This is a genomic window from Paenibacillus sp. NPDC058367 (assembly GCF_042723305.1).
Lineage (GTDB): Bacteria > Bacillota > Bacilli > Paenibacillales > Paenibacillaceae > Paenibacillus_AQ.
Window position 1 is genome coordinate 173,015 of the sequence record NZ_JBHXIZ010000004.1, and the last position, 115,343, is coordinate 288,357.

The window sequence follows — 115,343 nt, forward strand, 5'->3', positions numbered from 1 at the left end:
TTTCGGAGGCTTCGAGAAGAGCGATATTACTGAGCTTCTGGAGATGATGGAGATGAATTTTGCTGGCTGGGCTAGCTTTATGGCACCTCTTGCTATGAACAACCCTGACCCGATGTTAACGAAAGAGCTGGAGCGCAGCTTTATCTCGGCAGATCCTGTTATTGCAAGGGAATTTGCAGAAGTTACGTTCTTTTCAGATCATAGGGAAGATCTACCTAAGGCTACAATCCCTACACTTATTCTACAATGCTCGGATGACAGTATCGTACCTATAGCGGCTGGAGAATATCTACATAAACACTTGAATAATAGCACCTTCCGGTTAATGGAGGCTAAAGGGCATTACCCGCATATAAGCCATCCTGAGGAGACAATCACTTTAATTAATGAATATCTTACGTAAGCTAGATGAGATTATGCTGTGTTGAAAGGATATTTAGATCATGGATGACCGATTAAGATATGCGCCTTGTGGCTATGTTTCTATTACCCATGAAGGAATAATCAAGGATGTAAATCAGACGTTCTTGGACCGTATGGGGTATAAGCAGGTTGATTTGGTGCATAAGCATTTTGAATCTATCATGTCTACGGCAAACAAGCTTATTTTTCATTCATACTTCTATCCCTTTATCAATCTGAATGGACAGGTGGAAGAGTTATTTATCAATTTGAAGGACAGCAAGGGACAATCCGTCCCTTACTTGTTAAATGGCAGACGCCTTGAGTGTGAAGGTGTAGAGGTCATTGATTGTATTCTGGTACAGATGGGCAAACGTATTGATTATGAGCTAGAGTTACGATCTGCGAAGAAGCAAATAGAAGAGGCTTATTGGGAAAAAGATCAGGCGCTGGCAAAGCTCAAACAAATTCACCTGGAAATCGAGCAAAAGCAAGCTGAATTGCTGGAGATGAATGCCGTTTTAGTAGAATTATCTAATACAGATAAGCTGACTGGGCTGAAGAATAGAAGGTTTCTTCAAGAGAAGCTGGAAGAGCAGATTGCAGGGTATGGCCAAGCTCAAACAGCATTTTCGCTGTGTATTATAGATATTGATCATTTTAAAAAAGTGAACGACACCTATGGGCATCAGACAGGTGACTATGTACTGGAGAAAATGGCGAGTATCTTGAAACTGCAATCTCGTAAAGAGGATATGGCGGTTAGATATGGCGGTGAGGAATTCATACTTCTTTTACCTAATACAGATATCTCGGAGTCAAAGACTATAGCTGAGAATTTACGGCAATCTATCGCGTATTCAACTTGGGAAATGGGCCGGATTACGGTGAGTATTGGTATAGCTACATTTATTCCAGCTGATTCAGAAACCACCCTTCTGCAAAAAGCTGATCAAGCGCTCTATGCCTCTAAAGAACAGGGGAGAAACCGCGTCACGCATAGCATAGATTTGAATGAAAAGCTTCTTTAACAGGGGGCTTTTTTGTTATTTATATACGATACATCCTCTTTGCTCTAATTGCTCTAAAATATCTGTTCCCTTCAAGCTGTGATTCCATCTTAGATCCAGTTTCTCTAATCGTTCAAGCTGTAAAAGGGAATTCGGGATTTCTTGCAGGTTATTATCTCTTAAATCAAGTTCAACAAGGCTGCTTAATTGACCTATTTCCTCAGGCAGCTTATTCAGTTTATTTTTTCGAAGGTTAAGTCTTCTTAACTTGCTTAGTTTACCGATGGATGAGGGCAGTTCAGTGATTCGATTATCACTCATATCGAGTATCCGCAGTTCTTCTAAAGCACCCAAATGCTCTGGCAATACGACCAGTTGATTACCGTAAAGATGAACCTCTCTTAACCCTTTTATTTGTGTGATCGAATCAGGTAGACGTTCTAGCTGATTATAATAAAGCCGCAATTCAATTAGACTGCTCAATTCGCCTATACGGGTAGGCAATTGCTTGAGATGATTATCTGTTACGTTCAGATACTTGAGTTTCTGGAGATTACAAAGCTGGTCCGGCAGCTGTTCAAACTGATTATTGCTTAGGTATAGAAAAGAATCTAACCCCTGCAGTCCGCCAATTGTCTCCGGCAACAGCTTAAGTCGATTATGGCCTAAATCCAACATTCTTAGGTGAACTAAGCGACCGATGTTCTCGGATAACTGTTCGATTTCATTACCCGCATAATTAAGTACCTCTAATTCGTCATGAAGGAAGAGCTGGTCAGGGATTTCTTTAAGATGGTTGTTGTACATGCTCAGTTCTAGTAGAGGATTGCTCTCAAACACGATCTCTGGCGTTTCTGTAAGTCCTTTTCCGTCAAAATTATATCTCATGGAGGTTCTCCTTTGTTATTGGTTTTGGCATCGTTACGATAGAATATAACAGGATGATGATTTATTATCAGTATGTTGGCATACAAAACTATGGAATGTTTTAGAAAGGAATAATGAGATGGAAGCTTCTTTTTGGACTGGCATTCGCTTCTTTCAGGGTTTACCCTCGAAGGAGATCGAGGCGGTCTCAAGACTGTTCACTTATAGGGCCTATTCCAAAGGTACTCTGGTGTTTGCAGAATCAGATCCGGGAGATCACGCCTATGTTATCTATTCGGGGATTATAAGGGTGTACGCTACCACAAAAGGGAAAGAGCATACCGTAGATCTTTTTGGAAAAGGCGATTTATTTGGCGATCTGGAAGTGATCCATCCCTCCAATATAAGAGTGCTGTCTGCGGTGGCTATGAATGATACTGTATTATTTGTGATTAAACGTGAGCCTTTTGAGCAGATGCTTGCCGATTACCCGTTGATTAAGGAACAATTGATGCTGCTGCAAATGGACCGTTTATTTTTATCGAATCGGTTATTACATGAAATGAAATTTCATGATGCGAGAGCGCGTGCGATCTTTACGCTGAGAAGACTATACCAAAGATTTGGAGTCGAGGAGCAAGGCAAACAGAGGATTGATCTTCGATTGACCCATCAGCAGTTCGCGGATATGATCGGAACGCTAAGGGAGACGGCTACCCTTGTGCTTAAAGATCTGCAAGAGCAAAAGATTATTGATATTCAACATCAGCAGATCACCGTGTTAGACCCGACGTATTTACTAGAGTATACGGATTTCGATTGAGAAGAGCAGTTCCGGGATCTTTTTCAGAGAATTGATTATTAAAGGGGTTATGAATGTGGCATGTAATCATTGTGTAGTAAGAGAGCTGAATTTTGAAATCAAGGCTCATGGTGAGCTTAATCTAAGGATTTTACCTGAGGTTATTCATCACTTGAGTAGAAGTAATACGATACATAAGGTAGAAGAAAATGTGATTACGATTAAGGAGGCTGGGGTGCGGGATTTTCTAGATTTCTGTAATGACCATATGGAGTCGGAGCAGTTTGAATTCCGTATAGATGACCAAACATGGAGACCTCTATCCGAATTACCCACTGTGCTTGATATGGAGTGGATTGATGAGGTTATAACTAAGGGCTTAGTTACTTGTCACTTCCAACCGATTGTGAACGTACGGGAAGAGATTTTTGCATACGAGCTCCTATCCAGATTTAAAAAAGAAGATGGGTCCCTTATCTATCCTAATGAGATTTTTGCGGCGGCACGGAATCGTGGGCGTTTATATGCTTTAGACCGGTTATGTAGAATGACTGCTGTAAAATATGCTGCACCCTTAAATAAAAAAACGTTTATTAATTTTATCCCAACGTCGATCTACGCGCCAGAGTTCTGCTTAAGATCAACCGTTGAACTGGCCAATCAATTAGGCGTTGATCCCTCTCTTTTTGTCTTTGAAGTTGTTGAGACGGAGAAAGTGGATGATCTCGCTCATTTGAAAGCTATTTTGACATATTACAAGGATCGGGGATTTGAATACGCTTTAGATGATGTTGGCGAGGGCTTCAGCACGATCGAGATGTTATTGGAGCTTAAACCCCATTACATGAAGCTGGATATGAAATATGTTCAGGGTGTGTCCAGCGATCTGAACAAACAGAAAATAGCTAAACAATTTTTAGAAAAAGCTTTAGAAATCCAATCCGTTCCTCTAGCAGAAGGTGTGGAGTTTAGAGAGGACTTTGAATGGCTTAAGCAGAGTGGTTATCAGTTGTTTCAGGGATATTTATTTGGAAAGCCTGATCCTATTCCCAAACAGTGATCCTAATGAGTATAACTCCGTCTAGAGGATGAGATGAATTTCAGGTCAGAGTCTGAGTGCAGCCAACCCCTAGGGTTGTATAATTAAGGTAATTGAGAAGGGGGACGGGATGGATATGAAATGGCATAAGTACATCACGCACTGGGCGGATTCTAGAGGGTTAGGTGGACGAGAAATTGATTATCAATGGCCGTCTCCATCATTTCCGGTGGTAAGTATTCGCAGCAATTTGGGTCGATACTCAGGTCAGGGGTATGGTCACGGAAGCAAGCCACAAGTGAAGACAGCTGTTGGATTAATTGCTATTGGAGATGTAGCTGTAGGCTTGATTTCCATAGGTGCGATAAGCGTAGGGGTTCTATCCGTGGGTGCAATATCACTAGGAATGTGGTTAGCCCTTGGAGCGATAGCCATTAGCTGGCTTGGCTTCGCAGCTGGGGCGATTGCTATTGCAGGAGTGGCTGTAGGCGCGATCGCGATAGCCGAAAAAGCGTTGGGGGCTGTCGCCATAGGTGATACGGCATTTGGGGCGGTAGCCATAGGACGGATTGCTGGGGGAGCAGTAGCTATTGGCCAATGGGCATATGGTCTAATCGCAGTTGGCGAGCATGGCTTCGGGTTAATTCCCATCACGGGCGATGTGTGGAATTGGTTCCGGCGTTTGTTTGGTGCGGGGAGTTAAGTAGACCTCCAGTCCTAAAGTGTCCTCTCTCTTCCGGGATACTCGATAAAGAATATCTATCACGATAGAAAAAGTAATTGCAATTACCTATTCGGATTTCATACCAATTAATCATGCGATCAGATGTAGCGTTATGTTACTCTTTGTAATGTATTCGAAACTTCATAGGCAAACCTATGGAAATGTAGGGACGCAAAGCTATAGGGACTAAGGTTATCATAACTATTGTCAGCCAGCTGCCAAAGAGTGTATTACGCTTTTTGTTAAAGTTTAATAAAAATTAAGTCTTAGTTTTTATGCGACTTTATACGCAATCAAGCTACTCTTTTGGGGTAGTTTTTTTTGTGCCTATTTTTAGGCACGGAAGAGATTCATATTACATCTGGGGGGTAGAAAAGATGAAAAAAATGATTGCGATCGCTACATCAGCAGCCATGTTAGCTAGTTTTTCGAGTGAGGCAGGTTATGCTTTAGCAAGTGATGTAAGCAAGGTAAGTGTAGTGAACACTGTAGTACAAAGCAAGGCTGACCTATTCAGCAATGCGTCAGTTATTCCGTTTGATCTCTACGGCAAGGCTATCCTAAGCGCTTATAATGATGTTTTTAGAATGAATCCTGCGAATATTAAATCCATTACCAATAACGGTGGCAACTACTCAGGTTCACCTATAGCTAAGGCTATGGATGGCGATATGAGTACGCATTGGGAAACGGGCAAACCGAACAGTTCAACGTTCACGAATGAGGTTGTCTTTGTTTTCAATGAGTCCACTGAATTAAATAGAATCGTATACGCTGCAAGACAATCCAGTGCAAAGGGGAAGGGGTTTGCTCAGGAATTTGATATTTATGGCTCAACTACGGATGCAGGCGATTATACGCTAGTATCCTCTGGAGAATATAAAGGCGGAGCAGGTGACGTAGTAGAGATTCAGTTTGCACCCACAGCCTTCAAGAGACTTAAATTTGTCTTCAAAAAAGCTAACCAAGATTGGGCGAGTGCAGCTGAGTTTTCTTTTTACAAAGAAGATACCGTATCCGCTAAAATGAAAAATTTATTTACAGATGATACCTTGAGTCAAGTTAGCACAGCATTTAATACGGTGGAGAAATTAACGGCTTTAGAACAAGAAGTACAGACACATCCACTGTACGTGCAGTTTCAAGCAGATATAGAGAATGCAAAAGTACTTCTGGAGAATCATCAAATAGAGGCAACAGCGGCTAAGGTTTCGAAGCTAAAAGGCTATGGTACAGCATACGAAAATGCCTATAGCGAAGCTTATAGAATGCCCAACTCTAATGTATCAAAAGTAACGGTGAACGGTGGAAGCTATCCAGGTACGAAACCGGAATACATGCTCGATGACCAGCCGAATACACACTGGGAAACGAACAAGAACAATGATGACAGCTTCACGAATGAAGTCGTGTTTGAATTAGCGCAAGCGAAAGTACTAGATAGATTGGCTTTCCTGGCTAGAGATAACCGCAAAGGCTTCCCAGAGGCTTTTGAAATTTATGCATCAGAAACAAGTAAGGGAGAAACCTTCCAGCTCGTATCTAGCGGAACCGCGACTAGTACGAATGATTTTCTGGAGTTTAAATTCGAACCTACGAAGTTTAAAAGATTGAAATTCAAGTTCACAAAAGCCAATATCAACAGACCTTTTGCGGCTGAATTTAGATTTTATACAGAAGATAAAGTAAGCGAAGCTGTAAATGGTATTTTCACAGATGGCACGATGAGTGCGGTTGTTCCTGCTTATAATAGCGCCAACGCAATCAATGAATTAGAAGAAGCGGCAAAAGTACATCCGCTCTATCCAATCCTGAAAGATTCTTTGGATTTAGCTAAGAAGCTAGTGAATGGTGAAGTTCAAACTGAAGGCACCATCATTGAGGCGGAACAACGTGGAGATATGAAAAAGCATGCGCAGGAAAACCTGAGAATTGGTTTCGGTACGAACAACCAGCCTACAGGTCTCGTTGCAATGCCTGGAGATACGATCAACGTTTATGTGGACGCAGCTTCGAGCGATAAACTACCTTCTTTAGTCTTTTCTCAACAAGAGGCGGCTTGGAATGTTTGGGCTAGAGGTGTGCAATTGCGTCCAGGTAAGAATATTATAACCGTTCCTGAATTTGCTACGAATAGTTATTATGCACATGAAGTGACTAAAGGCGGTACAGTGTATATCGTCAATCCATATACAGCAGAGGAACAAGGTAAAGCACCTATGATCCGGTTCGAGGGGCTTACCAAGATCCCTATGATGACCAGGACTACAGATCCTGAACAATTTAAAGCCTTCTTAACCACCTATAAACAAAAATTAGATGAAGATAAGGCAGCGCATCCAAATGTTCAAGATCGCGAGCTCATCGATGTGGTGGAAATGGTCAGCGATCATGTTATTTTCACAGGAACTGCGACAGAAGCTTATAACAAGTTTATTACGCAAGGAAATGACCCGCTGGGTACCGTCACCGGCTATGATACTTGGATGAAGACGATCTTTGACTTCTATGGCTTGGATGGCAGTAGTGTGATTCATGATGCGAAGCTAATTCGTGAGAACATCCGATTGATGCAGCCTTATGGTGCGATGTATGCAGCGGGAGATCATACCGGGATACAAATTGGGACCGTAGGGACGATGTTAGGTGATTTTAACAAAGTCTATCCAGGCTGGGGATTGAATCATGAAATAGGGCATCGCTTGGCGATGGGTGAACGAGAATATGGTGAAGTAACGAATAATATGGTGTCTATGCTGATGTCAGTCTATGCGGACTCGATGGATACTCGTATTCCTTTTGAAAGTGATATTTATAAATATGTAATCGAAGAAAATAAAGTGGTTATGAATCAGCAGGGCTTATTTGCACAGCTCGGTGCCTATTGGCAGTTAGAATTGGCGCATCCGGGTTACTGGACAGAACTGACCAAGCTGTACCGCGAGCGGAAGGTCTCCCTTCCGAACGGCGACAATTCCAAGCAGCAGTATTTGGTGGAGTTCTCCTCTGAAGTGCTGGGGTTAGACTTAAGTAGCTATTTTGCCAGACATGGCTTCACTGTGAATCCTGAAACGAAAGAGAAGTTAGCTAAATACCCAGCACCGAAAAAGCTCTGGTATTTAAACAATTCAGTGGTTCATTATGAGGGAACAGGAATAGCAGATAAGAATGTTGCGATAAAGGTTAATATCACGCCTAACGCTACTGCTAAATCAAACACCTTAAGCTTCAGTATGGATAAGGATCTTAAAAAAGATTTCTTAGGATATGAAGTGTATAGAGACGATAAGTTAGTAGGGTTTACAGGGACTGACCAGTTCGTGGACACGAATGTAGATAGCAGCATCAATTATACGTACAAGATTGTTGGTTATGATAAGAAGCTGAGCCCACTGAAGCCGGTACAGGTTAAAGCCTTCAAGCCAGCGTTATCTGTTGAAGATCAAATCACGTTAAAGCTTAATCAAGCCTTTGATCCGATGAACTATGTAAAAGCGACTAACTACCAAGGGAACGATATTACTGCTAATGTCACCCTGAAAGCAAATACCGTTGATGTAACGCAAAAAGGCGACTACGAAGTGGTATATGAAGTGAAGAATGAAGGAGTTACAGAAACCAAAACTACACTGGTTACGGTAACGAGTGACTATACTTATCTTTCGGATCTTAATGCCAAGTCAGTCGTTGTTGGTTGGGGTGAATTAAAGAAAGACAAAGCCGTTTCTGGTGGAATCATCACCCTTGTTCGACAAGGGTTAGCTGCGACCTATACCAAGGGAATCGGTGTACATGCGAACTCTGAAGTTATTTATGATATTGAGGGTAAAGGTTATGACTTCTTTGAAAGCTACATCGGGATCGATCAAGCGATGAAAGGAAAGCCATCCTCTGCAACCTTTGAAGTATATGTAGATGGAGAGAAGAAATTCGGGAGCGATGTTTTCCGGGCAGGGACAGAGCATGAATTTGTGAAAATACCTGTGACAGGCGCGCGCGAAGTGAAGCTGGTTACCACAGATGCTACAGACGGCAATGCTTCAGATCATACGGTATGGGCGGATGCGAAGTTTACGAATACTTCAAGCAAGCCTACTATCACAGTGCCTGAAGAGACAACGTTTATTAAGCTGAACAGTGAATTTGATGTTTTGACCGATGTTACAGTCGTTGATAAGGAAGATGGTAACTTGATTGGAGCCGTTGAGGTAAGTCCGAATGGTTTCACTTCAAGCAAAACAGGCACTTACAACGTCGAACTGTCAGTTACAGACCGGGATGGGAATACAGCTGTGCAGACCAGAACAATCGTTGTGTATAGCGCTAGTAAATACTTGAGTGATACAGCTTGGCAGTCGGCAAGAACGGATTATAATGTTGTTCGTAAGGATAAGGCAAGTTTTAACAATCCGATTAAACTACTTGTAAATGGCGTAACCAAAGAGTTCGCTAAGGGCTTAGGAACGCATGCTAACTCTGAGATTGTATATAATCTAGCGGGCGCAAACTATGAATATTTTGAAACGTTTGTAGGGGTTGATAGAAATATCCCGGAGCAAAACAACTCTAGTGTGATCTTCAAAATTTTCGCCGATGGGGTAGAAGTGTATAACAGCGGACTGATGAAATTTGGCACGGAAGCCAAACTAGCTCGAATCCCTGTGAAGGGTGTAAGTGAATTGAAATTGGTATTAGACAATGCAGGCAACGGAAATGCATCAGATCACGGTGATTTCGCTGATGCGAAGTTTATAATTCTGAACAGTACCCCGGAGCTTACCATAGCTAAATCAGTATCTACCAAAGTGGGCCAAGCGATAGCAGTAGGTGCAGACTATTCGGCAACAGATTCAGAAGATGGTGACTTGACGGCTCAAGTAAAGGTTACGGGTGAAGATCAAGTTAAATTGGGCAGAGCTGGAAAGTATCCGATTACTTATACAGTAACGGATAGTGATGGAAATACGACCACGAAGACTAGAACCATTGCCGTTGTAGACATGACGGACTTTACGTATCTGACGGATTACGACTGGAATTCTACTCAGAACAGCTATACTGCGCCTTTGAAGGATAAATCTATTAGTGCCAATACGCTGAGATTAACCGATGAGAGCAATCAAGTAGTGTCCTATGAGAGAGGGATTGGAGCACACTCTAACTCGACGATTGTATACGATCTAAGCGATAAGAACGCGGACTACTTCACTTCCTATGTGGGTGTAGATCGACAAATGTATGGTACGGTCGGTTCGGTGAGCTTTGAAGTGTTTGTCGATGGAGAGAAGAAATTCGATAGTGGGGTTATGGGCTCCAGAGATCCGCAGAAGTTTATCGAATTGGATATTAACGGAGCTAAAGAGCTGAAATTAGTCGTTACAGACGGCGGAAATGGCAACGGATCTGACCATGCTACATGGGGGGGAACCAAACTACATTTTGCGAATGGAGATCACCTATTCACTGGAGATCTGGAGCAAGCCATTGCGGCGGCAAAAGCAATTTCTCTAGAAGGCTTCACGGCTGAGAGTATTGCGTCATTTACGGCAAGCCTTTCGAGTGCAGAAGCGGCTTTGACTAATCCTTCTGTCACACAAAGTGAAATAGATGCAGTCTCAGCAGCGTTACAACAAGCAACAGAAGGTCTGACCGAAATAGACCTTACGCAAGTCATTACCATTGTGGACAAATATTTAAGTGCTTCGATCAAGACTACGTTAGGCGTAACTGGAGAACTAACGCTAGGGGAGATGTATAACCTTACAACGTTAACGAGCGAGACCGGAAGAGCTAGATCCTTGGAAGGTCTACAGTATGCTAAGAACCTAGAGACACTTGATATTACTGGGAATGAAATCACTGATTTCTCCCCATTACAAGGGTTAACTAAACTAACGAGCTTATTGGCTGACCCTCAAGTGGTAGAGGTGGGAGGATTAAAGGGACCTGTGGTTGAATTGACCAATCCGGTGAAAGGGCTCGATGGCAGTAAAGTGATCCCTAATTCAGCAGGGGTCAGAAACACTGGAACATCTAAAAAAATCATGTTTGATATGAACGAATGGGCAGCTAATCCTGATGTGTTCACTATAGACCTATCGTACGAGGAGAAGGGAACTTACATGCTGGGGTTAACTTACCAAGTCGCAGGTAATCTCGTGCAATTAATTACTTTTATTGATAACAATTAAATCCCATAGGCAGAAAAAAACAGGCGAATCGTGGTGTATTCAACCATGATTCGCCTGTTTTTATATAGTAGCTGTTTGGGTTGGTGTTAAGCGCTTTTGGCTCCGTTGCTCTTCAAGTAGACGTTTCATCCATTGCTGAATACTTCTGCTCTGCTGTGTTGTCAGGGTGGGGTGTGCAAGGTTATATGCCTCCAAAGGATCTTCTGTTAAATTGTACAGCTCATATTCCTCAGGTACGGGTTCTGTCTTAACCCTTGTGGACCATTCACCGGCTTTTCCCTCCACAGGCTGAAGTGTGACATCCTGAACTCCGGGCTGGCTCCAAAATTGAGGATTATCGAAATAACGCGAGAACTTCCACAGCTCTTTCCGACCATTTCTTTGAAGATACGTTAGAACCGTCTCAATGTGGTTCGGCTGAACGACAGACGAATACGGTTTTCCCAAGGGACTGGTTTGATGCTGGCCGCGTGTAACATCATCGTCGGTCATGAAATAGACGGGCGCATCGACGATTGCAGATGGGCTGTGTCCAAGGATTTGAGGTGCAAGATTGCGGCCTACAAAAGGGCGGGCATCACTGTACCTATTGTGCATACGGCTTTGAAGGTCTGTGATGTTTACATTCGCAAGCCCTAGCATGGTAGGAATCAGATCTACATGACTTGTTAGGGCATGGATATCCTGAGATTTGGGAAATAAGCGTCTATTATGGATGAGAAAAGGGACATGCAGAAATTCTTCGTAGGCAGAGTACCATTTTTGATGAAGATCTCCATGAGCCCCTAATAAATCTCCATGATCGGAGGTAAAGATGACGATGGTATTGTCATAGAAAGAAGAGCGAGTTAGAGTCTCGAAGATCTTTCGCATTTGAAGGTCAGCGTTTTTTTGAAGTTGATAATACAGTTGGCGATAAAAAGGCTGGTCAATAATAGGCTGCAAGGCTTTTGGATAGAGGTCCCGGTAGCTGGCTTGGCAGCGCGGCTTGGTAGCTAATGATTCATTTTGCGTCGGAGAGGGAGCGACTGCAGGCATAGGCTCGACCTCAAACCTAAAATTAGGTAAATGTGCAGTGAGGGCTCCGTATAGAACAATATCATGTGGATTTACAAGGGAAGAGACGAGAAGCCAGGGAGGCGTATTTTTATCCTGGTTTTTTTGGCGATCCAGCGCTTGGATGAGTTCCACAGTTTCTGCACCGTACACCTCGTCGCGTCCACTTAATCCGATCGCGGCTGAGGAAGCAGAGTTTCGCGGATTTTTTCCAATCGGATCAGGTCCCACCCAACCAGAGAACCCAAAGTTATCTAACCGATTCGCTCGTAAATAAACTTCTTCAAGATGTCTGTCAGGGACGCCTGTCACCGAATTATAGCTGGGCAAGCTGTCGTGGGTACCGGGAATGATAATATCCTCATTGGAGATATGCCACTTCCCTTTATAGTGGGTCTGGTAACCGGCTTCCCGGAAGTAGTCACCCATTGTAGGTACAGTGTTCCTATCCAGCCAAAACATATTGGAATCAAAGGATTCTTTGGCAATTCCTACGGTCTGACTGACACCATGGAGCGATGGATAATGACCTGTAAACAGCGTTGCCCGGCTGGGGCAGCAAGCGGTAGTTCCAATGTAGTGTCTGTGGAACTCAAGGCTATGGCATTTTAATAATTGCTGTGTGACTAGATTCTGACGTCGCCATTCTCTGATTTCGGGATGTTCATATATGGGGGCATATCGCTCCTCATCTACGAGAATTAAAAGAAAATTGGGTCTCTCTAAATAGCGTGATGATTCTGCTGCACTGCTCATGGGCATACACATCCTTGGTTAATTAGGTTGTTGCCTTAGATTATGTGGGAAACCGTGGAAACAGTAGCACTCCAATAAAACTCCTTTTACATACTTATATTATAAAATTATCCATTTTGTAATATGACAGAAGTGATGACAACGCTCACTATAACCAGACAAGTCTTTTAATTATAATGAATCAGATGGTCCAACTCTTCCAGCCTATTCAATTAAATACACAAGAGGTGATGTAGATGTTAGGAATCGGATTGGTCATCGCTTTTACAATCGGAGCTTATTTAATAGCTGCTTACATTCGATTGTTTAGCATGCGTAATCTTGTAAAAGAATCTTTTTCTACTATAGAAGTTTATTTGCAAAATCGGTTTGAGGCCTTAACTGAAGTTGCGGAGATGGTTATTGCTTATGCCGCACATGAACACGAAACATTGGCGTTAGTACATAGAATAGGTGCAGGTTTAAGTGATCATCATTCTCCGGTTGAGAAGCTGACTAGATATGTGGAAATGGAAAAGTATCTTCATTCGATCAATGTTCAGGCAGACTATTATCCAGAGCTTAAGGCCAGCGATCCATATATCAAATTGCAACAAAGGATTAATATTTTAGAGGAAAATCTATCTGCTAGTAGACGTATCTATAACGAAAATGTGACAAGCTATAATTCGATGATAAGTACTTTTCCTAATTTTTTATTTGCAGCGGCTATTGGATTTAAGTCGGAATTCCTGCTCAAGATGGAAGGGGCCAAACGGGCAGAAATTAATTGGACGGTAACCTAAGTGGACTTGATATAGAGAATTAAGATTGTCATGAGATTTAGAGGGAGGCGTTTCTATGAAAATCGTTATTGTGGATGATCATCCTTTAGTTAGAAGAGGGCTGGCATCTGTCATTTCAATGCAGCCAGGTGTGCAATTCGCTGGTGAAGCTACGAATGGTCAAGAAGCATTTGATGTGATTGAAGCGACAAAGCCAGATATTGTTCTCATTGATCTTAAGCTTGTTAATGAATCGGGCTTGGATATCATTAAGACAGCACGTGCTCGCGGCATGGTTAGTAAGTTCATTCTGTTGACTTCCTCTGCGAGCAGAGAGGATTTTTTGAGGGCTGAAGAAGTACTAGTAGATGGATATGTCCTAAAAGAGGCACTGCCGGAGGAGTTACTCTTTGCTATCCAATTGGTGCATAAAGGGAGAAAGTACTATGATCCTGGTCTAATGGAAGAAAAGATGCGTATTAGCGGCAGCAGTCCGACGGATGAATTAACACCGAAAGAGAAGGAAGTACTGATTGAACTTGGACAAGGTGCTTGCAACAGAACGATTGCTACACGTCTATATATCAGTGAATTTACGGTGAAGAAGCATGTCAGCCAGATTTTAGCGAAGCTGCAGGTTAATGATCGGACACAGGCAGCATTGTACGCAAACGCGATAGGGCTAACGAAATATGAAATGTGTTATGAGTAAAAATATAACATTAGCATTAAATACGAGGAGGTGTCTCAGTAGCAGTTCATAGCTCTTGGGACACCTCCTGAATTTTTCTTTTTTGTATGCAATGTATTTAGGAAGCGGCTATTTTTTGGCGGATTTGGGTAATCGCTTCTCTTGTTACCACTTCTCCGGCGGCTATGTAATCGTCCGCATCCTTAAAGCTGATTTGATTGAAGCCAAGATCGGGACGCAAGATTACATCCGCTAATTGCAGCTCTTCCTTTATCAGCTTTGCGCTCATGATGTCAATCGTATTCATTAAGGAATCTATTAGATGTCTGGCTGCTCCCTTCGTGAAGGATTCAGGGCAAACGTTAACTGCTATCACAATATCAGCTCCCATGCTTCTTACTAGCGCAGCTGGCACAGGATGAACAATGGCTCCATCGGCTAAGTGCTTTTCTTGATAGTTGACAGGTCGCATGGCTACGGGAACGGCTGTACTTGCGGCAATGGCATGTGCAAGCGAACCCGTCCTCATGATATGAGCCTCACCGGTGGAGACGTCTGAAGCTATCGCGCCAAAGGGTATAGGCAGCTCCTCAATTAGACGCTTACCGACATGCTTTTCGATAAAGCTGATAATGGGCGCGTTATGAACAAGGGACCGCATAGGGAAGGTTGGACGCACCAGTTGTCCCCAACTGATCGTAGAAAGAACCTTCATACATTCTTTTACAGACATTCCGGCTGCATAGGCTCCTCCGACCATAGATCCAACGCTTGTTCCTGCGATCATGTCTATGGGAATGCCCTCCTGCTCCAGAATGTTTAACACCCCAAGGTGAGCCATGCCTCTGGCTGCGCCGCTTCCTAACGCCAGACCAATAACTGGGCGGTCTCCTACTTTTCGGACTCGGCCGAAGCGGAGATGGTGACTGTAGATCATACGTCCTTCGCTACGAATATAGGCTTCTCTCACGATATTTCGTAATTCCTCTACATTATTGTCGAGGTAAGGGAACAGGGACAGCATGCTCAGGGCATCTTGAGAGAGGATTTCTTGCGCATTGCCCGCTCCTTCTTTTTCTAGAAAGTATTGCGCAAGCAGCGGTATATCTTCAGTTCGCTCACGAAGAGGAGGCACAGGCAAGACCGCTAAGTGGGAAACAATCTTCAAGGGACAAGTGCTAGTCAGGATGATTCGAATCTGTGCAGCTGCCTCCAGCAGCTGTAGTAGCTTCTCAGAAGGACAGGATTCTGCTTCCTCGATGACAATGGTTCCTCCTTTTGCCGCAATAACCTTGGTCTCCCAATCAACAAGGCTCATGTCTGCTACATTTAACACCAGTAGCGGGTATTGACCGTTCGTTGCTCGGTAATGAAGTGCTCTTGCTACATTTACCTTCCCTGTACCGGATTCACCTATCACGACAACATGGACCCGCTCCGTCGACAGATGTTCAATCGATCTGAGAAGTGTCCGCATTTCGACGCTTTCTCCGATCAGTTCACCATAACGCTCTTGTTCCTCGGATTCATGAAGCTTCATGATGATCTGACTTTTCGAATGCTCTTCCAGTACACGTTCGTTGGAATTTTGGATTCTCTTGATCATGGATTCGATGATCTGGCTCCGGAACTCGCGATTTTTGTCCATCAACAGCAGCATGCCATTTCTGGATACGGATATTACATGAACGTTATCGATCGCTTCTACATGTGCGCTGATGGGGTCTCCGGTAAGACAGGACATTTCCCCGAAGAACTGGCCTTTCGAGAGTATAGCCAATTCTACCTTTATTTCCGTACTAATAAATACTTGTACCTGACCGGATACCAAAATATAAACCCGCTGGCTGACCTCGCCCTTTTTCATGATAAGCTTGCCGGGTTCATAATGCTCTTCTTGCATTTCTGGAGCTAACTGCTGTAATTCTTCATCGGACAGGTGCTCAAGCATAGGGTAGTCTATGTAGGAAAGATGCAATTTGAATCCTCCTTATGTGGGGATGATTGAGTATTTTTTCCTATATTATCACAATGGAATTTTATAGATGTCATATGACAAAATAGATGACAAAGTTAATTACAACATAGGATTCTATGGCGAGATCAGATGATATAATGAGTATAATTGCTTTGCGAGATTGCTTATTCTGTCTACCTAATTGTAACTAGGGAGTGCTGTTCATGTTTGAGTTGCAAGGATACCAAACTTTAGATCTGATAGAGACTACCTCAGATATCAGGCTGTACAGACTCCTACGTCAAGAAGATGGCCTTAGGGTTATTGCCAAGACAACTACAGGCGAGTACCCGGGATCTACTATGGTTGATGCTTTTCGTCATGAGTATGACATGCTTAAGCGACTTAGCGGTCGTGGAGCAATCGAGGCATATAGCCTGGAAATCACGCCGGATCGGCCAGTCCTTCTCCTAAAAGATATAGAGGGGAGTACGCTGGATCAGATACTGCGTACACCTGATTCACTGGAGCTTCCAGTGCTGCTTCGGATCGCCATAGCTGTTGCTGATTGCCTTATGCAAATTCATCGTGAAAAAATAACACTAAATGAACTGACCCCCGCTCATCTAATCGTCAATCCAATTACTTTTGAAGTGAAATTTATTGATATACGAATGTGCTCCGCTGAAAATGATACCAGTCCATTGTCACCTTTAAGCGGGCGGCCGGATGCCTTGCTTCCTTATATATCGCCAGAGCAAACGGGTCGAACTGGGTTGAACCCGGACTATCGTTCTGACTTTTATTCGCTTGGAGTCATTATGTATGAATGTCTTTCAGGCAGTCGCCCCTTTGAGCTTCATGATGTTGTTGATATTGTATATCGTCATCTTGCAGATACACCTGAGCCTTTACATCGCAGGTTTCCCGCTATCCCTCTATCTATCTCTGACATTGTTGCTAAATGCATGGAGAAGATGCCTGATGCGAGATATGCCAGCGCCTTTGGAATCAAGTCGGATCTTGAGGAATGTCTAACCCACCTACAACAATACGGGTACATCGAGCCCTTCCTATTAGGAAGCTGGGATATTCCAGAACGCTGGATGGTATCGGAACGATTCTACGGAAGACATTTTGAGAAACTAAGCTTACGAGAAGCACTGAAACGAGCATCACAAGGTGCAGTAAAGACGGTCTGGCTTAGTGGCGAGAGTGGTATCGGCAAAACAACCTTTCTAAAAGAAACGCTTAGAAATTCGATTTCTTTGGATGGTTTTTTCGCCAGAGGCAAATTCGAATCTCTACATACCTCACTCCCTTATGGCATCTGGCATCAAGTTATAGAAGAATTGGTCAGTCAACTGCTGATGGAAACGAAGCTGCAGGTGGAGGTTTGGAAGCTGCGTATTTTACAAGCAGTGGACAGTTACGGGCAATTATTGATCGAACTTGTCCCTAAGCTTGAGCTCTTGATTGGCCCCCAACCTTCCGTGCCTCCGTTGCCGCCGCTGGAAGCTCAGCATCGATTTCAATTAATTATGAGCCGATTTATTCAACTCTTTCCCCATGAAGATCATCCTTTGATCTTGATATTGGACAATCTGCAATGGGCGGATGAAACATCGCTGCAATATCTCACTTCGCTTATAGAGGACACGGCCACGAGTCATCTGCTAATCGTTCTTTCCTATCGTGATCGGGAAATCACGAGGCTGCACCCACTCAGTAGGCTGGAAAAGCATTTGATAGACCGCAACGTAGTGATGAGTAGAATATTTCTACAAGCGCTTGAACTCACCGATTTAAAACAACTGCTACTGGATGTTATGCGTTACGAGGCTGCTGACTTGGACGAGTTAGCGCGGGTACTTCTGCATAAGACAGATGGGAATCCACTATTTATTAAGCAATTCCTTCAGGATTTGATTGATGATCAGCGAGTGGAATTTGACGAGGATCTTCGAAGCTGGAAATGGGACCTCCAGCGCATTACTGAATTGAATGTTCCTGATAATGCAGCAGCCTATCTTTCAAGTAAATTACAGCAATTTCCTGATCAGACGGTGTATGCACTTAGTAGAGCTGCATTACTGGGCAGCATATTTGATGTGGGTACGCTTGCCGAAATTACGGAGATTCCGGTAGAGACATTGACCGAAGCGTTGGAAGTCGCTGTAAATGGACGTGTGCTACAACCTGTTAACGGGGAGGAATATACGCATTTTAAATTCCAGCACAACCGCATTCATCGGGCGGCTTATGCTCTTGTTCCCGAAGAGGTGCGCCCAAAGCTACATTGGAGGATTGGCATGCTATTGCTAGGCCGCAGCTCTCTTAGTGAAGGAACGATTCTATTTGAAGCGGTCCATCATTTCAATCAGGCGCTTACATGGATAGATCGCCCCGAACAGAGGCTTCAACTGGTAGAGCTGAACTTACAGGCAGGGATAAAAGCGAAGCAAACCACTGCACATGAGACAGCCTTACAATATATGCTTCAGGCAACAGCGATACTAGAGGAGCAGAGCTGGGAGGAGCATTATGGGCTAACCTTCCGGGTATTTCGTGAGAGGGCCGAGCTTGAATACTTATGTTCACATTTTGATAAGGCTAATGAATTATTTCATCTGTTAATCCATAAAGCTGCGACAAATACGGATAAGGCTTATATCTACGCGATGAAGGTTCAATTGGAAGCAAGTAATGATAATCATGAAGAGGTTATCTCCTTAGGTCGGCATACATTATCGCTATTGAAAGTGAGCCATCAATTTGATCCTAGCTATGTTCAATTGACGCTTCAATGGTTAAGATTGCGGCGCAGACTACAGAAGGTTTCACTCGAATCGCTTAATCTTTTACCGCCGATGACCGACGAGGCTCGTAGAGTCGCAATGACCACTTTAGATCATACGAGCAATGCCTGCTTCTATGTCAACCGAGATGGGTGGCTCGCTTCTTCCTTCACCATGATTGAATTGACGCTCGATTATGGGATGACTCCGGAGGCTTCCATTGGATTCATAGGCTATGCAATGTTTCAATACTATTACTTCCGTAATGATGAAGAAACATTTAAATGGGCCATGCTGGCGTGCAGCTTATCGGAACCCTATCCGAAAGTGCATATGACAACCTTAGCTGCGTTCGCAATGTGCTACGATAGCTGGCGGCATTATGATCCAACTATGCTCCGTATGTTTACCGAGAAAGCAGGTAAAGTGGGACTGGAATCAGGTGACTTATGGAAAGGCAACCAGAGTGTGCTAATCAACTGTGCCTCCCTTTTGCAATTTGGCCATCCGTTAGGCGATATCTATGATCGGTTAATTGCTCATTCCGGTGATTTGCTGCGCCATAACAACAGTCTTCACTGTAAGCAGGCTATCATAGCTGCAGCTACTCTAGTTCGATTGACAGGTTATCGCTCACTAGATGATCCATTTAACATCGCAGAGATTAGCGAACCTGATTTTGCACAGTCGGTTCATGGAGATACCTTTAATTTTATACAAGAAATGGTCTGGATACACCGATATTTGACAGGTTATTTATTTGGGGAGTACCGCGAAGCCAGTGAGGCATTAGCGAAATCAGCTGCCATTATAAAATCACGTGAAGATGGCTTAGACAGTCCTATGCAGACCGTGTATGAATGTTTAGTCTGGGCTCAGTTGTATGAGGAATATAACGCTGAAGAGCAACGTGTATACCGGGTAAAAATGCACAGTCGGCTGAAGAAAATGAAAAAGCTTGCTAAGCGTTGCCCGGAAAATTATGAGCATAAATATTTGTTGATGAAGGCTGAGCTGACTCGCCTATCGCGGGATCCACGACAAGCTGAAGCCTTGTATGAGCAGTCTATTGAGGCTGCTCGTATCAATGGCCATATTCACGATTTAGCGATGGCGGCGGAATGCTACGGCAAATATGGACTTCGTCATGGCAAATTACATCTAGCAAGAATCTATATGACTGAGGCCTACGAGGCTTATCTGCAATGGGGCGCAAAGGCTAAAGCGGCTGACCTTGAGCAGCAGCATAGCCATTTGCTGCATATTAAACGGGAGCCCGGGCTCGATCGAGTCGATTCCCTTTCTGTAGTTATGTCTGCTCAAGCTTTATCGGGCGAGATGGAGATGAGTCGATTATTGGCCACGCTGATGCGGATCATGCTCCACAATGCTGGGGCCGAATATGGGGCAGTTATTTTTGATCATGATGGCAAATGGATGGTTGAAGCTTATGGTACCTCAGAAGCTCAGCATATCGAATCTGTTCCTCTCGGGGAAGAGTCAGATCTTGTTCCGGCAGCGATCATAGCCTATGCAGCAAGAACACAGGAGCAGGTTGTATTACATGATGCGCTCAGTGAGGGGATATTTACGCGTAACGTTTACGTTAGGAAGAATAGACTGAAATCGGTTCTTTGTCTTCCTATCATGAATCAGAATAAATTGGTTTGCTTGCTCTATTTGGAGAATAACCTATCCCCGGGTGTATTTACGCCAAGTAGACTCGATGTGCTCAAGCTGCTTGGTTCACAATGCGCAATTTCAATCGCTAACGCCAAGCTGTATTCGGGAATCCAATATCTTAAAAAAAATCTAGAGGACCAAGTTGTAGAAAGAACTCGTAGTCTGGAGCGTTCGATGCGAGAAACATCTGCGGCTTTGGCCGAAGCTACCGTCTTTGAGGAACGCAATCGTATTGCCCAAGAGATTCATGATATTGTTGGGCATACACTTACATCGACGATTCTGCAGATTGAAGCTGGCAAGCGGCTGCTTCAGAAAAAAGATATAGATAGTGGTTTTCAGCGATTGGTTGAGGCACAGGATCTTGTTCGGCATAGCTTGAATGAAATCCGCGGGTCAGTCCATATGCTGAAGGAGGACAAGTATTCGGACCTCACGGTCATGTTGAAGCAACTGATACGCGATACTGAACGTAATGCGGGCGTTGTTGTCCATGCCATTATTTATGATCTGCCGGAGGCCATGTCAACAGCCTATAAAAAGGCCATCTATCATGCTTTGCAGGAGGGCCTAACGAACGGAATCAGACACGGTAAGAGTACGGAGTTTCATTTTAGTCTGGAGTCTGTCGGAGCAAATTTACAGTTTAGGCTCAAAGATCGTGGGTCAGGAGATAGTCATATAGTGATGGGTTTTGGACTTAGGACGATGAAAGAACGGGTGGAGCAACTGGGAGGTAGCTTATCCATCGATTCAGAAATGAATGAGGGCTGTCTACTGGAAATCGATCTGCCAATGCGAAGGGTTGGGAATAGAAAATGAGTAAGATAAAGATTGTAATTGCCGATGATCAATTGTTGACGCGTGAAGGACTTCGTACCATTCTGGATCTGGAGGATGATATGGAGGTGGTCGGCGCTGCCAAGAACGGGGAAGAGGCCTGCGAGATGGTGGAAGCATTCCAACCCGATCTGGTACTGCTTGATGTTCAAATGCCGATCATGAATGGGATCAGTGCACTAAAACGGATCAAGCAGATACGTCCGGATATATTCATTCTGATTTTAACCACTTTTATAGAGACCGATTATATCGTTGAGGGTATGGCATTTGGAGCAAGCGGCTATATGCTGAAGGATATGGATGCTGATAAAATGATTTCTTCGATCCGTGATACGATATCCGGGCAATTTATTCTGCCAGCTCCGGTAGCAGCCAAATTGGCGACGAGGATGAATAGATTGACGGAGGAGTACGAACATTGGCAAAGATCCAATGTAGATCGTATGAGTCTGACAGAACGGGAAGAGGAGCTGGCGCAGCTCATTATCCGGGGACTTAACAATCGCGAAATTGCCGATACACTACATATTGCGGAGGGGACAGCCCGTAACTATATTAGTAATCTTTATAGCAAATTAGAGGTGGTTGACCGGGCTCAAGCGATTGTTCGCCTTCAAGCTATTATGTAACCATAGTTGATGCTAACGAATTACTGTAGGGGCCAAGTAATCAAACATTGGAAAATTTCTCAGTACTCCAAATGTAACGGTTAGGATCAACATCACAGCCATAATTCCATGGCTAAGTGGTTGGATTCGTTTCTTTTCAGTAATTAAGTACAACATATACAGAGGCGCTAGAATAAATAGCAACGGGTTAAATCTAAACGCCTGAACGAAGTCGAACTTTAACAAGGATAGAATAACTCTTGTGACTCCACATCCCGGACAATAAAATCCAGTCCATTCATGAAATAGACAAGGTATACCTAGATTGGTTAAAGGCATCCATACAGTGAAATACAGTAAGCCAAGGAGACTTAAGGACACACTCCAAAATAGTTTAGGGTGTGTCCTTCTATGAATCGTAAAATTATACCAATTTGTTAACATCAGATTGCACCAAAGCGTATGTGACAATACCAAAACTAAAGATTGTGAGGATCACGTACAGAGCTGAATTATCGGATACGAGATAGCCGCGTTGTCTTTGAGCTTCTGCAACATGTTTACCGATCTGGTAGGCCCAAACCAGGCTCCATATCCCGCAAGTAATCAATGTTAGAAGAAAATGCTTTCCTCCTGTGAATGTGTAGTCTCCACTTAGCTTTCCTACGTCATTTGTTAGAACAATAAACCAAAATATTCCGTATATTCCACATGTAATTAATGACAGTATAATGGAAAATGCGACACTCCTTTGACTAATCATTGTTCACTCTCCTATGTATTTATATGAAAATTTTACATTATTATCATAGACAATTGTGAAAATATATACAAGATAATATTTAGTAGTTTGTTTTTTTAAGAAACGTGGAACAAGCTTACTATCTGGATATAGTGGATTCCTTCATGAATATGAAATATACTTTTAAAGATTAGCCGCAAGACAGCTAGAATTTGAACTACGATTGGAGAAAATGAAACAATGTCTAATTTACCGAACTGCCCGAAATGTAATTCTGAGTACACTTATGAAGATGGAAGTCTACTAGTCTGCCCGGAATGTGCACATGAGTGGACATTAGAATCAGAGTCTGAGAATAGTGAAGATCAAAAGGTTATCAAAGATGCCAATGGCAATGTATTAAACGACGGCGACTCAGTAACTGTAATCAAAGACCTTAAGGTAAAAGGAAGCTCATCTGTTCTGAAGATAGGTACCAAAGTCAAAAACATCCGTTTAGTGGACGGAGATCATGATATTGATTGCAAAATTGATGGGTTTGGAGCTATGAAATTAAAATCCGAATTTGTTAAAAAGATATAAAGAAAAGAATCAGCTTACCTTCGATAGAAGTAGGGCTGATTCTTTCTTTTTTTAGGTAATATTTAAAAGCGTGTCATCTTATGATTTCAACAATTTGGTTTCGTCCTGCATTTTTGGCTTGATATAAAGCTTTGTCCACAGATTCGAATAAATCATTTAGTTGATTGGTCGGGCTTTCTGCATACTGCTCTGCAAAATTATTAATGGACAGTAGTCCCATGCTTACAGTGATGGATACAGAATGAGTAACATCATCCACATGTACTTTATTGGCCTCTATCATGAATTTTATATGTTCTGCCCAGAGGTTTGCTTGTGTGTGATTCGTATTTGGTAAATAGACGATAAACTCTTCCCCGCCATAGCGTGCCAGAATATCCGTCTCCCTTAGCGATTGCTTAATGACCTCTACCGTGCTGCAAATTACAACATCGCCCACTAAATGGCCGTAATTGTCATTCACCGTTTTGAAAAAGTCGATATCCAGTAGAATGATGGCAAAAGGCTGCTTCAATATCATATTTTCTATGATCTCTTGTTCTAAGTACTGTGTTAAGTAATGACGGTTATAACAACCTGTTAAGCTGTCGGTTATAGCCATTTGCTTGAGTTTTTGGTTGGTCTGAGAAAGCTCATTCTGGATTGCAATTAATGCCAGATTACGCTCTTGCAGGATCTCGTTCTGCTGATTAGTCTCAGCAATGAGGCGATGCAGCTCGCTTCTATCCTGAAAGGTGAGAATCCGTCCAACCATGATCTCGCCTACGACAATGGGTTCCGCTGTAATATTGATGTATGCTTGGAGCGAGGTGTAGAATACTTCAACTTCGGTTCTCTCCATGGGCTGTTTAAGATATGTATGTTGAAACAATCGGAAAGCGCTGGCAGTCTGCTCCAGGGGTGTTAGCGCCGATAAGTCGAAGCGATCACCGATCTGTAGGTTGATTTTTGGCAAAAGCGATCGATTGATCTCTACCACAGTCTCGTTATCATCCAGTACAAGAATACCTAGTGTGAGTGTGTCAATGATATCCTGATGAGCGATGGTTACGAGATCAAATATTTTATCACGATGGATGGCAATGACGAAAAAGATGGCAGAGATTAGTATCCCCAGAGAGGTCATCCCCGGAATCACCGGCTGAGATTTAAACAGTACCACATTAAGAAAGACATCCAGTAATACAAATACAGTCAGCACCAGCACACCTTTGAGTACATGAGTAACCTGCTTTTTGATCCGCTGTGTGGCGTTCGATATAAGCGCTGAATAGATGATATACAGAGAAATAATAATGGTGCAGATCAAGAAGAGGATAAACAGCCAAAAAAGCGGACCATAAGATCTTTCAACATATCCACCATGCATAGGCAGTACAAAGCTTTGCTTTGGATTGACGATCACTCCTATTAAGATCAATGCTGCGACAATGTATAGGATCAGCGTTTTCTTTTTTCGGAGGAGATATGATTTTCCAGTGAGAAATATCGTAAAAAGAAGCCATCCAATCGTTAACAGTATCGAGTCAATAAAAGCTAGCTTCACATAAAACAATTGAACATCGGGATCCGCTGTAGTTTTGAGAGCAAATTGACAGAAGGGCCATAACATCATCGTGAAATGGAAAGTCAAGTAAACCTTATGTAAGTTAGTGATTGTTACAGTAACAAATATGTAGATGAATAGAACGAAAAGAACGAAGAATAATGATAAGTCAATCCATGTCATGACATTCAATTCGGTAACACCTTCTTATATAAAAAAATAGGTTCATCTTTATTCATTTAAGCTCGAAACCTTCTCCCACTCGGTTAGCAGCTCTTTTACGCTCTGTGCGGACTGTGGCTTACTGAACAAGTAACCTTGAATTTTATCGCAGCCTTGCTCCTGCAGGTAATCGAGTTGTACAGTTCGCTCCACACCTTCTGCAATAACACACATATTCATGCGTTTACCAATCATAATAATTTGTTCGACAAGAACGGCTTGATGTGTCCCTGTTCGAATGGAATCAATGAAGGACTTGTCTATTTTTAAAGTCGAGATCGGCATATGAGTAAGATAGCTTAAGGAGGAATAACCGGTACCAAAGTCATCCAAGGCAATTTTGATGTTGTGAGCTCTGAGTTCAGTCAGTTTACTGCTCACATATTCGTAAGATTCAACCAGAACACTCTCTGTAATCTCCAGCTCTAAGTATTCAGGATCTAGTCCGGAGGCTTGCAAGGTGTCTAGAACTAACTCATTGAAGTCGCTTTGCAGTAGCTGCAGCATTGAAATATTAACAGACATCGTCAGATGTGATAATCCTTGCTCATGAAGAGTTTTTAAAAAGGCACAGGCTGTTCTGAGCACCCACGCCCCGAGAGGAATGATGAGGTGGGAATCTTCTGCTATTTTGATAAACTTATCCGGAGGGACCATGCCTAGTATAGGGTTGTTCCAGCGCATAAGAGCCTCTAGTCCCGTCACCCTGTTCTGAGTCAGATCAATCTGGGGTTGATAGAATACCTCTAGCTCATTTTTTTCTAAAGCATTATACAACTGCTTCTCAATGTTCATTCGCTCAGTAAAGGTATCATTGAGCGGTTGATCAAAGACAATAATTTGACCCTTGCCAGCGTCTTTGGCTTTATACATAGCGATGTCTGCGCATTTAAGGAGTTCCATAATATTACTTCCATGTTCGGGGTGAGCACTGATTCCGATGCTTAGGCTAACATGTAGCAGACTGTCATCCATCTCAATCGCATCTTTAAAACCGGCAATAATGTGAGAGGCTACACTAGTTATACACTGACTGTTCTCAATAGAATATAAAAGAACGATGAACTCATCCCCGGCGAAACGATACACTTCCCCACTACTCCCAACCAGGGACACCAATCTCTCACTAACCTTAACAATTAGCCGGTCACCAAATTCATGGCCCATCGTATCATTTACATATTTGAAGTAATCAATGTCGATGAACATTAAGGCTGCAATGTTATTCAATTCCAAAATGTGAGGCCCATTCTCATAAAAAGCTAATTTGTTGGGCAAGCCGGTTAATAGATCATGATACGCCAGGTAATGCATCCTTTCTTCATTCATGGCTAGCTTCTCTTGATTCTCAATGAGCTGATCATATTGCTGTCTGAGCTCTTCTTCCGTAGCTGTGATTTCCTCATAGGCGGCCTCTAGATTTTCGTGGGCGCTCACCCTATCCCTATAGGCAAGATCCAGTTTCTTTTCGATCCTTTTAATCCGTTTCAGAGTACCTAGAATTAATGCAAAGATAAGCAAAGCTGTTATGAGGATAAAGAACCAGCCTTTAATTATATTAATAAGTCTTATCCACTCCGGATCTCGCGTAAAAGTGGAAACGGCCTTATCTGTTAAAGGGATCCATAAGCACCCAACAATAAAATATATTACGGCGATTTTTAAGGAGCCCCGAACAGGATTGAAGGTTTGTTTGGATATGGAATTTTTGTGTTTATTTCTTTGAAGCATATGTCCCTCCTATATCAAGCATGAGATGCATGAGAGCTACTTGTTTTAGATCATTTCAACATATTTCATCAAAATCCTCTATTTGTCAGTGATGTTCTGCAAATTTTAAGAATGAGTTTTTGGACAAGCTGAAGCTAGGCATTAATACCTAGCTCTGCTTGAACGTAACTTGTGTTATAATCAAACAAACAACTCGAAGAGAAAATTATAGTTAAGGGGGAATCGTAAGTGGAAATAGGTATCAGTACGTTCGTAGAAACAACGCCGGATGTTCAATCGGGGGAGTTAATAAGTCATGCACAGCGATTGCGCGAGGTAGTAGAGGAGATTGTTCTTGCAGATAAGGTGGGCTTAGATATATTCGGTGTGGGTGAGCATCATCGAAAGGATTATGCCGCATCTTCTCCAGCAGTTTTGCTGGCTGCGGCTGCCTCACAGACGACACGAATTCGGCTGACCAGTGCGGTAACCGTGCTGTCCTCTGCTGATCCAGTACGTGTATTTCAGGATTTTGCAACACTTGATGGAATCTCAAATGGACGGGCAGAAATCATGGCAGGGCGGGGTTCTTTTATCGAATCTTTCCCGCTCTTTGGATACGATTTAAATGACTACGATGAGTTATTCGATGAGAAGCTGGACCTGTTGTTAAAAATAACGGCATCCGAAAAAGTAACCTGGAGTGGAAATCACCGACCAGCCATTAATAATCTGGGGATTTATCCGCGCCCCGTTCAGAATCCTTTGCCCGTATGGATTGGCAGTGGAGGCAATACGGAATCTGTGATTCGTGCTGGCCTGCTCGGGCTACCACTTGTGCTCGCGATTATTGGCGGAAGTCCGTTGCAATTTGCTCCACTGGTGAAGCTCTATAAGAAAGCGGCGGCCCAAGCAGGACATGATGTGTCGAAGCTTCCGGTTGCCTCACATTCGCACGGCTTTATTGCAGAGGATAATCAGCTTGCGGCCGATATGTTCTTCCCCTCTACGCAGGCTAGCATGAATGTGATTGGTCGTGAGCGTGGCTGGGGTCATTATAGTCGTGCGAGCTTTGATGCGGCACGTAGATTTGAAGGTGCCTTGTATGTAGGAGATCCAGACACTGTTGCTGAGAAGATTATTCACCTACGCAAACACGTAGGAATTACACGCTTTATGCTGCATGTACCGCTAGGTACGATGCCTCATAAGGATGTAATGAGAGCCATTGAGCTATTGGGTACTGAAGTAGCGCCAATTGTTCGAGCTGAGATATCGAGATGGGAAGCAGAGGTCGAAGCAAAATAGGATTGACCCTTTCTGGATTAATCAGTATAATCTTACCAATTTATTGAGGTTGTACTGATTGGGGGAGGGAACTGAAGTGGCGGATCGAATCATAGCGGATAGACTTGAGGAATTAGGTATTGTCCTACCTAGTGCTAGTGAACCAGCGGCAAAATATGCTAACTACGTTATTGTTAATGGATTATGTTTTGTATCGGGAAAAGGACCTGCCGGGCATCCCAAAGGCAAGCTGGGACAAGACTTCACCACCGAAGAAGGCTATCATTTTTCACGTCAGACTGGTATAGAGATCCTTGCCGTCCTTGAGTCTGCTTTAGGCTCCTTGGATAAAGTGAAGAGAGTGGTCAAAATTCAAGGATTTGTGAATGCAGATCCCTTATTCGAAGAGCATCATAAAGTGCTCAATGGCTGTTCGGATTTAATGCTGGAGGTATTCGGGGACAAGGGCAGTCATGCTCGTTCGGTATTGGGCGCTGTTTCTGTAAGGGATAATCTTCCGATCATTATCGATTCTATTTTTGAAGTGGATTAAAAAGAGGGCTGTGGCACCGAAGGGTGACCGCAGTCCTCTTTTTTATATGGTTTGACCTGTAGCTAGACAGCAACCCCAATAATTGTAACAGAACTAATTACCCTTTTTTTAGTAATAATAATTGAACATATTAATCAACGAGGTGACGACATCATGAGGATTCATAAGAAAGCCACACTACTTGTACTACTTACATCTATACTCTATACAGCTCCAGCCCATGCGGCGGTGATGCCTCAGAATCAGGTTACAGGCGTTTTTCTGGATGATCGGCAGCTTGTATTAGAGGTTCAGCCCTTGCTCATAAACGGTACAACGCTTATTCCCATGCGCAAGCTGTTTGAAGAACAGGGAGCAAAGATTTCATGGAACAACGATACCAAAACAGTGAAGGCCACTAAGGGAACGCTGGTGCTGACTTATCAAATAGGAGATTTAACCGCGAACAAAAATGGACAAGCCTTAAGCTTAACCGTTCCGGGTCAGGTTGTCGGTGGTAATACGATGATGCCGCTGCGTTTTGTCAGCGAGGCTCTAGGCAGCACCGTGAAGTGGGAGGCTAACACTCGGACCGTCCGCATCTATTCAGCGCTGAATTACGATACAACGATTCGTTATGGGGTTAACCTGCGCAGTTCGCCGAATTCATCGGATCAATCAGGTATCCAGCAAATGTTGTCCGTAGGCGATAAAGTCCATATCGTTAGAGAAGTGGATGCTTTGTGGTTAGAAGTGCGAACGCAAGACAACAAGACGGGGTACATATCTGCTAAACCGAAATATAGCGATTATACTAGTGAGTCGCTCGCTGAGAAGCAGGGAAGTGCGTTGCTTGCTTACGGAGAAAAGTATCTGGGAACCCCTTATGAATTCGGTGCTGCAACGAACCAGACGTCTACCTTTGACTGTTCTTCTTTCGTAGGGCATTTATTTGAGAACGTGTTGTCGGTGGATCTGCCACGCGCCTCTTATAATCAAGCCAAAGAAGGGAAGGAAGTTGGGATCAACGAACTGCGTAAAGGAGACCTACTGTTCTTTAGTGCACGTGGTCTCGACATTGGTCATGTTGCCATGTATGCGGGAAATAATCAGATATTGCATACGTATTCTAAGGAGCAAGGCGTCCATTATGAAGCCCTGAGTGAGAAGTGGAAGAAGCGTTTTGTGACGGCCCGTAGAATGTTTTAGATTGGGTAGCGATTAGGCTATAATGATCACGATGAAGAAGCATCCGAATACATTTGGGGGATGAAGCATAGTGACTAAAACCATCGTAGAAAAGCTGAACTTGCAAAAATACAACCAAGTAGCGATATTGAGTAAACCAGAAGGCTCCGATTATTTAGCGGAATTGACGGATTATGATACTTCGCTAAATGGGGCGTATGATCTTATATTTGCCTTTGTACTAGACATGGCGTCGTTACAGGAACTAGTGAACCGTGTGATTGAGCAACAGCATCTTCATAAGAATGGCTATCTCTTTGTGGCGTATCCTAAAAAGGGAAACAAAGTGTATCCGACCTATATTCATCGTGACGACTTACTAGAGGGTCTGGGCAGTGATGAGAAGGGCTACATCGGGACAAGCAATATTAAATTTGCACGCATGGTAGGTTTGGATGATGTCTTTACAGTTGTGGGGTTGAAAGAGGACGCTAAGGGGAAAGGTCAGCTTTCCAATACCCCTAGTCAATCTGTGGATGACTATATTTCTTTCATTCCAAACGTGGAGCAAGATCTGAAAGATACGTCGGATTTGCTTGCGATCTATGAATCGCTTACCCCGGGATACCGCAAAGACTGGGCTCGATATGTCTATAGTGCCAAACAAGAGGCAACAAGAGCTAAGCGTAAAGAGGAAATGAAGATGATTCTACAGGCTGGTTATAAGAGCCGTGAGCTGTATCGGCAAGCCAGTAGTACTGAACTCTAACTAGACCTTTCTTCATCAAAAAGATTATTTAAAGACATAAAGACGGTAAATAATATTACAACAGTTCTATTTATTCATCATAGATTTCAGCAAAACCACTTCATCCTAGGAGTGGTTTTTAAGTTTGGGGTATAATGGATGTAGATCATATAGCACAAACCTACAGGGGTGAAATATAGATGAAGCGCATTACGATTTTAATTGCGGATGATGAGGCGGAGATTGCGGATCTGGTGGCTTTGCATTTGCAAAAAGAAGGGTATCATATCATTAAAGTATCCGATGGGCGGGCAGCGGTGCAAGCTATTGAGTCCCAAACGATAGATTTGGCGATTCTGGATATTATGATGCCAGGGCTGGATGGCTATGAGGTAACCCGTCACATTCGGGAGCAGCATCATCTGCCGATTATTTTTTTAAGCGCGAAGACTTCTGATCTGGACAAGATCACGGGACTTGTCATGGGCGCAGATGATTATATGACCAAACCGTTCAATCCAATGGAGTTAGTCGCTCGCGTTAATTCTCAACTTCGGCGCTCTATACAATTCAGTCAGCCCGCAGCTGTTCTTAAGTCGGTCCTTGAAGTTGGTGGGTTGACGATTTCACCAGATGAACATACCGTCACTCTTTACGGCGAGGTAATAGACCTAACTCCGAAAGAGTTTGATATTCTGCATTTATTGGCGAGCCATCCTAAGCAGGTGTTTAGCGCGGAGAGTATCTTCCAGCAGGTATGGGGAGAAGCTTATTATGAGAGTGGCAACACGGTCATGGTGCATATCCGTACCTTGCGCAAAAAGCTCGGTGAAGACATCAATAAGAACAAATTTATTAAGACAATCTGGGGTGTAGGATATACCTTTACTGGGTAAGGCCGCTGAGTTCTTATACATTTTAAGAAAAACTTTATAATTGTCCTGCTTTTCTTTAAAGTGTCTTCGTTATTCTATTCCTATCAAGCATAAACGTCTTAAGGAAATGGAGGACATTACGGATGAAAAAGTGGGTTTTTTTGGTGATCGTTGTGTTATTTCTTGGTTACGCAGCCGCTCGTTATTTACCGGATACGGGTAATTTAGCTGATAAGAATGATAAGATCCAGAAGGGATCGATTAGAGATAGCGATAGTTTAAAGGTGGTTACGCAAGATCAGGTATATCAAGGGGATTTATTGCTGGTGAACAAACAATATCCGGTACATGAGGACAGTGTGAAGTCTGATATTGTGACCTTATTTGATCAGAAGGATCTGGTTCAGGGCTATGGATTACTAGATACCTCGATTCGGTTGTCTGAAAGTGTGGCACATGAATTCAATAAGATGATCAAGGCCGCTGAGAAGGATGGCGTGAATCATTTTTTAATTAGCAGTGGGTACAGGGACTTTGAGGAGCAAGAGCAATTGTATGAGGAAAAAGGTTCAGACTATGCTCTTCCAGCGCAATATAGCGAACATAATTTAGGATTATCGCTGGACATCGGATCGTCTCAATCGGAAATGAGCAAAGCACCTGAAGGTAAATGGCTGGAAAAGAATGCGTGGAAATACGGCTTTATTCTACGCTATCCGAAAGACAAAACGGAGATTACGGGGATTAAATATGAACCTTGGCACTTCCGTTATGTCGGCTTGCCGCACAGTGCGATCATTCAGGAGAAGGGGATCGTGCTGGAACAATATTTAGATCTTTTGAAGGAAAATAGTGAAATTTCAACGGTTGTAGACGGCAAAACATATACGGTGAACTATTATCCAGTATCAGGATATACAAGTATTAAGATTCCAAAGGAAGGGCAATATAAAACGTCGGGCGATAATATGGATGGCGTAATTGTCACTACATTTTGATGAGTACGAAGCCTAAGAGCGAGTCTACTATGACATTATTGCTGGCAGCCGTATTTATTGTCTATATGTATTTTTTGATCCGAATTATCGTATTTAAAGGCGCACCTTTTAGCTTGCAATCACTTTGGGAACAGGCAGGGCGTATGCTCGAGCATCCCGACAGAATTTTTAAGCGACAGGGCAACTATGTACCCTTTAAAGAGATCTCGCGGGGGATAGAACATCTGTCACTTTCAGATCCTTTTTCATCACTTAATTTAGTGGGCAATCTTCTGGCGTTTATTCCGTTTGGAGTCTTTGTTCCAATGCTGTTGTCGCAAAAAGTAAGGTTATTTCAAAAGGTCTTCATGCTCTCTTTTGCGCTGAGTCTGAGCTTTGAAGTTACACAATTAGTATTGTATATCGGCACCTTTGACGTGGATGATCTGATCTTAAACACTTGCGGTGGGGTAGTCGGTTACGCCATATATAGAATGCTGGTTTCTTCTGGATTGTTTACAACTATATCGAAGCGGTGTTAGTATTTGTGGATGGTAGATATAGACAGAGGATAGAAGGGGCATGGTATGAAAAAGCGTATTTCGGATATTGTTTCCATCATTGTAGGAGCATTGCTGTTTTCCTTGGCCGTTAACTTGTTTGTGATTCCGAACGAGTTCGGTGAAGGCGGGGTAACGGGACTGACTATGATTACATACTATTTGTATCAGTGGTCACCAGGTATTGTTAGCTTAATTCTTAATGCTTTATTATTGATTGTGGGTTATAAATTTCTGGACAAAACGACGACAGTATACACGATTATTGCGGTGTTTTTTAACTCGTTATTCCTGATTCTTACGAAGAATTGGCATATCGCCAGCGATGAGTTGATCATCAATGCAATATTTGGAGGCATCTTGTCTGGTGTGGGTATCGGAATGATCATACGTGTGGGTGGAACGACCGCAGGGTCAACCATTATCGCCAGAATCCTGCATAAATTTTTGGATTGGAACGTTAGCTACGCTCTTCTCCTAGTCGATTTAGTTGTGGTATTTGCTTCGTATTTCATCATTGGTGTTCAAAGTCTAATGTTTACGATTGTGATGCTCTATGTAGCGACTAAGGTGATGGACTTCATTATTGAGGGAGTGAATCCTAAGAAGGCTGTTACGATTGTATCCAAGGAGCAGGACAAAATTGCTGAACAAGTTAATGGAATCATGGATAGAGGGGTCACAGTCATTTATGGCCGAGGGTATTATACTAAAGAACCCAAAGAGCTGCTCTATATTGTCATTAGCAAACAGGAAGTAACCATGCTTAAGAAAATCGTAAGATCGATTGATAAAGAGGCTTTTATCGCCATTCACGATGTAAGAGATGTGTTCGGAGAAGGCTTTGTGGAGCTGGCAAAATAAGAGTGAAAGTGCTGTCCGGTAGCTACCTGAGCTGCTTGGGCGGCTTTTTTTTGGATTGGGCATTCGAATGTGATGGATATCATTGCATTTTCTGTTTGTTCACATTTTATTAAATTTTAAAGTGATTCAGCGCACACTCGCTCATTTGCAGCTTCTATATGCTTTTTATAGAGGCATTATCTAATTGCAGGAGAGAGGGTATTCATATGTTAGATCAACAAACGATTGCTATTATAAAATCAACAGTTCCTGTATTACAGGTTCATGGAACAACCATTACTACGACGTTCTATGGCATGTTATTTGAAAACCATCCAGAGCTATTAAATATATTTAATCATGCCAATCAGCGGCAAGGCAGACAGCAGACAGCGCTTGCTAACGCAGTCCTAGCAGCGGCTATGAATATTGATCAACTAGGGAATATCTTACCGGTGGTAAAACAGATTGCAGAGAAGCATCGAGCACTGGGTGTATTACCTGAGCATTATCCGATCGTGGGTGAGACGTTGTTAGCTGCGATTGGACAAGTACTTGGCGATGCGGCAACACCGGAAATTATAGATGCATGGGCCAAAGCCTATGGTGTAATCGCAGATGCTTTCATTGGTGTGGAAGCAGAAAAGTATCGTGAAGCTGCGGAAGCTCCGGGGGGCTGGAGTGGATTCAGAAACTTTGTGGTCACTCGGAAGGTTAGTGAAAGTGAGCTTATTACTTCCTTTTACCTGTCTCCTGAGGATGGAGGGGCGATCTCTTCTTATTTCCCGGGTCAGTACATCACGGTTCGTATTCAGCCCGAGGGGGAAGAATATTCCCATATTCGCCACTACAGTTTGTCCAGTGCTCCGGGACAGGCGTATTACCGTATCACTGTTAAACGGGAAGGTGAAGGGATAGATAGACCTGCGGGCGTCGTATCCACTTATCTGCATGATTTCGTCCAAGTGGGCTCTATATTAGAAGTGGGCTCTCCAGCGGGCGATTTCGTACTGGATCAGCGTAGTGACACTCCGGTGGTTCTAATCAGTGGGGGTGTGGGCTTAACCCCAATGGTAAGTATGCTGGAGACAATAATTGCTGCACAGCCAGAACGCGAGGTAACTTATATTCATGCAGCCATCAATGGAAGTTTGCATGCTATGAAAGATAGGGTGGCAGATTTAGCACAATCTCATTCTTCTCTTCGGTCCTATGTATGTTATGAATCTCCAGGAGAAGGCGACAAGTACAATAGATCTGGTTATATTGATCTTTCTTGGCTTCAAGAAATAGCAGATGTGAACTCTGAATTCTATTTCTGTGGGTCGACCCCATTTATGAAGGTCATATATAAGGCGCTCAAGGAATGGCGGGTACCTGATGACAGAATTCATTTTGAATTTTTTGGACCTGCCGGCAGTTTAGAAGAATAATATAGATAACAAAAAGCGCCTTAGCCGATTGGCTGAAGCGCTTTTTGTTTTGCGTTAGTGTTTATTTGAAAGAAGCAAATGGATCGGTGCCTTTAGGCAGTATTGAGCTGAAATTAAAGGTGTAGGTAGGAATTCCAGCTGCATAAGGTGCGATTTCATATTGTTGATAGAAGATAGCTAAGCCACTTTCACTGACGTAGAAGGCTGGTTTATCTGTGAGTCCACCAGTTGACTCCGGAAAAGCAATATCCTTGGTGCTTTCCTTCAACATTTTATCTAGTTTTTGTTTGTAGTTTGGTTCTGCCTTTAGCAGGTCTTTAAGCTCTATCTTCTTACCATCCTTCAGCGAGAAGGTGTGTCCCTCGCGCATGGTACCGCCGTGTGCTCCACCGCTGTAACCATATTGATCGACTACAATACTAAGTACGCCTTCACGGTTAAAGGTGACAACATAAGTTTGAGAGTAGTCATATTTATTCTCTATTGTACCATCTCTGCGGCTAGCCTCTTTTTCGCTTTCTGATGCGAACAGTTCAGCCTCTTTTTTGAAGGAAGCATTAATCGTGTTTTGTACTTCATCCGCCAGACCGCTGATCTTTGGATATTGTACTTTAATACTAGCATTCTTATTGCTCTTGTCTAAGGTAACAGAGGTGATCTTGATGTCATTCATCACCTTTTTGCTAAGTTCAAGCGATTTCTGGGCTGGATTATATACGCCTTGAACACCTAAATAATCATTTAACAGTTTGAAAGGAACATATAAGCGGTCGTTGATCATCTTCACTTCATGATTTCCGGTCATGCTATAAATGTAATATCCGTTCAAATCGGTACTGACGCCATAGTCAGAGACCTCCATGTTAAGCTTCACCGAGTCACTACTTACACTGTAAGTCTTTGTGGTTGAATTGTATTGAATAGCAAGGCCGAAGGCATCACGCAATACAGTTAAAGGGATCATCGTATTTCCGTCTACGATTTTTCCTTGCTGCGTTAAGACTTGGCCTTTATATTTAAGCACCACAGAAGGCTGCTGAACGGCTTGTGTGACTGTTTTTGTACCAGTGGTTGCAGCTAGAACAGAATTCCCTCCGATGAGTCCAGTACCTCCAAGTAATACTCCAGCTGCTAATACAGCAGACGTCCATTTCACAGTTTTGTTCATGATTTAATTTCTCCTCTCCAATGATGGGCTTATGTAGTTCATTATGATTTTTGATGTTATCTATCACTCCTACAATTATACCTAGGCCCCAAATAGATTTGATTACAAACACGGTTACAGTGTTGTTGCATAGACGTGCAAAAGGTATATACTTTTTAACCATTTATTAATTTTTGACACAATCATGAGGACTTTAAAGTAATTACGGTAAGCTCGGGACGACAATTAAAACGTATAGGCATACGAGTCACTCCAATTCCGCGTGTGGTGTAGACCTGGAGTCGACTATCTGGGAGCTGGTATAATCCGCTTGAATATTTACTGCCATGAGGCGGGGTATACAAGGCACCTACAAATGGGAGACGCACCTGTCCTCCGTGACTATGGCCGGACAATTGCAGATCTATGGGAAGATCACTGTATTCATCGGCAAAATCAGGCTCGTGGGCAAGGAGTAGAGTACATACCTTATCAGGGATATGGCGTAGCGCCTGATGAATATCTGCTTTGCCGACCCACGGATCATCCACTCCAGCTAGATAAAGCGCCTCCGCATCTTTTTTTAAGACAATATGTTCATTATGAAGTACGTGGAATCCAGATTGCGTTAACCCTTTCGTCACAGCTTTCCTAGTGCCAAAAGCATCGTGGTTACCTAACACAGCATATTGTCCAAAGGGTGCCCGCAACTGTGAACAGATGTCCACAGCCTCAGAAATATAATCGACAGAATGATCTAGTAGATCCCCTGTGAAGCAGATCAGATCTGGACTTACATATTGAATTTGCTGTACTAACTCTGTTAAGGCTTCGGACTTCGTATACACGCCTAAGTGTAAATCACTGAAATGAACGATACGAAATCTATCGAATGCTGGAGGGAGTAGAGGAAGCTTTATATCTATATGTTTAACTTCAAGCCAGTAGGGCTCAACCCAGTGTGAATAAATGCCGGATGCACTTGCGGTTCCAAGCAGCCCGAGCGACACTTGAGCACTTTTCTTCAGAAATTGGCGTCTGCTAATAGTATTCATAAACAAATCATACGTGGGGATTGTTACTCTACTATGACAATATTCATTTAATAACCCATTGTGACGATAAAACTACATATACATTTTTTATATGGGAGATGAAGAGATGAGTATTATCGATGCCTTAGTCCTCGCAGCACCTTATTTCAAAAAGATTCACTCGCAGGATATTATGATTGGAATCACGGACAGGGAGATCTTCCATTATTACGCACCAAGTAAAGTTATTGATCTCGGATTGGTTAAGGGTAACCCTATCCCTCCTGAAGATCTGTCGCTTTCAAATGGACTGAAAGGTATAGCAAGCTCTAACCGAATCCCAGCAGAAATTTATGGAGCTCCTGTAATCTCAACATGTGTACCTATCTACGGAACGGATGATGATGTAATCGGGGTTTTTGCCATTGCCTATACACTAGAGAACGAGAATAAGCTTGAAGGATTCACAGATGAGATTAATGAGATAAGTAGTCATCTAATGGAGATGGTGCAGAGCGTAGCTGCCCAATCTCAGGAATTATCAGCTACTTCGCAGCAAATATTAGATAATACGCGTAGAGCCGTAACGGAATCACAAGAAGTGAATAAGGTTGCCGGCTTCATTCGTGAGATTTCTGAGCAGACGAACCTGCTTGGGCTGAATGCGGCAATCGAAGCCGCGCGTGTAGGAGAGCAAGGGGCAGGTTTTGGGGTGGTTGCTACTGAAGTGCGCAAACTGTCCGTTAACACTAAAGAAGCAACCCATAATATTGAAAAATCACTGAGTGATGTTCAAAAGTCCATTAAGCAAATGGAGCAAGAAATTGAAGCGATCTCTGCTTCTTCACACGCACAAGCAGAATTGGTCACTGAATTCAGCGGGGTAATTGAGCGCTTGAATAAGGCCAGCAAAGAAATGACTACTTTCATGCAATCCATCATCCAGTAGGGTGTATGCATAAAGTTACTTATCCTAAACCATGCTAGAAGAGAACAGGCGCATTTCAGAAGGGAGCGAATTTCATTTATGAAACAACCCGATTCCAGTCTGCAAGCGAACGACAATGTAACTCAAGCCAAAAATGCTTTAGGCAAGCTTCATTTCTCTGTCTCTCAGGCGCTTAGTCATCCAACAGAACAGACTTTGGCACAGGCTGAGAACCGTTTGGCGCATACCGAACAGGCGGTAGAACAAGCTCAGGCCTCATTAGGCCCCCAAGGTGTGGAGTTGGCTGAAGAACTGCTGGCCGAGGATAAGAGCAGGCTTGCTGCATTGAAGATGCAAGGGAAACGTTCAGAACGCTAGATGTTCCTGCTACAACCCGTGAAGCGACTAAGCTTCACGGGTTGTTCTCATGTGCTACTTCCCTAAGGATGTAGCTTAGGAGTGTGGGTGGTATACTGGAATGAGAGTTCTAGCATGGCTTAGATGGAGGATAAGGGATATGAATGGCATGCACATCGAAGAATTAACCCGGCAGGCAGAAGCTTTCATTCGGCAATGTTATGCTGAGCTAGATAAGACTGAAGCTGAGATGGATCATCGCATCCAAGCCGTACGAGAAGAAATCAATCAATCAGGGAGTTACACACATACAACGGAAGAGCTGGCGCATGGGGCAAGAATGGCTTGGCGTCACAATAGCCGCTGCATTGGTCGTCTTTTTTGGCAGTCCATTGAGCTGATGGATGAACGTCAGGCAGAGACTGAGGAGGATGTTGCTGAAGCTCTGCTACGACATATGGAAAAGGCGAATAATGGAGGACGTATCCGTCCACTCATTACGGTCTTCCGCAGCGGGGAAGATCCTGAGCGGAGAATCCGGATTTGGAACCATCAATTGATTCGTTACGCTGGATACCCTGGTGATGCTGAACATGAACGCGCTGGCGATCCGGCATCGGATGAATTTACGAAAGTGTGCCAACAACTAGGCTGGCAGGGAACAAGGGGCAATTATGATGTGTTGCCGCTAGTAATCAGTATTGGTAATGGCAATCCCCACGTATTTCCAATTCCCCAGCACCTCATTCAAGAGGTGCCGTTAACACATCCCGAAATTGAACGTTTTGCAGAGCTTCAACTTCGCTGGTATTCTGTGCCGATCATTTCGGACATGCAGTTGGAAATTGGCGGGATTGTATACCCCGCGGCTCCTTTTAACGGCTGGTACATGGAGACCGAAATTGGCTCACGTAACTTAGGGGATACTGGACGATATAACACTTTGCCGGCTGTAGCTGATCTGATGGGACTTGACCGCTCCAGTAACACAACGCTTTGGAAGGATCGGGTGCTTCTTGAGTTGAATCGTGCAGTACTGCATTCCTTTAAGCAAGCTGGGGTCAGTATCGTTGATCACCATACAGCAGCCGATCAATTTGTGAGATTTCAAGAGCAGGAGCAGGGACATGGACGTCAGGTTTCGGGACGCTGGTCATGGCTGATCCCCCCTATGTCTCCGTCATCTACACCGATTTGGCATGACAGTAAACTGAAAGAATATGATTACAGCCCTCGTTTCCTTTATCAGCGATCACCTGTGGCAACCTGTCCTTTTCACTAGCAATCCAATTTATGATCAAAAAAGCGCCAAGTTCCCCTCATAAGGAAACTGGCGCTTTTTAGGCTTTTAAATGCTCTAGAAAGATTTGTTTAAGAAGCTCAAGCTGCTTGTCGGAGTCTAAATCCGATTCTAGCAGGAGGATGTTTTCTTTCATCGTTAGCTTTCTGGAAAAGAGAGCAAAGCTGTTCATCAGCGTGATTAAGGTCTCTTTCACAGGGAGATCGGCGCGAATAGAACCGTCTTCTACCCCATTTTGAATGATCCTGGAGTACTCATGCCAAATCTTGCGGTTTAATGCATTGAAATCCAGAACGTCCTCAACAGGCTCATTTAAGTGAGAGGCGTAGCTTTCAAAATTGACCATAAAAATAATGCTTAAATGATTTTGATCCTGAATAAAGAAATCAAATAACATCTCGATCTTTTCGAGACAGGTAAGTGGCAAGTCAGCTACATGCTTAAAGTAATCGAGCATTGGCTCTAGCATTCGGGTGGCCACCGCCACGATGAGCTTTTCTTTTCTGGGAAAATATCGAAACAGCGTCGCAATCCCTATATTTGCTTCGCTTGCGACATCCTGCATCGTCGACTTTTCAATTCCTTTTTGCGAAAATATTCGTTCTGCGGATTCAAGAATCGTATATAATCGCTGCTGTTTACCGTCAGATCGTTCTTTTTCATAGCGTGCTTTAGGATTCATGAGGGATAGACCCTTCCATTTTATAATTAGGTTCTTTAATTATTAGTATTATATCCACCGTTTATTGGATTAAGCAAGGAGAGGTTGTAGTTATTTCGTAAAAATGATATGATTAATATCACAGTGATAGTGTGACTATCATCACTCGAATTATTATATCACAATACGATTATAGAGGAGACTTAATTATGAATCGTCTAACTAATAAAGTAGCAATTATTACAGGTGCAGGCAGCGGCATGGGTCGTGAAGAAGCCCTTTTATTGTCCAAAGAAGGTGCTACAGTTGTAGCAACTGATATTAACGAAGCTGCTGTACAAGCAGTTGTAAAAGAAATCGAAGCCAATGGTGGAAAAGCCGCAGCTTATGCGCATAATGTAGCTTCCGAAGAAGACTGGATCAAAGTTGTAGAAGATGTGATTAGCAAATTTGGAAAAATCGACATCCTGGTGAATAACGCAGGGATCTCGTTCCCAGTTCAATTGCTTGAATCCACTGTTGATCAATGGAACAAAGTAATGAACATTAATGTAAGCAGCGTATTCCTTGGGATGAAACATGTTGTTCCTCAAATGAAGAACAATAAAGGTGGTTCCATCGTCAATATCTCCTCCATCGCAGGTTTGACTGGCAGCAGCGGTGCCGGCGCTTATACAGCTTCTAAAGGTGCCGTTCGTATGCTGAGTAAAGCAGCAGCTGTAGACTTTGGTAAAGATAACATTCGCGTGAACTCTGTTCACCCAGGATTTATCGAAACTCCAATGAGTGCTGAATTTGTAAATGATGAAAGAATGCATAGCTTCTTTATGTCCCAGACTGCATTGCCACGCGTTGGACGTGCTTCTGAAGTAGCTGAAGCTGTATTGTTCCTAGCTTCTGACGAAGCTTCTTATATTACGGGTGTTGAGCTGCCAGTTGATGGCGGAGTCGTGGCTAAATAATAAATTTCTAAATAGGAAACACTAAGAAAGCCGTCTCATGCGTAGATGTTATCTATGCGTGGGGCGGCTTTTTGCGTTCTAGGCGTCTCGATAAGCACTCAAGTAACGCTTGATATACAAAATTAATAGTAATAGATACACTGAAACCATCATAAATGAGGAGGAGATTTCACTGTTCGATATGTTAAAGGTAGGCAAGAACATCGCTGATTTAAGAAAGCAGACAGGGATGACTCAGATGGGGCTTGCCGATCAACTAGGCATTAGTTATCAGGCGGTTAGTAATTGGGAACGAGGAGAGACTATGCCGGATGTTTCTAAGCTTCCCCAGCTGGCCGAAATTTTTAATGTGAGCATTGATGCAATCCTTGAAAAGAGCAAATCGACACAGATAGTAGTAAATGTACTCGAAAATACCACAGAACAATTTTTAACTCAAAATGAGCTTTCAGTAGCCGAAATTTCCGAAGTTGCGCCCGTTCTTCTTACGGAACATGTGAACGAGGTATTTGAATATGTGAAGGATCCAGTATCGATACAAGATCTGCTATCCATCGCTCCATTTATAAGCGAAGAAGTACTAGATGAGTGCGCAAAAGTTGCCTTTGAGCGAGAAGGAATTCATGCGCTGTTGTCTATTGCTCCGTTTATAAGCGATGAGATGCTGGATGAGTGTGCAAGAAGTACCTTTGAACGAGAAGGCATTAACGCATTATTATCTATTGCTCCTTTTTTAAGTGACGAGGTACTAGATGAGTGCGCTAGAAGAGCTTTTGAACAAGAAGGGATAAAAGCCCTTGTGTCTATCGCACCATTTATTAGCGACGAGGTGATGGATACATTAGCAAAAGCGTCTCTTTCTATTTAAATCATAAAAATATTTAAACGCCCATTTCTACCGAACATTAGCCTACAACCCTGCATAACATATAGCACTTGTAAGCAGGAGAAGGGTGTGGTTCAGAGATGGGCATCCAATTAACAGCGCTCCATTATGTATATTTGGCATTCATCGTGTTCATTATGGCACTTCTGATTAAGCGGCGGGATACAACGATGATCTGTATTGCAGGTATCTTTGTATTAGGCTGGCTCGCGACAGAAACGGTTAGTGGTTCAGTCACAGGCGTATTCAACTCTTTTGTATATGCAACAAAAGAGCTAATGGGTACGATTATGATTATTTCGATCATTGTAGCCATGAGCAGAGTATTAACACGTACCGGAATAAACGAGACGATGGTTGCTCCGCTTACCCGCTTTTTACGTACGCCGTTTATGGCATTTTGGGGAATTGGCTTGATTATGATGGTGACATCATGGTTCTTCTGGCCTTCGCCAGCAGTGGCCCTGATAGGGGTTGTGCTGCTGCCCGTTGCTATTCGCGTAGGATTGCCTGCACTTGGAGCAGCGATTGCGATGAATCTATTCGGTCATGGGATTGCGCTGTCGAGTGATTATATTATTCAAGGTGCACCTAAATTGACGGCAGATGCGGCAGGACTTCCGGTAAGCAGTGTTATGGAAGCGAGTATTCCGCTTGTTATAGTGATGGGTGTAGTCACTACGGTAACAGCCTATTGGATGATGCGACGAGATCAGAAGAATGGTACTTGGCGAGACGGACTTATTTCCGGGAAAAATGCCGCGAATGCGCTAGCTGCAGACAGTGACGCGGTCGAGGGTCAAGCGGTGATTCCTCCCACACTGAAGAAATGGCTGGCGATCGTTATCCCACTCCTGTTTCTAGCTGATGTAGCAGGTATGTTTCTGCTGGATTTACAGGGTGGAGACGCAACGGCCTTAGTTGGCGGGACTGCTGTATTTATCTTGGTTGTAGTAACATTGCTCGCACATCGTAATAAGGGACTGGAGCAAGTCACCTCATATCTAATTGATGGACTCACATTTGGCTTTAAAGTATTCGGTCCAGTGATTCCAATTGCGGCATTCTTCTATTTGGGAGATTCGGCCTTTGCTGAATTGTTTGGCAAAGTCTTACCTGCTGCTTCTCAGGGAATTGTTAATGATCTAGGGGTTGCTCTGGCGCATAATGTACCTCTTAATGGTGCTGTAGGTGCTGTGACCGCTACCATAACAGGGGCCATTACGGGCCTTGATGGTTCAGGGTTCTCGGGAATCTCACTTGCGGGGTCCATCGGAAAATTGTTCGCTGTTGCCACACATTCCGATGCAGCTACTTTAACTGCACTCGGTCAGGTATCTGCCATTTGGGTTGGCGGGGGGACGCTAATCCCATGGGCATTGATTCCAGCCGCCGCTATCTGCGGCGTAAGTCCATTTGAGCTCGCTAGACGCAATGTGAAACCGGTGCTGATTGGGCTGATAGTTACAACGATTGTTGCTATGTTTCTGGTGTAGACTTAGCTTAGAATATTGATTCAAAAAAAGGCTGCCGGGAATATCCCGGCAGCCTTATATATTTATCGTATACCCTTCATGAAATTTTGAATCTTAGAAGAGAACAGGAAGAGAATTAACGCGAGCACAATGGCGACTCCGCCGATAACTCCGAAGTACAGCATTTCGGTATCCGGGGTATAGAATTTCACAATTTGAGCATTAATAGCTTGTGCAGCAGCATTGGACAAGAACCACATACTCATCATCTGAGCAGTAAAAGCAGCTGGCGCCAGTTTGGTTGTTGCTGATAAGCCAACAGGTGACAAGCATAGTTCCCCAATGACGACGATAAAGTAGCTGAGAACCAGCCATAATGGATTCACCAGTGAATTGGCTCCACCGAAGTAAGCCGGTACCAGAATTACTAGGAAGGACAGACCGGCAAACAATAAACCAAGCGAGAACTTTTGTGGAATCGTTGGTTGGCGGTTACCGAGCTTTAACCAAAGCCATGCAAATGCAGGTGCAAGGGCGATAATAAATAGCGGGTTAAGCGATTGGAACCAAGCTGGAGAAATGTGTATGCCTGCAAAGTCCAATTGGGTACGCTTATCAGCAAAGCTTGCTAGAACTGTTGAAGTTTGTTCCTGAATCGCCCAGAACATAATCGAAGCAATAAATAAAGGGATGTACGCGAGAATCCGTGATCGCTCTACAGCTGTTGTTTTGGGACTGCGGTACATCACAATGAAGTACATTGTAGGAATAAGTAGCCCTAACACCCCTACGATTTTAATGAATGTCTCAAAGGTGAGTATTCCAGTAAGAATGCCGACCGTAACTAATACAGCAAGCACAACTAGTCCAATGCCAATCCAAGTAAATAATTTTTTCTTTTGTTCGGCTGGAATTGGGTTGCGCACAATCGTACCTGCCAGACCTAGATTTTTGGTGCGAGTCACTACGTAAACAACTAATCCAATAAACATGCCCACCGCGGCAATCGAGAAACCGAGATGGAAATTATTCATACCTACAGCGCCTACAATCAGTGGAGAGATGAATCCGCCGAGATTAATACCCATATAAAAAATGCTGAAAGCAGCGTCGCGGCGGTTATCTTGTTCGCTGTAGATTTCGCCTACAATACTTGATACATTGGGCTTAAGAAGTCCGGTTCCAAGCACGATCATAATCATCGAAGAAAAGAATAGCGTGGCATTTCCCGGTATCGCCAGTAAAATATGCCCAAACATAATTAGAACGCCGCCGTAAAAGACTGCCTTCGAAGTCCCGAAAATTCGATCCGCAAGCCATCCACCTATAATTCCAGACATATATACGAGTGATCCATAGATAGACATAATCGAAAGGGCCATATCCTCTGGAAATCCGAGCCCGCCTTTGCTTACTTCATAATACATGTAGTAAACAAGGATCGCTCTCATGCCATAATAGGAAAAACGTTCCCAAAATTCAGTAAAGAAGAGTGTGAATAGTCCCTTAGGATGTCCGAAAAATCCGGTTTGCGGGACACTATCTACAATTTTTTGCCTGTCTGTTGCTGACATGAATCAAATCCTCCTAGATGCTAATTGCTCTTTTCATGAAGTTAACACAACTCTACACTACCTTAATATTTATAATACCCTCATGAGGAAAATCACAACCCTTTGGCGAGAAGGTTCTGAATAACGTCATATTTTTTAGTAATATTTCCAGTGGAAATAGGGAAATAACTTTTACTGTATTTTCTGTACGGATGAAAGTTGTTAAAAATTATAGTTGATTTTAAGTTGCATTATTTAGGAGATGAGCATATACTCTAATCAAGAAAGTGATTGATCAATAACCTAATGGATTAGGTTGCGTAAGGAGATTATGATGACAACAGAATCTAGTTCCGGTCGCAAGAAAGCGGATGAATCGGTTTCCGTAAACCGCCGAGAACAAATCTTGGAGGCAGCGGTTGTTGTATTCGCCGAGAATGGCTACTACCGAGCTACGACAGCACAGGTTGCGGAAAAGGTAGGTATTTCTCAGCCCTATGTGTTTAAGGTGTTCAAGAATAAAGAAGAATTGTTTGTTGCTTCCTTAGAGCGGGCTTTTGAACGGATTATTCGTTCGTTTCAAGGAGTAGAGGGCACAGCAGATCAAGTGTTAAAGGAAAGCATTAAAGTATACGAGTTGTTGATGGAGACACATCCGAATGAGATTATTTTGCAAGTTCAGGGGTTAGGGATTCGCGATGAAGTCATCCGTGAAACGATGCAAAAAGGAATGCTTGAGATCACCAACCTTGTGCACGAGAAGTTTGTCGCCGCTGGGATCGAGCAGCCTGAAGTAGAGGTAAGTACCTTTATGGCCAATGGTATGCTCTGTAATATTTCTATGGCTCTTGGAATGCCAGAGTTGAAGCCGAAACACCGGAAAGAGTAGTAGAGATGAAAATCATTCTAACATCTAAGAGCTCAGGCTCTTAGATTTATGATCGTTAGTTAGTGATTAATCAATAACAATAATAGGAGGGATCATTTATGTTAACAAAAGCGCTTGTGCTTGGTGCAACCGGGGGAACAGGGACGGTAATTATCGCTGAATTATTAAAGAGAGGGATAGAAACGGTGGCCTTTGGGCGATCGATTCCAAAGTTGGAGAAGCTTGCATCGAAGCTGGGTAATCCCGCCGCTCTTAAGCTAATAGCAGGGGACGTATTTAATGCGAAGGACGTATTATCAGCTGCACAGGATGTGGATGTTATTTTTCATAGTGCATCTGTTCCGTATAATGAAATGAGCACACGACTGTTACCTATGGGAGAGGCGGTCATGGAGGCGGCTAATAAGCTGGGGATAAAGGTTGTCGCAGTGGATGGCATTTATCCTTATGGAAGAAGACAGAATGACAAGCCGATCAACGAGGAATATCCGAAGAATCCGCATACAAAAAAAGGTAAAGTGAAACTTGAGTTTGAACAAATGTTTTTTAGCCAGCGTTGGAGTAAAGCACAGCGGCTCATTGTCCGTTTACCGGATTATTATGGGCCTACTGCCAATGAGGCTTCCTATTTAGGATCGACTCTGGAGTTCATCGCTGCAGGTAAACCTGCAGTGTTCATCGGAAATATGACCGTTGCCCGTGAGTATGTGTATTTGCCGGATGCCGCTGTCATGATTATTGAGCTCGCTAGTAGAGATGAAGCTTATGGTCAGAATTGGAACATTCCCGGGGCAGGCACAATCTCAGGACGAGATATCGTTAGAATAGCGCAAGCAGCAAGCGGCTCCAAGAAGCCCGTTATCTCATTAGGAAAGACTGGACTATCGCTGCTCGGTATATTCGTTCCAGTCATGAAAGAGATCGTTGAAATGCTGTATTTAACCAAAGAGCCTATGGTCCTAAGCGGTGGTAAATACGAGCGTGTTGTGGGTCCAATTCCCGCTACTCCTTTTGAGCAAGGGATAACAGAGACTGTTCAAGTTCTAATGAGTCGTCAGTCCAAGGCAGAATAAAGAGCCAGGCTCATTGTGAAAGATAGAATAAAAGGCTAACTTATGATACTATTTACTCCTATATAGAAAGAGGACGTGAGCTAAAATGATCAACATAACTATGCCCAATGTGGATGTTAGTATTACTAAACAAATCAACCCGCAGTTAAGCAATATCTACGGATTCACTGATTTCCATCTGATTCCTAGAGATTACGGCGGTATCTTTATGTTCTACAATGACCAAGATGAGTTGTTGTTTGTAGGTAAAGCGAGAAAGCTAAGACCCAGAATCAAAAAACATTTCGAAGATACCGTATCTGATATTAAGCTGCATCGGGACGAGGTCACCAGAATTGATGTAAGTTTAATCGAGAGCCCCGTTCATAGAGAGATCTACGAAACGTATATCATTAATGAATTGAAGTCTAAATACAATATAGATAAAGTGATGTTCAGATAAGTTTAAGGAAGAGGCGCCGTCTAATGACGGTGCTTTTTTTTATGTAAAAGAAGATAGGAATGAAATAAGAGCATCGGTACACACTATACAAGATTGTTAATAGATGCTTAAAAGGAGATAGGTCATATTGAAGCCTAAGTTTTTGATTGCGAAGTTAGTTTTTGTGTGTATGTTCCTTGTTGTTAGTGCAATGCCTGTAACTGCCGATGCTGCAGCCAAAGAGAAAAAGAGTTCACACAAGCAATGCTTTACGCCCTCTGTAATAGAGCTTAAGGATAATCTCAGGAAACTATGGAGCGACCATGTGATATGGACGAAAAACTACATAGTTAGCGCTTTTGCGAATTCCGAGGACAAAGAGAAGGTACTGGCAAGGTTGCTACAGAATCAGCAGGAGATAGGGAATGTTTATAAGCCGTATTACGGTGAGGCAGTAGGTGATAAGCTAGCTCAATTATTGCGGGAGCATATCCTTATTGCCGGAAAGGTAGTTGCTGCTGCACTAGCAGGAAATCAGGCGGATTTAGAAAAATATAATAAAGAGTGGTATGACAACGCTGACGACATTGCTAAGTTCCTTAGCGCACAGAATCCCAAATATTCGTATGAACAATTGAAAGAGATGCTTCATGAACATTTGGAGCTAATAACAGATGATGTGACAGCTAGAGCTAAAAAGGATTGGGATGCCGAGATCGTCGCTTTCGATAAAGGACTCGAGCATATGATTATGTTTGGAGATATACTAACCGAGGGTATTGTTAAACAATTCCCCGATAAATTTAATTAAAACCAGAGCACCCGCAAGGGTGCTTTTCTCTTGTTATTGGCAAGAATTTAGGTCTTTTGATCCAATTCAAAAAGTTAGATATAAAGGCTCACTTACAGACAAGACAAGTAAACTATAATAGACTCGTGGGCACTCGACATTTTTTGACATTTTTTTATAATTGAGGTGATAAGATCAATGATTTCTCCCTTTTTTAAAAAGAAAGATTCAGTGGATAAGCAGTCCAAACCGGGTATGGTTCAAAAGGTGCAATTATCAGAAGAGCAGGGCGAGGAAGTAGAGGAACAGATTGCTGGCGAGACTTTAGCAGGAGTGGTTACTACAGGGAAAGCGCCGCTTGATAAAAAATCACTCGATTTGATCTTCTCCGTGGAGCAGATCATTCAGGCCAGACAGCATGCTGAGACGAATATTAATGAACTTCAGGATCGGTTGACTCATTCCAGCAGCCATGTTGAACGTTTGAACCGGGACATGAAGAATCTCAATAAAGTGATTGAGGAAAGAGAGAAGAACGTTCGAGAGCTTGAGCATAAATTGATTGAGAAGAATCTGAAAGTCGATCAAGTGCTGGAAGATTATCGGGAGCTTCAGACTACCCTCACAGCAGAGATTGAAGAATTAAAGAGTACGATTGATCTGGAGCATCAAAAGTATGTAAATCTGATCCAAAAGCATAACGAAGCTCATGCAGAGAAGCTCAAGAAGATGAATGATCTGGAAGAGAAGCTCGGAAGGATTGAAACTGAGAACGCGCATTTAAGACAGAAATACGATACGATCCGCCAAGAAAAAGCATATCTCTCCGGTATGATCAGCGATTTTACAAATCGTATGACCGTTCCTTTTGGGAATGGAAGCACACTGGCGGGACGAAATGACGAAAACGGAGATACATAAGATTCATGGCAATGAATGAACCGAGCACTGTTCTAATGATTGAGTTGCTGTCGCTTGAGCATGAACAGGCCGGTTATCAGATTGAAGTAGGTTTAACCCGTGATATTGGGTATGCCAGACGCATGCTAAACATAGACGAATTTACATATGAACAACTAAACGCGCTGGCTCCCTTTTTCGGGGAAAGAATGAGATTGTCATTGTATCCGAAGTGGGATCCATTTCGTAATAGTTATTACAGCACACTGATTATTATGAACCAAACCTTCAGCGAAACTATGTATTTTGCCTGCTCTGAATATTATGTGTCTCAGCTTCTTCAATTAAAGCAAGTGAACGATCCCCATGTACAGGAAGAGATTACTGTTGAAACTACGTCACCCTCTATACCTCCAGCACGCGGGCTAAGAAAGAAGAGCAAAAAACGGGTTGGAAGACTTAGGCTGCAGAGTATCATGTTCGCTTGTTTAGTAGTTGTATTGTTGTCTCTTCGAATGGGTGGTCATGTTATGGACCGTGCAGAAGGATTGGAAGGTCCCTCACTAGGCGCCAGCGCTGAGGGGATCGAGAAAATAGTCTCTCTACCGTTCATTCCTCCTATTGGTAAAATAGAAACGACCCCTAGCCAGCAAGAGGAGTCTGAGCCTACGCCAGAACCTTCTAAACCTACACCAGAACCTACAGAGCCTCCTCAAGAACAAACACAGCGGTATGAGGAGATTAAATTAACCGGGAATAAATACACCTATAGCCTGCCGAAGGGTTACGTGGCCTTGTCATTTGATGATGGTCCGTCGAAGTATACGAAAGAAATCGTAGATATTCTAGTAGAACATGAGGTGGCAGCCACCTTTTTATTTGTTGGGAATAAGGTCGCTCATAATGTGGAAGCGGTTAAGTATGCGAATGAACATCAGATGTCGATTGGAAGTCATTCGTGGGATCATAGCAAGATGACCGACAATGGGGCTAACCAGAATCAGAATAATTTGGCGAAGGCTAACCAGGCATTGGAGCAAATCATTCAATCGCCGATTACTGTTTTTCGGCCGCCATATGGTGCGATTAATGATAAGTTAGCAGCCAAAGTGACAGAACAGCAGATGAAAGTATTGTTATGGAATCGTGATTCCGAGGATTGGAGACGCAAGACCCCAGAAGACGTCATTCAATTTGTTCATCATACTGATCCGTCCGGTGCTGTATATCTTTTTCACGAAAAGAAGATTACCGTAGAGGCATTGCCTGCTATCATTCAGTATCTAAAAGGGAAAAACATGAAATTCGTCATTTTTAAATAACATCAATGATCCATGATTGGGTCTTATCTTAGAATAAGAGTAGCTGTTACAGGGTTATGATCGCTGTGTTCAAAAGATAGGTCATGGCCCTGTACGCCACTTATTGTGATATTCGGTGAAACTAGGAAGCCATCAATTACAGCACGGAAATTCACACCTTCTGAATAAGCTATATCAAGTGTCCGGACGGACGGCACTTTAGCATCAACAGCCCATTGAAAGCCCTCCGGTTTGAAATCTTCAGGGAACTGCTGTAGCCATTCTGGCCAAGCTTGTGTAGTCTCAAAGGCCTCAGGGGTTGTGCCCGGTAAAGAATGATTCCAGTCTCCGCCTAAGATGAGGTAATTGCCTTTATCATTCTCTCTCTGAATATAAGTAGAAAGATATTCTAATTGCTGCTTGCGAATCGTTCCCCCTTGGTCAAAGGCTGATAAATGAAGGTTGATCAGGATCAGTTCTTTCCCGTTATCGACGGGGAATCTGCTCTCCAAAAAGGCGCGGTCAAGTTCAAACAGTTGACGAGGCCAGCTTTCTTTTCCCGGAAGATCATATCTAACGTTACTTGTGCTACTGAATTTAGATAAGGTTAATAAACCGCTATTTACTGAGCCCATCGGATCAAGAACGGGAATCGGTACCCAAGGCACCTTGTAGTTCGTCGCGAATACGTTGCTGTAATCAGAGAAGGTATTCGATAACAAGGAGACCTCATCTATATGGTTGCTACGAGAAGAATCGAGATCTACCTCCTGCAACATAAATAAATCTGATCCTGAAGTGGTCATTAGAGAGGCTATTGCCTCAAGATTTGTCCTCGATTGTTCCTCGCTGCTTGAACGTGATTTGGTCCCGCCATCCATAAAGAAATCCTGATCCTTATCCAGCCCAGCATAACCAATATTAAAGGTTGTTATTGCAAAAGGTTCTCCCTGCTTCATCATTTGTTCCTGATTATGGTTTGCCGTTAGTGGAGTAGTCTCCTTCGGCTTATAATCGGTAATGGTAATATACAGTAAAAAGCCACCAAAGATTAGAACGGCAGCTAGAAGGGCAAAACCGATGATTTTTATTGTGGTTGAGCTCATTTGATTCGATCTCTCCTCAGATGTAATTTCATGGAACGGACTTCTAATGGTGTAAACTTCGACGCTTCGCTACAACTCCCCTTGTTTAAATAAAAAAAATTTGAGACAATGAGTAGTGATGGACTGAACTTTAATGTTTTGAAAAGAGGATAACGAATGAATATGGAATCCATTTATGGATTAACTTTTGATCAACTGGCGGCATGGCTGTTAGAACGTGGACATAAAAAATTTCGAGCTACGCAGGTCTGGGATTGGCTTTATCGGAAGCGGATTACAGAATTCTCAGAAATGCTCGATGTAAATAAAGATTGTGTAGAATTATTGGAGCAGCACTATGTGATCCATACGTTGGAAGAACATGTGAAGCAGGAGTCTGCGGATGGGACGATCAAGTTCCTGTTCCGTTTGAAGGATGGCAACCTGATCGAGACGGTGCTTATGAGACAGAAATACGGTTTGTCCGTATGTGTCACTACTCAGGTTGGATGTAATATCGGCTGCAGCTTTTGCGCTAGTGGACTGTTAGCGAAGAGTCGTGATCTTTCCAGCGGTGAGATTGTAGAGCAGATTATGAAGGTTCAGCAGCATTTGGATGCAGCAAACCTCGAACAAAAGGTTAGTCACGTTGTAGTCATGGGAATTGGCGAACCGTTCGACAACTTCAAGAACCTGCTCAATTTCTTATCGATTATTAAGGACCACAAAGGATTAGCCATCGCAGGAAGAGGTATTACTGTATCGACGAGTGGGCTTGCTAACAAAATCGTTGAATTTGCCGATGCGAATACACAGGTGAACTTGGCAGTATCGCTTCACGCGCCTAATAATGAGCTGCGGACGAAGATTATGAAGATTAACAAGGCCATTCCAATTGAGAAGCTAATGGAGTCCATAGATTATTATTTGGAAAAAACAAATCGCAGAATTACGTTAGAATACATTCTGATGAAGGATGTAAATGACGGCAAGGAGCATGCGCTTGAGCTGACCGAGCTAATCGGCGACCGGCGCCAGCTCGTCAATGTGAACTTGATTCCTTATAATCCAGTCGATGAGCACAGTCAATATCAAAGAAGCGAGCGGGAGACCGTACGAGCCTTTTTTGATACCTTGAAGAAGCAGGGCGTCAGCGTAAGCACTCGTCTGGAGCATGGTGTAGATATTGATGCTGCCTGCGGACAATTGCGAAGCAAGCAGATCAAGAAGTCGAAAGCTATGGCTTGAGGGACGGGCGACCCCTTCATGCAGCTTTTTGTGATACAATGACGTGGCAGGTATTAGGAAAAGAGGTTGATTGAGCAATGTTGACATTTACAAGCTACAACGTGGAGAATGTTAAAGATCCTTTTGGTATACTAACCGGTAAACGGTATGAATTCGTGGTTCAACTGGATGTTCCAGAAGATGATGAGCTCTATGTAGAGAATGGAGTTTCCGCTAGAGCGATTATTAAAGTGGATGATGATCAAGTTAGCATCGTGAGTTATGATCTACAGGAGACAACAACAGGTCAGTTGCTTGACTTTGATATGGAAGAGGACGAGGAAGCAGCATTACTCCTTTTCTGTAAAGAGCATTTGCCAGAATAATGATGCAGCATTGACATCCTTGCCCAATGTTCAATTGTGGCAGGGATTTTTATTTAAATATAAGAAAGTATAGGTTTTGCACCTATACTTTAATTTTTATATTTCTCGCTTAAACGCTTACCGTCCTTACAAGGACGCCGAAGGCGTTTATGCTTGTCGCATGAATGTGAAATATAGGTTAAAATATTAAAAAGCATCCAAAATAGGAGTTGTATACATGTCTAATGAAGAAGTGTTCTTGACCAAAGAAGGATTGGCTCAATTAGAGGAAGAACTGAAGGAATTGAAGGGCCCTGGGCGCAAGGAATTGGCAGCACGGCTCAAATTGGCAATCAGCTATGGAGACTTGAAGGAAAATAGCGAGTACCATTCGGCCAAGGACGACCAATCGTTCATGGAGACTCGTATTATGATTTTGGAGAAAATGCTGACCAAAGCCAAGATCGTAGATGAGAGTCAGATGGATCTGTCAAAGGTTAGTATGGGTTGTATCGTTACCCTGAACGATATCGAATACTCCGAGAAGATTGAATATAGAATTGTAGGGGCTGCTGAAGCAGATGTCCTAAACAACAAGATTTCCTATGAAAGTCCGCTGGGCAAGGAATTGCTGGGTAAAAAAGTCGGGGATATCGTTAGTGTAAACGCACCAATGGGTATCATCAAATATGAATTGCTTGAAATCAAAATGATGTAACACATGATAAAAAGGTCTCAACCCCGTTATAGGGGTTGAGACCTTTTTTAATTATAGGTAATGGCTATTGTGTATATTGATTTCATATCTTAGACGTCTTGCTCTGTTGCGCTTATAGTTTAGAGTAACTTAGAGCAGAGGAGTACTGTTCATGATCCAGAGCGTGTTATCAACGTTGTATCAAGTCATCGTGCCATTATCCATTCCGGTGATCGTCGGTGCACTGCTTGGACGGTTTAAGAATCTGGATACCAAGCCGTTATTGACGCTCTATTTATACTTTTTAACGCCGGCTATTATTCTTAATACACTGGCTACGGCCGAGATTTCTATGGATGATATTTACAAGACTCTCGCTTTTTCGCTGCTAAATCTGTGCTTTTTATGGGCGATTGCAAATATCATCGGAAAGTTATTGAAGCTCGGCCCCTCTGAAATATCGGGATTGACTCTGGTCTCGACATTTACGAATAGTGTGAATTATGGACTTCCCTTGGTGTTGCTGGCTTTCGGACAGCTTGGGCTCGATAAGGCTTCTGTTTATGTGATTGGGCAGATGATTATCGTGAATACTGTGGGCGTTTATTTTGCGGCTAGATCGCAGTTCTCGGTGAAAAATGCGGTAAAGTCCGTGTTCTCTCTCCCAGCCATCTATGCAGCTATGCTAGCACTTTTTCTTAGAATATTTGACCTGCATTTACCTTCTGAGCTTGCTACAGGGGTCTCCATGGTTGCCGGAGGTTATTCACCAGTCGTACTGGCGATTCTGGGTGCACAGATGGTCAAAGTACGAACCATGTCATCTGAACGTAAGGGTCAGTCTACTTTTTGGGCAGGGATGATCATTCGATTAATCTTAGCTCCACTAGTGGCCTACCTCGGAGTATCTATTCTGCATATTGATGGTATTTTATTCTCTGTGCTGCTGATTCTGGCCTCCATGCCAGTTGCCGTCAACGCGGTGGTATTAGCGGAACGATTTGACGCCTCTCCAGAGCTGGTATCCAAATGTATTTTATGGACGACGCTTGCTTCCTTTCTTGTGTTGCCGATCCTTATTGTGCTAGTGCAAGGGGCGTAAAGACAAAAAGGACCCCTCTTTCATTTCTGAAAGATAGGGTCTTTTTTTACTGTTACTTAACCTAGTGGTTAATCTCTTAGAAGTCGAAATTATCAGGGTCAGGACCTACCCGTTGATCTTGGTTCAGAGCGTTGATTAGATTCATATCCTCTTCTGTTAACAGAAAATCAAACACATCTACGTTTTCGATGATCCGGTGCTCTTTAGTAGACTTTGGAATGGTAATAATTCCACGCTGCAAGTCCCAACGGACAATCACTTGAGCTACGGATTTACTGTATTTAGCTGCAATTTGTTTCAGTACAGGCTGATCCAACAATTGCCCTTGCATTAATGGAGACCAAGCCTCCAGTTGAATTCCTTGTTCCTGGCAGAAGCTAAGCAGCGCTTGCTGACTCAAATAAGGATGGAGCTCCACTTGGTTTACCATCGGCTTAATTTCCGCATCCTTCATCACATCTTCAAGATGATGGATCTGGAAATTGCTGACCCCAATCGCTTTTACGCGTCCCTCTTTATACAAGGTTTCAAGTGCTCTCCAAGTCTCTTTATATTTTCCTTTTACAGGCCAGTGGATAAGATATAGATCAAGGTATTCAAGTCCAAGCTTAGCTAGGCTAGCTTCGTATGCGGCAATGGTTTCTTCGTAGCCCATATCTGCAGTCCAGACCTTTGAAGTTACGAAGAGCTCTTCTCTGGACAGGTTGTTGTCCTGCAAAGCTTCTTTGATCGCTTGACCTACGCCAGTCTCATTCTGATAGATCGCTGCTGTATCGATGCTGCGGTAGCCGTGTGCAATAGCAGATTTGACCGCTTGGATCAGCTCAGAGCCTTCTTCGACTTGAAATACACCAAGTCCAAGCCAAGGCATGTTTACCCCGTTGTGTAATGCAGTTGTATCCTGTAGATGTTGAGCCATAATAAAATTACCTCCTGAGATATTTAAAAGTTTGATTGGTATGTTAAGGCAAGGCTGATTAAGCAGCCTCAGACTGGAGAAGAGTCTCATCTTTCTTCTCCAGCGCACGACTCCAAGCGGTTAGGAATACAGCGGATAGAACCATTATAGCACCCACCCAAGTGGTATGAATCAGTCCCATATGATCCGTGACGATACCGCCAAGATAGGCCCCGATGGCAATGCCAGCATTAAAAGCAGCAATATTCAGCGCAGATGCCACATCTCGCGCACTCGGAGCATATCGATCTGCAAGTGTAACTACGTGTACTTGTAGACCAGGTACGTTCATGAAGGCTAACAATCCCATAAAGAAGATCGTAAGTAGTGCGGCCACTTTAAAGGGTGCGGTAAAGGTTAAGACGAACAGTACAACAGCTTGTATAGCAAACATGTAGAACAGGGCATTCATAGGGTTACGGTTGGCTAATTTGCCTCCAATGACGTTGCCGATGGCGATCGCTATGCCATAAACAAGAAGGATGATGGCAACGGTACTCTCTTTGAAACCGCTGATTTCATGGAGAAGTGGAGATAAATAAGTAAAGACTACAAAGGTACCTCCATACCCTAAAGCAGTGATTGCGAAGGCAAGCAGTAACCGTCCGTTCTTCACGAGTTTGACTTGTTCGCGAAGCGGTGTTCGGGTTCCTTTGCGCAGCCCTGTGGCAGGGACCAAGATCAGATTACCGATGAGCGCTATAAGCCCGATGGCAATAATGGCGATGAATGCAGCTCTCCAGCCTAACTGTTGCCCTAGGAAGGTACCCAGTGGCACACCGGTAACAGTAGCTACGGTTAGCCCTGTGAACATGATCGCAATAGCGCTGGCTTTACGATTCTCAGGCACAAGGTCGGCGGCAATGGTCGAAGCAATCGACATGAACAGACCATGCGAAAGGGCAGATATTACTCTAGCTATTAGCAGAATTGTAATACTGTCCGCAGCCGCGGCAAGGCTATTGCCGATAATAAATACAATCATAATGATAAGCAATAATGTTTTGCGCGATATCGCCGTGGTCAGCGACGTTAAGATTGGGGCGCCAAAGGTTACCCCTAAAGCGTACAAAGTAACAGTTAATCCAGCTGTGGTCAGCGGTATATTCAGGTCATCAGCGATTAAAGGCAGCAACCCTACACTGATAAACTCGGTGGTTCCGATCGCAAAGGCGCTAATGGCTAAAGCCAGGAGTGCCAGGGTACTTCTTTTTTGGTTTAACAACATGTCTCTCACTCCTACACTCTGATAATCACCGGCCGGTAAGTGCAATTATGAAGGCATGAGTCATTTAAGTATAGTACGTACTTTAAAGTGCTATAGGTACTAAAAAGTACCTATAAGAAATCACCTAAGGATATTGTCATTCATTCCTAGAAAATTATCCGCAAAGAAGCGTTGGGTCTCCTTCAGTTGAAGGGAATGCCAACGCTTTGATGATTGATCTATTGTGTTCAGTATGTTATTCGAAGCTGTATTTGATTCCCCATTGTTCTCTAACATTACTCATAATGTCCATGACATCTAAAGAGAGATTAAGGGTTTCCTGGTTGCCGTTTGCCGCGATATAGCGCTGCATATCCTCGATTTCGTATTGCAGCGCTTTGGAAGTATCGCCGGCTTCGATCGTTTCTAGGGTGCCATCTAAATATTGAATTGTAGCTGTAGAGGCCCGTGGGAAATTGTCTACAGTAATAAAGCCAAGTTCTCCAGCAACGACGCCGCGTTTAGGCATTTTGGAGCGCATGGTTAGGGAGATGACCGCCATTTCATCCGCATCGTTGTTCAGAATGATTCCGGATTGTTCATCGACGCCTGTCTCAAAACTTTTCACTGTCGTTAGAATTTCCTGTGGCTGTTTGGACAGGAAGAATCTTGTGAAGGACAAGGCATACGTCCCAATATCCAGCAGCGCTCCGCCCGCCAGATCTTTGCTGAAGAAACGGTTGTTCACATCATATTCTTTATGGCTGCCAAAGGAGACCTGCACCATTTTGAGGCGTCCGATCTTACCTTCATCCACGATTTGCCGTAGCTTTTTGTACAGTGGCATATGGTAGATGGTCATAGCCTCTGCGACGACTAAGCTTTTTTGTTTAGCAAGCTCGGCGATTTCCTGCAGTTGTTTGCTATTTACGGTGATCGCCTTTTCACAGAGGACATGTTTGTTATTCTGCAAGCTTTCTATGATGTATTCGTAGTGGTTACTATGTGGTGTTGAGATGTAGACGACATCAATTTCTGGATCTTGCAGCATTTCGCTGTAATTGCCATAAGCCTTCTCCGCTCCATATTGGCTCGCGAACGCCTGGGCTTTCTCTAAGGTTCGTGATCCTACCGCATATAAAGTTCCGCCGATGTCATCTAGAGCAGCCGCAAATTCATTAGCGATACTTCCCGGGCCGATGATTGCCCACTTCAGATTGTTCATGGTTAGCACCTCGCCTGTTTTGATTGTTTGAGCTTACTTAGAGATTACCTTGATTCCATTTGAACCAGCCACAAGTGCTGAGGTAACTTCTTTCGTGAATAGGGAGGTCTCAATGACCCCGTTAATGGCTTTGAGTTCAGTTTGAAGAGCAGTGCTATCCTCTACCTTGTCAAAAAAGACATCCAGCAGCACATTGCCGTGATCACTGACCGTATACCCATCTTTACTTGCGCTTGTTCGAATCTCAGGCTTGCCGCCCAGCGATTTCACGGAATGTTGAACATAACTAAGAGCATCCATAAGAATTTCCAATGCTACGGGATGCTTGAAGGTTAGCTTGTTCACAAGTTTAGTTTCATCTACCAGCAATATATAATGATCCGCCATACTAGCAATCAGTTTTTCTTTCGTATGAATGCCGCCACCACTCTTAAGCGCATGCAGTTGCTCATCCACCTCATCACAGCCATCAAAAGCAACAGCTATTCGGTCAACGGACCAGGTGGGTACAACCTGCAATCCATTTTGCACACAGAGTGAAGCTGTAGTGAAGGAGGGGGTCACTACCTTTACTCGAAGATCTGCTTCTTTAATATTCCCGATTAAATAGGAAATCGTACTACCCCCACCTAAACCAATGGTTGTGTCGTTCTCAATATACTTTAGAGCTTCTACGGCGCAACTTTTCTTTCTAAAGCCCATATTCAAAGCCGATCATCTCCATTAAAAAATTGATAATTTGCACATTTGTGCAATATAATATAAAATGTGCAAAATAATCGTCTACAGTATAACTAGGGGTTATGGATTCGTCAAATCCTTGAAAAAAGCGAGGAGTTCTATCATGGATCGAAAAGAAGACAAGAAGCTGCTCATTAAGATTGCACAAATGTACTATGAGCAGAATTTAACGCAAAGTGAAATTTCTAATGAACTTGGCATATATCGCACCACCATAAGTAGGATGCTGAAGAGAGTCCGTGAAGAGGGCATCGTTACAATCACCATCAATTACGATATTGGAGATCATTGTACACTGGAGCAGGAATTGAAAGAACGGTTCGGGCTGAAGGAAGCCATTGTTGTAGAGGTAGATCCAGCCCAGTCAGGGGTGAACAAACGTAAAGCCATTGGACAGGCTTGTGCAAGATGGCTGGAGCAAGTGGTTCAGCCGAAAGATACGATTGGGTTCTCTTGGGGAAGCAGCTTAGCTGCCGTTGTAGACAATCTGACCCTCGGACAGAGGCCTTTTGTAACCTGTGTTCCTACGGTGGGTGGTCCATCTGGAAAGATGGAGAGCGGATACCATGTCAATAATATCTGCTACCAAGCTGCCTTAAAGTGGGGTGCGCGCTCATTAATGATTGACGTGCCAGCGATCACGGAGCAAAAGGAAACCAGAGATCAACTGATGCGTTCGCAGTATTATCAGACCATTGCCAAGGCATGGGATCGGCTGGATATCGCTATATTCGGCATTGGATCACCGGAAATTAAAGGCGAAGAGGCATGGCGTGGATTTTATGGCGATGCTGTGATTGATGAGCTGGAGGACGGGAAAGTAGCTGGTGATATTTGCTCGCGTTTTTATAACGGCAATGGATTGCCTGTACGCACAGCAATATCGGACCGAACGTTGACCATTGAGCTGGAGCAGATCAGGCGAGCGAGGTACGCTATTGGTGTAGCGGAATCGCTGGAGAAGGTTTCTGGGATCTTGGGCGCGCTAAATGGCGGGTATATGAATGTGCTCGTAACGACCGAAGAAACGGCGCAGAAGATCTTGGAGTAACCCCTACTAAATGTAAACAATTGAATTTCGTGAAAATAACCTGAAAATGGTATGCAAAACACTAAAAATTTTGCTTGTAAGCACCAGACAGAGCGTGTAAGATATACAAGGTATTCATATCGAACATTAATAAAACTCATATAATCTTGGGGATATGGCCCATAAGTTTCTACCGGATAACCATCGTAATTATCCGACTATGAGTGAAATAGCGCATCTAGGGTTCCGCTTTCTTCTTTGGAGGAAAGGTCTGGACCGAGCGATGCGGACACTATGTAGTGTTACACCACTAAGGGACAAAAGCCCAGAAGGACAGATTCACTTGAGAGAAACGACTCAAGGGATTTGTCCTTTTTTTGTTTTTTTAATGAAGAGGAGAGATTAGTTCACGATGAAAGTACTTCAAGAGCGCATTAGACAAGAGGGTCTTATTTTATCAGATACGGTACTGAAGGTAGATTCATTTCTGAATCATCAGGTCGATACGGAGCTAGCGCTGCAAATCGGTCAAGAGTTCAAAAAGTTGTTCGGTCATCAACCGATCACGAAAGTAATTACTATTGAAGCTAGTGGGATTCAGTTTGCCATGGCTACTGCGATTGCATTAGGTGTACCGTTTGTTTATGCGAAGAAAAAGAAAGCAGTAACGCTCTCAGAGGCTGTCTACTCAGCGCCTGTACATTCCTTTACTCGCCAAGAGGATTATCTGGTCAGTGTCTCTCAGAAATATCTTGGGCCGGATGACAAGGTGCTTATTGTGGATGATTTCCTCGCTACTGGTGCTGCTCTTGTAGGACTGGTTGATATCGTAAAAGAGGCGGGAGCAAAGCTCCTTGGCGTCGGTTGTGTCATTGAAAAGAGCTTCCAGGAAGGCCGGAGCCTTCTGGAGAACAGAGGCATAGAAGTCCATGCCTTGGCCCGTATTGCATCTATGTCACCAGGTGAAATTCACTTCATTGATAATGAAAGCTCATTAGAGAAAATCAAGGAGAGTGCGGGATGTTAAGCAAGCAAAAGGTATTTACGTTAGGTCTTCAGCATGTCCTAGCCATGTATGCAGGAGCAGTAATTGTACCGCTGATTGTTGGGGGTGCCTTGAAGCTAAATGGGACTCAAATGGCTTACCTCATCGCAGCCGATTTGTTCACTTGCGGATTGGCTACACTGCTGCAAATAATGGGCACCAAGTATTTTGGTAGCAGGCTCCCAGTTATTCTTGGATGTACCTTTACAGCTGTTGGCCCGATTATTGCGATTGCCTCGACACATAATCTGGCGACTGCGTACGGTGCGATCATTATTTCCGGTTTGTTCGTTGTTCTTGCGGCCCCGCTTTATGGGAAGCTGCTGAAGTTCTTCCCGACCATTGTAACGGGTTCTGTCGTGACCATTATCGGGTTATCTCTTATTCCAGTAGCCATGAATAACGTTGCTGGCGGAGAAGGCAGCGCTGATTTTGGACAACCCCGCAATTTGCTGCTTGCACTAATTACACTACTTGTCATTTTAGCAGTTAATCGTTTCGCCACTGGATTCCTGCGCTCGATCTCAGTTCTGGTAGGTCTTGTGGTGGGTACAGCGATTGCTTATGGAATGGGTATCGTTAACTTTTCTACGGTAGGTGACGCTTCTTGGGTAAGCATCGCACAACCGTTCTACTTCGGATGGCCTGAGTTCAGTCTTACTGCAATCTTCACTATGATCATCGTTAATATTGTTAGTATGGTGGAGTCTACTGGGGTTTATTTTGCAGTTGGTAAAGTAATTGATCAGAAAGTTGAACAGAAGCAGATCGTAAACGGACTGCGTTCCGAGGGAGTAGCAATTATGCTGGGCGGAATCTTTAATGCTTTCCCATACACTGCTTTTTCTCAAAATGTGGGTTTGATTTCGCTGTCTCGCATTAAGACCCGTAATGTTATTTTTGCCGCTGGCGGGATCATGATTGTACTAGGACTCCTACCTAAGCTGGCTGCCTTGACGACGATTGTACCGAATGCCGTACTTGGTGGAGCCATGATTGTCATGTTCGGATCGGTTGCCGTTTCCGGGATATCCATTCTATCCGATGTGGATCTCCGTAAGGATGGTAATCTACTGATTGCTGCTTGTAGTATTGCTGTTGGCTTAGGTTCAGCGACACTTCCTGCAATGTTCGCAGAGCTGCCTGAATTTGCCCGAATGCTGCTACAGAACGGTATCGTATCCGGTTCGCTTACAGCGATTGTGCTGAACATTGTCCTCTCCAAGACAAAGGATGATGTGCAGGTAGAGGATAACACTGTACCTGTTCTTGCTAAGGAATCTCAAGTCTCCTAAACTAATTTGATTCATAATAAAAGACCAAGCCTGGGTGAAGTATAAACCTAAGCTTGGTCTTCTTTTGTGTTCGGTGCTTGTGCATTTGCACAAAAAAATAGGTTGTCCCGTCAATATAATTGGGTTTGTAAGCGCAGTATACTCAGTTTAGAAAGCGTTATCAAAACACACACTTTAAAGTGTCATACTTTTATATTAAGGGGGCAACTAGAGATGGAAGGCACAGTAATTAACTGGATGGGCGCTGTTGCAGGATTGATATTAGCCGTCGTATTGATTTTTAAAAAGGTTAATCCGGTCTACGCACTCTTTTTAGGCGCAATTGCCGGAGGGATATTGGGCGGCGCTTCTATTGCGGAAACGGTACAGTATATTATCGATGGAACGAATAGTGTAATGGGGGCAGTTGTACGTGTACTCGCGGCAGGTGTGCTGGCGGGGGTACTGATTGAATCAGGTGCAGCCGAACGAATGGCTGAGACCATCGTAGACAAGCTTGGTGAAAAGAAAGCCTTATTGTCTATAGCACTAGCTACTATGATTATTACAGCAGTTGGTGTATTCATCACGGTAGCCATCATTATCGTCGCTCCGATTGCTTTGTCTGTGGGTAAAAAAATCGGCATTTCCAAAACAGCCTTACTACTCGCTCTGGTTGGTGGCGGTAAAGCAGGTAATATTATTTCTCCAAACCCAAATACCATTGCCGTAGCGAAGGGCTTTGATGTAGATTTGGCTCAGGTGATGATCCATGGGTTCATCCCAGCTGTTGCGGGTCTGATTGTCACTGTTATTATTGCTAATCTCTTAGTCAACAAAGGTGTGAAAATCGCAGACGGCGATGTTGTAACGAAAGAGGAAGATACCTCTAAGGTTAAACCAAGCTTCGGCCGTGCTATCGTCGCTCCAGTTGTCGCTATTCTGCTTCTGGCCATTAATCCGGTCGGAAATATTCTGAATATCGAATTGCTGAAATCCTTTAAAGTTGACTCTATGATCATCTTGCCTCTTGCCGGTATTATTGGACTGATTGCTATGAAACAGACGAAGAACATCATTTCTTTTACAACCTCAGGGTTAAATAAAATGACAGGTACAGCCATTATCCTGATTGGTGCTGGTGCTATCGCTGGCATTATCTCAAAGTCTGACTTAAGTGCTACGGTTGTTGATGCAATTACAGCTATGGGGATCTCAGGAACCTTCCTTGCTCCGATTGCAGGTATCTTGATGGCGGCCGCTACAGCGTCCACATCTACGGCTTCCATTGTGGCAGCCGGATCGTTCGGGCCCGCTATTCTATCTATGGGGACAGCGCCACTTAATGCGGCGATTATGGTGCATACCGGGGCTACAGTGATTGATCATCTGCCACATGGTAACTTCTTCCACGTCACTGCGGATTCCGTTAAGATGAACATCAAGGACCGGATGTCACTGATTCCTTACGAAAGTCTCGTGGGTCTGACAATGGCTATCGTTGCTACTATACTTTACGGCTTCATCCTATAATAATATCTCTAACTAGAAGGGACAGATATTCTATGAAAAAAGACCTGGTTATCGTTCTGGCACCGGATTCTTTCAAAGAAAGTATGACAGCTAAAGAAGCTTGTGAAGCCATGGAAAGAGGCATTCATAAAGTGAATTCTAATATAAATTGTATTCATGTACCTATGGCGGATGGCGGCGAAGGAACGATGCAGTCCTTAGTCGATGCAACCGAGGGCACCGTATATACTACTAAAGTTAAAGGCCCTCTTGGCAATGAAGTTAGCGCATCCTACGGAATTACAGGTGATGGATTGACAGGCGTACTGGAAATGGCCAGCGCGAGCGGCATTCAGCTGGTATCCCCTGAGGAACGTAACCCTTTGATTACAACAACTTACGGAACAGGACAATTAATCAAAGCCTGTCTGGACCGTGGTGTCAGCAAACTGCTAATAGGTATCGGAGGTAGTGCCACCAATGATGGAGGTGCCGGGTTGGTTCAAGCGCTAGGCGGCAGACTTCTGGACGAAGAAGGGGATGAACTGATATTTGGCGGCGGTGAGCTTGGCAGATTAGCAAGGATCGATTTGAGTGAATTTGACCCTCGCCTGAAGGATGTGCAGGTTGAAGTGGCCTGTGATGTTACGAATCCATTATGTGGTCCGACCGGAGCTTCTAATGTATTTGGTCCGCAAAAGGGTGCTACTTCAGAGATGATCAAACAGCTCGACAGTAATCTTCAGCATTATGCGAGTGTCATCAAGGAACAGCTTGGAAACGATATTATGGATATGCCTGGAGCTGGTGCAGCCGGTGGACTTGGTGGAGGGCTGGTAGTGTTTTTAAACGGAGTGTTAAAAAAGGGCATTGAGCTTGTCATTGACTACACCGGACTTGAAGAAAAGGTGCAACAGGCTGATATGGTGTGGACCGGGGAAGGAAGCATCGACTTCCAGACTCAATATGGCAAGACACCGTTAGGCGTTGCCCAGGTCGCTAAGAAATATAATAAACCCGTGCTAGCCTTCGCGGGACGGATCGGCGATCAGACAGAAGTGCTGTATGATAAAGGAATCGATGCTATTTTTGGCATTATGCCAGGTGCGGCTTCATTGGAGGATGCCCTGAAGAAAGGGCAGGAGAATCTGGAAAGATCCGCTGAGAACGTGGCCCGGCTAGTCGCACTGAACCAAGGTTGATCATTATAAAAAGCGACGGAGATATTACATCATCCTTATTATTCCTACGAGAAACGGTTATCGTCTTTTAAGGACGACAACCGTTTCTTCTTGTTTATTTTTAAGGTAGAAGCTTTCTGAGTAGAATATACAGGAACAGGAGGGGCAGACATGAAGATATCCAAATCACTCGCAGGACAAATCGCACAGGAAATGATGAGTGTAGTTCCTTATAACATTAATGTTATGGATGAGAACGGCTTTATTGTAGGGAGTGGAGATCTAAAACGGGTTGGGACCTTACATGAGGGAGCGAGAATAGCCATTCAAAGTGGGCATGTCTTTGAGGTATACGAGGACGGCATTGGAATGAAGCCAGGGGTGAATGAACCCATTATTATAGACCGTAAAGTTTTGGGTGTGGTAGGCATTACGGGACATCCGGATGAGGTTAGACCGTTTAGCAAGCTGGTCAGAGTTACTACCATATTACTTATAGAGCAGGAAGCAAGGAATAAGCAGGAACAGGATGACAGAGTAAAGCGTGTGAAATTTTATCATGAATTGTCTTATCGTAAAGAGGCGTATGATCTTGAATTTCTAGAACGGGCGAGTAGCTATGGGCTTGATCTGAAGAAGAAATGCTGGGCCATCCTGGTAGATGGAGACGTGAATGGGAAGGAGTTCAGAAGCGTTTTTAGATCCTATCCGCATTACTGGAATTTGGAGAACGACAAGGCTGTTTTTTTCATCACAGATGGATTTCTCTATAAAGAGCTGATAGGAAAGCTTAGTGCTTGCGGTGATGTGAGACGGATCGGCTCTGGCGAGGCAGAGGAGTTAGCCGCTTATTCGTTGGAACAGGCACAGGCGGCCATTCATATTGGCAGTAGAGTCGATCCACTCAAAAAACTATATACCTATGCAGAATTGAGGTTTCTAATACACTTATCCTATGAAGGGGATGAGCGGCCAGGGACGATTTATGCTCTTCTGGATCAGTCGGGAGACAAGACGGGTCTGATTGAAACACTGCAAGTATTTATTGCGGAGAATGGAGATCATAATCGAACGGTACAGAAGTTGAATATTCACCGAAATACACTGAATTACCGACTTAACCGCATTCATACATTGACGGGTAAAAATCCACGCAACTATATAGAGCTGTTCGAACTGGTATGTGGATTGATGTGGCGCAAGTAATTTCCTCTTCTAATTGCCAACCTCTTTTTATAGGCATAAAATTAGTTGAGCATGTATAGATAAATTAGGACAGGGATGGAGTAGGAATGAATGAGAAAGTAGGAATGAATGATAAAATTGTCATGCCATTATGGACGATGTGCCTCTTTATTGTAGTGATGAACACAACGATGTTTAATGTATCGCTTCCAACCATTATTCAGGATCTCCAAATTTCTGCTGACCTAGGCTCATGGGTCATTTCCAGCTATTCGATTGGATATGCGTTGTCGACGGTTATTTATAGCCGGTTATCAGACTTGGTGCCGATTCGCAAGCTCTTGACCATTGGCTTAATTACGCTTGGGACAGCATCAGTGTTTGGATTGTTCGCACATGACTTTAATATGCTATTGATTACAAGAATCCTACAATCTGCGGGCGCCGGATCTATGGCTGGATTGGGGCTTGTACTCGCCAGTCGCTATGTTCCGATTGAAAGACGCGGTGCTGCTATTGCGATGATCTCGGCGGGTAGTGCAATGGCCTTTGGTTTGGGTCCTATTGTGGGAGGTGTCATCAGCCAGTACTTTGGCTGGAACGGATTGTTCGGCATAACTTGCCTTGTGCTTATCGTGCTGCCGGTATTGCTGCGGTTATTGCCTAAGGAACAGCCACAGCCTGCAAGCTTTGACATCCTGGGGGCGGCGCTGACCGTTGTAAATGCTGCAAGTTTACTGGTAGCTGTAACTACCCAGTCGCTTGTATGGCTTGCGGTGGGTGTAGTGTCTATTATCGTGCATGCCGTACATCTGAAGAAGGCCAAGGAATCATTCATTAATCCGCAGCTGCTTACCATGCCGGGTTACTTGAAACTGGTTGCCGTAGGCTTTTGTATTCTGGTGCTGAACCTAGGGAACTTGTTCCTGATGCCGCTTGCGCTCGCTAATCTGTTCGATAAATCAGCGCTGATGATTGGTTTGTATATCGCACCGGGAGCGCTATTATCTGCATTTCTGACCCGTTATGTGGGACGTTTTATTGATCGGTACGGTAATATACGCTTCTTAGTGATTGGACATTGTATACTTGCAGCCGTTATGGCTGTGTTTGCCCTGAATCTTTCTGTATCACCTGTAGTACTGCTGCTAGGTTATCTATGCTTCTCTCCCGCTTTCTCAGCTACGATGGCATCCTTAAACAATGAAACTTCTATAGTTCTTCCAAGGACTTGGATTGGTTCTGGTATGGGACTTTTACAACTGGTTCAATTCTTCGGAGGCTCTGTATCTGTTGCAGTCTGCGGGCTTTTGCTGCATGCGCAGCGTGATATCTCCCCTGCAAAAGCATATCAGCATGTATACGGCGTGTTGCTCCTCGTTTGCTTGTGTTCGTTAGGAATTCTTCTTTTATATAGACGTTCTAACGCCAAGAGAAAGGTTGGGCAGTCTATGCACGCCTAGAACTGAAACGAAAAGGTAATAAAGACGTATCAGATGCTATAGCAGAACTAAGGAAGGAATGGTAATAATGGACAATGGGATGAATGTAATCTTATTTGAAAAAATGCCGGAAGGCGGGCTGCGAGTCATTGAGGAACGCACGTGGAGCATGAATATGATCGCAGCGTTAGAGCATGTCAATTATATTGTGGTTGGCAGTGTTGAATATGAAACGGTTGAAGGACGGCTGAACGTAGATGAAGGCAAGCTGGAGCTTTTACTTGTTCCAATGCACAACGAATGATTGAGATAAGGGAAGGAGAACCTTACGATGTCTAAAGATGAAAAGGATAAGGAATTAGCGGTATCCAAATTATTCACTTCTGATGGTAAGCCCATTCGAGTATTATCTACTTCGCTAGGCATAGCTTTGTTAGCGAATGCTATGTTTATTCCTGGCGGCGCAGGGGCTAGTGCAAATACTTCTGGAGATGAACCACAGCTAGTGTCCTGGTCTACCGAAGAGGTTAAAGCCTATTTTGACAAAAATGTGGATTGGAATATTCCATATCCGGAAGGTACACAAGAGGTAGAACAGGAAGGCCAAGGTGTTGTAACCAATAATGGAACGACGGTAGTGAATAACTATGGTGGATATCATTCAGGTTTTGGTTGGGATGACTTGCTGCTATATCACATGCTGTTTAACAGTGGTGGCAATTACTCTTCCAGAGGATGGTCTAAGGACCGTCCAACTTATTATGGAGGCACGAGAACAACTTATAAGCCGCCTACCTATAGCAGTGAGAAATTCCAGAATAAGAAGGTTCCCGGTTCTGTTGTAAAGCCCAAAACATCGACTTCCTCCACAGGCTCTATTACGAGAAGAGGCTCTTCCTCAAAAAATGGAATCGGTGGCACTTCCAGCGGATTAAACTCTTCGAAGAACTCTAAATCTAGCTCAGGCTCGAAGTCCTCTTCGAGATCAGGCTCAAGTAAGAGTGGTTTTGGCGGATGAGTGAGCAGCAGAGTGTATTTGAAATTCTAGATCAGTCTGAGCTTGAAAGAGGTCCACGGGTCAAAGCGTTATATGAACTCGGGTTCACTTGGGCTGATCTTGAGGATGAAGAGTACTGGTTGGATGCAATTGCTCTAATGCAAAGGGACACTTATAAGGAGCTTGAAGAAGCCTCATCAAAACTCTGGGCCATTCTCGATAAAGCGGTTCGCTATGTTCATCTAAAGCGCGATTTGTATGAACTGCTTGGGATTCCCCCTGTACTTTGGGAGATGCTTGACGGGTGTCCTATGCCAGAAGAAGGATTCATTAGTCGGTATGCCAGATTTGACTTTGCCATAGCCCATGATGGGACGATTAAGCTGCTCGAACTGAATGCGGATACCCCAACAGGTTATGTGGAAGCCTCGATAGCTACACCATGGATCTGTGAGCAAGCTGGAATGCAGAGTCCAAATCAAGGGATGAAGGCACAAGTTGCGGCAGCTTGGCAGGTAGAACGTCCGGATACCGCAGCTTGTGTGGCTTATGGATCTCATCTTGAAGATTCAGGTACGATAGAAGCATTAGTGAAGCACAGTGGTCTCGATATCCAGTGTGTGGATTGTCTTGATCTGTGGGTCGACAACGGAATTCTCAAGGATGGGGAGGACCGTGTGATCGAGCGGATGTTCGCTCTATATCCTAAAGAGTGGATGGCTGTGGATGAAGGCGGTGATGCCCTCGCCTATGCGGTAGAGCAAGGGAATCTTCAGCTCTTTAATGGTCCTCACAGTATATTGCTCCAATCCAAGGGGCTGGTTGCAGCGGTGTGGGGAATGTATGAGCTGGGCCTGCTATTCGACAAGGAAGAGCGAGAGACGATCTCGCGCTATATTTTGCCTACTTATAATAAGCCTGTATTCTCAGGGAACTTTGTGTCCAAATCTGTTTTTGGCCGTGAAGGGGGTTCGGTGCGCATGTTTGATGATAGCGGTGCGCTAGAGCTTGAAGATGAAGACGGTTATGACAGTAGTCAGCTCTTCCCCACTGTGTATCAAAAAAGAGCTGATTTAGCACGGATAACGACATCAGAGGGTGAATTTCATCTGCTGACAGGCATGTTCGTGATTAACGGGAAGCCTTGTGGTATGCTCGGCCGAGCGGGCGGATTGATTACAGGCAATGCCAGTCATTTTATTGCGTTGGGAGTGAGATAATTGGATAAGAGCAAGAAAGCCCGAATCGGAGTCTTATGTATGATGCTTTTGACGGTACTGTTGCTAAGCGCATGTTCCAGTAATCAGGGCAGTGTATTTGATTCAGGAACAGCTCAAACTTCAGATAGTGTAGCACGGGTACCGTGGGACTACCGGGTGGTAGAGAGTACCGTAGGGGATTTAATTGGGAGTGACATGACGGTTTTGCCGGATAATGAACTGCTCCCGAATGATGGGAATTATGCTACTGGCGATAAAATTTGGACACTTCAGTTCATGGACGCCGAGTTAATCACGGATGCTGATCAGAAGAATGAAGTTCGCCTGTCTTCATGGAGCACGATTAAGTCTTATGCAGATGAAAAAACGGCAGCAGAGGATCTTACCAATCTTAAAGTATCGGTAACCACTGATGTTGATCTTGTAGGAGTATACAAGACTAAGTATAAGGATAAGACAAGAAACTTTGCGGTGCTTGAGCTCCCTTCAGGAAATCGGATTAAGCAGCCGATTGATGATGAACGCTATACCGCATTAGAGAAAAAGAAAACCGCTTCCGTAGTCCTTGAGGAAGTACATGATTTTGCCGACTATGATTCGGCTTATGCGAAATTTCGGGGGTGGGCGAAGTGACGATGGTGGTTAATTTGGTAGTGAGTGTGTTTGTGATTATTCTTTTGCAAGTGTTAGGCATGGTGATCTTTGGTTTAATGACTCCGTTTAAAGATATGGAGGAGCTGAAGAAAGGCAATGTGGCTGTAGCTTTGGCTTTAGGCGGCAAGTTTCTGGCAACGGCTATTATTATTGGCGTAGCGGCGTATACGAATACCTCCATTTTGCACATGATCATTTGGTTTGCGGTAGGTTATGTGTGCTTGATAGCGGCTTATTGGATCTTTGAATTGGCAACCCCAACCTTTAAGATTTCAGAGCATCTGGAGAAAGGGAATGTGGCTGTAGGCACTATGCTTTGCTTGGTGTTTATTGGGACTGCATTTGCGATTAGCAGTTTGATTGTTTAGTTTCAACTTGAAATAGGATAAAGACAAAGGTTGCCCCGATCCATCCGTCGAGTGGCAGCCTATATTTCTCGCATAAACGCTTACTGTCCTTAAAGGACGCCGGAGTCATTTTGCTTGATGTGAAGAAGGGGTGGGCAGATGCATCTGTTTCTGAGAATTTCCACCAAGATGATGCGGTTACGTAAACGGACGATAGGGCTAATCATTCTGATCTTTATAGTTCTTAGTGCGTCGATTGCTTACCTGATCGAGCCGGGTACGTTTCACAGTTGGTTTAATGCATTTTATTGGGTCATGACAACGATGGCGACCGTAGGATATGGAGATTATTTTGCAGAGACCGTAGTTGGAAAGCTGTTTACCATGTTTCTATATATCTTTGGTATCGGCCTCCTCAGCTTGGTTATTGGTAAGGTCATTGACTCCATAGCGGAGGTGCAGAGAAGGAGAGGAGCGGGAACGTTGAGCTTTCGGGGAAAGGATCATGTGATTCTGATTAATTGGAGTAAGAAAGCACAAGCTGCCGTAGAGGAGATTCTATGCTATTCGCCGAAATGCCACATTGTCATCATTGATGAGACAGGAAGTCATCCTCTGGAGCATATGGATCAAGTTCACTTTATAAGTGGCGATGCCTCCAGTGATGAGATTCTTCTTAAGGCTAACATCCATGAAGCAAGAGCAGCCATTGTGTTCGGGGACACAAGGATTGATGAAGCATCGCTGATCGACGGCAAATCTTTGTTAATTGCCTCTAGCATTGAGCGCATTGCACCACAAGTACATACGACTGTAGAAATAATGCAAGAGAAGAATATTCAGAATTTCAGGCATGTCCAAGTAAACGAGTTCGTTCTTTCGCATGATGCCATCTCCAGACTGGCTGTTCGTTCTGCACTGCAAGAGGGCAACTCTGAGGTGATAACGCAGCTGCTGAGCCGTAAATATGGTGATGATATTTATGAGATTCCAGTGAATACTACGTGGAAGACTTATGGGGACGCGTTTCAGAGCCTGCTTCTGCAAGGTGCAACCTTATTGGCGGATCGTAGCGATCTAAGTATCAATCGAAAGCTGGATCAGGCTATTCCTAAGGATGCTAGATTGTATGTTGTTTCCGATGAAGCGACGTATCGTAGGATCAAGGGTTAGGTCAGAATTAGATGGAATAGGCGGATTTTCGGGAGCTATGGCTTCGCGGAATTCCGCCTTTTTTTGTTTGCCAAACTTTCCTAAAGGGTAAGAGATACATGATAATATTTACTTTACCTTTGGAAGGAGCCATTGTTAATGAGTGAACATCAAAAAGTGAACGGAAAAAGCAAGAATGAGCAACTGGAACAGTTTCGCAGTAAGGATGAAGGTCACACCTTAACAACGAACCAGGGTTTAAAAGTATCAGAGGACGAGTTCTCCTTAAAAGCGGGTGATCGGGGCCCAACCTTACTGGAAGATTTTCATTTCCGGGAAAAAATGACGCATTTCGATCATGAGCGAATCCCTGAGCGAATCGTGCATGCACGTGGATTTGCTGCTCATGGTGAGTTTGAAGTATATAAATCACTGAAAGAATATACAAAGGCGAAATTCCTTCAAGATCCCTCTGTGAAGACACCGGTATTTGTCCGATTCTCGACGGTAGCCGGATCACGGGGATCAGCCGAGACGGTGCGGGATGCCCGCGGATTCTCTACCAAATTCTATACAGAGGAAGGGAATTACGATTTAGTCGGAAATAATATGCCCGTCTTTTTTATTCAGGATGCGATCAAGTTCCCAGATTTAGTACATGCGCTTAAGCCTGAGCCGCACAATGAAATGCCTCAGGCCGCATCGGCTCACGATACCTTTTGGGATTTCATAGCCAATAACCAAGAATCGGCCCATATGGCAATGTGGCTGATGTCGGACCGCGCTATTCCACGTAGCTTCAGAATGATGGAAGGGTTTGGGGTGCATACTTTCAGGTTGATTAATGAGCAAGGAAAAGCCCATTTTGTTAAATTCCACTGGAAACCAGTGCTCGGTGTACACTCTTTAGTGTGGGACGAAGCTCAGAAAATATCAGGAGCGGACCCTGACTTTCATCGTCGTGATTTATGGGAATCGATTGAAGCCGGCAACTTTCCGGAATACGAATTGGGCATTCAGCTTCTAAGTGAAGAAGATGAATTTAAGTTTGATTTTGACGTGCTGGATCCTACAAAGCTCTGGCCAGAGGAAGATGTACCTGTACAGATTGTTGGGAAAATGACCTTGAACCGCAACGTGGATAATGTCTTCGCCGAAACGGAGCAGGTAGCTTTCCACCCTGGACATGTGGTTCCAGGCATCGATTTCACCAATGATCCACTGCTTCAGGGCAGGTTGTTCTCATATACGGATACTCAGCTAATTCGGCTTGGCGGTCCTAACTTCCATGAGTTGCCGATCAATAGACCGGTATGTCCTTTCCACAACAATCAGCGTGACGGGTATGGACGGCAGACGATTAATCAGGGTTCAGTGAGCTATCACAATAATTCGCTTGCTAACAATACGCCTGCACCTGCAACAGAGGCTGAAGGTGGTTATGTACATTATCAGGAGAAGGTTGAGGGCCGTAAGGTGCGTAGCCGGAGCAAAAGCTTTGAAGACCATTTTTCACAAGCCAAGCTGTTCTGGAACAGCATGAGTGCTCCAGAAAAAACGCATATTATTGAAGCCTATTCATTCGAGCTCGGGAAGGTAAAGAGTAAGTCTGTCCGGCAGCAGGTTGTAGATATGCTCACGAACGTTACGTTAGAGCTTGCTGTGCCTGTAGCAGAAGCTATTGGGGCGACGCCACCGAAAACGGGCGGTTCCGAGGTGGCTCAAATCTCCCCGGCACTAAGTCAGGCAAATACGAAGAAGCACCCAAACACACGTAAAATAGGTGTGATTATAGGCGACAGATTTGATGATGACTTGGTGATGCCTGTTCTGGATACGCTTATGAGAGCCGGGATCCAGCCGGAAATAATCAGTGATAAGCTTGGATTTATTAAAGGCTCGAAGGGGACAGAGCTTGAAGTGATTCATACCTTATCCACGACAGATTCGGTGCTCTTTGATGCAATTTATGCAGCTGGTGGAAATTCGGAACTTAAGAAATTCCATAAAGATACAGCGCAATTCCTGAACCAAGCCTATTCTCACTTTAAGCCCATCGCGGTGACTACTGAAAATGCTAAACTACTTGAAACGGCCGAGCATAGAAGAAGTTCGGGTGTAATCATTGGAGATGGCGGAGAGGTGTTCGCTGCCAGCCTTGTCGCGGCAATTACTGCCCATCGTTTTTGGGAACGTATGAATGAATAAATAACTGATACAGAGGGGATATCCCGCTCGCCAAAGGCGTAAGGATATCTCTTTTTTGTCTAAGGATAGATACATAACGCTCACAGTTTGATTTAACATTTTGTTGTATATTACCGTTATAGATAATACTAGGCAGTAAGCTGAATAGGAGAATATTAAAAGGAGGTGATCACTTGAGGAAAATAATTATTGCTGCACTAGCGATATTTGCAGGCATTATAGGGTTAACGGCATGCGAAAAAACGGCAGTATCGAATCCGTCCAATAGTGTTCATACTAATTCTCCAGCTCCAGTAGATTCGGAAAATGATACTAAGGTAATCCAGACGCAGGAAGTAACTAACTTAGAGCAGTTTATTACCTCGAAACTCACAGGTGAGTACGGTGTGTATACTAATTTTATTGAAACAGATCAGTCGGCGGAAGCGGCGAGTGGACACGAAGTTCTGAGTGAATCGGCATCTCTCCGGATGCTGGCAGCTGTGCGTAGCGGCCAACAAGAGAGATTTGCAGAACAATGGCAACTGGCTAAGCAAACTTTTGATATCAACAGTGGTTTCAGCTACCGTTACAGTCCTAAACAGCAGAAGCTATACCCCTTGAATGCTGCCGTTGATGATTTGCGTATGATTCAAGCTCTTTATGAGGCGGGGGAGAAGTTCGGCGATAAACGTTATACAGCTGAAGCGGATAAATATGGCGAAAGATTATATGATTATAATGTAAAAGACGGAAAACTTTATGATTTCTACGATATGGAATATTCTTCAACAAACACATTCGTCACTTTGTGTTATATTAATTTGGGCACTTTGCGAAAAATGTCGATTCCTAGCCAATTTAGTAAGAAACTGACGAATGATTTGAACGTAATATTGGAAAACGGATATTTATCGGATGAATTCCCCTTTTATGAGACACGGTTTAATTATGAGAGCGGAAAATATAGTTCGGAAAACATCAATACAGTAGAGTCGCTTTTATCCATTCTAGCCTTAGCTGAGGTGGGCCAGCAGAAAGCCACCAGCATTGATTTTATCAAGCAACAGGTCGAAGCTGGAACGTTGTATGGGCAATATTCGAGAGAAGGTAAGCCGCTGAACGATATCCGCTCCACAGCCATTTATGCCATTACGGCTATGATCGGCGCAGAAATCGGCGATGAATCTCTCCACCATAAAAGCATTGAAAGAATGAACGAGTTCAGAGTAACAGATGTGGATAGCCCACTGTACGGAGGATTCGGTGATGTCGCTAGCGGCCAAGCTTATTCTTTTGACAACCTGATGGCATTACTGGCCTATGTCTATTAACTTAAACTTATTGTATTGAAGGTGAACCTGCATGATGGACAACACGGTGAAAACACCTCTAAGGCAGGGGATATCACTTGCTAATTTATCGGTTTCTCCTGCATTTGTTGCTGCATTTGGAGTGCTGCTTATTACCATCATCGCGCTGTTCACAGCTCCGTATGTCGGAGTGGCGGATAACGGTGACTTTTTCCGTAGCATTTATAGTAATGGACTCTATTTCAATCTGCCGGATTATGATAGTCAGTACTTTGGTTATTTTGTGAAGCAATATGGGATCTTTCAATATTTTAATGAGAATGGTGCAATGTTATTTTCCTCTCAGTCCTTATTTATCAAGCTGGCTATAGGACTTAACAAGTTGTTCTTCAGTAGTGAGGTATTCGACATCCGCTTTCAAGCGGCGATTTATACGATTCTTTATGTAATCGCAATTTACTTATTAATAGAGGCTATTACATGGAGGATGTCCCGAAAAAAGGGATTCATTATTGCAGGTATTGCTATTTTTATATTCGGAGATACCGGGTATACGGCTTATTTTAACTCCTTTTACGGCGAGAGTGTTGTGATGATCACGATGATCTTCATGTTCGCTTCATGGCTGATGTTATATCGAAAAAGATTCAATGACTACGCGATGCTGGCCTTGTTCGTAATTAGCACGCTGATCCTGACTACTTCTAAGCAGCAGAATGCGCCAGTGGGTATGATCATTGCTGTTCTGGCATGTTCACTGCTGTGGATTCGTAGAGACAAGATATTTCGGATCCTGACAATGGCGTCTCTTGCTCTGATGCTGTTTGCAGGTGTGTTCACGTATTTGAATATCTCAAATGAGTTCGTAAACATTAACCAGTTCCATGCCATGACCCGAGGGGTGCTGAAGGAATCACCTGATCCAGAAGCCGCTTTAAAAGCGTTAGGGATGGACGAGCAATTCGCCATTCTGAAGAACAGCATTCACTATGAGAAATACGTGACCATAGACGTGAATTCACCACTTCTCGAGGAGAATTTCTACAGTCGTTATGGATTTGTATCCATCCTTAAATATTATTTAACGAACCCTGACCAGCTTAATTCGATTCTTAATGTAGCTGCTCAAAGTGCATTCTCGATTAAGCCTGCGGCTATGGGAAATTTCGAGCATTCTGTTGGTAAGGAGTTTCGAGCACAGAGTCACTTTTTCACCGGATACAGCCAACTGAAACAAACGCTGGCCCCGCGAACATTCGGGTTCATCTTCCTCTGGATGGTGCTTGTCATCGGTCTCTATATGCCTTCCTTTGTAAAAGCGATTAAGTCCCGTGACTTCAGAGGTATGCAGCGAATGGTATTGATTGTCGCTTCGATTGGCATTGGGCTTTCAGGTATTTTTGTATCGATTATCGGGGCAGGCGATGCCGATATTTCCAAGCATGAGTTCTTATTTACATTATCCTTTGATTTAGTCACTTTTCTGACCCTATCCAGTGTGATTGGGCGTAGAGTTTCTAAAAACAGCAATCGGGTTAAGCAGGTTAGCAAGAGCACCCCTTCTAGCCTGTATACAAAGCCTCAAAAGGATGTGAGTGTGTGAGCATCAGAGGAGTTTTAAACGGAATATTGCTACTGACGTTGACTCTAACAGCCCTTCTGATTCCCGTCACACCTGTCCAATCTGCTGCTTCGCCACAGCAGGTCCTACTACTCTACGACAGCCTCGCTAAGGGGACAACGAAGGAAGGCAACGTGACTGAACTCCAGCGACTGCTGGCGGCCTATTCCATGAAGGTCACACTTAGGAGTCTGGATCAATATGAACAAGGGATGCTGAATCATTACTCTAAAGTGATTATGGTCCGTAATGCAGCGGATATTTTGATTACTAATAAATTTTATGTAGAGGATTGGGAGCATTATCAGGGACAGTATTTGCACATCGGGTACAGTCCTCCAGCCTCGCTGACAAAGAAACTTCAGTTAACCACAGATGTCATGTATGACGCGAATCCAGATCTCAAGATCGGACAGTTCTCGGGAATTTCACTTCAGGTACAGGATATGCTCTATATAGCCGGAAGTCAGGGAACCCAGTCCCTTGGAAAGCTGATCTTCCAGGATGATAGCCTGCAAGCACCTTATGCTGTGAGTAAAGAGGATGCTGCTTATGTTCCGTATTTTGAACAAGGGAATGTCAGTGCACTGGCGATGGGGTATGTTCTGAAGGATTGGCTTCATATCAACGCAACGCCTAAAGTGTATCTTGCGATCAAAGAGATCTATCCCTTCTCTGATCTGGGACTGCTGACAGAGACTGCGGAGCGGCTGTATCAAGTGGGGATTCCTTTTCTCGCAAGTGTGCGGCCAGTGTTCAGCAATACCGATTATCCAGCAATGCAGCGTTATTTGGTAGCCATCAAAAGAGTGCAATCGAATAATGGCAGCATTCTGGTCAATGCCCCTATTGCGATGCATTCAACGAGTACTAGTAATATGGATCATTCACTTCAGGTAAAGATGAACGCGTTCATTAATCTGCTGGTGCACAACAAGATTGGGCCGCTTGGAATCGGAGCACAAATGCACTGGGCGTATGACAAGGAATACTCGGAGGCGGGGATGGGGTTTTTCGATTCTGTGATACTGTATCCGGATGAAAACGTTGATTATATGGAGCAGAGCGACACCTCCAAGTCCTTTCCATCCTCTTTATATAGTGTGCCGATTGATTTTTTGCAGGATCTGCAAACATCCAATAATGTGATGCCAGAACTGCCGATGGACACGGTAATCACTGTGGATATGCCTAAGGATAAGGAAGAACTTGAGGAAATGCTGAAGATGCTGGAACAATACTGGGTTTCTTTTGCAGATTATAAACAAGAAAGGCATGAGGTTGTTACAGACGTCAATACGATCACTTCATCAGAAGGAGTGATTTCTATTAATGGACAACCCCTGAGTCTGAATTATACGCCAGAAACAGTGAATAGCGATTATCGGTATACAGAAGAGCAGAAGAAGAGCTTTACGACGCTTTTTAATATACAGAATCAGTTCTTTATAGTTGCAATAATGATTTCTCTGTTGCTATTTGGCGGATTAATGATCATCGGATACCGATTGTATAGGAAAAAGTATTTGAAATGAGACAACTAATCGTGATTTGGAGGATCCTATGACGATTTCAGACATACTGATGGTAATTGCAGTGATCTGTATCTGGTCTCTATTACTGGTGAATGTGACCCTCATTATCGCAGGCTATTTATATTACATTAAATCTGAAAATGAGGACATACCAGAGATAGAGGGCGAATATCCTTTGGTTTCAATTATGGTTCCTGCTCACAATGAGGGGGTAGTAATCTGTAAGACGGTAGAGTCTCTGCTAGCGCTTGATTATCCGGAAGATCGATATGAGATTATTGTGATTAATGATAATTCCTCTGATAACAGTGCTGAACTGCTGGCCGGTATCCAAAACCGAAATCCGGGGCGGCAGCTGATCGTCATTAATACGGATGCGATTACGGGTGGCAAGGGGAAATCGAATGCGCTGAATATAGGCTTCACCCATTGCAAAGGGCAGTTAATTGCGATTTATGATGCAGACAACACTCCTGAAAAAACGGCTTTACGTTATCTGGTCGCTGAGATCATGAATGACTCTAGCCTAGGCGCAGTAATCGGTAAGTTTAGAACCCGTAACCGTAACGCAAGCCTACTTACCCGGTTTATTAATATTGAGACGTTGTCCTTTCAATGGATGGCGCAAGCGGGACGCTGGAAGCTGTTCAAGTTATGCACCATTCCCGGCACTAATTTTATTATGCGCAGGTCTATCGTAGAAAGTATCGGTGGCTGGGATGTTAAAGCGATAGCCGAAGATACAGAAATCAGCTTCAGAATATATATGATGGGTTATCGGATCAAGTTCCAGCCGAAATCGGTCACATGGGAGCAAGAGCCACAGACTTTAAAAGTCTGGTTCAAGCAGCGAACGCGCTGGGCTAAGGGCAACATTTATGTCATTGTCAAAAATATCCCCCTGCTGTTCGATAAATCCGCCGCAAAAGTCCGATTCGATATTCTTTATTTTCTAGCCATTTACTTCTTATTGCTGATGTCGTTAATCACCTCGGATGTGCTGCTCATCCTGCATGCTTTGGGCTATGTACATACTACCATTGCTGGGCTTAGCAATTTCCTCTGGCTGCTCGCCATCATTCTGTTCGTTGTAGGTACTTTCATAACGTTGACGACAGAGAAGGGCGAGATGAGCTTCTCCAATTTATGGATCGTAATGTTGATGTACGTCTCTTATTGTCAGCTGTGGATGGTTGTCGCCGCCTACGGACTATATCTTTATGTCAAAGACCTCATCTTCAAAAGAGAAGCAAAGTGGTATAAGACTGAACGCTATTAATAAAGAACAAAGAAGTAATGTGAGAAATATGTGATCACAGGAGAAACAGAACATGATGATGAAAAAACAAATGGTTATACTGTTAACCTGCCTCTCTCTTTTTCTAATTCAATTGAATGTTGCAGCCGCCGAGGCTCCGCCTCAGGATACTAGATTAACCTACACAACCTCTTTTACAGGAACAGATACTGCGTTAAAAGGTTCGAGTGCCCAGCAGCAATATTTTGAGGTCATGGATTATTGGAATGTGGATGAGATCAGAATTAACCTGCACTTTCAAATTTCGCAAATTACCAAGGAGCAGATTTCTAGCGTTACCTTAACACTAAATGGCAGCCCATTCTATACATTTAGACCCTCTCTAAAAGATAATGGCGAACAACAGCTGGTCCTTCAGGCACCTAAAGGGTTTCTAAAAAAAGGAACCAATACGCTTGGAATTCAGGGCTATTTGCAGTCGAACTATACAGATGAACAATCTTGTTCTGTCGATTATGATTTTGATAATTGGCTGCATCTGTTTAATACATCCAGTATTGGCGTGATGTATACGCCAAAGCCCTTGACTGGAGGGATTAGTGACTTTAGCGAGCGCTTCTCTGGCGTTGATACCTTAACGAAGAATTATAGTGTTCTGACCGTACCGGATAAAAGCACAGGGGCAGAACTGGAGTCGGCTACTTATGCGCTCTCCGGACTTGTGAAGGGGAATACATTGGACAATAGAACGATTCCAATGCTTCCCTACCGGTCAGATACGGTGAAGAATAAAGCTGCGGTTGTACTGGTAGCTATGTATGACCGAGTACCAACTGGGCTTAAGGCTCAGTTAAGCACCTCTGAAGATTTAAGTACACATGCACTGCTGCAGTTAGTGAATAAGGATACTCAGCCCACACTAGTCGTAACCTCGAAGGATGAGAACTTACTGATTAAAGCAGGCCGTTTTGTTGCGAATGAAGAGTTATTGGGTCAAATCAGCAGTGATTTAAAGGTGGTCGATGATGCTACAGAAGTATCTGCACCCCCCCTTTCGATTAGCTCCAATATTACGCTTACAGAAACGGGTGATAAACTCACTGGGGCACGTCATCAGGAGCAGACATACTTTGTTGCATTGCCCTCTAACCGCTCGATTGCAGATTCAGGCAGAATCAGATTGGATTTCCGTTATGCACAGAATTTAGATTTCGACCGTTCATTAGTGACTGTCAGCATCAACAACACACCCATTGGCAGCAAGAAGCTGACCAAAGAGCTGGCGAATGGCGATAAGCTGGATCTTCCAGTTCCCCAAAGCTTGAATATTTCGGGTAATTTCACGGTAAATGTAGCCTTTGATTTGGAGCTGAAGGGAGCCGAATGTACTTTAGATAAGCAACAAATGCCTTGGGCGTATATCAGCAAAGATTCTGTAATGCGTCTTAATACTAAGGATCGTACGGATCTTTTGTTTAATAACTATCCGTATCCGTTCATACGCGACGGACTTTACAATCAAGTAGCAGTCGTTCTACCACAAGAAATGGATGATTATTCATATTTGAGTTTAGCTAATGTATTTAATCTACTGGGAAAATACGCTAGCGGAAATATAGGCAACATTCAGTTCTACACGGATAACATTAGCGCTGATCATTTGAAGAATAATAATGTTATCGCCATAGGTACGTATAAGAATAATAAGATCATCCGTGATCATAATGATAAGCTCTATTTTCAATATAACGGGAACGGAACAGCGATTCGCTCCAATGAGAAGATGAGTATTGAAGATCATTACGGTGCTCAAATCGGTACACTGCAGCTGATTGAATCGCCATTTGAAGCGGGACGGGGGTTGCTTGCTGTTACGGGAGCCCACTCTGAAGAGTACTATTTGGCGTCGAAGTTGATCGCAACAGAGCGGGATAAATGGAAGGTGTTTGGCGATGGGGTAATCGTTGATAAGGACGGTAATGTCAATGCGCACCGTTTCAAGATCATTACTGGAGCAGCAGAGGATTCCGTGGTTAAAAAAATAGCGGAACGAACGGACGTGCTGAGTTTCATTATCGTAATTGTGCTGGTGCTGACACTGGTGATTCTATCGCTGATCCTGCTGCTTCGTAAACATATGAAGAAACGTGGTGATAAGCGTGAGACGTAATCGCAGCGGTTTAGTTTCGGATATCGCTCTCTTATCGTTCCTGGTGCTTCTTTTTATTTGTATTGTCTTCATTTCAGGGGCACCCGATGATTATATCCAGAATATTATTATTTTAAATGTGGCTTTTATTCTGGCGATTGTTACTTATTTTACAACGGTGACTGCAGGGTTGGTCTTGAACCTGGTGTTTATATTTGCTTATGGCTTCTACACGATGTATCAGACGATATCTTTGGGAGAGACAATTGGACTGAATACTTACTTCTGGCTAATTATGACCCCATTGTTAACAGTGGTACTGTGGATATTTACACTAAGCAATCGTGAGCTGCAGGCTGAGAATCAGCGTTTGGAGAATAAGACTGCCAATATGGCCATCATCGACGAGAACACAGATCTGCGTAACAGTATTTCTTTTCAGAAGGATGCCGCTTTATTTACAGGCATTTCTACTCGATATCAGATTCCACTCACACTGCTTGTAGTGAAAGTGAAATACTGGAATGAGATTAGACGTATTATTCCCGAAGATAAGCTGGCTGAGGCCATTCATGACGTGTCTCAGCTCAGTCAGGCCAGCATTCGTACCAATGATGCACTGTATCTGCTGGACAAAGATGACGCAACATGGGGCCTTCTGCTGTTCACCGACAACGATGGAGCAAAAATCGTGATCGAGCGGATTAAATTGAAGCTTCAAGAGCTTAATGACACTGAATTTGTCAAAAAGTATAAAGTTAGCCTCGGTCTCAAAATAGGTGCTGTAGAATATCAATCCAGCACTATTGAGAACCCGTTAGATTTTATTGTTCAGGCTAAAAAACAACTGGAGTATGATGTATAAGTCAGTTGAACGTAAGGGAATATAAGGAATATCGGATAGTAGTTGACTTTACATGTCGATTTCACGTATGATGGAGTGGTGGTCTAAATCGTAAGATTTACGAATTTTCCTACGTTTATTAGGTTATACTTATAGATAAACCTACAGATCATTTGGTTAATTTACCATAAAGGCTCCACTAATTTGTTCAGAAGGAGGACGATCAGAATGAGAGAAGGCATACATCCAAAGTACAACAAGGTTATTTTCATGGATGCAAGCGTAGGCTTCAAATTCTTGAGTGCATCTACAAAATCATCCAATGAAACAATGGAATGGGAAGATGGTAACACTTATCCTGTTATCCGCGTGGACGCAAGTTCCGCATCCCACCCATTTTACACTGGTAAACAAAGAGATACAGAACAAGGCGGCCGTGTTGACAAGTTCAAACAACGTCTTGCACAAAAGAAATAAGAATCCTTACGGATTAAAAAGGGACAACCCATTTAGAAGCGATCGCTTCAGGGATGTCCCTTTTTTGTGTTCAGACATGTTAGAATGAAATGGAATTGACAAATTTCGATAGTGGCAGGGGAGCGATTAGTAGTGGAAAATGAAATAAAAGTAGATACCGTCCTTAAGAGTGAGGACGTTCAGGAGTTTAACCTATGGTTCAGCTTGAATAGCCGTATTATACTTAGCTCTTTCAGTGTGGTTGCTTATTTTGTGATTTTGCTGTTAATTACTAAGGATTACAGTATTAAAAATATTTCAATCCTTGCTGTGACTGCTGTGATTCTTGCCGCTGTTTTATGGTATATGACCAAATCAAGTTTGACCAAAAAATCTAAAAAAGCCTTCGCAACAGACAGTTTAGCCCAGCAGCCTCAGAGCTATTCCGTATCAGATGAGGGTATAAAGTACGTATCTGAGGCAGGTTCCGGGCAAGTGAAATGGGAAGAGATACATAAAATAGGTGAAACGATGAACCTGTTCGTGTTTTTTGTGTCTTCTAATCGAGCGCTGATTATCCCTAAACGGTACTTTCAGTCTGTACAAGATAAAGATGCATTTAAGGACTTGGCCAGAAAGTATATGTTCTCCCATCGAGTAAAGTTCAAATCGTAAGATGTACAGATGTGCTGGTATTTGTTGATTCATTTGTAGGATTGATTAGGATATAATGATAGGAGCGACTTGAAAAATAGGAGAAATATGGCATGCCGTGGATTCAAGGATATCCGTATTACTTATTAATGGGCAGTGTTCTAAGCTTTTACATGGGCATCAGCTCCTATCGACATCGAAAGTCGGCAGGAAGACGCTATTTATGGATCTTAATGCTGCTGGTCAGCCTCATATTTATTGCGACGGCGGGAGAGATCATGTCATCCTCTTTTCAGGCTAAGCTGTGGTGGAAGAATATGCAGCAGGCTCCGCTTTTTTTAAGTGCGTTATTTACTTATGCTGTCGTTAAAGAATATGTGTCTCCTTCCGCGGAACGCCTACCTGTAAAACTTGCTATTTTCTCGATTCCAATTGCTTTGGACGTACTGCTTATTTTTACGGATACCTATCATCATCTAATGCGTAGTGAAGTGGGCATGGCCACTGTTGCAGGTGTTAGTGGAATTACTGTAAAGCCTACGCTTCTTAGCATGGCTTTTATTGCTTATGATCAGCTATTTGGTCTATATGCGGTCTGCTTGCTAGCTGTTTCCTTAATGAATAGACCGAGAGCTTTTTTGCGACGTGCGTTCTTACTATTTGTCGGGTTACTGGTTCCGGTCGTTTCTGTTTTTTTACTTCCCTTGTTGAAGATCGCGCTTACAGGCTTTACGGCCTTCACTTATCTACCCGCAATTATAGCGGCTTATTTGTGTTTATTCATTGACTCCAAATCTACGATCTATCCTTTAACTAAAATTAAAATCCTGGAGCATATGAAAGACGGCGTAGTTTTGACAGACCGGAATGATAATATTATTGGTATAAATGAGGCTGCAACCTCCATTTTGTTTGAGATTACCGGGATATCGAATGAGACCTGGATGGGGAAAAATATTGATCTTTTTATGAGGCATCACAAGGACATTGGCGCTCATTATAGTCAAAGGACCGAAGGACAGTTTGAGATTGTATGTACTGGAATAAGAGAGGTTTGTTATGGGGTTTCCTTGATAGCGACTGAACATCAGGCAACAGAGAACAAGGGGATGCTAATTGTTTTTAGTGACCATAGTGAAAAGAAGCGGTATGAACGTGAATTGGTCTATCAAGCAACGATAGATGATTTGACGGGACTTTATAATCGCAGGCACTTTATGCAAATGGTGCAAAATCAAACGATTCCGGACGGGCTAGGACTGGCGCTGTTGTTATTTGATATCGATGATTTTAAGTTAATTAATGATACCTATGGTCATTTAGCAGGAGATCAGGCATTAGTTGATTTCTCGAATAAAATACTTCAGGTGTACCAAAACAAAGGCATTGCCGGAAGAGTCGGGGGCGAGGAGTTTGCTGTATGCTTTTTTGCTGAGGATAAACGTGCAGCCTTGATGGAAGCAGAGGATTTTCGCACTACGATGAGTGATTATAAAATAATTTTGAACGAACACGATAGCATTCAGCTTACCGCTAGCATCGGAATTTCTTTTACAGAGCGCAGAGAGGTGACTTTCGAAGATTTGTATCGGGAAGCGGATGAAGCGTTATATCGTTCCAAGAATTCGGGCAAGAATAGAGTAACACTAGGTCGTGAACCCATTTTAAGAGAAGCGATGAAGGGATAAGAGGTGTTCTAATGAATCTGACAATTAATGAAGTGATGAGTAAGCTTGAAGAAATGGGGACAGAGCAAACGAAGCGTACTTTCGTACGACATGGTGCTAAGGAGCCTTTATTCGGAGTAAAGGTAGGCGATTTGAAGAAGCTGGTTAAGAATGTGAAGAAAGACCAAGGTCTAGCTCGCGCTTTGTATCAGACGGGGAATTATGATGCGATGTATTTGGCAGGGCTTACAGTTGACCCCAAGACGCTTACGAAGGAAGTGCTTCAAAGCTGGGTAGTGACAGCTTACTGCTCTGGAATAGCGGAATATACGGTAGCGTCTGTCGCTGCAGAGAGCCCTTACGCACTAGAACTTGCAAGAGAATGGATTTCTTCATCGGATGAAATGGTGGCCACCTGTGGCTGGAGTACTTATGGGAATTACATTTCAGTTACGCCGGATGATCTGCTAGACATCGCTGAGATCAGAAAGCTGCTACAGCAAATACAATCTACCATTCATCAGGAACGGAATCGAGTTCGTTACACGATGAATATGTTTGTAATTATCGCCGCCAGCAGCGTAACCGAACTGCATGATGAGGCAACGCAGATTGCTGCAAGCATTGGAAAGGTTCAGGTACAAATGGGACAAACCGCATGTAAAGTACCGCTGGCAGTAGATTATATTGCCAAGGTTGAGCAGGCAGGAAAGCTTGGTGTGAAGAAGAAGACCTGTATTTGTTAATGGAGACAGTATAACATCGCCTTCAAGTTAGTCACTCTATTTCCCCCTCATATTCTATTGAGGAGTGAGTAAACTTGGAGTTTTTTTATGGTCAAATACACAGGTGTTTCAACGGTGCTCAAAAATGTTTAAGTTACCAGCAGTAAAAATTCACATAGAAAACTTAGTGGAGCAATGAAGAAGGAGCAAAGGGCCATTATTATAAGGAATTAGGTAAGGAGTTAGGCTTAGAAGACAGGACGGAGGCACTTTGTGAAAAAACATCGATTTACTTTGCAGTATAAAATACTATCTATAACAATTTTTATCGTGATCTGTCTATTAGGATTCGTGATGGTTATGCATGATAGAATCAATGCGCTGCAGCGGGAAAGCAGCTTTATTTCCCATCAGGACCGAGAGATAACTAGTTTGGCTAATCAGATCGAGAAGAACATTCTAGATATGGAAACGGGACAACGAGGTTATATTATCACCGGCGATGATAAGTATCTGGAGCCCTATAATTTGGGGAAAACTCAATGGAAGGCGAATTATGATGAGCTCTCCGTGCTTACTGCTAATGATTCCATGCAACTTCAGCGTCTGATGGGCATTGAAAATAATATTCAGCAGTGGATCAAGCAGTCCGGGGATTATGTGATAGAGTTGAAAAAAGAGGGACAGGAAGCTGAAATCTTACGATATTTCCATTCGGATGATGGCAAAGATCAAATGGACCGAATTCGTAGCCAGATCAGTACTTACCGCGAGACGATGAATGAGAATACTAATGATTTGATAGCTGGACAGGCAGATCAGAATAAATTGCTGCTGGAGCTCCTTTATATTGTTTGGGCGATTATTGCTGTTACCTCAGTGATCGCCTCGTGGATCATTTCACATGCCATCGTTAGTACGATTCGTAAGGTTACTCATACGATTACTGGATTAGATTCCGCTGATGATACGAAGAGAAGAGTGGAGATTACCACGAATGATGAAATCAGGGATCTCAGTGTCGCTACGAATCATCTGATAGACACGCAACAAGAGCGAATATGGATTCAGGATCATGCTAATGATTTGCTGTCAAGGTATCAGGGCATCACACGAGTCTCACAACTGGGGGATATCTTTTTAGGTAAAACTGCAGAAGTTATTGATTATCCATATGGTGCCTTATATATACGGATGCAAGATCATGATCGAGACATGTTAAATAGAACTTCTACTTTTGCTGGAAACAGCGACATAACAGATCATGGGACATTCCAAATTGGAGAAGGTTTGGTTGGTCAATGTGCTAAAGAGGCACGTTTGATTCACATACAGGATCTTCCAGATGAGTATATCAACATTCAGTCCGGGCTGGGCGTTTCCGCACCGAAATTCCTTATATTACTTCCAGTTTGTTTTTCGGGTGAGGTAGTTGCTGTGGTGGAAATTGCCTCCTTTTCTCCACTTACTGAGCCGCAGATTAAATTCTTGGAGTCTATTTCAAATGCATTTGGTGCTGCAATTAACAGTACCATCAGCAGTATGAGAATTGATCAACTTTTGGAGCAATCCCAACGCTTAAACGAAGAACTTCAAGTGTATACTGAAGAACTACAAACCCAGTCTGAGGAGCTGCAAATCCAGACAGAGTCGCTACATGCGACGAATAGAAAGCTGGAAGATAAGAATCTCTTAGCTGAACAAAAGTCAATTGAGGCTGAAAAAGCTCGAATAGAGCTTGCTCAATCTGCAGAATTATTGCGGCAAAGCTCGCAGTATAAATCGGAGTTCTTGGCGAATATGTCTCATGAACTCCGAACTCCGCTTAACGGCATATTGTTACTCTCCGAATTTCTCATGGAGAATCAGTCGGGGTCCTTAAGTGAGGAGGATATTGAATTCTCCCAAGCCATTCATTCTTCTGGGCAAGATCTGCTGGCGCTGATTAACGATATTTTGGATTTGTCCAAGGTTGAGGCAGGGAAGCTGAATATTGAAGTTGAAGCGATAAATCTAACGGAGATCCCGGAGGCAATGCTTCAGAGCTTCAGTCACCTGTCACGCAAAAAAGAGATTCCTTTGCATATACAACTGGGGGAGGACTTACCTCCGCTATTTTATTCGGATGCTCAAAGGGTACGGCAAATTATTATAAATCTGCTGTCCAATGCGTTTAAGTTTACAGCTAATGGTTCAGTAACTTTTGAAATACGTTTGGCGACTACAGACGAACTACGGAGTTTGGCACATTTGGGACCAGGGTTATTTATTGCTTTCGCCATCAAAGATACTGGAATTGGGATTCCTTTTGAGAAGCAGGCTATTATTTTCGAAGCTTTTCAACAGGCGAATGGAAATACAGAACGTCAATACGGTGGAACTGGGCTTGGGTTATCCATATCCAGAGAACTGGCAACACTGCTCGGCGGTAGGATTACAGTGGAGAGTCAAGAAGGAATAGGTAGTGTCTTTACGGTGTATTTGCCAATGAAGCTTCAGGACCCTAGCCTTGAAGAAACCGCTGGGATAGCAGATCTTAATCATGAGGAAGAAAGTTCGGTTGCTCTTCCCGCAGCAACCAGTGAGAACATAAGCAGCGACTTCACCTCTTTAAATCATAAGCATGTTCTAATTGTGGATGATGATGAGCGGAATCTGTTCGCGTTATCTAACACGCTAAGGAAGCGTGGACTGCAAGTAACTACAGCTGCGGATGGAGAGAGAGGCATACATGCGCTGGAGCAATCTGCATCCATAGACATCGTTCTTATGGATATTATGATGCCGGTAATGAATGGATTTGAAGCTATCGCTCGAATCAGAGAAATGCCGGCACGGAATAAAATTCCAATTATAGCGCTGACCGCGAAGGCGATGAAGGAAGATAAGGCGAAAATCTTACAAGCGGGTGCAACAGATTATCTTAGTAAGCCAATTAACTTAGAACGTTTATTAGCATTGATGCAATTAATCCTAAATAGTGATTCATAAGGTGATAGATTCTAGAAAAATCAAACAGCGCGCGCCAATGGAGTACTGGCGCGCGCTGTTTAGTTTGTACGAGCTGTCGATTGGACAGCTCTAGGGTCGTTGATAATGTTATTGTTGAACGGAATCTACTACGACTTTAGCAGCTGTGCCGATTGGTGGCAGGCTCTTAGTCAGCATAGGGCTGTAGAATCCTATAACTTTTGCGCCTTTTACAAGTTCGCTGCTGTTTACAGCTTTGCCATCGGTATTAATTAGCACGGTATCTTTGCTAATGCGAAGTACTACTTCTTGTTGTGACTGTTCGTTCAGGCCACTGCCTTTAACGGTGATGCTGATGTTTCCTTCAACGTCTTTTTTAACTTCTTCAATGGTACCTGCAGTACCCAAAAGATCATTTTGTTTCTGCTCATCTAGAACAGTGATCTTGTAAGTTGGAGTTTGCGGTGGCAGGCTCATGGTCATGATCATGGAATGCTCTGCTTTTACGGTCATACCGATATGAAGATCTTTTAGAGCAAGCTTAGTACCGTCTGCCATTTCGATAGTCGTATCTTCACCTACATTCAGTACGATGCCATCTGTGCCTACACCCTGGATCTGAACGGATTGGTATTTGCCCTCATTATTGACAGCTGTAATCACGCCAGTCTTGGTCATATGCTCTTCCTGATTAGCAGCAGTGATCACGATGGAATCTCCCTTCACTGTCATGTTGTGGTGGATGATTTCACTTACAAAGGAAGCTGGAACGTACAAAATGGAGTCAACCAATTGTGGTGCAGTTCCAAGCGTAGTATTCATTTTATTAATGCTATAGCGATCTTCTCCGGCTTTCACTGTAGTGAAGACAGCACCATTGATAAGATCAACGGATTTAGTTTGTCCATTCCAAGTTAATTCAAAGCCAAGTGCTTCAGTAACCGAACGAAGTGGCACCATAGGCTCTTTGCCATTTGTAGTTTGGAAGCCTGTTTCTTTCAGAGCGGAACCGTTGATTTCAATCGCAAATGTTTTTTGGTTAGCGCTAACGGTAGTTTGAGCAGCATCATTTTTGGCAGAAGTTGTTGTTGGTGCGGCATAGGCTGCTCCTGTTGAAAGTGCTAGGGACAAAGTTAAAAGAACTGTACTTGTTTTTAAAATGTTGTTCATAGTTGTGAGCTCCTTTTTAAGTTCATTTGTTAGTGTTGTTATTATCTAGACGGGACATCCCTCAAATATGTTGCAGTTTTTTGCATAAAAAAGAGTAAGAGACCCTTCCGTTTGTAGTAAAATGGAAATATTAACAATCGCTCACATTAGGAGGCGCTATGGAGTCATTCAAAGATCGACTTAGATTCATGAAGGTCCAGCAGGACGGGCTTATTAAGGAATATGAAGCTCTGATCGCGGAATATGAAAGTCACGATCTGGTCAACGAGAATGAACACTTAAAGAAGCAATATGAGAAACATAAGCTTGCTTTAGTGGAGTTAAAGACTCAGGTAGGGAAGCTTCAAGAAGAGAATACAGAGCTAAAAGTTACGCTAACGGAACAAATTTTAGATGAGAAGCTTGGCATTCTTAGTCTGTCGAGACAGAAGCTGCAGACTTATTTTGCCTCTAAAAGCCTTGCCCATACGGACCGGCTGACGGCTTTTGAGATGGACACAAAGCGTCATATTCAGCAGCTGTACCAAACAGCCGCGAGGCAGCTCGGTGAGGATAAAGCGGAGTTATCCAGTCGACTTGGAGCGTTGTCGGCGGAGTTAAATGAGCGTGTACTAGCGCAGCGACAAAGACTGAGGGAATCCGAAATTGCTCTGAACTCCAGAATGGATAACGGATTACATGATTTTGCCTCAGAAGAGATCAGTGAAGAAGTATTGGAACGTCGAAGAAAACAAAATCAGATCGAAATGAAAATTGGACTAGGCTGGATTAACAAGCTTGGGATCTTGTTGCTGATCTTGGCCGTGGGAGCGGCATTCAGATACTCCTATTCCAATTGGTTCACCGGTTATATGAAGGGAGGCGCCTTTTTCCTACTGGGTTTACTGATGTTAGGGGGCGGGGAGTGGCTCTACCGGAAAGGAAAAGGGACGTTCGCTTTAGGGCTACTTGGCGGCGGGATTTCAGTGCTCTACGGCTCTATTTTCTATAGCTATTTTTTACTGGATATTATCAGTATTTATGTAGGGCTGTCCTTATCCGTGCTCGTCACTTTGACTGCGGTGCTCCTGTCTTTAAGGTATGAATCACGAAGTATTTGTGCGTTGGGTTTAATCGGAGGGTACCTGCCGCTATATTCTTATCTTGGGGCTTTCGGGCTTTCAGGCAACGCAGTTTATGTGGCAATGGGCTACTTATTTCTTCTGAATTTATTCATTCTACTAATTTCCTTCCGCAAACGCTGGAACGTGGTCAATTACATCAGCTACTTATTTAATACACCCTCCATGCTGATATTAATAGCGTTATCGGATAGTAACGGAATGAATATGATTTATGCGGTGCTGACTTTTGCGATGTATTTGGGCATTACGTTATGGTACCCGTTCAAGTATCGCTCCAAGTTGTCTTGGTGGGATTTCTCTCTACTGGGATGCAACACGTTTATTAGCTGTCTTACCTTGTATCTTCTATTTCTGGATGCAGGGCTCAAGGATTACAATGGTGCGCTGGCGCTGCTCTTCTGTCTGCTGTATCTAGGGCTTGGACGAGGGCTTGAAAAACTGATGCCACAAGAAAAAGAAAGCATGCTGCTGTTCTACGCTACTTCGCTGACCTTTGGTATTCTGATGATTCCGTTCCAATTTGGAGCGGCTTGGTGGTCCATTGGCTGGTTGGTTGAAGGCGTTGTGCTTACCTTGTTTGGTAATCTGAATCGGTTTAAAGGGATGGAAAGGGCAGGCTGGGGGATTTTAACGCTTTGCCTTGCGGTGTTCTTCGGATTAAATGTACCCATGCAGCTCAGTATAGCCAATGAATGGTTGAATTCCGCAGACGTCTATTTTCCGCTAAAATATGTCTTCATTACTGCAGGCATGCTGATCATTGCCGTATGGTACGCTGTTCAGCATAATCGAAAGGATGTCCTACAGCGCAGTGAGCCTTACGAAATCACCTTAGCCCTGTGGTTTAAATACGCGGCATTATTGAATTTCTGGATCTATGGTTTGTATGAATCGAGAAGACTGTATCGTCTGGCTGTACCGGAGGATTTCTCGCATAGAACCTTCTATAATTTGCTGCTGTCCGCTCTGTTAACTATTATTCTGGCCTATGTATTGCCAAAGGTGAAGGTGCTTTATGACACGATTGTTAAGTATTTTGTGAGACTTCTCTTTGGGATCGGCTACGCTATTTGTTTGGTGATTACAGTAGGCTTGCCAAGCCTGCAGAATGAGCTTGCACGTAATACCGGGGCTGATTATATCGCACTGGGTGTGCTTATTATCTTCAATATTTTCGTGTGGTTTAGTGGACGTGATCTGCTGATCACCTTGCTTAAACGTGAGTATAAAAGTATGGAGATCTATCCTGTTTTCATGGGAGTGTATCTACTCGGAATCATCACCGCTTTTCTAGGGGTACAGCTGCAATTAAGCGATGCGGGATTAATATTTAGTCTTGTGTATCTGTTGATAGCAGTTCTGTTCATCATGTACGGCTTCCGCAAAAGATATGTGTATATCCGACGCTTCGGCCTTGGATTAACGCTTCTGGCGACAGGTAAGCTGCTGCTATACGATTTGGGACTACTGAATACCGGAAGTAAAATTATCGCTTATGCCAGCTTTGGGATTTGCCTGCTGGGGATCTCCTATCTCTATCAAAAGGTGTCAAACAAAATGGAGGAGGGGCAGGCAGCGACGGAGAATGTGACTAAGGGGTAACTTACAATGTGAATCATGGGAAGGAAGACGGGGATGTATCAGACTTATATTTTCGATCTGTACGGTACACTGATTGATATTGAGACAGATGAGGAGCAATCTGAGGTATGGGAAAGGTTAGCTCTCCATTTCGGATATCAGGGACTCTCTATATCAGGTAGTGAACTGCAAGAACGGTTTTTGCGGGAGCGGGATCTTCAACTTGGTGAAGCCGCACGGAGCTGCGAGTATCCGGATTTCGTAATGGAGGAAGTGTTTCGGTCTGTGGTCCGTCAATTAGGTGGAGAACCGGATCAAGCGTGGTTATATGAAACCGTGAGGTGGCTACGGACGTTATCAATGGTCCATATCTCTCTATATGAGGGTGTGACTGAAATTCTACAAACGTTAAGAGAACGTGGCAAAAAAGTATTCTTGCTCTCCAACGGGCAGAAGACATTTATTGAGGCAGAGTTAACTATGCTCGGAATCATACATCTATTTGATGGCATTGCGATCTCTTCGGAAGCAGGGGTGAGCAAGCCTGATCCGCTATTTTATCGCTATTTAGTTGAAAGGTATGGAGCCGATTTGAGCTCAGCCATTATGATTGGAAATGATCCTCGTACGGATATTGAGGGGGCTCTGAAGGCAGGGATTGATTCCTGTTACATTCACACGGCTTCTTCACCGTCCGATATGGTTGTGAAGAGTACGTATTCTATATGGGATGGTGGTTTGCGGCAAATCCCAGGTTGGAACTCATAGTTGAATTAAAAAGTCCCCGTCCCCGGCTTCTTACTCACCGGTTACGGGGACTTCGTATGATCACAACGCCGTTTGTTTATGCTTGATTAGATTACGCCTTCAGCCAACATAGCATCGGCTACTTTCTTGAATCCAGCGATGTTCGCTCCTGCAACGAGGTTGCCGGACTGTCCATACTGCTCGGATGCATCTACAGACTGTTGATAGATGGAAACCATGATCTCATGCAGCTTCGTATCAACTTCTTCAAAGCTCCAGGACATACGCATGCTGTTTTGGGCCATTTCAAGCGCAGATACAGCTACGCCGCCAGCATTAGCAGCTTTGGCAGGTGCGAATAACACGCCAGCTTCTTGGAACTGGTGAATAGCTTCAAGGGTGGATGGCATGTTGGCGCCTTCGCCTACTGCTTTAACACCATTCTCAATCAGTTTCAATGCCATGGCTTCATCAATCTCATTCTGAGTAGCACTCGGAAGGGCGATATCACAAGGAATAGTCCAAATTTGCGTGGAATCTTCGGTATACACAGCGTTAGGGTGTTCATTCACATATTCACTTATCCGTTTTCTTTCGACTTCTTTCAGGCGGCGGACAGTTTCGAGGTTAATGCCGTTTTCGTCATAGATATATCCAGCGGAGTCACTACAAGCTACGACTGTTGCACCTAGCTGTACAGCTTTTTCAATCGCATAGATCGCTACGTTACCAGAACCGGAAACAACAACGCGACTTCCTTCAAAGGAAAGGCCTTTTGCTTTCAGCATCTCGTTTACGAAATAAACTGTACCGTAACCAGTAGCTTCTGTCCGAGCCTGACTACCGCCGTAACCAATACCTTTACCAGTCAATACGCCAGCCGGATATCCTCCGCGGATCCGCTTGTATTGTCCGTACATGTAGCCGATCTCACGACCACCTACACCGATATCTCCTGCAGGAACGTCTTGGTCAGGACCGATGTAATTTTGCAATTCAGTCATGAAGCTTTGTGCAAAACGCATGATTTCGCCTTCGGATTTTCCTTTAGGATCAAAGTCGGATCCGCCTTTACCTCCGCCGATGTGTTGGCCGGTAAGAGCGTTTTTGAAGATTTGCTCGAAGCCGAGGAATTTGATAATACTAGCATTAACGGATGGGTGAAAACGAAGTCCACCTTTGTAAGGTCCAATGGCACTGCTGAACTGTACACGATATCCACGGTTAACTCTGACCTTGCCTTGATCATCTGTCCAAGGAACACGGAACATAATCAAACGTTCTGGCTCAACCAATCTTTCCAGAATGGCATTTTCCTGATACTTAGGTTCAGCAGCCAGGATTGGAAGCAAAGATTCAAGGATTTCCTTTACAGCCTGATGGAATTCGGGCTCGAAAGGATTACGCGCAACAACCTGTGCGTATACGTCTTCGATATAACGATGTGCCTTGTTGCTGTTTGTGTCTAATTGCTGGGAAGATACAGAGCTCATGAATTCAACCGCCTTTTCTAGTATTCAATTTGGTCCAACACTTTTTTTATATTTTGGCACAAGTCAATGTTCCTCACAACTGTTTTTATTAAATAACTTACCTGAAGTGGAATGTTGTAGAGCCCGTGATAGCAAGAAAAGTGTGAACAAACCGCGGTATACTTCGCGTAATGACGCGTTAAAGCGTGAAATATGCTACAATGGAGATGTAATAATTGTAGGGAGATGAAATTTGAAAAATGAGTGACAAATTAAACGAGCAGGAATTAGTAACCGTATTATCTGCCAAAACCAAAGTAGATCCTAAATTAATTCGTTTAGTATTGAAGCATGAACAGACCTTTATCAATAACGCCAGGGCCAATGCCAAAGGCGAGGTAGACATCGATAATGATGATCTGGTTGATTATGTTGTTGGCCAGCGTGATGTGAAGCTGGATGAAATCACAGTGGAGACGATTCTTGATGCGGAGATGGATTACTTAATGGATAAAGGGTTGGCAGGATACATCGATTAACCCGTGCACATTTCCGGCTCTAAAGCCTTTAATATAGAGGATATTGAGCCGGAATGAAAAAAGTAGGCATTTACATTGCATTCAATGATTTAGTGTGGTACAATGAAGTTAATCATAAATTTAACCCTTAATTCACATATTGTAAAAGGTTATCATTTGTGCGTATGAGTCCTTTTCCAATGTGTGAATTTTTATTTGTTCGTACACTACGTAGGAATAAAAGGACATGTGTTAAATAAAATATTGGAGGTAATATCATGCAAACAGGTACAGTTAAATGGTTTAATGCAGACAAAGGATTTGGTTTTATCGAGGTTGAAGGTGGAAGCGACGTATTCGTACACTTCTCCGCAATCACAGGCGACGGATTTAAATCTTTGGACGAAGGCCAACGCGTTGAGTTCAACGTAACTCAAGGCGCTCGTGGACCACAAGCCGAAAACGTTGTAAAACTGTAATTCGAAAATTAGGCTGCCCTTAACACAAGTTGAGGGCAGCTTTTTTATTTTTCATCTTATGAATCTGCCCCTAATAGGGTGGCGAAATCGTCTCGATTCGATCCAAGGAGGGGTACTTATGTATTTTCGTAAAAAAGCACTGGAGGATCTTCCGCAGGAAGACACAGCCATTTGGTCTTGTACCAAGGAAGGTTGCACCGGTTGGATGCGCGATAACTTTGCATTTCAGTACGTACCTACCTGCTGGCAATGTAACTCTCCCATGACGAGAAGTATGAAGATACTGCCAATGCTTGTGAACACGAATTCAGATATGAAGGCTATGAAGAAAGGCATCACGATTAAGTAACAGCCTTTACTAAAACCATGCAAGAGATGGTTAAATAGAAGCAGCTAACATACTCAAACAGCTGGACCCTTGATGGTGGGCAGCTGTTTTTTGTTTGAGTATTTTTATTTATGGTCGAGCAATTTCTCCCACTCGGTTAAGATGATATTCTCTGAGAGATGCTTCAAATGTTCAGGAACCTCTACATGGCACATCAATTCCAGGCTGTTGCCGTCCGGGTCGTTGAAGTACACAGAAGCATTCCCTTGATAAGCTCGAATAAAAGGCTCAACGGAAGTTCGATTACGGAACGGAACAGCCTCTACCCCAATGGATTCCAGCCATTGCAGTGATTGCTTCAGATCCTCATAAGTTACGCGGAAGGCAATATGCCGTAAAGATGGGTGGTATGGCGTTGCTACTTCCTTTCCTTCCCAAATGCCGATCCAACTCCGACCTTCCTCCATCCAGAAGAATGCAGTTTCCTCATCCCGCCAGGCCATTTTTAATCCCAATTTCTCATAAAATTCGATAGATACCTCAAGATTACTTACTGGTAAATGTGCTTCGTATAGTCCTTTTATCATATTCTCGTCTCCTCGTGCAGGCTTAGCCTGAATTTTATCAATAACTACCAATTTCTTTCATGTATTAGTTCCCATTCTTTCCAGGGTACCATTCCTAGCTCAGGTCTGGGTGAATCAGGCAGTATAGATAGGAACTCTAAGGAATGACCATCTGGATCACTGAAATACACGGATACGGCTGGCATCCAGCCAAATACATACAATTGTCCCTTATCATCATCGAGGAAGTTGGAGGCTTCAATCCCCTTGGCCTTCAGGTAGGATACTGACTGCTTCAAATCCTCAAGCGTTACTTGAAAAGCAAAGTGCTGACGCACAACCTCGGAAGGTGCCTTCTCCCAAATCCCCAGCATGGCCTGATTACGATCTTCTCCAATCCAGTAAAATCGCCGCTTGCGACCTTCAGTATTCTCCGAATGTGCTAAGGGTAGTCCCAGAACATGTTCATAGAAATGAGCAGATTGTTCAAGGTTAGTCACGTTCAGATGGGTTTCAAACAGTCCTTTGATCATAGGGCGGCACCTGTCGGGCTATTGATTTTGCGAGCTAAATTTAGGAATGATTCTAAGACTAGGCGAATGCGATCTTCAATTTCTTGACCGCCCTCGTACCCGTCGTATTCAACCTCGAACCGCTTGCGCTGCATCCCGCCGATGGAGATCCAGTCTGGCGTATTAATCCCATGTAGATTGCGTACAACCGCCTGCAATTGAAGCAATGAGCTTACACCTACAGCTCCACCTGCAGAGCTAGCGCACAATACCACTTTGCCGTTGAAGTGCGTCTGGCCTAGATGGTCGAGAGCATTTTTCATCACGCCGCTCATGGAACCGTGGTATTCCGGGGTAATCAGGATGATTGCGTTCGCAGTTAGCATCTCTTGATGGAGGGCGCTTAGATGCTCATGCTCCGCGTAAGACTCATCTGGTGAATAAAAGGGCAGTGGGCGTTTATGGAGATTAAACAGGGTGACTTGTTCGCCTTGCTGATTAATAAAATGTGCGGCATGCTCTGCCAACTTCGTGCTGGTCGCTTCTTTTCGATTGCTGCCTGTCAGGATCATGACTTTCATCTGTATCCACTCCTATAAGGTTGATTGCTATAAACCAATGATAGCTGAATCGACATTTGTTGACGTCAGCACATGGAATGAACCTGCATAATAAAAACGCTCAGCCATTGTGCTGAGCGTCTAAGACTATAGTTGTAGATGGGCTGTGGCGCTATGAGTTGTAGCCGCTTTTCAATGCAAAAATGGCAGCTTGAGTCCGATCCGATAAGTTCAGCTTTCCCAGTACATGACTGACATGTGTCTTAACAGTCTTCTCGGTGATGACCAGCTTACTGGCAATCTCTTTGTTGCTCATACCTAGTGCAATGAGGTCTAACACTTCCTGCTCTCGTGGAGTAAGAAGCTCAGATCCGGTGATTGTAACCGATGTAGTACTGGATCCATTCAGATCTGAGTTGCTAACATTCAGTTGTTCTGGTGTAGAAGCTGCCATTAGATTCATCAGTTGACTGGCAGCTGCGGAATGCAGCTCAACTTGACCACTGTGTACCTTGCGGATGGCGACTACCAGCGCTTCTGGTTCTATGTCTTTTAGCAAATATCCTTTGATCCCTACGCGGATAGCAGGGAGTACATGATCCTGATCTGAAAAGGAGGTCAACACAATGATTTTGACCTGTGGATGGGAGATCCGTAGCTGTTTAGCCGTCTCGATGCCATCCATAACGGGCATGTGCAAATCCATTAATATGATATCCGGATGGAGCTCAGCCGTTCTCTCTAGTGCCTCGCGGCCGTTCGATGCTTCTCCGATAACCTTGATGTCCGGTTGTGTCGAGAGAAACACTTGTAGCCCTCGACGAACCATTGCATGATCGTCAACCAGTAATAAACCTATTGTCATTTGTGATCACCCGACTTCATGTGGATTGGAGGGGCAAAGGGATGGTTACCTCAACCGTTGTGCCTTGGTGCTCCTCACTTTGAATATGAATATGGCCGTAGAGCGCCTCAGCTCTTTCCTTCATAATATGCAGGCCGAGAGATTCATTGGTGTCTGTGTTACAGCGCCGTTTGGCACCGCCCTTACCCTGATCGGCAATGCTCAGTATCACCTCGGTAGCGTTCAAAAGTAGAGATACTTTAGCTTTAGAAGCTCCGGAGTGCTTACGTACATTATTAAGTGCTTCTTGACCAATGCGCAGCAGTCCTTCTTCCACATTGCGGGGAAGTTCGAGTACACCGCTGCGTTGAGTCTGTATCAACAGCCCTAGTTGCTGACCATGAGCCTGCAGCGCGGTCAATAACCCGGCTTCCAGTCCTGCAGGACGAAGCTGCATGATTAAAGCACGCATTTCTTTGAGTGCAGATTGAGAGAGCTCTTGAATATCGCGGACAGCCTCAGCAGCCGGATGGGAGGTATGCTCTTGCTGCAGCATGCTTTCTACACCTTTGGCCGTCATCGAGAGGGAGAACAGAATCTGGTTCACCGAGTCGTGGAGGTCACGGGCCAGTCGATTCCGCTCGTCCAGACGCGTGATTTCGCGGCGCTTCTCTCCGAGCTGTACACTTTCCAATGTAGCTGAAATGTGCTCGGCAATCGCTTCGAGTACTTCTCCGTCTGCGGTTGCGGAGGCGAGTGCTTTAGGCGAGGTGATGAGTAGAATGGCTGAACCATGTGCAGTAATCTGCCGAAAGGGGACGGCAAGCATTACAACTCGCTCTGTAACAGGCTGTTCGGAACAGCATGAGTTCGTAATTTCCTGTTCTTCGTCAGAGGTTAATGTTGCGAAGCGCTGTCCTTTTGCAATATCCCTTAGACGATTCTTAAAGGAATCCGAGAGCTCAAAAGGAGCTAATTCAGGTGTTATATTAGCTGCATGAGCGGCTGCATGTACTTCGAATTTGCCCGCGTGTTGTCCAATGATCGCTGCAAAAGGCCAATCGAAATATTGGCCAATCAGGGCGGTGGTTTTCTCCACCAGAATGCTTGGGGAGATGCATTCACTAGCCGTTATATTCAAAGCAGCGCTGAACTCCCCTAATTTGGCGTACAGATTGGCACGGCGCTGCTCGGTGCTATATAACTGCATGCGTTCAATGGCACTGCCAATTTGCAGGGCCACGGATTGTAGCAGAGCCAGCTCACTGTCGGGGTAATGTGCTTTGCCCGGTGCAGCTACATTCATAAGTCCTAGGTAGCGATCGCCTGAATGCAGTGGGATAGTGGCGTGGTGGGTGATCCCTAATGTATCGCCCCAGTTATTTTGCCTGGCATTACTCAGCCGCTTGCAGTTTAGAATGTTAACAGCATGCTCTAGCCGTCCGTCCCATAGGCGGTCTAAGCACCAGCAGCTTCCACACTGCATCGGCTGTTTATTGTTCCGTTGCAGCGCTGGCGGTAAACCTTGATCTGCGGCGAATTCATACTCCATATTCTCTTCGCTCAGGAAGATCCAGCCTGCCGTATTTCCTGTTAGATCTAACAGCTTACCCATAACTGTATCGAGCATCGGTTTGAGCTCATTGGAACTGTTTAAGGTCTCCGCAATCGTCTTGAGCGTCAATAACTCGTGGATTCCGGTTTCTTCCGGCATGAGGTTCTCCCCTTTAGATTAATTACGTTCTATCTATTGTAACGTAGAATGCTTCATTCATTCTAATATTTATGTAATCATGAAGCGACAAAAAAGGTGGACCCTTAAGATCTGATATGACCTTAGAGAACCACCTAAATAAATTCGTTAATTTACAGCTGCAGGGGTAGTGGAAGGCACGCTGTGTTCTACATCATCGTGCTGAATCAGTCCGTGTTTCTCCCAAGCTCGACTCTTCCAGCGGAAATACATAATGACAGCTCTTGTCCACTCATCAGCCGCAGTGGCAATCCACACACCGGCTAATCCTAGGTTAAGCTGGAATACCAGAAAATAGCCAAGGGGTAAGCTCATGCAGACCATGGAGATCAGTCCCATATATACTGGGAACTTCGCATCGCCCGAGGCGCGTAGTGAGTTAATGATGACCAAATTAGTTGTGCGCCCGGTCTCTAGGAAGAAACTAAGCAGTATAACCTGAGCCCCCATCAGAATAATGTTCTCGTTGTCTGTGAAGAGGCCGAATAGCGGTACCCGGAAGACGATCACAAGCACATCTATTACTACTGTGACCAGAAGTGCCCACTTCACACTGGTGAATACACGCGTATAGGCCTCTTTGGGGCGCCTAGCTCCCACCAGATGTCCTACGATAATGGAGGTTCCCATGGAGACGGCTACACTGAATAAATAAATATAATTGGAAATGTTGAGCGCGTATTGACGAGTGGCCATAGCCTCGGCGCCCAGGTAGGTAATATACAGCGTGAATACGAGCTGACAAGATTGATAAATAATCGATTCGAACGCGGACGGGATGCCGATTTTGAGAATTTGCTGCACATATTTTTTGGAAAGATGAATGTAGTAGGTTAACTTCACCCGTACCTCCATCACTCTGTAGAGCAGTAAGAAGAAAATAATAAGACAGATAAACCGACTGACAACCGTTGAGATAGCTGCACCTTCGACACCTAACGCTGGAAGTCCAAAATGACCATAGATGAGTAAGTAGTTACCCACCACGTGAATGATGTTCATCAGCAAGGATACGACCATCGTCTGTTTAGTGAAACCGTGCGTACGGATTGTGGTCGCCAGAGCATTGATTAATGCTTGGAGAAAAATACCGCCGCCGACAATATGAATATAGGATTTAGCGTAAACGAGAATGTCCCCTTTTACATTCAGGGCAGTTAGTAGAGTTCCTCCGAATATCAGTAAAAACGTACTTAGGAGAATTCCTACTAACAGGTTTAGAGTAATGGCATTGCCGGTCACTTGAGCGGCTTCCAGAGGTTTTTTGGAACCGAGGTATTGGGAGACCACAATCGCTGCGCCGTTACCAATTACACTGAGAACTAAAATAGCCATCGCGATAATCTGATTCGCTGCGCCAACACCCGATACGGCATCGTCCGATACGGAGCTGATCATAAAAGTATCCACACTGCCCATGAGCATAAATAGGAACAGTTCCAGGAATATCGGCCAAGTTAGTTTTACAAGGTTAAATTCTTGGTGAGTATTGTGCTTCATTGTACACCTTCTTACATCATGATTAAATTGCTGTTATTCCATAAACAAACTGTAATGTTAGCACAGCTTTCATGAAAATGCAGTACTTTTACAAAAATATGACAAAAGGTTGTTAATGTCTGCAAAGATAAAGCTGGCAGCAGCACATTAGTATCCTCCAGGTAACTACATCACAATAAAGTGCCTACTTCCCTTAAAGGATGTAAGGATCTACAATTTGTACATGACTTACTAAAATATATTAACGAGGAGTGCAAATAAATATGAAATTGCAATTAGCATTGGATCTAGTGGATATTGCGGGAGCGAAAGAGATTGTCTCAGAGGTTGCTGAATATATAGATATCGTTGAAATTGGAACACCTATCGTTATTAATGAAGGCTTGCATGCGGTGAAAGCAATAAAGGAAGCTTTTCCTGCTTTGACAGTATTGGCTGATTTGAAAATCATGGATGCTGGTGGATATGAAGTGATGAAGGCGGCAGAAGCTGGTGCTGATATCGTTACTGTGCTTGGTGTATCTGATGATGCTACCATTCGGGGTGCGGTGGAGGAAGCTAAGAAGACGAATAGACAGATTCTGGTTGACCTGATCAATGTAAAAGATATTAAGTCAAGAGCGGCTGAAGTAGACGCACTTGGCGTAGACTATGTCTGCGTACACTCTGGATATGACCATCAGGCGGAAGGGAAAAATTCTTTTGCAGATTTGAATGCAATTAAAAGTGTGGTTAAACAGGCTAAAACCGCTATCGCTGGGGGTATCAAGCTAAGTACGCTTCCGGAAGTTATTGCAGCGAATCCTGATCTTGTTATCGTTGGCGGAGGCATTACGGGTGAGGCTGATCAAAAGGCCGCAGCGGCAGAGATGAAACGTCTAGTTAACCAGGCTTAAGATTACAATGGACACATTGAAATATGCGCAGCAGATTATAGAGGAGCTTCAGCGCTCCATTTCTCAGCTTGATCAGCAAGAGGCTGAACGAATGGCTGAACTGCTTCTTCAGTCGAATAAGATATTTGTGGCCGGGGCTGGTAGATCAGGATTGATGGGACGTGCTTTTGCAATGCGACTCATGCATGTCGGTAAAGAAGCGTACGTCGTGGGAGAAACGGTAACCCCGGGTATTGAGCCTGGTGATGTGCTTGTGCTCGGTTCCGGTTCGGGAGAGACGAAGGGGCTGATCTCTATGGCAGAGAAGGCCAAAGGAGTAGGTGCAGAGGTTATTGCCGTTACGATTGCGCCGGACTCGACCGTCGGACGTTTAGCGAGCTATGTAGTGAAGCTGCCGGGGTCTACAAAAGATCAGACCAGCGGAGGCTACAGCACGATTCAGCCAATGGCTTCTTTATTCGAACAGACGATGTTAGTCTTTTACGATGCAGTGATTCTGCGGATGATGGAGAAGACGGGGCAGACGACTAAGCAGATGTTCGGCAAGCATGCTAATTTAGAGTGAGAGTACAGAAACGAATGCCTTCCTAGTAAGGAGGTTATTCGTTTTTGTGTTAGTATGACAACAGGAGAGAGGGGGCGCTTTAGTTATGGCAACCGAGATTAAAGATCGCATCAACTTGAAGGAAATTAACTGCGAGAAGGAACTGACGCTTGCGGTGATTGGAGGCAAATGGAAGCTGATAATCCTGTGGCATCTTGGGCTTGAAGGGACAAAGCGGTTCAGTGAGCTGAAGAAGTTAATTCCTCATATCACGCAGAAAATGTTGACCAATCAGCTTCGAGAGCTTGAAGAAGATCAGTTGGTTCTTCGGAAAGTGTATGCCGAGGTTCCTCCAAAAGTAGAGTATTCTCTGACTTCATATGGACAGAGCCTGCTTCCCGTCCTTCGATTGATGTATGATTGGGGTAAGAATTACGGGGAAAACGTGATCTGGAAAGACACGCCGCCGGAAGAAAGATGCTAATCGAATAGACTTTGAACATTAATAATCCCTGAGAGGTCTGAATCGACCTTTTCAGGGATTTTTTGTATTCAATATGGAGTGACGTGAATTACGATTTAAGCTTTTTGTTCGAACAGCTTGGCGATCTCGACGATTACGTTCACCGCTTTTTCCATGTTGTCAGCAGAGGCGTATTCGAATTTACCGTGGAAATTTTCGCCCCCCGTGAAAATATTAGGTGTAGGTAAACCCATGTAGGAAAGCTGTGAGCCATCTGTTCCCCCGCGAATCGGGCGGATGATCGGTGTGATGTTCAGATTCTCCATCGCCTCATGGGCAATATCGACAATATGACGCACCGGTTCGATTTTTTCGCGCATGTTGTAATATTGGTCTTTCATTTCAAGCACGATGTTCTCTTCACCATGGATGCTCTTGAATTCATCTACGATGGCAGAAAGAAAGGCTTTACGTGCCTCGAATTTCTCGCGGTCGAAGTCACGAATGATATATTGAAGCTTGCTGAATTCCGGTGTGCCTTCTATGGAGCTAAGGTGGTAGAAGCCATCATAACCGTCTGTGAATTCTGGAGCTTCCTCAGCAGGGAGTCTAAGGTGGAGCGCCATAGCGATTTTTGCGGAATGAATCATTTTTCCTTTGGCAGTACCAGGATGTACATTGACGCCGTAAACCGAGATTTTGGCTGATGCAGCATTAAAGCTTTCATACTCTAGTTCACCGAGTGGGCCTCCGTCCACAGTGTAAGCATAGGAAGCATTAAAAGCAGCTACGTCAAATTTATGAGGTCCGCGGCCAATTTCTTCATCCGGTGTGAAGGCGACTCTAATCTTGCCATGCTTGATTTCAGGATGCTGAAGAAGGTGATTCATAGCTGTCATAATCTCGGCAATACCGGCTTTATTGTCTGCGCCAAGCAGGGTGGTACCATCGGTTGTAATTAATGTATGGCCTTTATATTCTGCCAGCTCTGGGAAGCTCGCTTTAGACAATACAACATTTAATTCTTTGTTCAAAAGAATATCTTTGCCATCGTAGTTCTCCACGATCTGTGGCTTTACATTTGTTCCTGTGAAATCAGTTGCTGTATCGAGATGCGCTAAAAAACCAATGGTCGGAACATCCTTCTCCGTATTGGCTGGGAGCGTAGCCATGACATATCCATGCTCGTCCACCTGCACTTCATCCATGCCGATCTCCTTGAGCTCTTCGACCAGCTTGTGAGCCAGCACCATCTGCCCCGGAGTGGAAGGACAAGTTTCATTATCCTCGTTCGATTGGGTATCCATTTGAGCATACGAAATAAACCGTTCTATAACCTCTTTTTTCACTGTGGGTCATCTCCTCATTACTGTTGTATCTATATAGTATCACTTTCCATATCCGGTCTCATCCCTGAGGAGGAAGATTAAGAGTTAAGATTAGCTTTTAATGAGGCGATATTTCTTGCTTTACTAGCTTCGCTGAAAGTAAATACCGGTCCGGTGCTGACCCCACGTATGAAAAAGGATAACAGGTGATCAAGGTAAGAATAGCCTTATCGCTTGGTCTTATTGCGCCGCGTTCAGTCCCGTCTACAATCGTGCTGCCTGTCACTTCATAGGTGAACGTACCGTCCATGCTTTCCAGTTCGATTAGATCTCCTGCGACAAGTTCTCCTAGATTGCGGAATACGGTATCACGGTGTCCAGCAAGCACGCTATTACCGATGGCGCCGATGGCTGCGCTACCTATATAGTGTCCAGCTCCTTTTTTTAATTCAGGGCTTTCCGTACCCTCCAGAATAGCCACCTTCTTATTTAAGGTGGGGAAGCGGATTTCTCCAATCACTTCACCCTCTTTATAGGAGGGAGGAGAAGATGGTTGTTCTTTTGAAGAACTGACCATTCCCTTGGGGAGAGGGTTCTCTTCATTTGAAAGGGGGCGGGCGATGGCTTCCTCCCTCTTTTTTGCCCAATCATTTAGGGCCTGCTTGGTCTCGATGGGTGCTTTGACGACTTGAACGATCGAATAAATCAGCACAACTAAAGAGAGTATGAAGATTAGCTTCACGGTTAATAAGACACCATTACGCTTCTTCATACTCTCTCCTCCAGACTTAAATTACTAAACGTTATTCTTTCTTTGATTTCAATCTGCGCATAATGATCACGCTGAGTACCGCAATAGCTAAGCTGGCAAGAATTAAGTTATACCAAGGCTCGGCGGTATTTGGAAGCTCGTTGCCTGCCTCTGGTGCTCCCAAAGGAATGTCGCCGTCAGGTAAGGCTGCCTCATCGCTTGGCTGAGGTGTTGCACTGGTGGTTTGACTACCAGCATCTGGTGACGCTGCAGGTGTAGGCTTATTACTGCTTCCGCCCATTGGAATCGGTTCTTCAGTAACGCTTATTTCATCGACTGCAGGCGGTGAAACCGTAGGTGAAAGCGATGGTGTTGCTGTTGCTGTTGGTGGCACTGACTGACCTGGTGTTACGACAGCTGTAGGTGAAGCAGTAGTCGTTGGTGAATCTGTAGGTGTTGTGGTTGGTGCAACCGTAGGTGTCGGTGAAGCTTCAGGTGTAGCTGCTGGTGTTTCTGTAGGTGTTTCAGTAGGTGTTGTAGTAGGATCAGTTGTTGCTGTTGCTGTTGCTGTTGCTGTTGCTGTTGCTGTTGCTGTTGCTGTTGCCGTTGCTGTAGGTGATGGATCAGGTGTAGGTGAAACCGTCGCTGTTGGCGTTGGCGTTGAAGTAGGCTCGGTGGTTGGACCTGGTTCTCCGGAAGCGGAGAATTCAAAAGCTACGGTCGTGGCCTTCCCTTGATATTCGTTGCCGGCTTCCCATGGGAAGGTTACATCCATTTGAATTACACTCTTCTCTCCTCCAGCAAGTGAACCGATGGTTACTCTGCCAGCAGCCTCACTCATCACTCCCGAATAGATGATTACTCCCTCTTTTTCGAGTGTCATTTGGAGAATATTGTACAACTCTACGTCTCCAGAGATGAATTTAAAGTCCACGAAGTAATCAAAGCCTTCTGTGCCATCATTAATAATCGTGTACTCTGAGCTCATTTCGTCACCGGGCTTCATATTGTTCATGGTGGCTGTGCTCGTGGTATGAGAATTCACAGTAAGCTTAATGGTATCCTGAGCGCTTACCCCTCCAGCGTGCCATATTACTCCTGCCAGAATAATCAGAACGTAAGCAGCTATGAAGACCGAATGGTATTTCTTCTTCACTTTCTTTGCTCCTTTCTCCTGAGCCCATTGTAGCTGTTGAAAAACAAAATCTGCGGGCTTCCGGCAAAATCCTCCGTTTTAAACGATTATTCCATTCTACATTGTCGAAATAAGTAGTATTGTGAAGTACCACTCTTTCATTTGGGGGCGGAATCTCTCTGAATGAACGGAGAAAGAGGGCATAGCCAAAATACAAATCGTTCGTTATAGCGAATATATAAAGTATAATCAAAATGATATCCAAAGAAAAATGATGTATTACAACTAATTAGATCATATTTGTTTAAATAATAAGTATATGGTCTGTTTATCTGTTGATTTCTCTCTATATCTCTTTATTTTTATGTTTTTTACTATCTTAGTAGTGTTTTATTAAGAACGGTTTCGAAAACAAAACAAAAAAGGCAAGACGCATATCTGAAACGGGAGAATTCCCGATACTCAGATAACGTCCTGCCTTGTTAAGACTGCAATCTTACAGTTCTTTCATAGCCTCAGCTACAATTTCATAGGAACGAAGACGAGCTTCATGATCATAAATCCCTGCGGAGATAATCAATTCATCTGCTTGTGTCTCTTTCAGAATGTCTTGAAGTCGTTCTTTAATCGCTGCTTTATCGCCAGAGAAAGAATAACGCTGCTTATCGAGCATGATTGCTTTTTCTTGTACCGTCCATAGCCCATCCATACTCTCAACGGGTGGTTGTAACTTGCCTGTACGCCCGCGGATGATATTGAGGAACTGCTGCTGCTGCGAGGTAGCTAGCTTTCTTGCCTCATCTACGGTATCGGCTGCTGTAACCCCTAGTCCGACCATAACATAAGGTTTGTCTAGTACTTCTGATGGACGGAAATTACTGTGGTATATGTGCAGCGCCTGAAGTAAATACTCAGGTGCAAAATGGCTGGCAAAGGCAAAAGGCAACCCTAGCTTGGCTGCTAGCTCAGCACTAAAGCCGCTGGAGCCTAAGAGCCAGATGGGAACATTTAAGCCTTCCCCAGGAACCGCGCGTACTCCAGCTGGGCGCGATCCTGCTCCTGCAGGGTCGAAGTAAGCTCTTAGCTCACTTAGCTGCTCAGGGAATTCACTGCCATCGCTTCCGAGCCCGCGACGCAGCGCACGGGAAGCTGGTTGATCAGATCCGGGTGCTCTGCCCAGTCCAAGATCTATCCGTCCCGGATATAGAGATTCGAGAGTCCCGAACTGTTCGGCAATAACAAGTGGTGCGTGGTTGGATAGCATAATGCCACCAGAGCCAACACGTATGCTTTGGGTGCCACCAGCAATATGTCCGATCAAGAGTGAGGTAGCAGAGCTGGCAACTCCGATCATATTATGATGTTCAGCGAACCAATACCGATGATAGCCCCACTTCTCAGCGTTCCGAGCTAAATCTAGAGAGTTATGAAAAGAGTCTGCCGCGGTCCCTCCTTCCACAATAGAAGCCAGGTCCAGTACGGAGAATCGAATGTCACGAGGTTGTTTCAATGTTATCCCTCCTATAATAAATGCTCTATGCTCATAGAGCAGTATTTGTAGCTACGAATATCGCTACTCGGATAGTATACCATGTAATAAAACTATATACACACTTTAAGTAAGTTGTTTATCTTCCGAGTGAAGAAAGAGGAGGAGAAGATGAATTTTTTAAAATAATGTAAGCGCTTCAAAAATTATATTGTTATTTCCAATCGGGCTTGCTATAATCACATCGAAAAGTTCCCTAAAAAAGGAAGTTATCATTATGAAGCCAACCATAAGAGATGTTGCCAGAATGGCCGAGGTGTCGATTAGCACAGTGTCACGTGTTATGAATGCACCGAATTCGGTAGTGGAGAGCAAACGGAATCGAGTGATGGAGGCTGTAGAACGATTGCGGTATCAACCTAATTCATTTGCACGTGGTCTGATTTACAAGAAGTCCTTTACACTGGGCCTGCTTATTCCCGATATTGAGAACCTGTATTTCGCAGGGGTGATTCGGGGGATGCAGGATGCTTGCATCAAGCTTGGGTATAGTCTAATGATCTGCAATACGGACCGCGACAAAGAACGACTACTGTCCTATATTGATAACTTCCATGAGAAGCAGGTGGATGGAATTGTATTCGCCAGTGATTTTCTTTACCCTGAGTATCATGACAAATTGGTCGGTTGTAGAATTCCATTTGTGCTAGTGTCGTCACATTCCGATGAGTTCGACATTCCAAGTGTGGAGGTGGATGATGAAGCGGCTGCCTATGATGCGGTAAAGTTCCTGATTGATTTAGGTCATAAAGATATTGGTATGATTGGTTTTTACCATGATAATTCGGTATCAGGACCACCACGCTATGAAGGGTTTGTAAGAGCACTAACAGAGTCAGGGTTACAGCAGAATATTGTGAAGAGTAAATATGCCAGTCACCGGTTTGAACATGCTTATCAAGCTGCGCATGAACTATTTACAGATTACCCTGAACTAACTGCTGTTTTCTGTGTGGCTGATGAATTCGCGATGGGGACGATTTCTTATCTGAAGGATCGTAATATTCTTGTTCCGGGTCAGGTATCCGTGATTGGGTTTGATAATCTAAGGATGTCGGGTATGTTCATCCCGAAGCTAACTACGATTGCACAGCCAATTTACGAGTTAGGGTATCGTGCGGCGGAGAAGCTGCATGAATTGCTTACAACTGGTGAAGTGCAGGTATTGAATGAGAAGATGGAGCATAAGCTGATTGTGCGGGAATCTACACGAGAAAAATAGGGGTAGTTCACTTCTGTACCACCCTCTGAAAAGCTTTTCAGAATTCAGCGCTCGTCTTAAGCAACATTTGAATATTTGCTTAGACAATAAAAATAATTTTTACCAAAACATTTCAAATACAGATTGGAAACGCTTACTTTATGTGATAGTATAACAAATGTAAGCGCTACAATTAATTGGAATTTGTGATTGGATTCTTTTTTAGTATAGATCCTTAGATTCTGAAAAGCTTTCCAAGGAGGTGATCTGCTACAAGCTGCTTATACATGCCAGGGTACCGGATGATTGAGTCAGAAGCAATCTCTAAAACCATTAAAGGGGATGTACAAAAGATGAAGAAAACCTCAGGACGTAAAAAGTCATTGGCTTTAGTACTGTGTTTATCCTTCACTATGATGCTGAGCGCATGCGGCGGAGGCAATAACAACAATGCAGCGCCTACAGATCCACCTGCGGCGACTACCAGCCCAACAGCAGATAACACTGAGAAAGCTACAACTGCTCCTAGCACCGAGCCATCGGGATCTCCGCTAGAGCTAGCCATGAAGGGCGACTATAAAGGAACTAAAGTAACGATGTTCGGCCCCTTCGTAGATGCTGACCAAGTGAAATTTGAGAATAGTATTAAAGAGTTTGAAGAGAAGACAGGAATTGATATTCAATACGAGGGCTCAAAAGAGTTCGAAGCTACGATAAACATTCGAGTAGACGGTGGAAATGCTCCGGATATCGCTGATTTCCCGCAGCCGGGACTGCTAGCCTCGATTGCTAAGACTGGCAAGGTTATCGATTTAACTAACGTGCTGGATCAAGCCAAATTGACGGCTAATTACAACAAGAGCTGGCTTGATATGTCTAATATGGACGGGAAAGACGGCAAAATCATGGCGGGGATCTGGAACCGCAGTAACGTAAAGAGCTTGGTCTGGTATCCAAAAAAGCAATTTGATGAAGCGGGCTACAAGGTTCCTGAGACATGGGATGAGATGATGGCTCTGACGGAACAAATTGCGAAAGATGGTGATCCTGCTTGGGCTATTGGAATCGAGAGTGGTGCTGCAACAGGCTGGCCGGCAACAGACTGGGTAGAAAACATAATGCTGCGCACAACTACACCTGAGAACTACGATAAATGGGTAAAAGGTGAGCTGCCATTTACCTCTCCAGAAGTGAAGAATGCAGTTGAAACCATGTCGAAAATTTGGCTCAACAAGGATTATGTCTATGGTGGTGCAAAATCCATCGTGACGACATCGTTCGGGGATGCCCCAGCGCCAATGTTCAATAATCCTCCTAAAGCATGGTTTAATATGCTCGGCAACTTTATTACAAGCTTCTTCCCTGAAACCGCAAAGGTTGATGTAGATTATGATTGGTTCTACCTGCCGCCTATTGATCCTCAATATGGTAAACCAGTGCTAGTTGCTGGCGATATTTACGCGATGTTCAACGATCGTCCTGAAGTTCGTGCAGTTATGGAATTCTTTACTACAGGAGAATCCATTAAGAGCTGGGTGCAATCGGGCGGCGTAATTGCTCCAATGAATGATGCTTCCCTGGATTGGTATACCTCAGAATCCGATCGCCGGATGGCGAAGCTGGTTCAGGATGCTTCCACGCTGCGCTTTGATGGCTCTGACCTGATGCCGGGCAAAGTGGGCGCAGGTACCTTCTGGAAGGGTATGACCGACTACGTAAGTGGTACTGCGACGCTGGATCAGGCGTTGGAACAAATCCAGTCTGGCTGGAACAACTAACCTAATATTGAAAGCACACAGTTAAAAGAGGGGCAGCGAGATTTGAAGGTTCTCTGCCCCTCTTTTTGTTTTCCAAAGCGTGAGTATAGGAGGAGCTGGAGCTAATATGGGTGGACAATCACAACTACAACCACAACCACAAATGAAGCCACAATTGAAAGCCAAGCAGACGGTAAGCCTTAGGGCGGTATTGCTGTCTCTTTTAGTATTAATAGCCAATGTTGTTGTTAATGGCTCGATCTTTTTATTCTTTCGGGATTCCACGCTAAACCCGCTACTAACGGCGGTTCTAGCTGTTCTATGGGGGGTTCTGGGTGTTTATCTGATCTATTACACACTTACCTGGGCAGTCGAGCAATATCCTGATTACGTACGCCGAAAGGTATTGCCTTATATTTTTATTGGTCCGGCAGTGATTATATTGGGGTGGCTATTGGTGCTGCCTGCGCTGCGGACGCTGTATTTAAGCTTTTTCAATGCTTCTTCAGAGAAATTTGTAGGTCTCAGCAACTATGCAGCGATCTTTAGCGACCATCTAATGGCGACGGCACTGCGTAACAACTTACTTTGGGTATTCGTTGGTACACTGGCATGTGTAGCTTTTGGGCTCTTGATTGCAATTCTTGCCGACAGAAGCAGCTATGAGAAGCTAGCTAAATCGATCATTTTTATGCCGATGGCTATTTCTTTTGTAGCCGCAGGCGTTATTTGGAAGTTTGTATATTACTATCAACCCGGCGATGAACAAATTGGACTTTTGAACGCCATCGTTACTTATTTTGGGGGAGAACCACAGGCATGGACGAGTATGCTTCAGCCGTGGAATAACTTTTTCCTCATCATCATTCTGATCTGGATGCAGACCGGATTTGCGATGGTGATATTCTCGGCAGCTATTAAGGGAGTTCCTGACGACATATTGGAAGCTGCACGAGTAGATGGTGCTAATGAGGTGAAGATCTTCTTTGGAATCATGATCCCCTACATTTCAGCAACCATTCTGACTGTGACAACGACCATTATCGTCTTTACATTGAAAATATTTGACGTCGTCATGGTGATGACAGGAGGTCAATACGATACAGAGGTAGTGGCTACACAGTTTTACCGCCAATTCTTTATGTACCGGAATTTCGGTTACGGCTCCACGCTGGCTATTGTTCTGCTGATCGCGGTGTTGCCTGTGATCATAATCAATCTACGTCAGTTCCGTAAGCAAGGGGGATTCTAATGGCCGGGAAAAAGAAGAGAAAAGGCAGCAAGACGATTGTTAATATCGTGCTGGGTGTGATTTGTTTCATTTGGTTGCTTCCGACCCTTGGGCTGTTCATTTCCTCCTTCCGTCCGGCTGCCGATATTTTGCAGACTGGATGGTGGAAAGCTTTTCCTCATCAGGAGTGGAAGGCTGGAGAGACCCTTCAGCTATCGAAAGATGTGGATCTGCGGGAGCCGATCGAGGTAAACGGTAAAACCTATACCGATGAGCAGCTGAAGGCAGGCGTTAAGGCCGATGGCAGTCGTTTGATGTGGGAGAACCGCAGAGCGCGTACCATAAATCAACAGGAACAAGGCTGGAAAATGACACCGGATCTCACATTGGATAACTACAATAACGTGCTCTCGGGCAAGGAATACAAGCTCAAGCAAGCCGATGGCAGTGAAACGGTGCAAAAAGGCACCGGATTGTCGCAAGCCTTCTGGAATACACTGACGATTGCTGTTCCAGCGACGGTCATTCCGGTGTTAATTGCTTCTTTTGCCGCCTATGCTTTTGCTTGGCTACGTTTTCCTGGGCGCCGCACACTCTTTGTCATCATTATCGCTATGCTCGTTATTCCAATACAAGTGGCACTTATTCCAGTGCTTAAAGATTATACGGCTCTTGGACTGAACGGAAGCTACTTGGGCATTTGGCTGGCGCATACGGCCTTTGGATTACCGCTGGTTACCTACTTTATGTATAACTTTATCAGTCAGCTTCCTAAGGATTTGTTTGAGTCAGCTTTTATGGATGGGGCGAGCCATTTCACTATTTTCAGTAGGCTGATTCTACCGTTATCTGTGCCCGCACTGGCTTCTATCGGAATCTTTCAATTCCTATGGGTGTGGAATGACTATTTAGTCTCGCTGATTTTTATCGGCAATCAACCGTCAGTGCAGGTCATGTCGATGAAGATCGCCGACTTAGTAGGCTCACGAGGCAACGACTGGCATTTACTCACCTCGGCTGCATTTATCTCCATGCTGATGCCGCTCGCGATTTTTTTCCTGCTGCAAAAGTATTTCGTCAGAGGGCTTATGGGTGGATCAATAAAAGGTTGATTTGAACATTGCAGGAATTATAAGGATAAAGTATAGCTAATTGAACAAAACTGTGTCAGGAGGAGCATAGAGAGATGAAGATGA

The 115,343-nt window shown here is 43.9% G+C and carries 102 protein-coding genes and 2 riboswitches (2 of these 104 running past the window's edge); of the genes, 74 read left to right on the top strand and 28 right to left on the bottom strand.

The window, feature by feature from the left end:
- Positions 1-403, top strand: partial view of an alpha/beta fold hydrolase gene (locus ACFWMP_RS21485; protein WP_042192872.1) — the 3' portion only. 392 nt of this gene lie to the left of the window's left edge; only the last 403 of its 795 coding nucleotides appear in the window; its start codon lies beyond the left edge, outside the window; the stop codon is at positions 401-403.
- Positions 404-443: 40 nt separating this feature from the next.
- The gene (locus tag ACFWMP_RS21490; protein ID WP_379424666.1) at positions 444-1,433 is read left to right on the top strand and encodes a sensor domain-containing diguanylate cyclase; all 990 of its coding nucleotides are present in this window, start codon (positions 444-446) and stop codon (positions 1,431-1,433) included.
- A gap of 15 nt (positions 1,434-1,448) precedes the next feature.
- On the opposite strand, the gene ACFWMP_RS21495 is transcribed toward ACFWMP_RS21490, so the two are convergent.
- Positions 1,449-2,300: a leucine-rich repeat domain-containing protein gene (locus ACFWMP_RS21495; protein ID WP_379424667.1), complete on the bottom strand. Its 852-nt coding sequence runs from the start codon at positions 2,298-2,300 to the stop codon at positions 1,449-1,451.
- 118 nt (positions 2,301-2,418) lie between these two features.
- On the opposite strand from ACFWMP_RS21495, the gene ACFWMP_RS21500 reads away from it, so the two are divergent.
- The 4 genes from ACFWMP_RS21500 (at position 2,419) to ACFWMP_RS21515 (ending at position 11,035) form a co-directional block, all read left to right on the top strand.
- Entirely contained in the window at positions 2,419-3,102 is a 684-nt protein-coding gene (locus ACFWMP_RS21500; RefSeq protein WP_379424668.1) for a Crp/Fnr family transcriptional regulator, read from the top strand.
- Positions 3,103-3,157: 55 nt separating this feature from the next.
- Positions 3,158-4,141 carry an EAL domain-containing protein gene (locus tag ACFWMP_RS21505; protein ID WP_076120347.1) on the top strand — a complete coding sequence of 328 codons (984 nt, stop codon included), beginning with the start codon at positions 3,158-3,160 and terminating at the stop codon, positions 4,139-4,141.
- Between the two features lie 115 nt (positions 4,142-4,256).
- The gene (locus tag ACFWMP_RS21510) at positions 4,257-4,823 is read left to right on the top strand and encodes a hypothetical protein (protein ID WP_042194709.1); all 567 of its coding nucleotides are present in this window, start codon (positions 4,257-4,259) and stop codon (positions 4,821-4,823) included.
- 157 nt (positions 4,824-4,980) lie between these two features.
- Positions 4,981-5,067: riboswitch (cyclic di-GMP riboswitch) on the top strand.
- 154 nt (positions 5,068-5,221) lie between these two features.
- A complete protein-coding gene (locus ACFWMP_RS21515) occupies positions 5,222-11,035 on the top strand; it encodes an NPCBM/NEW2 domain-containing protein (protein WP_379424669.1) in 5,814 nt (1,937 codons plus the stop codon).
- A gap of 60 nt (positions 11,036-11,095) precedes the next feature.
- Here the strand turns inward: ACFWMP_RS21515 and ACFWMP_RS21520 are convergent, their stop codons facing one another.
- Positions 11,096-12,847 carry a sulfatase family protein gene (locus tag ACFWMP_RS21520; RefSeq protein ID WP_379424670.1) on the bottom strand — a complete coding sequence of 584 codons (1,752 nt, stop codon included), beginning with the start codon at positions 12,845-12,847 and terminating at the stop codon, positions 11,096-11,098.
- Positions 12,848-13,083: 236 nt separating this feature from the next.
- On the opposite strand from ACFWMP_RS21520, the gene ACFWMP_RS21525 reads away from it, so the two are divergent.
- Together ACFWMP_RS21525 and ACFWMP_RS21530 are read left to right on the top strand one after the other, a co-directional pair.
- Positions 13,084-13,632, top strand: coding sequence for a LemA family protein (locus ACFWMP_RS21525; RefSeq protein ID WP_379424671.1), 549 nt, complete (start codon positions 13,084-13,086; stop codon positions 13,630-13,632).
- 55 nt (positions 13,633-13,687) lie between these two features.
- Positions 13,688-14,323, top strand: a complete 636-nt coding sequence (locus ACFWMP_RS21530) for a response regulator (RefSeq protein WP_042192860.1) — start codon at positions 13,688-13,690, stop codon at positions 14,321-14,323.
- A gap of 97 nt (positions 14,324-14,420) precedes the next feature.
- On the opposite strand, the gene ACFWMP_RS21535 is transcribed toward ACFWMP_RS21530, so the two are convergent.
- On the bottom strand, positions 14,421-16,280 hold the full coding sequence (locus ACFWMP_RS21535; RefSeq protein ID WP_379424672.1) for a patatin-like phospholipase family protein: 1,860 nt from the start codon (positions 16,278-16,280) through the stop codon (positions 14,421-14,423).
- Positions 16,281-16,483: 203 nt separating this feature from the next.
- Here ACFWMP_RS21535 and ACFWMP_RS21540 point away from each other — a divergent pair, with 203 nt between their 5' ends.
- Both ACFWMP_RS21540 and ACFWMP_RS21545 read left to right on the top strand, forming a co-directional pair.
- The gene (locus ACFWMP_RS21540) at positions 16,484-21,562 is read left to right on the top strand and encodes an AAA family ATPase (protein WP_379424673.1); all 5,079 of its coding nucleotides are present in this window, start codon (positions 16,484-16,486) and stop codon (positions 21,560-21,562) included.
- Entirely contained in the window at positions 21,559-22,212 is a 654-nt protein-coding gene (locus ACFWMP_RS21545; RefSeq protein WP_042192856.1) for a response regulator, read from the top strand. The genes ACFWMP_RS21540 and ACFWMP_RS21545 overlap by 4 nt, the downstream gene beginning before the upstream one ends.
- A gap of 12 nt (positions 22,213-22,224) precedes the next feature.
- Here ACFWMP_RS21545 and ACFWMP_RS21550 read toward each other — a convergent pair whose 3' ends face one another.
- Positions 22,225-22,635: a DUF2752 domain-containing protein gene (locus ACFWMP_RS21550; protein WP_076284961.1), complete on the bottom strand. Its 411-nt coding sequence runs from the start codon at positions 22,633-22,635 to the stop codon at positions 22,225-22,227.
- A complete protein-coding gene (locus tag ACFWMP_RS21555) occupies positions 22,616-22,954 on the bottom strand; it encodes a DUF4234 domain-containing protein (RefSeq protein WP_052404459.1) in 339 nt (112 codons plus the stop codon). Before ACFWMP_RS21555 ends, ACFWMP_RS21550 begins: the two co-directional genes overlap by 20 nt.
- 219 nt (positions 22,955-23,173) lie before the next feature.
- Between ACFWMP_RS21555 and ACFWMP_RS21560 the strand changes: the two genes are divergently transcribed.
- The gene (locus ACFWMP_RS21560) at positions 23,174-23,515 is read left to right on the top strand and encodes a zinc ribbon domain-containing protein YjdM (RefSeq protein ID WP_042131582.1); all 342 of its coding nucleotides are present in this window, start codon (positions 23,174-23,176) and stop codon (positions 23,513-23,515) included.
- A 73-nt stretch (positions 23,516-23,588) separates the two neighbouring features.
- Here the strand turns inward: ACFWMP_RS21560 and ACFWMP_RS21565 are convergent, their stop codons facing one another.
- The gene (locus ACFWMP_RS21565; protein WP_339248705.1) at positions 23,589-25,244 is read right to left on the bottom strand and encodes a histidine kinase N-terminal 7TM domain-containing diguanylate cyclase; all 1,656 of its coding nucleotides are present in this window, start codon (positions 25,242-25,244) and stop codon (positions 23,589-23,591) included.
- Between the two features lie 48 nt (positions 25,245-25,292).
- Positions 25,293-27,014, bottom strand: a complete 1,722-nt coding sequence (locus tag ACFWMP_RS21570) for a putative bifunctional diguanylate cyclase/phosphodiesterase (protein ID WP_379424674.1) — start codon at positions 27,012-27,014, stop codon at positions 25,293-25,295.
- A 228-nt stretch (positions 27,015-27,242) separates the two neighbouring features.
- Here ACFWMP_RS21570 and ACFWMP_RS21575 point away from each other — a divergent pair, with 228 nt between their 5' ends.
- The 9 genes from ACFWMP_RS21575 (at position 27,243) to hmpA (ending at position 35,436) form a co-directional block, all read left to right on the top strand.
- Positions 27,243-28,301, top strand: coding sequence for an LLM class flavin-dependent oxidoreductase (locus ACFWMP_RS21575; RefSeq protein WP_042192850.1), 1,059 nt, complete (start codon positions 27,243-27,245; stop codon positions 28,299-28,301).
- Positions 28,302-28,377: 76 nt separating this feature from the next.
- Complete coding sequence (locus ACFWMP_RS21580; RefSeq protein WP_256716184.1) at positions 28,378-28,833, top strand: RidA family protein; 456 nt, start codon at positions 28,378-28,380, stop codon at positions 28,831-28,833.
- A 153-nt stretch (positions 28,834-28,986) separates the two neighbouring features.
- Complete coding sequence (locus ACFWMP_RS21585; protein WP_379424675.1) at positions 28,987-30,021, top strand: C40 family peptidase; 1,035 nt, start codon at positions 28,987-28,989, stop codon at positions 30,019-30,021.
- 67 nt (positions 30,022-30,088) lie between these two features.
- Positions 30,089-30,769 carry a YdeI/OmpD-associated family protein gene (locus tag ACFWMP_RS21590; protein WP_379424815.1) on the top strand — a complete coding sequence of 227 codons (681 nt, stop codon included), beginning with the start codon at positions 30,089-30,091 and terminating at the stop codon, positions 30,767-30,769.
- A 179-nt stretch (positions 30,770-30,948) separates the two neighbouring features.
- Positions 30,949-31,644, top strand: a complete 696-nt coding sequence (locus tag ACFWMP_RS21595) for a response regulator transcription factor (RefSeq protein ID WP_042192843.1) — start codon at positions 30,949-30,951, stop codon at positions 31,642-31,644.
- A 122-nt stretch (positions 31,645-31,766) separates the two neighbouring features.
- On the top strand, positions 31,767-32,621 hold the full coding sequence (locus ACFWMP_RS21600) for a D-Ala-D-Ala carboxypeptidase VanY (RefSeq protein WP_042192841.1): 855 nt from the start codon (positions 31,767-31,769) through the stop codon (positions 32,619-32,621).
- Positions 32,621-33,142: a VanZ family protein gene (locus ACFWMP_RS21605; RefSeq protein ID WP_042192839.1), complete on the top strand. Its 522-nt coding sequence runs from the start codon at positions 32,621-32,623 to the stop codon at positions 33,140-33,142. Before ACFWMP_RS21600 ends, ACFWMP_RS21605 begins: the two co-directional genes overlap by 1 nt.
- A 45-nt stretch (positions 33,143-33,187) precedes the next feature.
- Complete coding sequence (locus tag ACFWMP_RS21610; RefSeq protein ID WP_042192837.1) at positions 33,188-34,024, top strand: YitT family protein; 837 nt, start codon at positions 33,188-33,190, stop codon at positions 34,022-34,024.
- A gap of 206 nt (positions 34,025-34,230) precedes the next feature.
- Entirely contained in the window at positions 34,231-35,436 is a 1,206-nt protein-coding gene (gene hmpA, locus ACFWMP_RS21615; protein ID WP_379424676.1) for an NO-inducible flavohemoprotein, read from the top strand.
- 61 nt (positions 35,437-35,497) lie between these two features.
- Here hmpA and ACFWMP_RS21620 read toward each other — a convergent pair whose 3' ends face one another.
- Positions 35,498-36,604, bottom strand: coding sequence for a PdaC/SigV domain-containing protein (locus tag ACFWMP_RS21620; RefSeq protein ID WP_339243974.1), 1,107 nt, complete (start codon positions 36,602-36,604; stop codon positions 35,498-35,500).
- Between the two features lie 182 nt (positions 36,605-36,786).
- Complete coding sequence (locus ACFWMP_RS21625) at positions 36,787-37,638, bottom strand: metallophosphoesterase (RefSeq protein ID WP_339243973.1); 852 nt, start codon at positions 37,636-37,638, stop codon at positions 36,787-36,789.
- Between the two features lie 484 nt (positions 37,639-38,122).
- On the opposite strand from ACFWMP_RS21625, the gene ACFWMP_RS31505 reads away from it, so the two are divergent.
- From ACFWMP_RS31505 to ACFWMP_RS21640, 3 genes are all read left to right on the top strand, one after another.
- Positions 38,123-38,566 carry a methyl-accepting chemotaxis protein gene (locus tag ACFWMP_RS31505; protein WP_256716191.1) on the top strand — a complete coding sequence of 148 codons (444 nt, stop codon included), beginning with the start codon at positions 38,123-38,125 and terminating at the stop codon, positions 38,564-38,566.
- A 78-nt stretch (positions 38,567-38,644) separates the two neighbouring features.
- Positions 38,645-38,923 carry a hypothetical protein gene (locus tag ACFWMP_RS21635; protein ID WP_379424677.1) on the top strand — a complete coding sequence of 93 codons (279 nt, stop codon included), beginning with the start codon at positions 38,645-38,647 and terminating at the stop codon, positions 38,921-38,923.
- Positions 38,924-39,071: 148 nt separating this feature from the next.
- Positions 39,072-40,184 (top strand): nitric oxide synthase oxygenase, encoded by a 1,113-nt coding sequence (locus ACFWMP_RS21640; protein WP_379424816.1) that lies wholly within the window; start codon positions 39,072-39,074, stop codon positions 40,182-40,184.
- A gap of 58 nt (positions 40,185-40,242) precedes the next feature.
- Here ACFWMP_RS21640 and ACFWMP_RS21645 read toward each other — a convergent pair whose 3' ends face one another.
- Positions 40,243-40,884: a TetR/AcrR family transcriptional regulator gene (locus ACFWMP_RS21645; RefSeq protein ID WP_081382675.1), complete on the bottom strand. Its 642-nt coding sequence runs from the start codon at positions 40,882-40,884 to the stop codon at positions 40,243-40,245.
- A 188-nt stretch (positions 40,885-41,072) separates the two neighbouring features.
- On the opposite strand from ACFWMP_RS21645, the gene ACFWMP_RS21650 reads away from it, so the two are divergent.
- From ACFWMP_RS21650 to ACFWMP_RS21660, 3 genes are all read left to right on the top strand, one after another.
- The gene (locus ACFWMP_RS21650; protein ID WP_042192824.1) at positions 41,073-41,825 is read left to right on the top strand and encodes an SDR family NAD(P)-dependent oxidoreductase; all 753 of its coding nucleotides are present in this window, start codon (positions 41,073-41,075) and stop codon (positions 41,823-41,825) included.
- A gap of 181 nt (positions 41,826-42,006) precedes the next feature.
- Complete coding sequence (locus ACFWMP_RS21655; protein WP_379424678.1) at positions 42,007-42,693, top strand: helix-turn-helix domain-containing protein; 687 nt, start codon at positions 42,007-42,009, stop codon at positions 42,691-42,693.
- 98 nt (positions 42,694-42,791) lie between these two features.
- Positions 42,792-44,207: a hypothetical protein gene (locus tag ACFWMP_RS21660; RefSeq protein ID WP_379424679.1), complete on the top strand. Its 1,416-nt coding sequence runs from the start codon at positions 42,792-42,794 to the stop codon at positions 44,205-44,207.
- A gap of 62 nt (positions 44,208-44,269) precedes the next feature.
- On the opposite strand, the gene ACFWMP_RS21665 is transcribed toward ACFWMP_RS21660, so the two are convergent.
- Complete coding sequence (locus ACFWMP_RS21665; protein ID WP_042192820.1) at positions 44,270-45,760, bottom strand: peptide MFS transporter; 1,491 nt, start codon at positions 45,758-45,760, stop codon at positions 44,270-44,272.
- A 310-nt stretch (positions 45,761-46,070) separates the two neighbouring features.
- On the opposite strand from ACFWMP_RS21665, the gene ACFWMP_RS21670 reads away from it, so the two are divergent.
- The 6 genes from ACFWMP_RS21670 to ACFWMP_RS21695 all read left to right on the top strand — a co-directional run bounded on the left by ACFWMP_RS21670 (position 46,071) and on the right by ACFWMP_RS21695 (position 51,134).
- Entirely contained in the window at positions 46,071-46,628 is a 558-nt protein-coding gene (locus ACFWMP_RS21670) for a TetR/AcrR family transcriptional regulator (RefSeq protein WP_331281405.1), read from the top strand.
- 98 nt (positions 46,629-46,726) lie between these two features.
- Positions 46,727-47,701, top strand: a complete 975-nt coding sequence (locus tag ACFWMP_RS21675) for an NAD-dependent epimerase/dehydratase family protein (RefSeq protein WP_379424680.1) — start codon at positions 46,727-46,729, stop codon at positions 47,699-47,701.
- Between the two features lie 85 nt (positions 47,702-47,786).
- Positions 47,787-48,143 carry a nucleotide excision repair endonuclease gene (locus tag ACFWMP_RS21680; RefSeq protein ID WP_379424681.1) on the top strand — a complete coding sequence of 119 codons (357 nt, stop codon included), beginning with the start codon at positions 47,787-47,789 and terminating at the stop codon, positions 48,141-48,143.
- 127 nt (positions 48,144-48,270) lie between these two features.
- The gene (locus ACFWMP_RS21685) at positions 48,271-48,933 is read left to right on the top strand and encodes a glycosyltransferase (RefSeq protein WP_379424682.1); all 663 of its coding nucleotides are present in this window, start codon (positions 48,271-48,273) and stop codon (positions 48,931-48,933) included.
- Positions 48,934-49,110: 177 nt separating this feature from the next.
- The gene (locus ACFWMP_RS21690; protein WP_042192810.1) at positions 49,111-49,833 is read left to right on the top strand and encodes a hypothetical protein; all 723 of its coding nucleotides are present in this window, start codon (positions 49,111-49,113) and stop codon (positions 49,831-49,833) included.
- 5 nt (positions 49,834-49,838) lie between these two features.
- Positions 49,839-51,134 (top strand): polysaccharide deacetylase family protein, encoded by a 1,296-nt coding sequence (locus ACFWMP_RS21695; RefSeq protein ID WP_379424683.1) that lies wholly within the window; start codon positions 49,839-49,841, stop codon positions 51,132-51,134.
- A 23-nt stretch (positions 51,135-51,157) separates the two neighbouring features.
- Here the strand turns inward: ACFWMP_RS21695 and ACFWMP_RS21700 are convergent, their stop codons facing one another.
- On the bottom strand, positions 51,158-52,219 hold the full coding sequence (locus tag ACFWMP_RS21700; RefSeq protein WP_379424684.1) for an endonuclease/exonuclease/phosphatase family protein: 1,062 nt from the start codon (positions 52,217-52,219) through the stop codon (positions 51,158-51,160).
- Between the two features lie 156 nt (positions 52,220-52,375).
- Between ACFWMP_RS21700 and rlmN the strand changes: the two genes are divergently transcribed.
- The 4 genes from rlmN (at position 52,376) to ACFWMP_RS21720 (ending at position 55,589) form a co-directional block, all read left to right on the top strand.
- The gene (gene rlmN, locus ACFWMP_RS21705) at positions 52,376-53,446 is read left to right on the top strand and encodes a dual-specificity RNA methyltransferase RlmN (protein WP_042192804.1); all 1,071 of its coding nucleotides are present in this window, start codon (positions 52,376-52,378) and stop codon (positions 53,444-53,446) included.
- Positions 53,447-53,523: 77 nt separating this feature from the next.
- Positions 53,524-53,811, top strand: a complete 288-nt coding sequence (locus ACFWMP_RS21710) for a DUF6509 family protein (protein ID WP_379424685.1) — start codon at positions 53,524-53,526, stop codon at positions 53,809-53,811.
- 217 nt (positions 53,812-54,028) lie between these two features.
- A complete protein-coding gene (gene greA, locus ACFWMP_RS21715) occupies positions 54,029-54,508 on the top strand; it encodes a transcription elongation factor GreA (protein ID WP_042131553.1) in 480 nt (159 codons plus the stop codon).
- 151 nt (positions 54,509-54,659) lie between these two features.
- Complete coding sequence (locus ACFWMP_RS21720; protein ID WP_379424686.1) at positions 54,660-55,589, top strand: AEC family transporter; 930 nt, start codon at positions 54,660-54,662, stop codon at positions 55,587-55,589.
- A 76-nt stretch (positions 55,590-55,665) separates the two neighbouring features.
- Here the strand turns inward: ACFWMP_RS21720 and ACFWMP_RS21725 are convergent, their stop codons facing one another.
- The 4 genes from ACFWMP_RS21725 to rpiA form a co-directional block, all read right to left on the bottom strand.
- Positions 55,666-56,508 carry an aldo/keto reductase gene (locus tag ACFWMP_RS21725; protein WP_379424687.1) on the bottom strand — a complete coding sequence of 281 codons (843 nt, stop codon included), beginning with the start codon at positions 56,506-56,508 and terminating at the stop codon, positions 55,666-55,668.
- A 58-nt stretch (positions 56,509-56,566) separates the two neighbouring features.
- Complete coding sequence (locus ACFWMP_RS21730) at positions 56,567-57,775, bottom strand: MFS transporter (RefSeq protein ID WP_076284942.1); 1,209 nt, start codon at positions 57,773-57,775, stop codon at positions 56,567-56,569.
- 235 nt (positions 57,776-58,010) lie between these two features.
- Positions 58,011-58,979: a Gfo/Idh/MocA family protein gene (locus tag ACFWMP_RS21735; RefSeq protein ID WP_379424688.1), complete on the bottom strand. Its 969-nt coding sequence runs from the start codon at positions 58,977-58,979 to the stop codon at positions 58,011-58,013.
- 33 nt (positions 58,980-59,012) lie between these two features.
- Complete coding sequence (rpiA, locus tag ACFWMP_RS21740; protein ID WP_042194692.1) at positions 59,013-59,681, bottom strand: ribose 5-phosphate isomerase A; 669 nt, start codon at positions 59,679-59,681, stop codon at positions 59,013-59,015.
- 142 nt (positions 59,682-59,823) lie between these two features.
- Here rpiA and ACFWMP_RS21745 point away from each other — a divergent pair, with 142 nt between their 5' ends.
- The 25 genes from ACFWMP_RS21745 (at position 59,824) to ACFWMP_RS21865 (ending at position 90,159) form a co-directional block, all read left to right on the top strand.
- Positions 59,824-60,771 carry a sugar-binding transcriptional regulator gene (locus tag ACFWMP_RS21745; protein ID WP_042192792.1) on the top strand — a complete coding sequence of 316 codons (948 nt, stop codon included), beginning with the start codon at positions 59,824-59,826 and terminating at the stop codon, positions 60,769-60,771.
- A gap of 116 nt (positions 60,772-60,887) precedes the next feature.
- A riboswitch (purine riboswitch) is annotated at positions 60,888-60,991 on the top strand.
- Between the two features lie 171 nt (positions 60,992-61,162).
- Entirely contained in the window at positions 61,163-61,777 is a 615-nt protein-coding gene (locus tag ACFWMP_RS21750; protein ID WP_042192789.1) for a xanthine phosphoribosyltransferase, read from the top strand.
- Entirely contained in the window at positions 61,771-63,090 is a 1,320-nt protein-coding gene (locus ACFWMP_RS21755; protein ID WP_042192787.1) for a nucleobase:cation symporter-2 family protein, read from the top strand. The genes ACFWMP_RS21750 and ACFWMP_RS21755 overlap by 7 nt, the downstream gene beginning before the upstream one ends.
- A 213-nt stretch (positions 63,091-63,303) precedes the next feature.
- Positions 63,304-64,602, top strand: a complete 1,299-nt coding sequence (locus ACFWMP_RS21760) for a GntP family permease (protein WP_042192785.1) — start codon at positions 63,304-63,306, stop codon at positions 64,600-64,602.
- Positions 64,603-64,634: 32 nt separating this feature from the next.
- On the top strand, positions 64,635-65,783 hold the full coding sequence (locus tag ACFWMP_RS21765) for a glycerate kinase family protein (protein ID WP_042192783.1): 1,149 nt from the start codon (positions 64,635-64,637) through the stop codon (positions 65,781-65,783).
- A gap of 150 nt (positions 65,784-65,933) precedes the next feature.
- The gene (locus ACFWMP_RS21770) at positions 65,934-66,968 is read left to right on the top strand and encodes a CdaR family transcriptional regulator (RefSeq protein WP_042192781.1); all 1,035 of its coding nucleotides are present in this window, start codon (positions 65,934-65,936) and stop codon (positions 66,966-66,968) included.
- 86 nt (positions 66,969-67,054) lie between these two features.
- On the top strand, positions 67,055-68,410 hold the full coding sequence (locus ACFWMP_RS21775; RefSeq protein ID WP_231573360.1) for an MFS transporter: 1,356 nt from the start codon (positions 67,055-67,057) through the stop codon (positions 68,408-68,410).
- Between the two features lie 67 nt (positions 68,411-68,477).
- Positions 68,478-68,693 (top strand): hypothetical protein, encoded by a 216-nt coding sequence (locus ACFWMP_RS21780; RefSeq protein WP_042192779.1) that lies wholly within the window; start codon positions 68,478-68,480, stop codon positions 68,691-68,693.
- Between the two features lie 27 nt (positions 68,694-68,720).
- Positions 68,721-69,407, top strand: a complete 687-nt coding sequence (locus ACFWMP_RS21785) for a hypothetical protein (RefSeq protein ID WP_042192777.1) — start codon at positions 68,721-68,723, stop codon at positions 69,405-69,407.
- Positions 69,404-70,606: a glutathionylspermidine synthase family protein gene (locus ACFWMP_RS21790; RefSeq protein ID WP_042192775.1), complete on the top strand. Its 1,203-nt coding sequence runs from the start codon at positions 69,404-69,406 to the stop codon at positions 70,604-70,606. Before ACFWMP_RS21785 ends, ACFWMP_RS21790 begins: the two co-directional genes overlap by 4 nt.
- A gap of 39 nt (positions 70,607-70,645) precedes the next feature.
- Entirely contained in the window at positions 70,646-71,239 is a 594-nt protein-coding gene (locus ACFWMP_RS21795) for a hypothetical protein (protein WP_179085796.1), read from the top strand.
- The gene (locus ACFWMP_RS21800; protein WP_042192771.1) at positions 71,236-71,628 is read left to right on the top strand and encodes a DUF350 domain-containing protein; all 393 of its coding nucleotides are present in this window, start codon (positions 71,236-71,238) and stop codon (positions 71,626-71,628) included. Before ACFWMP_RS21795 ends, ACFWMP_RS21800 begins: the two co-directional genes overlap by 4 nt.
- Before the next feature lie 138 nt (positions 71,629-71,766).
- A complete protein-coding gene (locus ACFWMP_RS21805; protein WP_379424689.1) occupies positions 71,767-72,780 on the top strand; it encodes a potassium channel family protein in 1,014 nt (337 codons plus the stop codon).
- Between the two features lie 138 nt (positions 72,781-72,918).
- Positions 72,919-74,967: a catalase gene (locus ACFWMP_RS21810; RefSeq protein ID WP_379424690.1), complete on the top strand. Its 2,049-nt coding sequence runs from the start codon at positions 72,919-72,921 to the stop codon at positions 74,965-74,967.
- A gap of 173 nt (positions 74,968-75,140) precedes the next feature.
- Positions 75,141-76,280: a glycosyl hydrolase family 8 gene (locus ACFWMP_RS21815; protein ID WP_379424691.1), complete on the top strand. Its 1,140-nt coding sequence runs from the start codon at positions 75,141-75,143 to the stop codon at positions 76,278-76,280.
- A 31-nt stretch (positions 76,281-76,311) separates the two neighbouring features.
- The gene (gene wsfD, locus ACFWMP_RS21820; protein WP_379424692.1) at positions 76,312-77,862 is read left to right on the top strand and encodes a glycan biosynthesis hexose transferase WsfD; all 1,551 of its coding nucleotides are present in this window, start codon (positions 76,312-76,314) and stop codon (positions 77,860-77,862) included.
- Positions 77,859-79,415 carry a hypothetical protein gene (locus ACFWMP_RS21825; RefSeq protein WP_339243940.1) on the top strand — a complete coding sequence of 519 codons (1,557 nt, stop codon included), beginning with the start codon at positions 77,859-77,861 and terminating at the stop codon, positions 79,413-79,415. Before wsfD ends, ACFWMP_RS21825 begins: the two co-directional genes overlap by 4 nt.
- 28 nt (positions 79,416-79,443) lie before the next feature.
- The gene (locus ACFWMP_RS21830) at positions 79,444-80,694 is read left to right on the top strand and encodes a glycosyltransferase family 2 protein (protein ID WP_042192761.1); all 1,251 of its coding nucleotides are present in this window, start codon (positions 79,444-79,446) and stop codon (positions 80,692-80,694) included.
- Positions 80,695-80,746: 52 nt separating this feature from the next.
- Positions 80,747-82,843, top strand: a complete 2,097-nt coding sequence (locus ACFWMP_RS21835) for a cellulose biosynthesis cyclic di-GMP-binding regulatory protein BcsB (protein ID WP_339243937.1) — start codon at positions 80,747-80,749, stop codon at positions 82,841-82,843.
- Entirely contained in the window at positions 82,833-83,687 is an 855-nt protein-coding gene (locus tag ACFWMP_RS21840) for a diguanylate cyclase domain-containing protein (RefSeq protein ID WP_042192759.1), read from the top strand. Before ACFWMP_RS21835 ends, ACFWMP_RS21840 begins: the two co-directional genes overlap by 11 nt.
- 207 nt (positions 83,688-83,894) lie before the next feature.
- The gene (locus tag ACFWMP_RS21845) at positions 83,895-84,143 is read left to right on the top strand and encodes a type B 50S ribosomal protein L31 (protein WP_042131530.1); all 249 of its coding nucleotides are present in this window, start codon (positions 83,895-83,897) and stop codon (positions 84,141-84,143) included.
- A 132-nt stretch (positions 84,144-84,275) separates the two neighbouring features.
- On the top strand, positions 84,276-84,797 hold the full coding sequence (locus ACFWMP_RS21850) for a YcxB family protein (RefSeq protein ID WP_042192757.1): 522 nt from the start codon (positions 84,276-84,278) through the stop codon (positions 84,795-84,797).
- Positions 84,798-84,889: 92 nt separating this feature from the next.
- Positions 84,890-86,464 carry a sensor domain-containing diguanylate cyclase gene (locus ACFWMP_RS21855; protein ID WP_379424693.1) on the top strand — a complete coding sequence of 525 codons (1,575 nt, stop codon included), beginning with the start codon at positions 84,890-84,892 and terminating at the stop codon, positions 86,462-86,464.
- Positions 86,465-86,481: 17 nt separating this feature from the next.
- Entirely contained in the window at positions 86,482-87,189 is a 708-nt protein-coding gene (locus ACFWMP_RS21860; protein WP_379424817.1) for a DNA alkylation repair protein, read from the top strand.
- A gap of 252 nt (positions 87,190-87,441) precedes the next feature.
- Complete coding sequence (locus ACFWMP_RS21865) at positions 87,442-90,159, top strand: CHASE3 domain-containing protein (protein ID WP_379424694.1); 2,718 nt, start codon at positions 87,442-87,444, stop codon at positions 90,157-90,159.
- 108 nt (positions 90,160-90,267) lie between these two features.
- Here ACFWMP_RS21865 and ACFWMP_RS21870 read toward each other — a convergent pair whose 3' ends face one another.
- Positions 90,268-91,308: a copper amine oxidase N-terminal domain-containing protein gene (locus ACFWMP_RS21870; protein ID WP_379424695.1), complete on the bottom strand. Its 1,041-nt coding sequence runs from the start codon at positions 91,306-91,308 to the stop codon at positions 90,268-90,270.
- A gap of 158 nt (positions 91,309-91,466) precedes the next feature.
- Between ACFWMP_RS21870 and ACFWMP_RS21875 the strand changes: the two genes are divergently transcribed.
- Positions 91,467-94,034, top strand: a complete 2,568-nt coding sequence (locus ACFWMP_RS21875; RefSeq protein ID WP_339243931.1) for a DUF2339 domain-containing protein — start codon at positions 91,467-91,469, stop codon at positions 94,032-94,034.
- Positions 94,035-94,067: 33 nt separating this feature from the next.
- Positions 94,068-94,781, top strand: coding sequence for an HAD family hydrolase (locus tag ACFWMP_RS21880; RefSeq protein WP_042192745.1), 714 nt, complete (start codon positions 94,068-94,070; stop codon positions 94,779-94,781).
- Between the two features lie 86 nt (positions 94,782-94,867).
- Here the strand turns inward: ACFWMP_RS21880 and gdhA are convergent, their stop codons facing one another.
- Positions 94,868-96,253 (bottom strand): NADP-specific glutamate dehydrogenase, encoded by a 1,386-nt coding sequence (gene gdhA / locus ACFWMP_RS21885; protein ID WP_339243929.1) that lies wholly within the window; start codon positions 96,251-96,253, stop codon positions 94,868-94,870.
- 239 nt (positions 96,254-96,492) lie between these two features.
- Between gdhA and ACFWMP_RS21890 the strand changes: the two genes are divergently transcribed.
- From ACFWMP_RS21890 to ACFWMP_RS21900, 3 genes are all read left to right on the top strand, one after another.
- Positions 96,493-96,771, top strand: a complete 279-nt coding sequence (locus ACFWMP_RS21890) for a hypothetical protein (protein ID WP_379424696.1) — start codon at positions 96,493-96,495, stop codon at positions 96,769-96,771.
- Positions 96,772-97,028: 257 nt separating this feature from the next.
- Positions 97,029-97,229, top strand: a complete 201-nt coding sequence (locus tag ACFWMP_RS21895) for a cold-shock protein (protein WP_019914790.1) — start codon at positions 97,029-97,031, stop codon at positions 97,227-97,229.
- 118 nt (positions 97,230-97,347) lie between these two features.
- Complete coding sequence (locus ACFWMP_RS21900; RefSeq protein WP_042131520.1) at positions 97,348-97,578, top strand: cold-shock protein; 231 nt, start codon at positions 97,348-97,350, stop codon at positions 97,576-97,578.
- 104 nt (positions 97,579-97,682) lie between these two features.
- Here ACFWMP_RS21900 and ACFWMP_RS21905 read toward each other — a convergent pair whose 3' ends face one another.
- From ACFWMP_RS21905 to ACFWMP_RS21930, 6 genes are all read right to left on the bottom strand, one after another.
- Positions 97,683-98,144, bottom strand: a complete 462-nt coding sequence (locus ACFWMP_RS21905) for a VOC family protein (RefSeq protein WP_339243925.1) — start codon at positions 98,142-98,144, stop codon at positions 97,683-97,685.
- Between the two features lie 44 nt (positions 98,145-98,188).
- Positions 98,189-98,656, bottom strand: a complete 468-nt coding sequence (locus tag ACFWMP_RS21910) for a VOC family protein (RefSeq protein ID WP_339243924.1) — start codon at positions 98,654-98,656, stop codon at positions 98,189-98,191.
- On the bottom strand, positions 98,653-99,216 hold the full coding sequence (locus ACFWMP_RS21915) for an NADPH-dependent FMN reductase (protein ID WP_042192735.1): 564 nt from the start codon (positions 99,214-99,216) through the stop codon (positions 98,653-98,655). The genes ACFWMP_RS21910 and ACFWMP_RS21915 overlap by 4 nt, the downstream gene beginning before the upstream one ends.
- A gap of 151 nt (positions 99,217-99,367) precedes the next feature.
- The gene (locus ACFWMP_RS21920; RefSeq protein WP_379424697.1) at positions 99,368-100,060 is read right to left on the bottom strand and encodes a response regulator; all 693 of its coding nucleotides are present in this window, start codon (positions 100,058-100,060) and stop codon (positions 99,368-99,370) included.
- A gap of 16 nt (positions 100,061-100,076) precedes the next feature.
- Positions 100,077-101,753, bottom strand: a complete 1,677-nt coding sequence (locus ACFWMP_RS21925; protein WP_379424698.1) for a GAF domain-containing sensor histidine kinase — start codon at positions 101,751-101,753, stop codon at positions 100,077-100,079.
- Positions 101,754-101,900: 147 nt separating this feature from the next.
- Complete coding sequence (locus tag ACFWMP_RS21930; protein ID WP_379424699.1) at positions 101,901-103,292, bottom strand: MATE family efflux transporter; 1,392 nt, start codon at positions 103,290-103,292, stop codon at positions 101,901-101,903.
- Between the two features lie 263 nt (positions 103,293-103,555).
- Here ACFWMP_RS21930 and hxlA point away from each other — a divergent pair, with 263 nt between their 5' ends.
- The 3 genes from hxlA (at position 103,556) to ACFWMP_RS21945 (ending at position 105,216) form a co-directional block, all read left to right on the top strand.
- Positions 103,556-104,188: a 3-hexulose-6-phosphate synthase gene (gene hxlA / locus ACFWMP_RS21935; RefSeq protein WP_339799330.1), complete on the top strand. Its 633-nt coding sequence runs from the start codon at positions 103,556-103,558 to the stop codon at positions 104,186-104,188.
- Between the two features lie 7 nt (positions 104,189-104,195).
- Positions 104,196-104,753 (top strand): 6-phospho-3-hexuloisomerase, encoded by a 558-nt coding sequence (hxlB, locus tag ACFWMP_RS21940; protein WP_379424700.1) that lies wholly within the window; start codon positions 104,196-104,198, stop codon positions 104,751-104,753.
- An 85-nt stretch (positions 104,754-104,838) separates the two neighbouring features.
- A complete protein-coding gene (locus ACFWMP_RS21945) occupies positions 104,839-105,216 on the top strand; it encodes a winged helix-turn-helix transcriptional regulator (protein ID WP_036682121.1) in 378 nt (125 codons plus the stop codon).
- A gap of 95 nt (positions 105,217-105,311) precedes the next feature.
- Here ACFWMP_RS21945 and pepT read toward each other — a convergent pair whose 3' ends face one another.
- From pepT to ACFWMP_RS21965, 4 genes are all read right to left on the bottom strand, one after another.
- A complete protein-coding gene (pepT, locus tag ACFWMP_RS21950) occupies positions 105,312-106,544 on the bottom strand; it encodes a peptidase T (protein WP_379424701.1) in 1,233 nt (410 codons plus the stop codon).
- Positions 106,545-106,641: 97 nt separating this feature from the next.
- Complete coding sequence (locus tag ACFWMP_RS21955; protein WP_379424702.1) at positions 106,642-107,295, bottom strand: sortase; 654 nt, start codon at positions 107,293-107,295, stop codon at positions 106,642-106,644.
- 31 nt (positions 107,296-107,326) lie between these two features.
- The gene (locus ACFWMP_RS21960; protein ID WP_379424703.1) at positions 107,327-108,430 is read right to left on the bottom strand and encodes a hypothetical protein; all 1,104 of its coding nucleotides are present in this window, start codon (positions 108,428-108,430) and stop codon (positions 107,327-107,329) included.
- Positions 108,431-108,905: 475 nt separating this feature from the next.
- Positions 108,906-109,919: an LLM class flavin-dependent oxidoreductase gene (locus ACFWMP_RS21965; RefSeq protein WP_339267762.1), complete on the bottom strand. Its 1,014-nt coding sequence runs from the start codon at positions 109,917-109,919 to the stop codon at positions 108,906-108,908.
- Positions 109,920-110,175: 256 nt separating this feature from the next.
- On the opposite strand from ACFWMP_RS21965, the gene ACFWMP_RS21970 reads away from it, so the two are divergent.
- The 5 genes from ACFWMP_RS21970 to pgmB all read left to right on the top strand — a co-directional run.
- Entirely contained in the window at positions 110,176-111,180 is a 1,005-nt protein-coding gene (locus ACFWMP_RS21970) for a LacI family DNA-binding transcriptional regulator (RefSeq protein WP_042192717.1), read from the top strand.
- 332 nt (positions 111,181-111,512) lie between these two features.
- Entirely contained in the window at positions 111,513-112,937 is a 1,425-nt protein-coding gene (locus tag ACFWMP_RS21975) for an ABC transporter substrate-binding protein (RefSeq protein WP_076285069.1), read from the top strand.
- A 142-nt stretch (positions 112,938-113,079) separates the two neighbouring features.
- Positions 113,080-114,168 carry a carbohydrate ABC transporter permease gene (locus ACFWMP_RS21980; protein ID WP_042194677.1) on the top strand — a complete coding sequence of 363 codons (1,089 nt, stop codon included), beginning with the start codon at positions 113,080-113,082 and terminating at the stop codon, positions 114,166-114,168.
- Positions 114,168-115,259: a carbohydrate ABC transporter permease gene (locus tag ACFWMP_RS21985; RefSeq protein WP_094868352.1), complete on the top strand. Its 1,092-nt coding sequence runs from the start codon at positions 114,168-114,170 to the stop codon at positions 115,257-115,259. The genes ACFWMP_RS21980 and ACFWMP_RS21985 overlap by 1 nt, the downstream gene beginning before the upstream one ends.
- Positions 115,260-115,333: 74 nt before the next feature.
- Positions 115,334-115,343: the 5' portion of a beta-phosphoglucomutase gene (gene pgmB / locus ACFWMP_RS21990; protein WP_379424704.1), read on the top strand. The gene runs 2,996 nt beyond the window's last position; only the first 10 of its 3,006 coding nucleotides appear in the window; its start codon is at positions 115,334-115,336; its stop codon lies beyond the right edge, outside the window.

Bases quoted from the DNA above. Each gene is read 5' to 3' on its own strand.
- rpiA (WP_042194692.1), bottom strand. From the start codon at position 59,681: ATGGGCTTTAGAAAGAAAAGTTGCGCCGTAGAAGCTCTAAAGTATATT.
- ACFWMP_RS21510 (WP_042194709.1), top strand. From the start codon at position 4,257: ATGAAATGGCATAAGTACATCACGCACTGGGCGGATTCTAGAGGGTTA.
- ACFWMP_RS21515 (WP_379424669.1), top strand. From the start codon at position 5,222: ATGAAAAAAATGATTGCGATCGCTACATCAGCAGCCATGTTAGCTAGT.
- ACFWMP_RS21560 (WP_042131582.1), top strand. From the start codon at position 23,174: ATGTCTAATTTACCGAACTGCCCGAAATGTAATTCTGAGTACACTTAT.
- ACFWMP_RS21585 (WP_379424675.1), top strand. From the start codon at position 28,987: ATGAGGATTCATAAGAAAGCCACACTACTTGTACTACTTACATCTATA.
- ACFWMP_RS21490 (WP_379424666.1), top strand. From the start codon at position 444: ATGGATGACCGATTAAGATATGCGCCTTGTGGCTATGTTTCTATTACC.
- ACFWMP_RS21880 (WP_042192745.1), top strand. From the start codon at position 94,068: ATGTATCAGACTTATATTTTCGATCTGTACGGTACACTGATTGATATT.
- ACFWMP_RS21775 (WP_231573360.1), top strand. From the start codon at position 67,055: ATGAATGAGAAAGTAGGAATGAATGATAAAATTGTCATGCCATTATGG.
- ACFWMP_RS21635 (WP_379424677.1), top strand. From the start codon at position 38,645: ATGAAACAACCCGATTCCAGTCTGCAAGCGAACGACAATGTAACTCAA.
- ACFWMP_RS21595 (WP_042192843.1), top strand. From the start codon at position 30,949: ATGAAGCGCATTACGATTTTAATTGCGGATGATGAGGCGGAGATTGCG.
- ACFWMP_RS21545 (WP_042192856.1), top strand. From the start codon at position 21,559: ATGAGTAAGATAAAGATTGTAATTGCCGATGATCAATTGTTGACGCGT.
- ACFWMP_RS21915 (WP_042192735.1), bottom strand. From the start codon at position 99,216: ATGAAAGTCATGATCCTGACAGGCAGCAATCGAAAAGAAGCGACCAGC.
- ACFWMP_RS21835 (WP_339243937.1), top strand. From the start codon at position 80,747: ATGATGATGAAAAAACAAATGGTTATACTGTTAACCTGCCTCTCTCTT.
- ACFWMP_RS21695 (WP_379424683.1), top strand. From the start codon at position 49,839: ATGGCAATGAATGAACCGAGCACTGTTCTAATGATTGAGTTGCTGTCG.
- ACFWMP_RS21785 (WP_042192777.1), top strand. From the start codon at position 68,721: ATGTCTAAAGATGAAAAGGATAAGGAATTAGCGGTATCCAAATTATTC.
- ACFWMP_RS21985 (WP_094868352.1), top strand. From the start codon at position 114,168: ATGGCCGGGAAAAAGAAGAGAAAAGGCAGCAAGACGATTGTTAATATC.
- ACFWMP_RS21650 (WP_042192824.1), top strand. From the start codon at position 41,073: ATGAATCGTCTAACTAATAAAGTAGCAATTATTACAGGTGCAGGCAGC.
- ACFWMP_RS21805 (WP_379424689.1), top strand. From the start codon at position 71,767: ATGCATCTGTTTCTGAGAATTTCCACCAAGATGATGCGGTTACGTAAA.
- ACFWMP_RS21895 (WP_019914790.1), top strand. From the start codon at position 97,029: ATGCAAACAGGTACAGTTAAATGGTTTAATGCAGACAAAGGATTTGGT.
- ACFWMP_RS21565 (WP_339248705.1), bottom strand. From the start codon at position 25,244: ATGACATGGATTGACTTATCATTATTCTTCGTTCTTTTCGTTCTATTC.
- ACFWMP_RS21540 (WP_379424673.1), top strand. From the start codon at position 16,484: ATGTTTGAGTTGCAAGGATACCAAACTTTAGATCTGATAGAGACTACC.
- ACFWMP_RS21640 (WP_379424816.1), top strand. From the start codon at position 39,072: ATGCACATCGAAGAATTAACCCGGCAGGCAGAAGCTTTCATTCGGCAA.
- ACFWMP_RS21670 (WP_331281405.1), top strand. From the start codon at position 46,071: ATGATGACAACAGAATCTAGTTCCGGTCGCAAGAAAGCGGATGAATCG.
- ACFWMP_RS21790 (WP_042192775.1), top strand. From the start codon at position 69,404: ATGAGTGAGCAGCAGAGTGTATTTGAAATTCTAGATCAGTCTGAGCTT.
- ACFWMP_RS21655 (WP_379424678.1), top strand. From the start codon at position 42,007: ATGTTAAAGGTAGGCAAGAACATCGCTGATTTAAGAAAGCAGACAGGG.
- ACFWMP_RS21900 (WP_042131520.1), top strand. From the start codon at position 97,348: ATGTATTTTCGTAAAAAAGCACTGGAGGATCTTCCGCAGGAAGACACA.
- ACFWMP_RS21500 (WP_379424668.1), top strand. From the start codon at position 2,419: ATGGAAGCTTCTTTTTGGACTGGCATTCGCTTCTTTCAGGGTTTACCC.
- ACFWMP_RS21975 (WP_076285069.1), top strand. From the start codon at position 111,513: ATGAAGAAAACCTCAGGACGTAAAAAGTCATTGGCTTTAGTACTGTGT.
- ACFWMP_RS21495 (WP_379424667.1), bottom strand. From the start codon at position 2,300: ATGAGATATAATTTTGACGGAAAAGGACTTACAGAAACGCCAGAGATC.
- ACFWMP_RS21665 (WP_042192820.1), bottom strand. From the start codon at position 45,760: ATGTCAGCAACAGACAGGCAAAAAATTGTAGATAGTGTCCCGCAAACC.
- ACFWMP_RS21680 (WP_379424681.1), top strand. From the start codon at position 47,787: ATGATCAACATAACTATGCCCAATGTGGATGTTAGTATTACTAAACAA.
- ACFWMP_RS21765 (WP_042192783.1), top strand. From the start codon at position 64,635: ATGAAAAAAGACCTGGTTATCGTTCTGGCACCGGATTCTTTCAAAGAA.
- ACFWMP_RS21735 (WP_379424688.1), bottom strand. From the start codon at position 58,979: ATGAACAATCTGAAGTGGGCAATCATCGGCCCGGGAAGTATCGCTAAT.
- ACFWMP_RS21980 (WP_042194677.1), top strand. From the start codon at position 113,080: ATGAAGCCACAATTGAAAGCCAAGCAGACGGTAAGCCTTAGGGCGGTA.
- ACFWMP_RS21550 (WP_076284961.1), bottom strand. From the start codon at position 22,635: ATGTTAACAAATTGGTATAATTTTACGATTCATAGAAGGACACACCCT.
- ACFWMP_RS21620 (WP_339243974.1), bottom strand. From the start codon at position 36,604: ATGAACAAAACTGTGAAATGGACGTCTGCTGTATTAGCAGCTGGAGTA.
- ACFWMP_RS21520 (WP_379424670.1), bottom strand. From the start codon at position 12,847: ATGAGCAGTGCAGCAGAATCATCACGCTATTTAGAGAGACCCAATTTT.
- ACFWMP_RS21780 (WP_042192779.1), top strand. From the start codon at position 68,478: ATGGACAATGGGATGAATGTAATCTTATTTGAAAAAATGCCGGAAGGC.
- ACFWMP_RS21760 (WP_042192785.1), top strand. From the start codon at position 63,304: ATGGAAGGCACAGTAATTAACTGGATGGGCGCTGTTGCAGGATTGATA.
- ACFWMP_RS21625 (WP_339243973.1), bottom strand. From the start codon at position 37,638: ATGAATACTATTAGCAGACGCCAATTTCTGAAGAAAAGTGCTCAAGTG.
- ACFWMP_RS21755 (WP_042192787.1), top strand. From the start codon at position 61,771: ATGTTAAGCAAGCAAAAGGTATTTACGTTAGGTCTTCAGCATGTCCTA.
- ACFWMP_RS21925 (WP_379424698.1), bottom strand. From the start codon at position 101,753: ATGCCGGAAGAAACCGGAATCCACGAGTTATTGACGCTCAAGACGATT.
- ACFWMP_RS21720 (WP_379424686.1), top strand. From the start codon at position 54,660: ATGATCCAGAGCGTGTTATCAACGTTGTATCAAGTCATCGTGCCATTA.
- ACFWMP_RS21910 (WP_339243924.1), bottom strand. From the start codon at position 98,656: ATGATCAAAGGACTGTTTGAAACCCATCTGAACGTGACTAACCTTGAA.
- hxlB (WP_379424700.1), top strand. From the start codon at position 104,196: ATGGACACATTGAAATATGCGCAGCAGATTATAGAGGAGCTTCAGCGC.
- ACFWMP_RS21525 (WP_379424671.1), top strand. From the start codon at position 13,084: ATGTTAGGAATCGGATTGGTCATCGCTTTTACAATCGGAGCTTATTTA.
- ACFWMP_RS21930 (WP_379424699.1), bottom strand. From the start codon at position 103,292: ATGAAGCACAATACTCACCAAGAATTTAACCTTGTAAAACTAACTTGG.
- ACFWMP_RS21890 (WP_379424696.1), top strand. From the start codon at position 96,493: ATGAGTGACAAATTAAACGAGCAGGAATTAGTAACCGTATTATCTGCC.
- ACFWMP_RS21870 (WP_379424695.1), bottom strand. From the start codon at position 91,308: ATGAACAACATTTTAAAAACAAGTACAGTTCTTTTAACTTTGTCCCTA.
- ACFWMP_RS21795 (WP_179085796.1), top strand. From the start codon at position 70,646: ATGATGCTTTTGACGGTACTGTTGCTAAGCGCATGTTCCAGTAATCAG.
- ACFWMP_RS21855 (WP_379424693.1), top strand. From the start codon at position 84,890: ATGCCGTGGATTCAAGGATATCCGTATTACTTATTAATGGGCAGTGTT.
- ACFWMP_RS21725 (WP_379424687.1), bottom strand. From the start codon at position 56,508: ATGGCTCAACATCTACAGGATACAACTGCATTACACAACGGGGTAAAC.
- wsfD (WP_379424692.1), top strand. From the start codon at position 76,312: ATGATGGACAACACGGTGAAAACACCTCTAAGGCAGGGGATATCACTT.
- ACFWMP_RS21955 (WP_379424702.1), bottom strand. From the start codon at position 107,295: ATGAAGAAGCGTAATGGTGTCTTATTAACCGTGAAGCTAATCTTCATA.
- ACFWMP_RS21530 (WP_042192860.1), top strand. From the start codon at position 13,688: ATGAAAATCGTTATTGTGGATGATCATCCTTTAGTTAGAAGAGGGCTG.
- ACFWMP_RS21555 (WP_052404459.1), bottom strand. From the start codon at position 22,954: ATGATTAGTCAAAGGAGTGTCGCATTTTCCATTATACTGTCATTAATT.
- ACFWMP_RS21875 (WP_339243931.1), top strand. From the start codon at position 91,467: ATGGAGTCATTCAAAGATCGACTTAGATTCATGAAGGTCCAGCAGGAC.
- hxlA (WP_339799330.1), top strand. From the start codon at position 103,556: ATGAAATTGCAATTAGCATTGGATCTAGTGGATATTGCGGGAGCGAAA.
- greA (WP_042131553.1), top strand. From the start codon at position 54,029: ATGTCTAATGAAGAAGTGTTCTTGACCAAAGAAGGATTGGCTCAATTA.
- ACFWMP_RS21610 (WP_042192837.1), top strand. From the start codon at position 33,188: ATGAAAAAGCGTATTTCGGATATTGTTTCCATCATTGTAGGAGCATTG.
- ACFWMP_RS21745 (WP_042192792.1), top strand. From the start codon at position 59,824: ATGGATCGAAAAGAAGACAAGAAGCTGCTCATTAAGATTGCACAAATG.
- ACFWMP_RS21970 (WP_042192717.1), top strand. From the start codon at position 110,176: ATGAAGCCAACCATAAGAGATGTTGCCAGAATGGCCGAGGTGTCGATT.
- ACFWMP_RS21675 (WP_379424680.1), top strand. From the start codon at position 46,727: ATGTTAACAAAAGCGCTTGTGCTTGGTGCAACCGGGGGAACAGGGACG.
- ACFWMP_RS21920 (WP_379424697.1), bottom strand. From the start codon at position 100,060: ATGACAATAGGTTTATTACTGGTTGACGATCATGCAATGGTTCGTCGA.
- gdhA (WP_339243929.1), bottom strand. From the start codon at position 96,253: ATGAGCTCTGTATCTTCCCAGCAATTAGACACAAACAGCAACAAGGCA.
- rlmN (WP_042192804.1), top strand. From the start codon at position 52,376: ATGAATATGGAATCCATTTATGGATTAACTTTTGATCAACTGGCGGCA.
- ACFWMP_RS21770 (WP_042192781.1), top strand. From the start codon at position 65,934: ATGAAGATATCCAAATCACTCGCAGGACAAATCGCACAGGAAATGATG.
- ACFWMP_RS21570 (WP_379424674.1), bottom strand. From the start codon at position 27,014: ATGCTTCAAAGAAATAAACACAAAAATTCCATATCCAAACAAACCTTC.
- ACFWMP_RS21905 (WP_339243925.1), bottom strand. From the start codon at position 98,144: ATGATAAAAGGACTATACGAAGCACATTTACCAGTAAGTAATCTTGAG.
- ACFWMP_RS21660 (WP_379424679.1), top strand. From the start codon at position 42,792: ATGGGCATCCAATTAACAGCGCTCCATTATGTATATTTGGCATTCATC.
- ACFWMP_RS21750 (WP_042192789.1), top strand. From the start codon at position 61,163: ATGAAAGTACTTCAAGAGCGCATTAGACAAGAGGGTCTTATTTTATCA.
- ACFWMP_RS21645 (WP_081382675.1), bottom strand. From the start codon at position 40,884: ATGAATCCTAAAGCACGCTATGAAAAAGAACGATCTGACGGTAAACAG.
- ACFWMP_RS21605 (WP_042192839.1), top strand. From the start codon at position 32,621: ATGAGTACGAAGCCTAAGAGCGAGTCTACTATGACATTATTGCTGGCA.
- ACFWMP_RS21730 (WP_076284942.1), bottom strand. From the start codon at position 57,775: ATGTTGTTAAACCAAAAAAGAAGTACCCTGGCACTCCTGGCTTTAGCC.
- ACFWMP_RS21830 (WP_042192761.1), top strand. From the start codon at position 79,444: ATGACGATTTCAGACATACTGATGGTAATTGCAGTGATCTGTATCTGG.
- ACFWMP_RS21690 (WP_042192810.1), top strand. From the start codon at position 49,111: ATGATTTCTCCCTTTTTTAAAAAGAAAGATTCAGTGGATAAGCAGTCC.
- ACFWMP_RS21710 (WP_379424685.1), top strand. From the start codon at position 53,524: ATGTTGACATTTACAAGCTACAACGTGGAGAATGTTAAAGATCCTTTT.
- ACFWMP_RS21600 (WP_042192841.1), top strand. From the start codon at position 31,767: ATGAAAAAGTGGGTTTTTTTGGTGATCGTTGTGTTATTTCTTGGTTAC.
- ACFWMP_RS21945 (WP_036682121.1), top strand. From the start codon at position 104,839: ATGGCAACCGAGATTAAAGATCGCATCAACTTGAAGGAAATTAACTGC.
- ACFWMP_RS21845 (WP_042131530.1), top strand. From the start codon at position 83,895: ATGAGAGAAGGCATACATCCAAAGTACAACAAGGTTATTTTCATGGAT.
- ACFWMP_RS31505 (WP_256716191.1), top strand. From the start codon at position 38,123: ATGGTGCAGAGCGTAGCTGCCCAATCTCAGGAATTATCAGCTACTTCG.
- ACFWMP_RS21810 (WP_379424690.1), top strand. From the start codon at position 72,919: ATGAGTGAACATCAAAAAGTGAACGGAAAAAGCAAGAATGAGCAACTG.
- hmpA (WP_379424676.1), top strand. From the start codon at position 34,231: ATGTTAGATCAACAAACGATTGCTATTATAAAATCAACAGTTCCTGTA.
- ACFWMP_RS21700 (WP_379424684.1), bottom strand. From the start codon at position 52,219: ATGAGCTCAACCACAATAAAAATCATCGGTTTTGCCCTTCTAGCTGCC.